General features: G+C 72.8%; 104 protein-coding genes and 1 pseudogene (1 of these 105 running past the window's edge). 56 read left to right on the forward strand and 49 right to left on the reverse strand.

Annotated features, from left to right (window positions below; translation table 11 throughout):
* The 3 genes and pseudogenes from ABZ898_RS05710 to ABZ898_RS05720 all read right to left on the reverse strand — a co-directional run.
* Positions 1–321 (reverse strand): annotated as a pseudogene (locus ABZ898_RS05710) (hypothetical protein); the annotation flags it as partial.
* Between the two features lie 30 nt (positions 322–351).
* On the reverse strand, positions 352–837 hold the full coding sequence (locus tag ABZ898_RS05715; RefSeq protein ID WP_361653154.1) for a sortase: 486 nt from the start codon (positions 835–837) through the stop codon (positions 352–354).
* 257 nt (positions 838–1,094) lie between these two features.
* A complete protein-coding gene (locus ABZ898_RS05720; RefSeq protein ID WP_361653156.1) occupies positions 1,095–2,072 on the reverse strand; it encodes a hypothetical protein in 978 nt (325 codons plus the stop codon).
* A gap of 20 nt (positions 2,073–2,092) precedes the next feature.
* On the opposite strand from ABZ898_RS05720, the gene ABZ898_RS05725 reads away from it, so the two are divergent.
* From ABZ898_RS05725 to ABZ898_RS05755, 7 genes are all read left to right on the forward strand, one after another.
* Positions 2,093–3,304 carry a CapA family protein gene (locus ABZ898_RS05725; protein ID WP_361653158.1) on the forward strand — a complete coding sequence of 404 codons (1,212 nt, stop codon included), beginning with the start codon at positions 2,093–2,095 and terminating at the stop codon, positions 3,302–3,304.
* A 232-nt stretch (positions 3,305–3,536) separates the two neighbouring features.
* A complete protein-coding gene (locus tag ABZ898_RS05730; protein ID WP_361653833.1) occupies positions 3,537–5,789 on the forward strand; it encodes a HAMP domain-containing protein in 2,253 nt (750 codons plus the stop codon).
* A gap of 6 nt (positions 5,790–5,795) precedes the next feature.
* The gene (gene pgsB / locus ABZ898_RS05735) at positions 5,796–7,316 is read left to right on the forward strand and encodes a poly-gamma-glutamate synthase PgsB (RefSeq protein ID WP_361653159.1); all 1,521 of its coding nucleotides are present in this window, start codon (positions 5,796–5,798) and stop codon (positions 7,314–7,316) included.
* Positions 7,313–7,795 (forward strand): poly-gamma-glutamate biosynthesis protein PgsC/CapC, encoded by a 483-nt coding sequence (locus ABZ898_RS05740; protein WP_161187662.1) that lies wholly within the window; start codon positions 7,313–7,315, stop codon positions 7,793–7,795. The genes pgsB and ABZ898_RS05740 overlap by 4 nt, the downstream gene beginning before the upstream one ends.
* 34 nt (positions 7,796–7,829) lie before the next feature.
* On the forward strand, positions 7,830–8,882 hold the full coding sequence (locus ABZ898_RS05745; RefSeq protein ID WP_361653162.1) for an NlpC/P60 family protein: 1,053 nt from the start codon (positions 7,830–7,832) through the stop codon (positions 8,880–8,882).
* Positions 8,883–9,197: 315 nt separating this feature from the next.
* The gene (locus ABZ898_RS05750) at positions 9,198–9,638 is read left to right on the forward strand and encodes a DUF485 domain-containing protein (RefSeq protein ID WP_361653164.1); all 441 of its coding nucleotides are present in this window, start codon (positions 9,198–9,200) and stop codon (positions 9,636–9,638) included.
* Complete coding sequence (locus ABZ898_RS05755; protein WP_361653166.1) at positions 9,635–11,251, forward strand: cation acetate symporter; 1,617 nt, start codon at positions 9,635–9,637, stop codon at positions 11,249–11,251. Before ABZ898_RS05750 ends, ABZ898_RS05755 begins: the two co-directional genes overlap by 4 nt.
* Before the next feature lie 41 nt (positions 11,252–11,292).
* On the opposite strand, the gene uvrB is transcribed toward ABZ898_RS05755, so the two are convergent.
* The 3 genes from uvrB to ABZ898_RS05770 form a co-directional block, all read right to left on the reverse strand.
* Positions 11,293–13,215, reverse strand: coding sequence for an excinuclease ABC subunit UvrB (uvrB, locus tag ABZ898_RS05760; protein WP_361653168.1), 1,923 nt, complete (start codon positions 13,213–13,215; stop codon positions 11,293–11,295).
* 193 nt (positions 13,216–13,408) lie between these two features.
* Entirely contained in the window at positions 13,409–14,332 is a 924-nt protein-coding gene (locus ABZ898_RS05765) for a CDP-diacylglycerol diphosphatase (protein WP_361653170.1), read from the reverse strand.
* 155 nt (positions 14,333–14,487) lie between these two features.
* On the reverse strand, positions 14,488–15,876 hold the full coding sequence (locus tag ABZ898_RS05770) for an MFS transporter (protein WP_361653172.1): 1,389 nt from the start codon (positions 15,874–15,876) through the stop codon (positions 14,488–14,490).
* A gap of 225 nt (positions 15,877–16,101) precedes the next feature.
* On the opposite strand from ABZ898_RS05770, the gene ABZ898_RS05775 reads away from it, so the two are divergent.
* Positions 16,102–17,916 carry a GAF domain-containing protein gene (locus tag ABZ898_RS05775; protein WP_361653174.1) on the forward strand — a complete coding sequence of 605 codons (1,815 nt, stop codon included), beginning with the start codon at positions 16,102–16,104 and terminating at the stop codon, positions 17,914–17,916.
* 10 nt (positions 17,917–17,926) lie between these two features.
* On the opposite strand, the gene ABZ898_RS05780 is transcribed toward ABZ898_RS05775, so the two are convergent.
* Entirely contained in the window at positions 17,927–18,763 is an 837-nt protein-coding gene (locus ABZ898_RS05780) for a hypothetical protein (protein ID WP_361653176.1), read from the reverse strand.
* A gap of 199 nt (positions 18,764–18,962) precedes the next feature.
* Between ABZ898_RS05780 and ABZ898_RS05785 the strand changes: the two genes are divergently transcribed.
* Positions 18,963–20,201: an MFS transporter gene (locus ABZ898_RS05785; protein WP_361653178.1), complete on the forward strand. Its 1,239-nt coding sequence runs from the start codon at positions 18,963–18,965 to the stop codon at positions 20,199–20,201.
* A gap of 66 nt (positions 20,202–20,267) precedes the next feature.
* Here ABZ898_RS05785 and ABZ898_RS05790 read toward each other — a convergent pair whose 3' ends face one another.
* The 9 genes from ABZ898_RS05790 to ltnD form a co-directional block, all read right to left on the reverse strand.
* Positions 20,268–20,747, reverse strand: coding sequence for a hypothetical protein (locus ABZ898_RS05790; protein WP_361653180.1), 480 nt, complete (start codon positions 20,745–20,747; stop codon positions 20,268–20,270).
* Positions 20,748–20,877: 130 nt separating this feature from the next.
* Positions 20,878–22,200 carry an aldehyde dehydrogenase family protein gene (locus ABZ898_RS05795; protein ID WP_361653182.1) on the reverse strand — a complete coding sequence of 441 codons (1,323 nt, stop codon included), beginning with the start codon at positions 22,198–22,200 and terminating at the stop codon, positions 20,878–20,880.
* 125 nt (positions 22,201–22,325) lie between these two features.
* Positions 22,326–23,084, reverse strand: a complete 759-nt coding sequence (locus tag ABZ898_RS05800; protein WP_361653184.1) for a FadR/GntR family transcriptional regulator — start codon at positions 23,082–23,084, stop codon at positions 22,326–22,328.
* Positions 23,085–23,094: 10 nt separating this feature from the next.
* Positions 23,095–24,141: a D-erythronate dehydrogenase gene (gene denD / locus ABZ898_RS05805; RefSeq protein WP_361653186.1), complete on the reverse strand. Its 1,047-nt coding sequence runs from the start codon at positions 24,139–24,141 to the stop codon at positions 23,095–23,097.
* On the reverse strand, positions 24,138–24,920 hold the full coding sequence (gene otnI / locus ABZ898_RS05810) for a 2-oxo-tetronate isomerase (RefSeq protein WP_361653188.1): 783 nt from the start codon (positions 24,918–24,920) through the stop codon (positions 24,138–24,140). Before otnI ends, denD begins: the two co-directional genes overlap by 4 nt.
* Positions 24,921–24,952: 32 nt before the next feature.
* Complete coding sequence (locus ABZ898_RS05815) at positions 24,953–26,257, reverse strand: MFS transporter (protein ID WP_361653190.1); 1,305 nt, start codon at positions 26,255–26,257, stop codon at positions 24,953–24,955.
* 45 nt (positions 26,258–26,302) lie between these two features.
* Positions 26,303–26,980: an aldolase gene (locus ABZ898_RS05820; protein WP_361653192.1), complete on the reverse strand. Its 678-nt coding sequence runs from the start codon at positions 26,978–26,980 to the stop codon at positions 26,303–26,305.
* Positions 26,977–28,254: a 3-oxo-tetronate kinase gene (gene otnK, locus ABZ898_RS05825; RefSeq protein ID WP_361653194.1), complete on the reverse strand. Its 1,278-nt coding sequence runs from the start codon at positions 28,252–28,254 to the stop codon at positions 26,977–26,979. Before otnK ends, ABZ898_RS05820 begins: the two co-directional genes overlap by 4 nt.
* A gap of 1 nt (position 28,255) precedes the next feature.
* A complete protein-coding gene (gene ltnD, locus ABZ898_RS05830; RefSeq protein ID WP_361653196.1) occupies positions 28,256–29,182 on the reverse strand; it encodes an L-threonate dehydrogenase in 927 nt (308 codons plus the stop codon).
* Positions 29,183–29,410: 228 nt separating this feature from the next.
* Here ltnD and ABZ898_RS05835 point away from each other — a divergent pair, with 228 nt between their 5' ends.
* Genes ABZ898_RS05835 through ABZ898_RS05845 form a run of 3 tightly spaced genes read left to right on the forward strand, consistent with a single transcriptional unit; the run spans position 29,411 to position 33,283 of the window.
* Positions 29,411–30,619 carry a phospholipase D-like domain-containing protein gene (locus tag ABZ898_RS05835; RefSeq protein WP_361653198.1) on the forward strand — a complete coding sequence of 403 codons (1,209 nt, stop codon included), beginning with the start codon at positions 29,411–29,413 and terminating at the stop codon, positions 30,617–30,619.
* A gap of 43 nt (positions 30,620–30,662) precedes the next feature.
* Positions 30,663–31,058, forward strand: a complete 396-nt coding sequence (locus ABZ898_RS05840; RefSeq protein ID WP_361653200.1) for an STAS domain-containing protein — start codon at positions 30,663–30,665, stop codon at positions 31,056–31,058.
* A complete protein-coding gene (locus ABZ898_RS05845; RefSeq protein WP_361653202.1) occupies positions 31,055–33,283 on the forward strand; it encodes a SpoIIE family protein phosphatase in 2,229 nt (742 codons plus the stop codon). Before ABZ898_RS05840 ends, ABZ898_RS05845 begins: the two co-directional genes overlap by 4 nt.
* 10 nt (positions 33,284–33,293) lie before the next feature.
* Here ABZ898_RS05845 and ABZ898_RS05850 read toward each other — a convergent pair whose 3' ends face one another.
* From ABZ898_RS05850 to ABZ898_RS05870, 5 genes are all read right to left on the reverse strand, one after another.
* Positions 33,294–34,700 carry an MFS transporter gene (locus ABZ898_RS05850; RefSeq protein WP_361653204.1) on the reverse strand — a complete coding sequence of 469 codons (1,407 nt, stop codon included), beginning with the start codon at positions 34,698–34,700 and terminating at the stop codon, positions 33,294–33,296.
* 2 nt (positions 34,701–34,702) lie between these two features.
* Complete coding sequence (locus tag ABZ898_RS05855) at positions 34,703–35,158, reverse strand: MarR family transcriptional regulator (RefSeq protein ID WP_361653206.1); 456 nt, start codon at positions 35,156–35,158, stop codon at positions 34,703–34,705.
* Positions 35,159–35,265: 107 nt separating this feature from the next.
* Positions 35,266–36,804 (reverse strand): AMP-binding protein, encoded by a 1,539-nt coding sequence (locus tag ABZ898_RS05860; protein WP_361653208.1) that lies wholly within the window; start codon positions 36,802–36,804, stop codon positions 35,266–35,268.
* 237 nt (positions 36,805–37,041) lie between these two features.
* Positions 37,042–38,592, reverse strand: coding sequence for a GMC family oxidoreductase N-terminal domain-containing protein (locus ABZ898_RS05865; RefSeq protein ID WP_361653210.1), 1,551 nt, complete (start codon positions 38,590–38,592; stop codon positions 37,042–37,044).
* 133 nt (positions 38,593–38,725) lie between these two features.
* Complete coding sequence (locus tag ABZ898_RS05870; RefSeq protein ID WP_361653212.1) at positions 38,726–39,241, reverse strand: DinB family protein; 516 nt, start codon at positions 39,239–39,241, stop codon at positions 38,726–38,728.
* An 83-nt stretch (positions 39,242–39,324) separates the two neighbouring features.
* Between ABZ898_RS05870 and ABZ898_RS05875 the strand changes: the two genes are divergently transcribed.
* On the forward strand, positions 39,325–40,005 hold the full coding sequence (locus tag ABZ898_RS05875; RefSeq protein WP_361653214.1) for a Clp protease N-terminal domain-containing protein: 681 nt from the start codon (positions 39,325–39,327) through the stop codon (positions 40,003–40,005).
* A gap of 7 nt (positions 40,006–40,012) precedes the next feature.
* Here ABZ898_RS05875 and ABZ898_RS05880 read toward each other — a convergent pair whose 3' ends face one another.
* Entirely contained in the window at positions 40,013–40,858 is an 846-nt protein-coding gene (locus tag ABZ898_RS05880; RefSeq protein ID WP_361653216.1) for an alpha/beta hydrolase, read from the reverse strand.
* A gap of 111 nt (positions 40,859–40,969) precedes the next feature.
* Between ABZ898_RS05880 and ABZ898_RS05885 the strand changes: the two genes are divergently transcribed.
* The gene (locus ABZ898_RS05885; RefSeq protein WP_361653218.1) at positions 40,970–41,092 is read left to right on the forward strand and encodes a hypothetical protein; all 123 of its coding nucleotides are present in this window, start codon (positions 40,970–40,972) and stop codon (positions 41,090–41,092) included.
* A 117-nt stretch (positions 41,093–41,209) separates the two neighbouring features.
* A complete protein-coding gene (locus ABZ898_RS05890; RefSeq protein ID WP_361653220.1) occupies positions 41,210–42,076 on the forward strand; it encodes a glutathione S-transferase family protein in 867 nt (288 codons plus the stop codon).
* Positions 42,077–42,101: 25 nt separating this feature from the next.
* Here ABZ898_RS05890 and ABZ898_RS05895 read toward each other — a convergent pair whose 3' ends face one another.
* From ABZ898_RS05895 to ABZ898_RS05905, 3 genes are all read right to left on the reverse strand, one after another.
* The gene (locus tag ABZ898_RS05895; RefSeq protein ID WP_361653222.1) at positions 42,102–42,890 is read right to left on the reverse strand and encodes an N-formylglutamate amidohydrolase; all 789 of its coding nucleotides are present in this window, start codon (positions 42,888–42,890) and stop codon (positions 42,102–42,104) included.
* 237 nt (positions 42,891–43,127) lie between these two features.
* Positions 43,128–45,347, reverse strand: a complete 2,220-nt coding sequence (locus tag ABZ898_RS05900) for an NADP-dependent isocitrate dehydrogenase (protein WP_361653224.1) — start codon at positions 45,345–45,347, stop codon at positions 43,128–43,130.
* Between the two features lie 89 nt (positions 45,348–45,436).
* Entirely contained in the window at positions 45,437–45,844 is a 408-nt protein-coding gene (locus ABZ898_RS05905; RefSeq protein WP_361653226.1) for a DUF4186 domain-containing protein, read from the reverse strand.
* A gap of 58 nt (positions 45,845–45,902) precedes the next feature.
* Here ABZ898_RS05905 and ABZ898_RS05910 point away from each other — a divergent pair, with 58 nt between their 5' ends.
* Positions 45,903–46,559, forward strand: a complete 657-nt coding sequence (locus tag ABZ898_RS05910; protein ID WP_361653228.1) for an HD domain-containing protein — start codon at positions 45,903–45,905, stop codon at positions 46,557–46,559.
* Positions 46,560–46,604: 45 nt separating this feature from the next.
* Here the strand turns inward: ABZ898_RS05910 and ABZ898_RS05915 are convergent, their stop codons facing one another.
* A complete protein-coding gene (locus tag ABZ898_RS05915) occupies positions 46,605–47,699 on the reverse strand; it encodes a mechanosensitive ion channel family protein (RefSeq protein ID WP_361653230.1) in 1,095 nt (364 codons plus the stop codon).
* A 387-nt stretch (positions 47,700–48,086) separates the two neighbouring features.
* Between ABZ898_RS05915 and ABZ898_RS05920 the strand changes: the two genes are divergently transcribed.
* Positions 48,087–48,407 carry a hypothetical protein gene (locus tag ABZ898_RS05920; RefSeq protein ID WP_361653232.1) on the forward strand — a complete coding sequence of 107 codons (321 nt, stop codon included), beginning with the start codon at positions 48,087–48,089 and terminating at the stop codon, positions 48,405–48,407.
* Positions 48,408–48,479: 72 nt separating this feature from the next.
* Complete coding sequence (locus ABZ898_RS05925; RefSeq protein WP_361653234.1) at positions 48,480–48,821, forward strand: hypothetical protein; 342 nt, start codon at positions 48,480–48,482, stop codon at positions 48,819–48,821.
* Between the two features lie 97 nt (positions 48,822–48,918).
* Here ABZ898_RS05925 and ABZ898_RS05930 read toward each other — a convergent pair whose 3' ends face one another.
* Positions 48,919–49,683, reverse strand: coding sequence for a crotonase/enoyl-CoA hydratase family protein (locus tag ABZ898_RS05930; RefSeq protein WP_361653236.1), 765 nt, complete (start codon positions 49,681–49,683; stop codon positions 48,919–48,921).
* 105 nt (positions 49,684–49,788) lie between these two features.
* Between ABZ898_RS05930 and ABZ898_RS05935 the strand changes: the two genes are divergently transcribed.
* From ABZ898_RS05935 to ABZ898_RS05955, 5 genes are all read left to right on the forward strand, one after another.
* Positions 49,789–51,669 (forward strand): ABC transporter ATP-binding protein, encoded by a 1,881-nt coding sequence (locus ABZ898_RS05935; protein ID WP_361653835.1) that lies wholly within the window; start codon positions 49,789–49,791, stop codon positions 51,667–51,669.
* 171 nt (positions 51,670–51,840) lie between these two features.
* Positions 51,841–52,614: a LytTR family DNA-binding domain-containing protein gene (locus ABZ898_RS05940; RefSeq protein WP_361653837.1), complete on the forward strand. Its 774-nt coding sequence runs from the start codon at positions 51,841–51,843 to the stop codon at positions 52,612–52,614.
* A 126-nt stretch (positions 52,615–52,740) separates the two neighbouring features.
* Positions 52,741–53,076 carry a hypothetical protein gene (locus ABZ898_RS05945; protein ID WP_361653238.1) on the forward strand — a complete coding sequence of 112 codons (336 nt, stop codon included), beginning with the start codon at positions 52,741–52,743 and terminating at the stop codon, positions 53,074–53,076.
* Between the two features lie 14 nt (positions 53,077–53,090).
* Positions 53,091–54,776 carry a cation acetate symporter gene (locus ABZ898_RS05950; RefSeq protein ID WP_361653240.1) on the forward strand — a complete coding sequence of 562 codons (1,686 nt, stop codon included), beginning with the start codon at positions 53,091–53,093 and terminating at the stop codon, positions 54,774–54,776.
* Positions 54,777–54,876: 100 nt separating this feature from the next.
* Positions 54,877–56,022, forward strand: coding sequence for a histidine kinase (locus ABZ898_RS05955; RefSeq protein WP_361653839.1), 1,146 nt, complete (start codon positions 54,877–54,879; stop codon positions 56,020–56,022).
* Between the two features lie 4 nt (positions 56,023–56,026).
* On the opposite strand, the gene ABZ898_RS05960 is transcribed toward ABZ898_RS05955, so the two are convergent.
* Positions 56,027–56,200 carry a hypothetical protein gene (locus ABZ898_RS05960; protein ID WP_361653242.1) on the reverse strand — a complete coding sequence of 58 codons (174 nt, stop codon included), beginning with the start codon at positions 56,198–56,200 and terminating at the stop codon, positions 56,027–56,029.
* 170 nt (positions 56,201–56,370) lie between these two features.
* On the opposite strand from ABZ898_RS05960, the gene ABZ898_RS05965 reads away from it, so the two are divergent.
* Positions 56,371–57,555 carry a hypothetical protein gene (locus ABZ898_RS05965; protein ID WP_361653244.1) on the forward strand — a complete coding sequence of 395 codons (1,185 nt, stop codon included), beginning with the start codon at positions 56,371–56,373 and terminating at the stop codon, positions 57,553–57,555.
* 5 nt (positions 57,556–57,560) lie between these two features.
* On the opposite strand, the gene ABZ898_RS05970 is transcribed toward ABZ898_RS05965, so the two are convergent.
* The gene (locus tag ABZ898_RS05970; RefSeq protein ID WP_361653246.1) at positions 57,561–58,475 is read right to left on the reverse strand and encodes a LysR substrate-binding domain-containing protein; all 915 of its coding nucleotides are present in this window, start codon (positions 58,473–58,475) and stop codon (positions 57,561–57,563) included.
* Between the two features lie 145 nt (positions 58,476–58,620).
* Here ABZ898_RS05970 and ABZ898_RS05975 point away from each other — a divergent pair, with 145 nt between their 5' ends.
* The 11 genes from ABZ898_RS05975 (at position 58,621) to fxsT (ABZ898_RS06025) (ending at position 75,978) form a co-directional block, all read left to right on the forward strand.
* Positions 58,621–59,631 carry an aldo/keto reductase gene (locus ABZ898_RS05975; RefSeq protein WP_361653248.1) on the forward strand — a complete coding sequence of 337 codons (1,011 nt, stop codon included), beginning with the start codon at positions 58,621–58,623 and terminating at the stop codon, positions 59,629–59,631.
* A 30-nt stretch (positions 59,632–59,661) separates the two neighbouring features.
* Positions 59,662–60,084, forward strand: coding sequence for an SRPBCC family protein (locus ABZ898_RS05980; RefSeq protein ID WP_361653250.1), 423 nt, complete (start codon positions 59,662–59,664; stop codon positions 60,082–60,084).
* Between the two features lie 218 nt (positions 60,085–60,302).
* Complete coding sequence (locus ABZ898_RS05985) at positions 60,303–60,500, forward strand: hypothetical protein (protein WP_361653252.1); 198 nt, start codon at positions 60,303–60,305, stop codon at positions 60,498–60,500.
* A 1-nt stretch (position 60,501) separates the two neighbouring features.
* Positions 60,502–61,767 carry an FxsB family cyclophane-forming radical SAM/SPASM peptide maturase gene (locus ABZ898_RS05990; RefSeq protein WP_361653254.1) on the forward strand — a complete coding sequence of 422 codons (1,266 nt, stop codon included), beginning with the start codon at positions 60,502–60,504 and terminating at the stop codon, positions 61,765–61,767.
* A 52-nt stretch (positions 61,768–61,819) separates the two neighbouring features.
* Positions 61,820–62,704 carry a DUF4231 domain-containing protein gene (locus ABZ898_RS05995; RefSeq protein WP_361653841.1) on the forward strand — a complete coding sequence of 295 codons (885 nt, stop codon included), beginning with the start codon at positions 61,820–61,822 and terminating at the stop codon, positions 62,702–62,704.
* Between the two features lie 22 nt (positions 62,705–62,726).
* Positions 62,727–63,971, forward strand: a complete 1,245-nt coding sequence (locus ABZ898_RS06000; protein WP_361653256.1) for a toll/interleukin-1 receptor domain-containing protein — start codon at positions 62,727–62,729, stop codon at positions 63,969–63,971.
* Positions 63,971–64,996, forward strand: coding sequence for a MoxR family ATPase (locus ABZ898_RS06005; RefSeq protein WP_361653258.1), 1,026 nt, complete (start codon positions 63,971–63,973; stop codon positions 64,994–64,996). The genes ABZ898_RS06000 and ABZ898_RS06005 overlap by 1 nt, the downstream gene beginning before the upstream one ends.
* On the forward strand, positions 64,993–65,967 hold the full coding sequence (locus ABZ898_RS06010; RefSeq protein WP_361653260.1) for a hypothetical protein: 975 nt from the start codon (positions 64,993–64,995) through the stop codon (positions 65,965–65,967). The genes ABZ898_RS06005 and ABZ898_RS06010 overlap by 4 nt, the downstream gene beginning before the upstream one ends.
* Positions 65,964–69,818, forward strand: coding sequence for an FxSxx-COOH system tetratricopeptide repeat protein (gene fxsT / locus ABZ898_RS06015; protein WP_361653262.1), 3,855 nt, complete (start codon positions 65,964–65,966; stop codon positions 69,816–69,818). Before ABZ898_RS06010 ends, fxsT (ABZ898_RS06015) begins: the two co-directional genes overlap by 4 nt.
* Before the next feature lie 55 nt (positions 69,819–69,873).
* Positions 69,874–72,861 carry an FxSxx-COOH system tetratricopeptide repeat protein gene (gene fxsT, locus ABZ898_RS06020; RefSeq protein ID WP_361653264.1) on the forward strand — a complete coding sequence of 996 codons (2,988 nt, stop codon included), beginning with the start codon at positions 69,874–69,876 and terminating at the stop codon, positions 72,859–72,861.
* A 153-nt stretch (positions 72,862–73,014) separates the two neighbouring features.
* The gene (gene fxsT, locus ABZ898_RS06025) at positions 73,015–75,978 is read left to right on the forward strand and encodes an FxSxx-COOH system tetratricopeptide repeat protein (RefSeq protein ID WP_361653266.1); all 2,964 of its coding nucleotides are present in this window, start codon (positions 73,015–73,017) and stop codon (positions 75,976–75,978) included.
* Between the two features lie 30 nt (positions 75,979–76,008).
* On the opposite strand, the gene ABZ898_RS06030 is transcribed toward fxsT (ABZ898_RS06025), so the two are convergent.
* Positions 76,009–77,013 carry an SDR family NAD(P)-dependent oxidoreductase gene (locus ABZ898_RS06030; RefSeq protein ID WP_361653268.1) on the reverse strand — a complete coding sequence of 335 codons (1,005 nt, stop codon included), beginning with the start codon at positions 77,011–77,013 and terminating at the stop codon, positions 76,009–76,011.
* A gap of 129 nt (positions 77,014–77,142) precedes the next feature.
* Between ABZ898_RS06030 and ABZ898_RS06035 the strand changes: the two genes are divergently transcribed.
* Together ABZ898_RS06035 and ABZ898_RS06040 are read left to right on the forward strand one after the other, a co-directional pair.
* Positions 77,143–77,661: an SRPBCC family protein gene (locus ABZ898_RS06035; RefSeq protein ID WP_361653270.1), complete on the forward strand. Its 519-nt coding sequence runs from the start codon at positions 77,143–77,145 to the stop codon at positions 77,659–77,661.
* Between the two features lie 33 nt (positions 77,662–77,694).
* On the forward strand, positions 77,695–80,019 hold the full coding sequence (locus ABZ898_RS06040) for an FdhF/YdeP family oxidoreductase (RefSeq protein WP_361653272.1): 2,325 nt from the start codon (positions 77,695–77,697) through the stop codon (positions 80,017–80,019).
* 21 nt (positions 80,020–80,040) lie between these two features.
* Here the strand turns inward: ABZ898_RS06040 and ABZ898_RS06045 are convergent, their stop codons facing one another.
* The 8 genes from ABZ898_RS06045 to ABZ898_RS06080 are packed head-to-tail and all read right to left on the reverse strand — an operon-like array spanning position 80,041 to position 83,773.
* Positions 80,041–80,451 (reverse strand): gas vesicle protein K, encoded by a 411-nt coding sequence (locus ABZ898_RS06045; protein ID WP_361653274.1) that lies wholly within the window; start codon positions 80,449–80,451, stop codon positions 80,041–80,043.
* On the reverse strand, positions 80,438–80,686 hold the full coding sequence (locus ABZ898_RS06050; RefSeq protein ID WP_361653276.1) for a gas vesicle protein: 249 nt from the start codon (positions 80,684–80,686) through the stop codon (positions 80,438–80,440). The genes ABZ898_RS06045 and ABZ898_RS06050 overlap by 14 nt, the downstream gene beginning before the upstream one ends.
* Positions 80,683–81,471: a GvpL/GvpF family gas vesicle protein gene (locus ABZ898_RS06055; RefSeq protein WP_361653278.1), complete on the reverse strand. Its 789-nt coding sequence runs from the start codon at positions 81,469–81,471 to the stop codon at positions 80,683–80,685. Before ABZ898_RS06055 ends, ABZ898_RS06050 begins: the two co-directional genes overlap by 4 nt.
* Complete coding sequence (locus tag ABZ898_RS06060; RefSeq protein WP_361653280.1) at positions 81,464–81,916, reverse strand: gas vesicle protein; 453 nt, start codon at positions 81,914–81,916, stop codon at positions 81,464–81,466. The genes ABZ898_RS06055 and ABZ898_RS06060 overlap by 8 nt, the downstream gene beginning before the upstream one ends.
* A 30-nt stretch (positions 81,917–81,946) precedes the next feature.
* Positions 81,947–82,198, reverse strand: coding sequence for a gas vesicle protein GvpG (locus ABZ898_RS06065; protein ID WP_361653282.1), 252 nt, complete (start codon positions 82,196–82,198; stop codon positions 81,947–81,949).
* A 15-nt stretch (positions 82,199–82,213) separates the two neighbouring features.
* On the reverse strand, positions 82,214–82,927 hold the full coding sequence (locus tag ABZ898_RS06070) for a GvpL/GvpF family gas vesicle protein (RefSeq protein WP_361653284.1): 714 nt from the start codon (positions 82,925–82,927) through the stop codon (positions 82,214–82,216).
* Between the two features lie 3 nt (positions 82,928–82,930).
* The gene (locus ABZ898_RS06075; protein WP_361653286.1) at positions 82,931–83,398 is read right to left on the reverse strand and encodes a gas vesicle structural protein GvpA; all 468 of its coding nucleotides are present in this window, start codon (positions 83,396–83,398) and stop codon (positions 82,931–82,933) included.
* A 24-nt stretch (positions 83,399–83,422) separates the two neighbouring features.
* Entirely contained in the window at positions 83,423–83,773 is a 351-nt protein-coding gene (locus tag ABZ898_RS06080) for a gas vesicle protein (protein WP_361653288.1), read from the reverse strand.
* Positions 83,774–84,022: 249 nt separating this feature from the next.
* Here ABZ898_RS06080 and ABZ898_RS06085 point away from each other — a divergent pair, with 249 nt between their 5' ends.
* A complete protein-coding gene (locus tag ABZ898_RS06085; RefSeq protein WP_361653290.1) occupies positions 84,023–84,892 on the forward strand; it encodes a histone H1-like repetitive region-containing protein in 870 nt (289 codons plus the stop codon).
* Positions 84,893–84,895: 3 nt separating this feature from the next.
* A complete protein-coding gene (locus ABZ898_RS06090; protein ID WP_361653292.1) occupies positions 84,896–85,972 on the forward strand; it encodes an SRPBCC family protein in 1,077 nt (358 codons plus the stop codon).
* Between the two features lie 3 nt (positions 85,973–85,975).
* Here ABZ898_RS06090 and ABZ898_RS06095 read toward each other — a convergent pair whose 3' ends face one another.
* Positions 85,976–87,163: an epoxide hydrolase family protein gene (locus ABZ898_RS06095; protein ID WP_361653294.1), complete on the reverse strand. Its 1,188-nt coding sequence runs from the start codon at positions 87,161–87,163 to the stop codon at positions 85,976–85,978.
* Between the two features lie 125 nt (positions 87,164–87,288).
* Between ABZ898_RS06095 and ABZ898_RS06100 the strand changes: the two genes are divergently transcribed.
* Together ABZ898_RS06100 and ABZ898_RS06105 are read left to right on the forward strand one after the other, a co-directional pair.
* Entirely contained in the window at positions 87,289–88,605 is a 1,317-nt protein-coding gene (locus ABZ898_RS06100) for a GAF domain-containing SpoIIE family protein phosphatase (protein ID WP_361653296.1), read from the forward strand.
* A gap of 67 nt (positions 88,606–88,672) precedes the next feature.
* Entirely contained in the window at positions 88,673–89,800 is a 1,128-nt protein-coding gene (locus ABZ898_RS06105) for an amidinotransferase (protein WP_361653298.1), read from the forward strand.
* 17 nt (positions 89,801–89,817) lie between these two features.
* On the opposite strand, the gene ABZ898_RS06110 is transcribed toward ABZ898_RS06105, so the two are convergent.
* A complete protein-coding gene (locus tag ABZ898_RS06110; protein ID WP_361653300.1) occupies positions 89,818–91,335 on the reverse strand; it encodes an MFS transporter in 1,518 nt (505 codons plus the stop codon).
* 187 nt (positions 91,336–91,522) lie between these two features.
* Between ABZ898_RS06110 and proP the strand changes: the two genes are divergently transcribed.
* Entirely contained in the window at positions 91,523–93,019 is a 1,497-nt protein-coding gene (gene proP / locus ABZ898_RS06115; RefSeq protein ID WP_361653302.1) for a glycine betaine/L-proline transporter ProP, read from the forward strand.
* Between the two features lie 75 nt (positions 93,020–93,094).
* Here proP and ABZ898_RS06120 read toward each other — a convergent pair whose 3' ends face one another.
* Genes ABZ898_RS06120 through ABZ898_RS06130 form a run of 3 tightly spaced genes read right to left on the reverse strand, consistent with a single transcriptional unit; the run spans position 93,095 to position 95,069 of the window.
* A complete protein-coding gene (locus ABZ898_RS06120; RefSeq protein ID WP_361653304.1) occupies positions 93,095–93,901 on the reverse strand; it encodes an SAM-dependent methyltransferase in 807 nt (268 codons plus the stop codon).
* 35 nt (positions 93,902–93,936) lie between these two features.
* Entirely contained in the window at positions 93,937–94,194 is a 258-nt protein-coding gene (locus ABZ898_RS06125; protein ID WP_361653306.1) for a DUF397 domain-containing protein, read from the reverse strand.
* Positions 94,191–95,069 (reverse strand): helix-turn-helix transcriptional regulator, encoded by an 879-nt coding sequence (locus ABZ898_RS06130; protein ID WP_361653308.1) that lies wholly within the window; start codon positions 95,067–95,069, stop codon positions 94,191–94,193. The genes ABZ898_RS06125 and ABZ898_RS06130 overlap by 4 nt, the downstream gene beginning before the upstream one ends.
* 162 nt (positions 95,070–95,231) lie before the next feature.
* Here ABZ898_RS06130 and ABZ898_RS06135 point away from each other — a divergent pair, with 162 nt between their 5' ends.
* Complete coding sequence (locus tag ABZ898_RS06135) at positions 95,232–95,672, forward strand: ATP-binding protein (protein ID WP_361653310.1); 441 nt, start codon at positions 95,232–95,234, stop codon at positions 95,670–95,672.
* A 6-nt stretch (positions 95,673–95,678) separates the two neighbouring features.
* Here the strand turns inward: ABZ898_RS06135 and ABZ898_RS06140 are convergent, their stop codons facing one another.
* Positions 95,679–97,229, reverse strand: coding sequence for a PP2C family protein-serine/threonine phosphatase (locus ABZ898_RS06140; RefSeq protein ID WP_361653312.1), 1,551 nt, complete (start codon positions 97,227–97,229; stop codon positions 95,679–95,681).
* On the opposite strand from ABZ898_RS06140, the gene ABZ898_RS06145 reads away from it, so the two are divergent.
* The 6 genes from ABZ898_RS06145 to ABZ898_RS06170 all read left to right on the forward strand — a co-directional run bounded on the left by ABZ898_RS06145 (position 97,156) and on the right by ABZ898_RS06170 (position 102,367).
* On the forward strand, positions 97,156–97,971 hold the full coding sequence (locus ABZ898_RS06145; RefSeq protein WP_361653314.1) for an SAM-dependent methyltransferase: 816 nt from the start codon (positions 97,156–97,158) through the stop codon (positions 97,969–97,971). The genes ABZ898_RS06140 and ABZ898_RS06145 overlap by 74 nt on opposite strands.
* 98 nt (positions 97,972–98,069) lie before the next feature.
* Positions 98,070–98,657, forward strand: a complete 588-nt coding sequence (locus tag ABZ898_RS06150) for a lytic transglycosylase domain-containing protein (protein WP_361653316.1) — start codon at positions 98,070–98,072, stop codon at positions 98,655–98,657.
* A gap of 167 nt (positions 98,658–98,824) precedes the next feature.
* The gene (locus ABZ898_RS06155; protein WP_361653317.1) at positions 98,825–99,187 is read left to right on the forward strand and encodes a BatC protein; all 363 of its coding nucleotides are present in this window, start codon (positions 98,825–98,827) and stop codon (positions 99,185–99,187) included.
* Positions 99,184–100,389 (forward strand): cupin domain-containing protein, encoded by a 1,206-nt coding sequence (locus tag ABZ898_RS06160; RefSeq protein WP_361653319.1) that lies wholly within the window; start codon positions 99,184–99,186, stop codon positions 100,387–100,389. The genes ABZ898_RS06155 and ABZ898_RS06160 overlap by 4 nt, the downstream gene beginning before the upstream one ends.
* 10 nt (positions 100,390–100,399) lie before the next feature.
* Positions 100,400–101,296, forward strand: coding sequence for a sucrase ferredoxin (locus ABZ898_RS06165; RefSeq protein ID WP_361653321.1), 897 nt, complete (start codon positions 100,400–100,402; stop codon positions 101,294–101,296).
* Between the two features lie 132 nt (positions 101,297–101,428).
* A complete protein-coding gene (locus ABZ898_RS06170; RefSeq protein ID WP_361653323.1) occupies positions 101,429–102,367 on the forward strand; it encodes an SDR family oxidoreductase in 939 nt (312 codons plus the stop codon).
* Here the strand turns inward: ABZ898_RS06170 and ABZ898_RS06175 are convergent.
* Positions 102,358–103,359, reverse strand: a complete 1,002-nt coding sequence (locus ABZ898_RS06175) for a WYL domain-containing protein (RefSeq protein ID WP_361653325.1) — start codon at positions 103,357–103,359, stop codon at positions 102,358–102,360. The two genes, ABZ898_RS06170 and ABZ898_RS06175, sit on opposite strands and share 10 nt — an antisense overlap.
* 76 nt (positions 103,360–103,435) lie before the next feature.
* Positions 103,436–104,929 carry a sugar porter family MFS transporter gene (locus tag ABZ898_RS06180; protein WP_361653327.1) on the reverse strand — a complete coding sequence of 498 codons (1,494 nt, stop codon included), beginning with the start codon at positions 104,927–104,929 and terminating at the stop codon, positions 103,436–103,438.
* 191 nt (positions 104,930–105,120) lie between these two features.
* Between ABZ898_RS06180 and ABZ898_RS06185 the strand changes: the two genes are divergently transcribed.
* Positions 105,121–105,555: an STAS domain-containing protein gene (locus ABZ898_RS06185; RefSeq protein ID WP_361653329.1), complete on the forward strand. Its 435-nt coding sequence runs from the start codon at positions 105,121–105,123 to the stop codon at positions 105,553–105,555.
* A 24-nt stretch (positions 105,556–105,579) separates the two neighbouring features.
* On the opposite strand, the gene ABZ898_RS06190 is transcribed toward ABZ898_RS06185, so the two are convergent.
* A complete protein-coding gene (locus ABZ898_RS06190; protein WP_361653331.1) occupies positions 105,580–106,941 on the reverse strand; it encodes an MFS transporter in 1,362 nt (453 codons plus the stop codon).
* Positions 106,942–107,066: 125 nt separating this feature from the next.
* Between ABZ898_RS06190 and ABZ898_RS06195 the strand changes: the two genes are divergently transcribed.
* The 6 genes from ABZ898_RS06195 (at position 107,067) to ABZ898_RS06220 (ending at position 112,128) form a co-directional block, all read left to right on the forward strand.
* Complete coding sequence (locus ABZ898_RS06195) at positions 107,067–107,975, forward strand: sugar kinase (RefSeq protein ID WP_361653333.1); 909 nt, start codon at positions 107,067–107,069, stop codon at positions 107,973–107,975.
* A 4-nt stretch (positions 107,976–107,979) separates the two neighbouring features.
* Positions 107,980–108,726, forward strand: a complete 747-nt coding sequence (locus ABZ898_RS06200) for an IclR family transcriptional regulator (protein WP_361653335.1) — start codon at positions 107,980–107,982, stop codon at positions 108,724–108,726.
* Entirely contained in the window at positions 108,714–109,319 is a 606-nt protein-coding gene (locus tag ABZ898_RS06205; RefSeq protein ID WP_361653337.1) for a bifunctional 4-hydroxy-2-oxoglutarate aldolase/2-dehydro-3-deoxy-phosphogluconate aldolase, read from the forward strand. Before ABZ898_RS06200 ends, ABZ898_RS06205 begins: the two co-directional genes overlap by 13 nt.
* A gap of 30 nt (positions 109,320–109,349) precedes the next feature.
* On the forward strand, positions 109,350–110,501 hold the full coding sequence (gene dgoD, locus ABZ898_RS06210) for a galactonate dehydratase (RefSeq protein ID WP_361653339.1): 1,152 nt from the start codon (positions 109,350–109,352) through the stop codon (positions 110,499–110,501).
* Between the two features lie 80 nt (positions 110,502–110,581).
* Positions 110,582–111,301, forward strand: a complete 720-nt coding sequence (locus ABZ898_RS06215) for a GntR family transcriptional regulator (RefSeq protein ID WP_361653341.1) — start codon at positions 110,582–110,584, stop codon at positions 111,299–111,301.
* The gene (locus ABZ898_RS06220; RefSeq protein ID WP_361653343.1) at positions 111,298–112,128 is read left to right on the forward strand and encodes a sterol desaturase family protein; all 831 of its coding nucleotides are present in this window, start codon (positions 111,298–111,300) and stop codon (positions 112,126–112,128) included. The genes ABZ898_RS06215 and ABZ898_RS06220 overlap by 4 nt, the downstream gene beginning before the upstream one ends.
* 3 nt (positions 112,129–112,131) lie before the next feature.
* Here the strand turns inward: ABZ898_RS06220 and ABZ898_RS06225 are convergent, their stop codons facing one another.
* Entirely contained in the window at positions 112,132–113,313 is a 1,182-nt protein-coding gene (locus ABZ898_RS06225) for an FAD-dependent monooxygenase (RefSeq protein ID WP_361653345.1), read from the reverse strand.
* A 245-nt stretch (positions 113,314–113,558) separates the two neighbouring features.
* Positions 113,559–113,903: the 3' portion of an FKBP-type peptidyl-prolyl cis-trans isomerase gene (locus ABZ898_RS06230; RefSeq protein ID WP_361653346.1), read on the reverse strand. Its footprint extends 60 nt past the window's final position; only the last 345 of its 405 coding nucleotides appear in the window; its start codon lies off the right edge, out of view; its stop codon occupies positions 113,559–113,561.

Raw genomic sequence — 113,903 nt, forward strand, 5'->3', positions numbered from 1 at the left:
GGCCCGCAGAGCCCCGGCCGCGTCGAGGCCCACGCGTGCCATCGGCGCGTCCACGCCGATGGCACCGATCCGCAGCCGGACCGGCTCCGCGCGAGGCAGCGCCGGGACCGCGCGGCGGGCGGGGTCCGCGAAGGCCCGTGAGAGACGGCCGGACTCCACAGCGGTCGAGCCCGCCCGCGGCGCCCGGCGCTCGGACGGGCCCTCGTCGTACACGCCGGAGATCAGCAGCACCGTACCCGCCGCCAGGGCGCAGGCCAGCCCGAGCCGTGCGCTGAGGTACGGATCACGGGAGGCGCCGATACGGCGTCCGAGTCTCGACACGAGTCCGGGTGTCATCGCCAGGCCCGGCGGTCAGGCCCGGATGTCGTCCGGGCGGCGCCGCATCAGCACCAGCCCGCCGGCGGCGGCCGTGGCCAGCAGTCCGCCGCCCAGGGCGAGCCCCGTGCCGCCGTCCTCGGCCGGCCCGAATCCGGCGTTGACCGAGCCGCTCGGAGAGTGACCGGTGACCTGGTACGTCTCCGTGACCTTGGTCAGCGGCGGACATTTCAGGGTGACGGTGTCGCTGCCCGCCTCGGCTCCTTCCGGGATCTGGAACTCGCCGGTGAGCTCCCCCTCCTCACCTTCGAAGAGGTGGAAGTCCCCGCCCACCTCCGACTGCCCCTTGCCGTAGTCCGCGTCAGGGTCGCAGGCGCTCGTACTGACCGTGACCGTGGAGCCCGGGGTGGCGTTCCACGGGTTGATACGGACATCCGAGTCCTCGGCGGCAGCGACCGGGATCTGCAGTCCGAGGGCACCGAGAGTCAGACCGATACCCGCACCTATGTTTCTGTAACGCACGCGAATCCTCCAAGAGAACGGTGTCCGGCCTACCCGGCGCAGCGCATCTTTCGCGCTCTGTCCACGAGGCAACCGACAGCCCGGGGGTTCCGCAACCTGGCGCATCACCACATATGTCGCCCGGTCAGGTGCCGGGACGGCCCTCCCCGGTACCCCTGCGCAGGTCATCGACGCGGAGATCGTCTTCAGCGATCACCCGCCGCCGCGTCGCCATCATGGTGAATGGCCGTCATGACGCATGCTCCTGAGTCGCGCGTTCACCGTGCCGGCGGGGCGTTCTCCCAGCGGCGGGTGACCGTGCCGATGTCGCGCGCCGCCTGTTCGGCGGCCGCGTCGGCACCGCGTACCGCCGGTGCGAACTCCACGTGCAGGAACGGCACGTCCCGGGCGTCGAAGACGCGGCCCTGCATGTTCTCCGTGCCTTCCAGCGGGCAGGTCCGGGCCCAGGCCCGGCACACCCGGAAGCCGTGGGCGCTCAGCGCGTCGGCCAGCGCGCGGCCGTCCTGACGGCCCTCCCGGCCGGCGCCGGTGGAGGCGATGACGTCGTAGTCCGGTGCCGAGGACGCCGCGAAGCCGTGCAGCTGGACGCCCGGCATCCCCCGGCGGGCCAGTTCGGCGCACACGGCGTGGAAGACGGTGTCCCGGCGGTGCGCCACGTCGGCCGAGTTGCCCTCGCCCGCTTTGCGATGTGCGCCGGCGATGACGAGAACGCCACCCGGCGCATCGCGCAGGACGCGTACGGCGAGCTGCTCCGTGCCCTGGTCGGCGACCGGGTGCGGCACCTGTACCGACCAGCGTGGCCGGTGGTCGAGATCGAGGTAGAACCGGCCCCAGCCGCGCGGTGCGACGGAGTCGTCGGTGCGGTCGGCGACCTCGGTGTAGCGGCGCCCGGACACCTGGTCGGTGATGGTGCGCACGGTGAAGTCCCGTTGAGAGAGCTGTTGCTCAGCCTCGTCGCGGCGACCGTCGAGGAGCAGGCCGACGGCCGTGGCGACGGCCGTACGGTCGGCCTTGGCGGGCTGCCGGTAGCCGTGCCCGGGACCGAATCCGCGAGTGAAGTCCGCCACCGAGCGTGCCAGGTCGGTGCGCGGCGCCCGCCCGTCCTCACGGTGGTCCGCGGCGGCCCGGTCCGTCGTGCGCGCGGTGCGGAGCAGCACGGCGCCGGCCCCGGCGAGACCGGCGACGACGAGGAGAATTGTTGCGATCGTTATGGTGCGTGAGCATTTGGCTCTCATGGTTGTATCAAGATATCCCGGTGAACAGACGCCGCAGCCGCACGCTGCTGACCTTGCTGAGCCCGCTCGTCCTCCTCGCCGGAGCCGCCAGCTGCGGCCTCCTTCCAGGCGGCTCGGACGACCAGGGCGGTGGGCGTTCCTTCACGGTCGCGGCGGCCGGGGACATCCTGATGCACCCCCAGCTCATCGAACAGGCGCGCAAGGACGCCAAGACCACCGGCGCCGGGGTGGCCGGACTGGACTTCGGGCCGCTGATGGCCGGGATCGAGCCGGTGATCGGCAAGGCGGACCTCGCGATCTGTCACTACGAGCCGGTGATGGGCACTCCCGGCGGCCCGTTCGAGGGGTTCCCGGACTTCCGTACGCCCCCGCAGACCGCGACGACCATCAAGAAGCTCGGCTACGACACCTGCTCGACCGCCTCCAACCACACGCTCGACCACGGGTACCAGGGCGTGAAGCGCACCCTGGACGCACTGGACGCGGCCGGGGTGAAGCACACGGGCTCCTTCCGCACGAAGAAGGAGTCGCTCACCCCGTTGGTCATGGACGTCAAGGGCGTCAAGGTCGCGCAGATATCGTTCGCGTACGGCTTCAACGAGCCGCACCGGCTGCCCGCCGGCAAGCCGTGGCTGGCGAACCGGGCGAGCCTGAAGCGCATCGAGGCGGCCGAGAAGCGGGCCCGCGCGGCCGGCGCCGAGGTCGTGATCCTCTCCGTGCACTGGGGGCGTGAGCACCAGCCGGACCCGTCGGCCCAGCAGGTCACCTTCGCCCGGGAGATCGCGGAGAACACCGGCGTCGACCTCGTGATCGGCCATCACGCGCACGTCGTGCAGCCGATGGAGAAGGTGGACGGCACCTGGATCGCCTACGGGCTCGGCAACCAGATCGCGCGGCACGAGTCGCCGACCGGGCTCACGGAGGAGGGGGTGATCGCCTGGTTCGCGTTCACCGAGCACGGCAAGGGGCACTGGGACGTCCAGCCGCGCTTCGAGCCGACGCTGCTGCAGATCCCGCCGGACGCGGAGAACGCCTCCGGCGGCACCGCGTCCGCCACCGACGACGTGCGGGACTACCGCCTGCTGGACGTGCCGGCCGTGCTGCGGGACGGCCAGGGACTCACCGGCCGCCAGAAGGCCCGGCTGCGGCTGGCCTTCGAGCGCACGGAGGGCACCCTGCTCAACCGGGGCGCGGGCGGTGACGGCCTGAAGGCTCTGACACCGCTGCCCTGATGACCGGATGAGCGACTCAACCGGTCGGCAATGACCAGAACGTGACAGATGTTGCGTAGATCACGTGAAGATCGATGCAACCTTGCGGCTCCTTTTCGGGTCTCGCTTCCGGACACACCCCTGGTGTCACACCTGTGCCGGAACACGGCACATGCACCACTCAGCCCGAGAGGACCGTCCCTTGGCCTCACCGCCCACGGCGGGGCAGCACCGAGCCCGCCGCCGCGCCGACATGTCGTTGATCGGTGGCATCCGCCCACCGATCGCGGTTCTCTGCGTGCTCCTGCTCTCACTCGCGGGAGTGACCGTCCTCGCGCTGGGACGTGTGGACGGCGCGGGGGTGTCCAAGGCCGTGCTGACCTCCCAGCAGCACTTCGCCGAGGACGGCGCCATCGCGCTGCGTGCCTCCATCGACGAGTCCGTCACCGACCTCACCCGGTCCGCCGAACTGTTCAGCGCCGGGTCGCCGGTCACCGGTGACGCGGCGCTCGACAAGCTCGGCAGCACCTACCAGAAGTGGGCGGGGACGGCCGTCGTCGAGATCCGCAGCGGCAAACTCGTCGCCGCCCGCGGCGAGACCGTCCCCCTCACCTCCGTGGACACCTCCACGCTCGGGCAGAAGGACGGACTCGCGCCGCGCATGGTCCGGCTGCGCAACGGGGAGACCCGTCTGCTGTCGTTCGCCCTGCTGTCCTGGCCGGGCAGGCCGCAGCTCCTGCTGGTCGCCTCCAGCAATCTGCAGTTCCCCGGCATCAGCCTCGGCCAGTTCCGTTCCATCGCCGTGGTCGACGGCGACGGAACGATCCTCAGCAGCGACGGCATCGCCGAGCCCGAGCAGGCCCGCACCAGCGCCGACCGCAAGGCGATCAAGGCCCAGCGCGAGCAGCTCGACGCCTTCGCGCGCAACGCGGCCCGCCGGGCGCAGCAGGACCCGCGCAGCACCAAGGAGCCCGGCAGCGGTGGCTATCAGGGCGTCAGCGGCAGCCTGCTCGGCGGGCGTCCGCTGAGCGACCGGTCCGTCGCCGGATACGCCACCCTCGCCTCGCCCGAACCCGGCGAGGTCACCACCGCCTCCGGCCTCGGTCTGTCCGTGGTCGCCATGATCAAGGTGGACGAGGACTCCGGCCGCGCGGGCTCCACCGTCTTCGGCGTGCTGGCCGGCGGCGCGCTGCTCGTCCTGGGCGCCGCCGCCGTGGCGCTGCTCCTGGGAACCGTGCAGCGTCCGCTGATCCGGCTGTTCCTGGAGTCCCGCCGCCTCACCCGAGGCGATCTGACCAGGCCCGTCACGGTGCCCCGGTCCGGGGAGGCGCACCGCATCGGCCAGGCACTGGAACGGCTGCGCCGTCAGATGCTCGGGGAGTCCCCCGACGACAGCGGCCGCGCGCCGCGTCCGCGCGGTGTGCGCGGGGTGGGCGTCCGGGCCCTGCTCGTGGTCTGCGCCGTACTGCTGCTCGCCTGGTCCGCGCCGTTGATGCTGCTGCTCAACCGGGCCGACGGCACGACCACCGTCCCGCAGCAACTCGTCAGCGACCAGCGCGAACGCACCCAGACGCTCAGCGACCGGGTACGGCGCGCGCTCAACGAGGGCGAGGCCGACCTGCAGTCCGTCGGCTCCCTCATCGGTGACCGGACCGAGCCCGCCGACATGGACGAGGTCCTGAAGCGGACGCTCGACGAGAACACCCGCTACCGCTCGCTCTACGTCGTCGACGCCTCCGGCCGCGTCGTGGCCCGCGAGGGCGACGAACCGCGTCTGTCCGGCTCCCGGCGCACGTCGGCCACGCCCCTCAGGCTGCTCGGCCGCGGCGACAAGGAGCCCCTGGTCGTGGGCACCGCCGCGATTCCCGGCGCCAAGGGCAGCCACCTGGTCGGGGAGTTCCGCATCGAGTTCCTGAACGCGCTGCTGGGCCGGCCCGGCATGGGCGTCGTGCGCCTCGTGGACGACCGGGGCGCGGTGATCGCCGGCAACACCGGCTTCCTCGCCTTCCAGTCGCTGCCCGACAGCCACCTGAAGGACCTCGTCACGGCCAGTGGCGAGAAGCTCGGCAAGAAGGCCAGGCCGAACGGCGTGCTCTACCGCGACCACGGCGTACGGATCGCCGCCGCCGCCCCGTTCGCCGGCAGCGGCCCGGCCCAGTCGCTCGGCTGGAGCGTGGTCTCCTGGCAGCCGGTGGGCAGGCTCGCCATCCCCGGGTACGACATGCAGAACCGCACCGTGCTCGCCGGTCTGCTCGGTGCCGCCGCCGCTGTCGCCTGTCTGGGCTGGCTGCACATCGTCGTCGCCCGCCCGCTGCGCACCCTGGCCGACCGGAGCGAGGCACTGGCCGACGGTGACCGCAAGACCGTGCTCTTCCCTCAGCACCACGACGAGGTCGGAGCCGTCACCCGCTCCCTCGAACTCATCCGTCAGCAGTTGCAGGCGCAGCGCCGCAGGCAGCCGGCACCCACCGGGCGCCCGGCGGACCAGCAGTACATAAGGAACTGATCACACGTGCTCTTCCTCTACGCCGTGCTGCTGGTGTGCTGCGCGATCCTGCTCGTCGCGGGCATCGTCGAGCAGCGGCGGCACTTCACCAACCTCGACCAGATACCCACGCGTGTCCTGGTCAACGGAATCCGGGGCAAGTCCTCCATCACCCGGCTGTGTGCGGGCGCGCTGCGCGGCGGGGACCTGACCACCGTCGCCAAGACCACCGGCACCGCGGCCCGGTTCATCCACCCGGACGCCACCGAGGAGCCGGTCTACCGCAAGTTCGGCATCGCCAACGTGGTCGAGCAGATCGGCATCGTGCGGCGGGCCGCCGCCTACCGGCCGGACGCCCTCGTCATCGAGTGCATGGCCGTCATGCCCGCGCTGCAGGAGATCAACCAGTCCAAACTGATCCGCTCCACGATCGGCGTGCTGTGCAACGTCCGTGAGGACCACCTCGCCGAGATGGGCCCCACCCTGGACGACGTGGCGCGCTCGCTGTGCCGGTCGATGCCGGAGGACGGCATCTGTGTCACCGCCGAGAAGGAACGTTTCCACATCCTCCAGGAGGAGGCCGACGCCCGGAACTGCCGGCTCATCTACGCCGACCCCGAGACGGTCAGCGACGAGGAACTGCGCGGATTCAGCTGGTTCACCTTCAAGGAGAACGTCGCGATCGCGCTCACCGTCGCCGAACTCCTCGGTGTGGACCGGGCGACGGCCCTGCGAGGGATGTACGAGGCCCCGCCGGACCCCGGTGTCCTCTCCGTCGAGCGCTATCTGACGCCCCAGGGCAAGCGGCTCCGCTTCGCCAACGTCTTCGCGGCCAACGACCCCGAGTCGACGCTGATGAACATCAACCAGCTCCTCGACCTCGGGGCCATCCACCGACCGCTCAACGTGGTCATCAACTGCCGCCCCGACCGGGTCGAACGCAACGGGCAGATGGGCGAGATCATCCCCGACCTCGACCCCGAGCACGTCTTCGTCATCGGCCACCCGGCCAAGTCCGCCATCGACGCCATCCCCACCGCCTTCCGGTCCCGCGCGGTGGACCTCGGCGGCGACAAGCGCGATCCCCAGGAGTTCATGGCCTCGCTGCTGGAGATGGCCGGCGAGTCCTCGCTGGTCGCGATCGGCAACATCCACGGTCAGGGCGAGATCCTGCTCGAGCACCTCGCCGAACTCCCGGCCGACGAAAGCCCCGACGAGCCCGCGAACAGGCCGGACGAGCCCACGGACAGGGCACCGGCCCACCCGCCGGAGCGGCCCGAACCCGTACACGTCGAGACCATGCCGCTCTACGTCCCCCGGATCGACCCCTACCAGCGGTATCCGCAGGCGTACGAGGAGCGTTACGGCGGGCAGCCCCAGCCCTACGGGCAGCAGACGGAACAGCAGCCCTACCCCGACCGGTACGACGCCCCGGACGCGCACCACCAGGCCCCGGCAGCGGAGCGTGGCCTCTTCGAACCCCGAGTACCGCCCATGAACCCCGCCGGCGACGACCGGCAGTGGCACAGCCCAGGAGAACAGCGTTGATCCCCTCCGTCCTCACCCCCGAGATCGCCGCCATCGGCATCGGCCTGGGGCTCATGTTCTCCCTGATGTGCTACCTGACGACCAATCTGTCGCCGGGCGGCATGATCACGCCGGGCTGGCTGGCGCTCACCCTGATCGAGGACCTCCAGCGCGCCGCGCTCGTGGTCGGTGTCACCGTCCTCACCTACGTGACCACGCTCCTGCTCCAGCGCTACGTGATCCTCTACGGCAAGCGGCTCTTCGCGGCCGTCGTGCTGAGCGGCGTCCTCATCCAGGCCACCGTGATCATCGTGCTGCAGACGGAGTTCCCGCTCCTCTACGCCAACCAGACGCTCGGATTCATCGTGCCGGGCCTCATCGGCTACCAGCTCGTCCGCCAGCCCAAGGGCGCCACGCTGCTGTCCGTCGGCGGCGTCACCCTGGCCACCTATGTGGTCCTGACCGCCGGCATCCTGCTCGGCGCCATGCCGTCCGCCTGAATCCGCCTGCCCCCCACTCTGGAGCACCCACATCATGCCGAAGCGCAAAGGCAGCCCCGTCGTCCACGCGGCGACCGTGCTGGCGCTGCTCGCGGGCAGCGCCTACTGCACCTACGAACTGCGCAAGGACCAGCAGGACAAGGTGACCGTGCACACGGTCACCGACAACGCGCCGGCGGCCTCGGGCAAGCACGTCGGACAGCAGACCTGGGAGCGGCTGAACGCCCCCGCCCGTTCGGTGCTGCGCGACGGCAAGGGCGCGGTCGTGGCCAGCTTCACGGACGGGGCCCGCACCGCCGTCATGAAGGGGCCCTCGCGCACCTTCGTCGAACCCGCCGGAACCAGCACCAAGGTGGTCACCGACGACTGGGTCCGTCTCATGCCCGAGCCGTGGACCAAGGGTGCCCAGAACCAGCAGTGGTTCAAGGACTGGTTCAAGGACAACTACGGCGGCCAGCAGGACGACATCTTCGCCATCGCCTTCCAGTACGTGCAGGGCGCCCCGGTGAAGAAGGACGCGCAGGGCGTCCCGTACGCGGGCGACGCGGTCTTCGGCCCGTACAAGCCGGACGGCGTGGACCGGTTCGAGCAGAACGACTTCTACGACTACCTCGGCATCCCGTACACCTTCCGCAGCGGAGTCACGATGCAGCCGCACCAGGACCGCTACCGGGCCCTGGACTGCTCGGGCTTCATGCGGATGGTGTGGGGCTACCGGTCCCGGTTCCCGCTGATGGCCACCGACACCTCGGGCGACGGCCTGCCCCGCTCGGCCAACGGTATGGCCCGCTCCCGGACGGGCGTGGACATCATCGCGCTGCAGGGCGCCGCGCCCTGGTACGAGCGACCGAAGAACACCGACCACCTGCAACCCGGTGACCTGCTGTTCTTCAAGATGGACCACCGCACCGGCGACCACATCGACCACGTCGGCCTCTACCTGGGACTGGACGCCGCGGGCCACAAGGTCTTCATCTCCAGCCGCAAGGAGCAGAACGGCCCCACGATGGGGGACAAGGGCGGCGTCTCCCGCATCGACGGCAGCGGCTTCTACGCCGGGCTGTTCCGCAGCGCGAAGCGGCTCTGAGGCAGCCCCGCCCCGACGAGCACAGGGCCGGTCACGGAGGAATCCGCGACCGGCCCTGAGCCGTTTCGGGGGCCGGGGTCCGCCTGGTGCCCTCTGGCGCAGAACGGTCACCGGCCGGAAACATGTCGACATAGGGACAGGGGTAACAGTTCCTGTCAGCCGACATATTCACCCGGCCAATGAACCCGCCCCGCACCAGGGGCGACCGGCCCACGACCTCGATCCGCGACGAACAGCGCGCACGCATCCCGAGCCGTCATCGCCCGCGCCCGCGGTCCGCCCCTTCCGGGCCCGCCCCCGCCAGGAGATTCCGAAATGTCGCACGACAGCTCCGAGTTTCCCCCCGACCGGCCGCCCTTCGGCCATCCGGGCCCCGTGAACGCCTCCCCGCGCGCGCCCGCCTGGTCCACCGGGGACGGGCCGTCCCGGCCGGACCAGCGGGGCCGGCGCTCCGGACCGCACCGCACCCTGCGCCTGCTGCGCCGCGCCTACCGCTGGCAGCGGCGCGTCGCCGCCCTGACCGCCCTCGGCTACTTCGCCGCGTTCCTCGTCCTGACCGTCAGGGCTCCCTGGCTGATGACCCGCACGGGGCCCGGCGGCCTGCCCACCGGTCTCGTCCTGGCCCTCGCCCAGATCCCCGTCACCTGGCTGGCCGTCCTGCTCTACGAGGTCACCGCGTACCGCTTCGTCGACCCGCTGGCCCGCCGCGCCCGCCAGTCCTACCCGGCGCCCGCGCACCGGGAAGGAGCCCGGTGACCGTATTCGGCGGTTCCGCGCAGTCCTGGTCCCTGGCGGCCTTCTGCTCCGTCGTCGCGCTGACCCTGCTGCTCTGCGTGCTCACCGGCCCGGACACCGACGACCTGGCCGAGTTCTACACCGGCTACAAGTCGCTGTCCCCCCTGCGCAACGGACTGGCCATCGCCGGGGACTACATCTCCGCCGCCACCGTGCTCACCATCGGCGGCATCATCGCCCTGTGCGGCTACGACGGGGTGGTGCTCGCCCTCAGCGCCGTGCTGTCCCTGCTCCTGCTGATGTTCCTGCTCGCCGAGCCGCTGCACAACACCGGCCGCTTCACCATGGGAGACGTCCTCGGCCACCGCCACCCCGCGCGCAGCGTCCGTATCGCCGCCTGCGCCGTCACCCTGGTCGCACTGGTCCCGATGATGGTCGTGCAGCTCGCCGGAGTCGGTGAACTCCTCTCCTACGTCCTCGGGTTCACCGAACCCGCCATGAAGAACGGCTGCGTGGCCGGGGCCGGGATACTCATGATCAGCTACGCGGCGCTCGGCGGGATGCGCGGCACCGCGCTCGTCCAGATCTTCAAGACCGTGATGCTCCTCGCCTCCGGTCTCGTCGTCAGCGGGCTCGTCCTGCACACCTTCGGCTGGAGCACCGGGGACCTCTTCCGAGCCGCGGCGCACCGCAGCGGGGCCGGCCCCGCCTACCTGCGCTGGGGGCTGCAGTACTCCGCCAGCCCGCACCCCGCGCTGGACATGGCCAGCACCCAGTGCGCCATCGTGCTGGGCGCCGCCTGCCTGCCGCACGTCACCATGCGCATGTTCACCGCCGGGACCCCGCGCCAGGTCCGCCGGGCCATGTCCTGGGCGGTCTCCGCGGTCACCCTGTTCATCCTGATGCTCGTACTGATCTGCACCGGGGCCACCGCCCTCCTCGGGCACCCGCGCATCACCGGGGCCGACCCGCACGGCAGCACCGCCTACCTGCTCGGCGCCCGTGCCGCGTTCGGCACCGACCTCTCCCGCCCCGAGAGCCTGCTCTTCGCCACCGTCACCACCGCCGTCTTCCTCACCCTCCTCGCCTCCGTGGCGAGCATGACGCTCGCCTGCGCCAACGCCCTCGCCCACGACCTGACCGCCTCACGCGCCACCCCGCTCCCGCCGGCGCGGGAACTCACCCTCGCCCGCGTCTGTGCCCTGCTGGTGGGCATCCCGGTGATCCTGGTGGCGGCCCTCGCCCAGCACCGCAGTCTGCAGCCGCTGGCGACGCTCTCCTTCACGCTGGGCGCCTCGGCGATCGCGCCCGCGCTCCTCTACACCCTCTTCTGGCGCCGCTACACCCGCAGGGGCCTGCTCGCCACGCTCATCGTCGGCTCCCTCACCGTGCTGGCCCTGACCCCGGGCACCACCCTCGTCTCCGGGTCCCCGCTGTCCGCCTTCCCCGAGGCCGACTTCGACTGGTTCCCGTACAACACCCCCGCCCTCGCCTCCATCCCCGCGGGCTTCCTCGCCGGCTGGCTGACCAGCCTGTTCGCCGGGGGGAAGTCCGCCGAGCGGGAGCGGACCCGTTACGAGTCCGCCGAGCACCGCCTGCTGACGGGCCCGCCGTCACGCGACCGGACCCCGTGAACCGGGGCGCGGGCCGGGCGCGGTGCGCGTCCGGCCCCCGGTCAGGCCGCCATCCGGCGGTTGTACGAGGTGCCGGTGGCCGGCTGCTGGGACTCGGGGTACCGGGCCGCCACCGTGTGCCGGATCTTCTTGCGCAGGGCGGTCGGGCGGATGCCGTGCTCCTCGTTGTGCGCCTCCTGCAGGGCCCGGCGCCGGTTCGTCTCGTCGATGGCGCGCAGCATCGAGGGCGTCATGCGGTCGGCGTACATGTGCACCTCACCGCTGACGTTGCGGGCCGCGCGGCCGATCATCTGGATCAGTGCCGTGTCGGAGCGGAAGATCCCGTCCTGGTCGGCGTCGAGGATCGCCATCAGGGAGACCTCCGGCAGGTCGAGTCCCTCGCGCAGGAGGTTGATGCCCACCAGCACGTCGTACTCACCGCGGCGCAGATCGGCCAGCAGCTCGACGCGGCGCATGGTGGTCACGCCGGAGTGCAGATAGCGCACCCGGACGCCCTGCTCGTCGAGGTACTCGGTCAGCTCCTCCGACATCCGCTTGGTCAGCGTCGTCACCAGGGTCCGCTCACCGCGGGCGGACCGCTCACGGATCTGCGCGAGCAGGTCCTCCATGCGGCCGGCGGTCGGCTTGACCGTCACCAGCGGATCGAGCAGCCCGGTCGGCCGGATGATCTGCTCGACCACCGCGCCCCGCGCCGCGGTCAGCTCGAACCGGCCCGGCGTCGCGGACAGGTACACCCGCTGCGGGCAGCGCGCGGCGAACTCCGGCCACGTCAGCGGACGGTTGTCCATCGCGGAGGGCAGCCGGAAGCCGTGCTCGACCAGCGTGCTCTTGCGCGCGGCGTCGCCGTGGCTCATCCCGGACAGCTGGGGCACCGTCACATGCGACTCGTCGATCACGACGAGCAGGTCCTCGGGGAAGTAGTCCAGCAGCGTGGACGGCGGTGCGCCGGGGGCGCGCCCGTCCAGGTGCCGGGAGTAGTTCTCCATCCCGGAGGCCACCTTGGTGTGCCGGATCATCTCGATGTCGTACTCCGTGCGCGTCTGCAGCCGGTCGGCCTCCAGGAGCCTGCCGCCGCGCCGCAGCTCCGCGAGCCGCCCGGTCAGCTCGGCCTGGATGGAGTCGGCCGCCGCGCGCATCCGCTCGGGGCCGGCGTGGTAGTGGGTGGCGGGGAAGACCCGGGTCCGCCCGACGGTCTCGCGGACCTCGCCGCTCTCCGGGTCGACGACGGTCAGCCGCTCGACGGTGTCGCCGAACATCTCCACCCGCAGCATGGTGTCCTCGTAGGCGGGGTGGATGTCGACGGTGTCGCCCCGGACGCGGAACCGGCCGGCGGCCGGCGCGGAGTCGGTGCGCGTGTACTGGATGTCGACCAGCGCCGCGAGCAGCTCCTCGCGGTCGAGGGTGTCGCCCACCGCCAGCCGGAAGGACCGGTCGAGGTACGACTGGGGCGTGCCGAGTCCGTAGACGCACGACACGGACGCCACGACGATCACGTCACGGCGGCTGAGCAGTGACCAGGTCGCGGAGTGCCGCAGCCGGTCGACCTCCTTGTCGGAGACCGACTCCTTCGCGAAGTAGGTGTCGGTGCTCGGGGCGTACGACTCGGGCCGGTAGTGGTCGTAGAAGGAGACGAAGTACTCCACCGCGTTGTGCGGGAACAGCTCGCGCAGCTCGTTGGCGAGCTGGCCGGCGAGGGTCTTGTTCGGCGCGAGCACGAGGGTGGGGCGCTGGAGCTTCTCGATGAGCCAGGCGGTCGTCGCGGACTTGCCGGTGCCCGTGGCGCCCAGCAGGACCACGTCGGACTCGCCGGCGCGGACGTGTGCCTCCAGCCCGGCTATCGCCTGCGGCTGGTCACCGGCCGGGGTGTGGCGGGACACCACCTGAAAGGGCCGACCGGTGCGGATGACCTGGTCGGCCGTGTGCTCGGCGAGTGTGATGCGCCGGTTCTCGGACGGGAATGCCATGAGTTCGCTCCTGTAACTCGATGTAACCGCACAGAAGCGGACAAATCTGATGAGATTCTGTCCATTTTGGGTATTAGATCCTATCTTGTCAATGTCCAATCCTCGACGGTGTCCGTGCCGCGCGTCACCCGGCGCATCACCCCGCACGTCACGCCTCCGACGCGGCCAGATCGTCGACCTGGCCGCTCCCGCGTCAGCTGTAGACGAGCAGGTAGTCGCAGGTCCGCGTGCCGTCGTGGATCGAGATGTCGCTGTTGAGGACGTAGAAGGCGCCCGCGAACCCGCCGGCGGCGTTCGTCTTGGGCACGACGATCATGGTCTGGTCGGCCATGCTCAGGGAGTTCGGCCGCACCACGTTCGTGTAGAGCAGGCTGAAGAGGTTGTCGCGGAGGTTGGGGAGCCGCAGGGTGCGGTACACCCGGTCACCCGCCGACCCCGTGACGGCCGCCTGGTTGGCCGGCGCCGCCCACTGCGACGGCGACGTGGCCATACGGCCCTGCGACTCCAGCTCCTGCAGCCGCCGCTGCGTGCTCGCCCGGACCCCGGCCATGTGGATGTGGAGCTGGTCGAAGCGCCGCGCGCTCTGCGAGTTGATCCCCAGCCCGATGTTGGCGTACTGCACGGGGACGCTGCCGCCGCTGCGCGCGTTCTCCCACGCCTCATGCCAGTAGTTCGCCACCCCGCCGGTCTCCAGGAACGGGCACTCGATACCCGTGATGCGGCACGTGGGCAGCAGGAGGTAGTTGTGCGTCGTCTCCGGCTTCCCGTGCAGCACCACGTAGTTCGGGGTCATCTTCAGGCAGTCCGGCTTGGGCTGCGGCGGGGGCGGGACCGTGCCGTTGGCGCAGTACTGCACGTCGTGCCAGAGCGGGTCGTTGTCGGTGGGCCTGCCGCACAGGCCCTGGAGCTGCGAGGGCGGACACGCGGCGGCGCCGCCCGGCGGCGGGGGAGTGGTCGGGCAGGTGTCGGGCACCGGGCCCGCGCCCGTACCGTCCGCCGCCGCGGCCGTGCCGCCCACCGCGGCCGCGCCGGTCAGGAGCGTCGCGGCACCGAGGGCGCCGGAAAGCGCCACGAATCGACGCCGGGGTACGTCGTGCGCGTTCTGCTGGTCACTCATGGGGGATCTCCGATGGGATTACCGCTGCCTTGGGGGGTTTTTGCAGGTTAGGCGGCGGAATGTGAATCGAGGTGATCGACCCGTCGGCTGAATGAGTGAGTGCGGGGAGGCGCGGCGAGGCTTCGGGCGGTGCCGGGAAGACACCGCTCGAACGGTCAGGAATGGAGGTGCGCCCCGGGCAGCGCGCCCGCGTCCCGGCGCACCCCGGCCGGGTTCGTCTCGGGCAGGAACCAGGCCCCGGCGAAGGTGACCAGGCCCATGAGGGCGATGTACGCGGCGACCAGGGTGGTCGTCCCGGTCCGCGCGACGACCGCCGTCATCAGGATCGGCGTACCCCCGCTGACGACGATGGCGGAGAGCTGATAGGCCAGGGAGGCGCTGGAATAGCGGACGTTGGGCGCGAACAGCTCACCGAGGAAGGCGGCCATCGGCCCGTACGTCAGCCCCTGGAAGAGGAAACCGACGGTGACCGCGACGAAGACCAGGGGCACCGAGGCCGTGTCCACCAGCGCGAAGTAGGGGAACGCCCAGGCCGCCACGCCGAGTCCGCCGGTGAGGATCAGCCGGCGCCGGCCGAAGCGGTCCGAGAGATGGCCCGCCCAGGGGAGGATGCCCGCCATCAGCGCCGAGCTGAGCAGGGTGACCGTGAGCAGGGAGTCGCGCTCCATGTGCAGCGTGGCCGTGCCGTAGCTCAGCAGGCCGGTGATGCTCACGTAGAAGAGGCTGTTCGTCGCGGACAGGGTGGCGCAACCGAGCAGGATGGTGCGCCAGTTGCGGCGTACGGCCTCGGTGAGCGGGGCGCGGACCACGCTCGCCTCCGGCCTCCTCGCCGCCGCCGCCTCCTGCAGCTCGCGGAAGTCCGGGGTGTCCTCCACCTTCCGCTGGATGTGCAGGACGACGGGGAACATGACCGCGCTGAGCAGGAACGGGACGCGCCAGCCCCAGTCCAGGAACGTGTCGTCCGACACGAGGGAGCCGGTCGTGGTGAAGACCAGGTTCACGATGATGACCGCGACCGGCACGCTCGTCTGGCCGAACGTACCGGCGAAACCACGGCGTTTGGGATGCGCCGACTCCGTCAGCAGCAGCGCGATCCCGCCCCACTGGCCACCCGCCGCCAGCCCCTGGGCGAAGCGCAGCAGCACCAGCAGGACCGGCGCGAGGACGCCGACGCTCGCGGCGCTCGGCAGACAGCCGATGAGGAAGGTGGCGGCGGCCATCCCGATCAGGCACGCCACGACCGTGGGTTTACGGCCGTACCTGTCACCGAAGTGCCCTGCCAGGAGCCCGCCGAGCGGCCGGGCCAGGAAGCCGGCCCAGAAGGTGCTGAAGGAGAGCAGCGTGCCCATGAAGGCGGACGAGTGCGGGAAGAAGACGTGCGGGAAGACCAGCGCCGCCGCCGTGCCGTAGAGGAAGAAGTCGTACCACTCGATCGAGCTGCCGAGCAGTCCGGCCGCCAGCAGCTTCCAGCCGGTGCGGCGCTCCGGCACGGTGACGGGGCCGGGGCCGTCGCCCTGGACATGGGCCTGCGCGGATGAGGCCATGGGAGGCATCCCTCCGGTTCTGGTCAGGGATATGTGCGGGGACTCCCGCCGGCCGGTCGGGACCTGTGTCACAGCTCTGTGTGGGGTGAGAGTAGGGCTGAGCAAGCGCTTTGGGAGATGGGGATTGGCTACACTCCTGGCACCTCGGGGGTGGGTGGAATCACCACCCCCGTCCTTCTCTCTTCCAGCTCTCTTCCAGCCGTCGTATCCCGTCGAAGGCGAGCCATGGCACGAACCGATGCGGAGCCCTCCGGCGACGGCGGCGAGGGCGGACTCGCCGCCTACCGGCTGCGCCGCGAACGCGAGCTGAGCAGCCTGTACGCGACGGCCCGCTCGCTGACCGCGCTGGGAGAGGTCGACGAGGTGCTCCCGTCGATCGTCCGGAAGGCGCGCGAGCTGATCGGCAGCGACTTCGTCTACCTCTCGCTGCTCGGCACCGACGGCGCGCTCACCCTCGGCGCGGCGGCGGGCACCATCTCGCCGGAGTTCTCCTCCGCGCGCATGCCCGCGGGGGCCGGTCTGGGCGGCTGGGTGATCGAGACCAGGGCGCCGGTCTGGGTCAGCGACTACCGCGCCGCCGACAGCTTCCCGCGCCACCCCGGATTCGACCGCCTCGTCTCCAGCGAAGGGCTGGTCGCCCTGCTCGGCGTGCCCCTCCTGGCGGGTGACCGCGTCATCGGCGTCCTCTTCGCCGCCGACCGCACCGAGCGCCCCTTCGAGAAGGACGAGGTCGCCCTGCTCAGCGCCTTCGCCGACCACGCGGCGATCGCGCTCGACAACGCCCGCCTGTACGACGAGAGCCGGGCGGCGCTCCAGCGGCTCCAGGCCGCCTACCGCGTCATCGAGGACCAGATCGCCACGATGGAACGGGCCGCCGCGGCGCACGAGGCGCTGACGCGGGTGGTGCTGACGGGCGGCGGACCGGGCGACATCGCGCAGGTGCTGGTCGACCATCTCGACGGCGTCGTCACCATCCGGGACCGGGAGGACGAGGTCGTCGCCACGCGCCGCCGGGGCGCGGGGAGTTCCGGCGCGGACACCCCGCCGGAGCGGGAACTGCTGGCCGAGGCGCGCAGGACCGGCCGGTGCGTTCACGGCCGGGGCGAGGACGGCACGGTCCTCAGCGTGGCGGCGATCCAGGCCGGCGGCAGCCATCTCGGCTCCCTGTCCCTCGGGCGCCACGCCGCCACGGACTCGGCGGACGTCCGGATGCTGGAGCGCTCGGCCCAGATCACCGGCCTGCTGGTGCTCATGCGCGACGCCCGGGTCGAGGCCGAGGAACGGGTACGGGGCGAACTCCTCATGGAACTGCTGTCCCACCCCCCGCTCCAGCCCGTCCATCCCGCCCTGCGCGACCGGGCGCTCGCGCGGGGCGTCGACGTCGACCGCCTCGACGTCCTGGTCGCGGCCGACTGCCCCGGCCGGCCCGCCGCCGACGTCGTCCGCGAACTGCACGACGCCTCACCGGAGATGTCCGGGCTGGCGGGGGAGTACCTGGGCCGGGCGACGATGCTGCTGCGCACGGACGACCCCGAGGCGGCGGCACGGACCCTGCACCACCGGCTGCGCCGCAGACTCGGCACACCGGTCCTCGTGGTCGCCGACCGCGTCACCGGGCACGACCGCGCCCACTCCTTCACGCTCGCCGGGCGCTGCCTGGACGTCATGCGCTGCCTCGGCGAGACCGACCGGGGGTCCACCACCGGCCGCTACGCGATGTACGGGCTCGTCTTCGACCCCCGGCGCTCGCGGGAACTGAAGGGCTTCATCGACGACTCCCTAGGCCCGCTCCTCGACTACGACCGGCGCCGGTCCACCGACCTGGTGACCACGGCGGGCGCCTACTTCGCCCACTCGGGCAACCTGGGCCGCACCGCCCACACCCTCCACGTGCACACCAACACCCTGCTGAAGCGCCTGGACCGCATCACAGCCCTCCTCGGCGACGACTGGCGCACGGCGGACTCCGCGCTGCGACTCCATCTGGCGGTGCGGCTGCACCAGTTGAGAGCGGAACTGGACGGGGCGGCCGCCGGGTAGGGCCGGGGATTCAGGCGGCCGGTGTCCGGTCGCGCAGCGCCAGCAGGGCCCAGCCCCGGCCGGACGGGTCCAGGGGCCGGGTCGCGGCGGAGAAGAGCTCCGCGGCCCGGCGGTAGGAGAGGCGGCCGCGTCCGGTCACCGGGCAGCGGTCGCTCGCGGGTGTGGACGCGGGGGCCCGGCGGGCGGTGACGAACACCGGGCCCGCCGTGCGGCCGGCCAGAAGGAGCGGCAGCAGACGGGCCGTCCCCGGACCCCAGCTCGCGCGGTGCGGCGCGCCCGCCCTGGCACGCCGAGCCGTGAGGTCCAAGTGGCCGATGTCCAGGGCGAGTACGTGCTCCACCGGAGCGCGGGACTCGTGCAGGAAGTACCACAGGGTCAGCTCCCTCAGGGGCGCCCGCAGGGCCAGGGCCGCGCGGGCGCGGACCGGGAGCGGGGCCGGGTCGGGGAGCGGGTCCGGTGCGGAGGGCGGGTCCGGTGCGGGTGGCACGAGGCCGGTGGCCGGGTCCGCCGCGATCCAGCCCCGCGCCCGCCACCAGGCCGTCGCGGCCCTCAGGCACGCCAACTCGCGTGTCACAGTCGCGGGTCGCGCGACGGCGAAGCGCTCGGTCAGGCCCCGTCGCAGGCGCTCCGGGGTCCCCGGGTCGTCGAGCAGGGCGAGGGGGACGGCGGGAGGCACGGCGCCTCTGCGGTCGGGGCCGGCCGGGGCGCACCGGCCGACCAGGGGCCACGCCCAGCCGAGCAGCGAGACACGGTAGACGCGGCGGGAAGCGGGGCCGAGGCCGGCCGCCGCCACGTAGCGGTCGACCGCCGCACCGAATTCGACCGGCGCCGCCAGTTCTTCGTTCACGCAGCCCACCCGCAGTAAATGAGTTATTCGAAACACCTTCATGCACGCACTCAACTGACCCTACCATCAGGCGTATTGCAGTAAACGCAATCCATTTACTGCGCCTGATCGCGCCGACAGAAGGTTTTCCGTAAAGAGGCGGAATCAATTCCAGGAAACCCTTGCGGTGAATTGTTCGCCGAGGGCAGGGTGCCGGTTCATGACACTCGGTACCCATCGGCTGCGCGTGCTGCGGCACGCTCGGTTCCGCCGCTTCCTGCTCGGCCAGAGCGCTTCGCTGCTCGGTTCCGGGATGAACACGATCGCCACGACCTTCGCCGTGCTGCGGCTCCCCGGCGGCGGGGTCGACGCCGTCGGCGGGGTGATGGCGGCCCGGATTCTCGCGGTGCTGGTCGTGCTGCTGCTCGGAGGTGTGCTCACCGACCGGATCGGGGCCCGTGCGGTCATGATGGCCGCGGACCTGCTCCGGTTCGGCTCCCAGGGGCTGCTGGCCGTGCTGCTGCTGACCCACACCGCGCGGGTCTGGGAAGTGGTCGTGCTGGCGGTGGTCCTCGGGATCGGTGAGGGCGGGTTCATGCCCGGCCTGCCGGCGCTGGTGCCCGGACTGGTCCCGGCCGGTGAACTCGCGGACGCCAACGCCCTGTTGCAGATGGCCCGGCCGATGGCCTCGATCGCGGGACCGGGCGTTGCCGGTCTGCTGGTCGCCGCCTTCGATCCCGGAACGGTGGTCGCCGTCGACGCGGTCAGTTACGGCGTGAGCGTCGTCGCGCTGGTCGGACTGCCGCTGACGCGGCCGGCCGGGCCCCGGCGCGGGATGCTCGGCGAACTGGGCCGTGGCTGGGCGGAGTTCACCTCACGTACCTGGCTGTGGGTCACCACCGTCCACATCGGCCTCTTCAACTTCGTGCTCTGGGCGCCGTTCCTGGTGCTCGGGCCGGCGCTCGCCCAGCAGCGGCTCGGCGGGGCGAAGGCGTGGGGGCTGGTGCTGGCCCTGGAGGGCCTCGGCGCGATCGTCGGCGGTCTGGCCCTGCTCGGCAGAAGCCCCGGGCGGGCGCTCACCTGGTCCGTGGCCGCCTCCGCCGGCTGGGCCGTCCCGGCCGCCGCCCTGGCCCTCCGGCTGCCCCTCGCCTGGGTGGCGGGCGCGGCGTTCCTCGCGGGTGTCGGCGCGGCGCTGTGCACCACGCTCGCCGCGACCGTCATCCAGCGCGACCTCCCGGCGGAGGTGCGCGGCCGCGTCAGCGCCTTCGACAGCCTGGGCGCCTTCGCCCTCGGCCCGCTCGGGCTGGCGCTTGCCGGGCCCGTCTCGGGGGTCGTGGGCGCGGACCGGCTGCTGGGGTTCGGGGTGCTGTGGCAGCTCACGGCGGTCGCGGTGGTGCTCGCCGTGCCCTCGGTGCGCCACCACGGGACGGCGGCGCCCGCGGCCCGGCCGGTCTGCTGAACGCCCCCCGACGGACGGCTGGTCAGCCGTCCGCCGGGGATTGTTCCTACCTGCCGGACCGTGCCGTCACGGGCACGAGCTGGAGCTCTGGCCCACCACGTGCGCGTCCGCGTTGTCGGCGGCCTTCACGTAGGCGGCCGACGTGCCGCGGCGGTCGTACGTCCTGGTGAAGTCGGAGCCGAGGTCGACGATGAACTTCACCTTGTAGCAGTACCCGGCGTCGACGCGCAGCGTGTCCCAGTCCTCGCTGTAGGGGGTGTGGCCCCCGCCCGAGGAGAGGTAGTACGTGGTCTGCGAGACGCCGTCGCTCTTGCAGGTCGGCTGGGTGGCCGTCCACGAGCCCGTGCTGTCCCCGGAGCGGCACCAGTTCTTGAGCGCCGTGGCACCCAGAGCGGTGTCGTTCACCGAGGAGGAGCAGCCCGCGATGCTGCAACTCGCCCCGGCGCTCGCCGCGGTGGCCGAACCCAGTACCGCGACGAAGGCCATCGCCGTCACCGCGGCGGCCGCTCTGCCCAGTCTCTTGGGCAGCACTTTCCTGGAGAACACGATGAACCCCTCCCCTTGTGGCCCATGCTCCCGGCATGAACTCAGCCAGGAAGCTAGTGCCTTTCACGGGCGGTGTCAGCGTGTGGGCGCCGGTGTGAAAATGCCGCCAGGGTAGGCCGGTTCGGGCCGGCTATGCCAGCGGCTTGCTCAGGACCGCCTTGCGGTGGCTGAAGGTGTCCAGGGAGTAGCGCCCGTGGTAGCTGCCCATGCCGCTCTCGCCGACACCGCCGAAGGGGAGGTCGGAGACGGTGAGATGGGCGAGGGGGAGACCGTGGCCGAGCCCGCCCGAGGAGGTCTCGGCGGCGATGCGGTCGCGGGTCGCGTCGGAGTCCGTGAAGACGTACAGGGCGAGGGGCTTGTCGCGGTCGTTGATGAAGTCCACGGCCGCGTCCAGGTCCGGCACGGTGACGATCGGGAGGATGGGGCCGAAGATCTCCTCGCGCATCACGGGCGCGTCGGGGGCGACGTCGGCCAGGACGGTCGGCGCGATGTACTTGTCCGTACGGTCGCTCGCGCCGCCCACCGCCACCCGGCCGGAGTCCAGCAGGCCGGACAGGCGGTCGAAGTGGCGTTCGTTGACGATGCGGCCGTACTCGGGCGAGGCCGCCGGGTCGGTGCCGTAGACGCCCTCGACGGCGCGGACGAGCGCCGCCTCCAGGGCAGGCGCGGTCGACGGGTCGGTGAGGACGTAGTCGGGGGCGACACAGGTCTGCCCGGCGTTGAGGAACTTGCCCCGCACCAGCCGGTCGGCGACCACACCGAGGTCGGTGCCCCGGTCGACGAACGCCGGTGACTTGCCGCCGAGTTCGAGCGTGACCGGGGTGAGGTGCTCGGCGGCGGCACGCATGACGACGCGGCCGACGGTGCCGTTGCCGGTGTAGAAGATGTGGTCGAAGCGCTCGGCCAGCAGGGCCGTGGTCTCCGGGATGCCGCCCTCGACCACGGCGACCGCGTCGGTGTCGAGGTAGGCCGGGATCAGCTCGGCCAGCGCGGCGGAGGTCGCCGGGGCCAGCTCGCTCGGCTTCGCCACGACCGCGTTGCCCGAGGCGAGGGCGCCCACCACGGGGGCGAGCAGGAGCTGCGCCGGGTAGTTCCAGGGGGCGATGACGAGGACGACGCCGAGCGGGTCGTACTGCGTCCAGGCGGTGGCGTCGTCGCCGAGGTGCGCGGGGACCGGGGCCGGCTCGGGGCGCAGCCACTCGGCCAGGTGCTCCAGGGTGTGATCGATCTCGCGGACCGTGAAGTCGATCTCCGTGCGGTGGGCCTCGGTGGCGCTCTTGCCCAGGTCCGCGTGGAGGGCGGCGGCGAGGTCGGCGCCGTGCTCGGTGAGCATCGCGCGCAGGCGGCGCAACTGCTCCTCGCGCCACTCGACGGACTTGGTCCGGCCGGTGCGGAAGGTGTCGCGCAGCCGGGCCACGGTGTCGGCGGGCTGCTCGGTGGGGGAGTGGGTCACGGGTGCCTCGCGTTCTCGACTGTCAGATGTAAACACCAACCTTTCAGGTGGCCGATCGCATTCCGTGGATTGCCGGGAATGACGCAGATCACGGCGCCCTCCGGGAGGGCGCCGTGACCGGGGCGTCAGCTGTCCGGCCCCGGGACCGGCGGTACGTCCAGCCCGTCGTTCTCCGTCCAGAACCGGTCGTCCGCGTCCTGGAGGCGGGACGCGGCGTGGCGGAGGTGGAGGCGGGCGGCGGCCTCGGCCGCCTCGGGGTCGCGGGCCTCGACGGCGGCCAGTATGGCGTGGTGCTCCTGGCGCACCGCCTCGATGAAGTCGCTGCGGCGGGCCTCGTTGGCGCGGGTGACGCGGATGCCGCCGCGGGCGACCTCGCCCAGGTAGCGCACCGTCTGGACGAGGACCGGGTTGCCGGTGGACTCCGCGATGGTGCGGTGGAAGGCGAGGTCCTCGTCCACGCCGTCGCCGTCGGCGGCGACCGCCGTGTCCAGCGCGGCCAGCGCCAGACGCATCCGGGCGATGTCGTCCGGTGTCGCCCGGGTCGCCGCGAGGGCGGCCGCCTCCCCTTCCAGCGCGGCGCGCACCTCCACGATCTGGAGCACCTTGGACTTGGTGCCCGGCGACTCCGCCTCCAGGTCGAGCGGCCGCGTCCGCCGGGGCAGCACGAAGACGCCGAGCCCCTGGCGCGGTTCGACCAGGCCCGCGTTGCGCAGCCGGGACACCGCCTCGCGGACGACCGTACGGCTCACGCCGAGCTGCTTGACCAGCGCGACCTCGGTCGGCAGTCTGTCGCCCTCGGCGAGCCGCCCGGACTCGATCTCCTCCGCGAGGATCGCGGCGACCCGGTCCGCGAGCCGTATCGGACCGCTCACCTTGGAAAACATGCTTTTCAGTCTATCGATCCGCGCCCTGCCGCCCGGCCCCGAGCCCGGTGACGGCGGTCACCGCGTCGGCGTGGTCGGCGAGGTACTCCCGGACCACCGACTCGAAGTCCGGGTCGGCCGCGAGACCCAGCGTGGCGGCGCGCGCGTTGTCGAAGTCGGCCGGCCAGGAGCCCACGATGGCCTCGACGGCCGGGTCGGGTGCGACCGTCACCAGATCGGCGACCGCGTCCCCGGCCACCCGGCGCAGGGTGTGGAGCATGTCGGCGACCGAGACCGTCAGCGCGGGCAGGTTGACCGGGACCCGGCCGTCGAGCAGGCCGGGTCCCTCGCCGCGCTCCAGCTCCGCGATGCGCAGGATGCCCGCCACCGTGCGCCGGGGCGAGGCCAGGGCCACCCGCAGCGAGGGGTCGACCGGGCAGACGGCCGGCAGCCCGGCCAGGGGCTCCCGGACGACGCCGGACAGGAACCCGGACGCGGCGGCGTTCGGCCTGCCCGGCCGCACCGACACGGTCATCAGCCGGGCCACCCGCCCGTCCAGGAAGCCGCGGCGCGTGTACTCGGCCACCAGCTGCTCGCAGACGGCCTTCTGCGCGCCGTAGCTGGAGCGCGGGGTGGGCAGGGTGGCCTCGCTGACCGTCTTTGGCAGCGGCAGCGCCGGGTCCGAGCCGTACACCGCGACACTGCTGGAGAACAGCAGCCGTACCACCGGGCCCCCGGCGGCCCACTGGGCGCGGGCGGCGTCGAGCAGGGCGCGGGTGGTGTCCACGTTGGCGGCCATGCCCAGGTCGAAGTCCGCCTCGCACTCGGCGGACACGGCGGACGCGAGGTGGATCACCGCGTCCACCGGCTCGGCGAACAACTCGCCCAGCCGGTCGGTCAGATCACCCTGGACCACCTCCACCAGCGGGTCGGCGGCGAGGGGCGAGTCGTCCGGTACGAACCGGTCGGCCAGCACCAGCCGGTCCACGGGGACGCCCCGGAACGTCCGCTTCTCCAGTAGACGTCCGGCGACCTGGCGGCCCAGGAAGCCGAAGCCACCGGTGATGACGATCCTCATGCGTGTGCTCCTCGGTAGTCGTGCAGCCAGCCGAGCCCCTCGCTCGTCCCGGCGCGGGGGCGGTACTCGCAGCCGATCCACCCCTCGAAGGCCGACTCGTCGATCACGTCGAAGAGATGGCCGATGTTCAGTTCGCCCGCGTCCGGCTCGTGCCGGTCGGGCACGCCCGCGATCTGGAGATGCCCGACCCGGCCGGACGGCAGATCCCGGCGCAGGACCGTCGTGAGGTCGCCCTCGGTGATCTGGCAGTGGTACAGGTCCAGTTGGACCTTGATGTTGTCGGCTCCCAACTCCCGCACCACAGCGTGCGCCTCGGCCTGGCGGTCGAGGAAGTACCCCGGCATGTCACGGCGGTTGATCGGCTCGATCAGGATGTCCACCCCGGCGGCCGCGGCGCGCTCCGCCGCGCGGGCGAGGTTGGCGAGATAGGTGTCGCGGGCCGCACCGGCCGGCAGCAGCCCGGCCATCACGTGCACACGCGGGCAGTTGAGCGCGGCCGCGTACTGAAGCGCCCGGTCGATCCCGGCCAGCGTCTCCGCCTCGCGCCCGGGCAGCGCCGCCGTTCCGCGCTCCCCTGAGTCCCAGTCACCGGGAGGGGCGTTGAACAGCACCTGGCGCAGCCCGTGGTCGTCCAGCAGGCGGCGCAGCCGGGTCGCGTCGTACGCGTACGGGAAGAGGTACTCGACGGCTTCGAAACCGTCCGCCGCGGCCGCCGCGAAGCGGTCGGGGAACGGATGCTCGGTGTACATCATGGACAGGTTCGCCGCGAACCTCGGCATGGTGACTCCCCTGGTTCCTGTCGGGCCGCCGGTCAGCGGTTGACGACGTCCTTCTTGGTGGTCAGTACGGCCGCGGCGCCCACGACGAGGCTGAGCGCCAGGACGTACATCGGTATCGCCGCCGAACCGGTGCTGTCCTTCAGCGCGCCGATCATGTACGGGCTGACGAAACCGGCGAGGTTGCCGACCGAGTTGATCAGGGCGAGGCCGGCCGCCGCCGCCGTACCGCCGAGGAAGGCGGTGGGCAGCGACCAGAACAGCGGGGCGCAGGTCAGCACACCGGCCGCCGCGAAGGACAGCGCGATCAGGGACAGCACGGTCGACCCCGACCAGGAGGCGGCCAGCGAGAAGCCGACGGCGCCCATGAGGCTCGGGACCACCAGGTGCCAGCGGCGTTCCCGGCGCCGGTCGGCGGAGCGCCCGAAGAGGTTCATGGCGACCAGCGCGGCCAGGAACGGCACCGAACTCAGCACGCCGATCGCGAGGTTGCCCTTGATGCCGGTGGACTCCACGAAGGTCGGCATCCAGAACGTCAGCGCGTACTGGCCCATCACGAAGCAGAAGTAGATGAGGCTCATCAGCCACACCTTGGGATCGCGGAAGCCGTCCCACACCTTGCCGTGCACGGTCCGGTGCGCGGCGTCCTCGGCGAGCGCCCGCTCCACGACGTCCTTCTCCTCGTCGCTGAGCCACTTCGCGTCCCGCACCCCGTTGTCCAGGTAGAACAGGGTGGCCACGCCGACCGCGAGGGCCGGCAGCGCCTCCAGCGCGAACATCCACTGCCAGCCCTGCCAGCCGCCCGTGCCGTGGAAGGCGTCCAGGATCCAGCCGGAGAGCGGGTTGCCGAAGATGCCCGCCACCGGGATCGCCGACATGAACATCGCTATGACCCTGGCCCTGCGGTGCGAGGGGAACCAGTAGGTGCAGTACAGGATGACGCCGGGGTAGAAGCCGGCCTCCGCCGCGCCGAGCAGGAAGCGGAGCACGTAGAACGTCGTCTCGTTGGTGACGAACACGAACGCCGCCGAGACCACGCCCCAGCTGATCATGATCCGGGCGATCCAGGTGCGGGCGCCGACCCGCTGGAGCAGCAGGTTCGAGGGGACCTCGAAGAGGAAGTACCCGATGAAGAACAGCCCGGCGCCGAGGCCGTACGACGCCTCGCTGAACCCCAGGTCGTCGGACATCTGGAGCTTGGCGAAGCCGACGTTGACGCGGTCGAGGTAGGAGACGATGTAGCACAGGACGAGGAAGGGGACGATCCGCCGGACGACCTTGCGGAAGACGGCGTTCTCGCGGGTGAGGTCGGCATCGGTGGCGACCGTGGGGAGGGACATGACGAATCCTTTGAGCGGCTCAGGGGGATTCTCGGGACAGGTGTTTCACCAGCGGGCGCCGAACACGGAGCGCAGCTCGGCGAGTTCGGGTTCGGCGAGGGGTGCGGGCCGGCGGTCGGTGAGCAGCCACAGGCGCGCCGTCTCCTCGAGTTCTTCGAGGACGGCGAGCGCGGAGGCCGCGTCGGGGCCCCAGACGACCGGGCCCAGCCGGTCGAGGAGCACGGCCCTGATCGGCGTACCGCTCGCGGCGCGTTCGGCGATGCGGGCGGTCACCAGGCCGGCCACGCGCGGGTCGCCGGGCCGGTGGTAGGGGACGAGCGGGACGTGCCCGACCTTCATCACGTAGTACGGCGTGATCGGCGGGAGCACGTCGTCGCCGCTCCACACACCGGCCAGGGTCAGGCCGACCAGGTGCGTGGAGTGGGTGTGGACGACGAAGCGGGCGGTGGGGTCGGCGGCGTAGATCCGGCGGTGCAGGGTGAGCGTCTTGCTGGCGCGGTCGCCCGCGATCTGCTCGCCCTGAGCGTCGACGAGGGCCAGCCGGCCGGGTTCGAGGAAGCCGAGGGCGGCGTCGGTCGGGGTGATCAGGTGACGGTCGCCGACCCGCGCGCTGATGTTGCCCGCGCTGGCATGGACGTAGCCGCGCGCGAACAGGCTCGTGCCCACCCGGACGATCTCGCGCCGGGCCTCCTCGACGGGGTCGGTCGCGACGGGGCCGGTCATGACGTCCCCAGCAGGTCGAACGCGGCGGAGAAGAAGTCGGGACCGCCGAAGTTCCCCGATTTCAGGGTGATGTGGAGCGTCTCCCCGTCGGGCAGGGCCGCCGCGCACCAGGGCACGCCGGGGTCGATCTGCGGGCCGATGCGCAGGCCGGTGACGCCGAGCGCCTGGACGACGGCGCCCGAGGTCTCGCCCCCGGCGACGACGAGTTGCCGCACTCCGCGCGCCACGAGCCCCCGCGCCACCTCGGCCAGGGTGCGCTCCACCAGCTCACCGGCCTCGGCGGCACCGAGCCTGCTCTGCACCCCGCGCACCGCGTCGGGCGCCTCGGTGGAGTAGATCAGTACGGGGCCGCCGGCCAGGTGGGCCTCGGCGAAGGCCAGCGCCTCGCCGGCCACGTCCGCACCGGCCGCGACGCGCAGCGGGTCCACGCTGAACGCGGGCCGCCCGCTGTCCAGGAAGGCCCGGACCTGACCGTTGGTGGCCACGGACACCGAGCCGGAGACGACGGCCCGGTGACCGGAGGCGGGCGGCAGTTCCGCCGCCGCCGTGGTCGGCCGGAGCCCCCAGTTCGCGGGCAGTCCGATGGCCAGCCCGGAACCGGCGGTCACCAGCGGCAGATCGCTCACGGCCTCGCCCAGACGCACCAGGTCGTCGTTGGAGACCGCGTCGACGACGGCCAACGCGACTCCCTGGGAACGGAGTTCGGCGATACGTTCCCGGACCGCCTCCGCGCCTCGCGCGAGCACCGTGTGGTCGACGAGACCGACAGGGCGGGTCGTCTGCGCGCCCAGCACCCTGACCAGGTCGGAGTCGGTCATCGGGGTCAGCGGGTGGTCCCGCATCCCGCTCTCGCTCAACAGCACGTCGCCGACGAAGAGATGCCCCTTGAAGACGGTGCGCCCGTTGTCCGGGAAGGCCGGAGTGGCCACGGTGAAGTCGGTGCCCAGCGCGTCCATCAGTGCCTCGGCCACCGGACCGATGTTCCCGGCGGGGGTGGAGTCGAAGGTGGAGCAGTACTTGAAGTAGATCTGCCCGGCGCCCGCGTCCCGCAGCCACGCCAGCGCGCGCAGCGAGGCGTCCACGGCCTCCGCGGCGGGCACGGTACGGGACTTGAGCGCGATGACGACCGCGTCCGCGTCCCCCGCGAGCGCGTACCCGCCGTCCTCGGGCACGTCGATCAGCTGGACCACGCGCATGCCCGCGCGCACCAGGTTGTTCGCCAGGTCCGTGGCGCCGGTGAAGTCGTCGGCGATCGCGCCGAGGCGGATTCCCATGTCAGCCATCCTCCGGCTTCGGCAGGTCGATCCCGGGAAAGATCTTGATCACCGCGCTGTCGTCCTCGCGGCCGAGACCCGACGCGGCCGCCTGGAGGAACATCTGATGGGCGGTGGCGGCCAGCGGCAGCGGGAACCGCTCCGGGCGGGCGGAGTCCAGCACGATCCCCAGGTCCTTGACGAAGATGTCGACGGCGGACAGGGGCGTGTAGTCGCCGGCCAGCACATGCGCCATGCGGTTCTCGAACATCCAGGAGTTGCCCGCGCTGTGCGTGATGACCTCGTACAGCGCCTTGGCCGGGACGCCCGCCCTGATGCCCAGCGCCATGGCCTCGGCGGCCGCGGCGATGTGCACCCCGGCCAGCAGCTGGTTGACGACCTTGACCTTCGAGCCGAGCCCGGCGCTCGCGCCCAGGCGGTGGACGGTCGTGCTCATCGCGTCCAGCACCGGACCGGCGAGCGCGTACGCCTCCGGCGCGCCGGACGTCATCATCGTCAGCTCACCGGCCGCGGCGCGCGCGGCGCCGCCGGAGACCGGGGCGTCCAGGTACAGGACGCCGGACCCGGCCAGGCGGCCCTCCAGTCCGGCCGACCAGGCGGGGTCGACGGTGGAGCACATCACGAACACGCTGCCCGGCCGCATCCGCCCGGCGGCACCGCCCTCGCCGAACAGCACCTGCTCGGTCTGCGCCGCGTCGACGACCACACCGACCAGGACATCGACGGTCGCCGCGAGTTCACCGGGGGTGGAGAAGGCGGTGCCGCCCTCGCGGGCGAAGCCGTCGGCCACCTCGGGCCGCAGGTCGTGCACCCCGACGTCGTACCCCGCGTTCCGCAGGCTCCGTGCCATTCCGAGCCCCATGGCCCCGAGTCCCACCACGCCCACACGGGGCGGGGCGGACCTTTCCTGGTCGTTCACGCGCAACATCCTTGTCTCGCAGTGGCCGCCCGGACGCCCTTCACTGCCAGGCACCTTCGCCGACGGTCGGGTCATATGATGACCTGACGACGCTGGTTGGCGCACTGTGATGCCGGTCACATGTGGGGTGGTTCACGGTCGCGGGATGACCGGACGATAGCCGGGCATCAGGTTTCCCGGGGGGCCGCCGGCCGCCCCTTCCCGATCCGCGTACCACGGCACAACTGGAGAACCGCTGTGAGTCTCGACGGCATACCCGTAGCCCTCGCCCCCGGCGGCGCTTTGGACGCCGAAGCCCGCAAGCAGCGCCTGCGCCGCCGCCTGGAGCGGCTGATCGGGGTGGCCGCGACCGAGGGGAACGAACTGGTCCCGCTGCGCAACGGCAGCGCCATCTTCCCCGCCATGCTGAAGGCCATCGGCTCGGCCCGGCACACGATCGACATGATGACCTTCGTCTACTGGCGGGGCCAGATCGCCCAGGACTTCGCCGAGGCCCTCGCCGACCGGGCGCGCGACGGAGTGCGGGTGCGGCTGCTGCTCGACGGGTTCGGCGCCCAGCAGATCGAACGGGGACTGCTGGACCTCATGGACGAGGCCGGGGTCCAGGTGGCCTGGTTCCGCAAGCCCGTGTGGCTCTCGCCCTTCAAGCAGAACCACCGCTGCCACCGCAAGGCCCTGATCGTGGACGAGGACACCGCGTTCACCGGCGGTGTCGGCATCGCGCAGGAGTGGTGCGGGGACGCCCGCAACCCCGGCGAGTGGCGCGACACCCACGTCCAGGTGCGCGGCCCGGCGGTGGACGGGATCGCCGCCGCCTTCGCCCAGAACTGGGCCGAGTGCCACCACGAACTCTTCGACGAGCGCGACCGCTTCACCGAGCACAAGCAGATCGGCAGTTCCGTCGTGCAGGTCGTGCGCGGCTCGGCCAGCATCGGCTGGCAGGACATGCAGACCCTCATCCGGGTCATGCTCACCTCCGCCGAGGAGCGCTTCCGCCTCGCCACCGCCTACTTCGCGCCCGACGACTACTTCATCGACCTGCTGTGCGCCACCGCCCGCAGAGGCGTCCGCGTCGAGATCCTGCTGCCCGGCCCGCACACCGACCAGCGGGCCTGCCAGCTAGCCGGACAGCACCACTACACGCGGCTGCTGCGCGCGGGCGTCGAGATCCGCCAGTACCAGCCGACGATGATGCACGCCAAGATCATCACCGTGGACTCGGTGGCGTCCCTGATCGGCTCCACGAACTTCAACCGCCGCTCCATGGACCACGACGAAGAGGTCATGCTCGCCGTGCTCGACGAGGAGTTCACCGCCGTGCTCGACCGGGACTACGACACCGACATCGAGCACAGCGAGGCCATCGACCTGAGGCGGTGGCGGCACAGGGCGGCCCTCCAGAGGCTCAAGGAGGCCGCCGTCAGACCCGTGAGACGCTTCCTCTGACAGGACGGGCGGGCGGCGGCGGCCGAGAAGGAGGCAGCTCGGGGTGTTCTCGGTGGATGTCAGACAGCACGCGCCGGGTGTGCTGTTCGTGTTGTGCGGGGAGCTGGACTTCGACAGCGTGGTACAGCTGCACGAGGCCGCGGACGACGAACTGGGCCGACCGGAGGCGACGTTGCCGGTCGTCGTCGACTGCGCCGCCCTGACCTTCTGCGACTCCTCCGGGATAAGCGGCCTGCTGCGCCTCTACCAGCGGCTCTCCGCCCGCGGGCGGACGCTGCGGCTGGCGGCCGTACCCGCCTCGGTGTCCCGTCTGTTCACCCTGACAGGTTTGGACCAGCTCTTCTCCGTGCACCTGGATGCTGCCGAGGCGCTCGCCGCAGGCCCCGGCACGCCTGGCGCCGCCGCGGCGGTTCGACATCATGAGGAGCGGAGCGCATGACGCTCGTACCAGGGCCGGCCGAGCCCGTGTCCGGCCGCCCGGAGGGTTCCGGGCTGGACGACGATCTGCGCGCCCTGTTCGGGCACTCGACGGCCGTCTTCGCCTCCCTCGCCGGTCCGGCGCACATGCTGGAGGCGGCGAACCCGGCGTTCTTCGCCGCGACCGGCGACGACGGGCGGGCCCGCACCGGGCTGCCGCTCGGGGAGCTGATGCCCGAACTCGTCGAGCAGGGCCTGATCACCGTGCTGGACCGCGTCTTCCGTACCGGCCGGCCCGTCACCGGACGCGACCGGCGGGTGGTGCTGGGCACCGGCGCGGCCGCGCGCGAGGCCTACTTCGACTTCACCTACGAGCCCCGCCTCGACGCGGGCGGCAACGTGACCGGCGTACGCCTGATCGGCGTCGAGACCACCCGGGCCAGGCACGCCCAGCGGCTGGCGGCCGAGCACGGGGCGCTCCTCGAACAGATCGCCCGCCAGGCCCCGTTGACCGACGTGCTGCACGGCATGGCCCGCGTCATCGAGGAACTGTCGCCCGACGAGGTGCTGGTCTCGGTGCTGCTCGCCGACACCGACGGGCGGCATCTGCGCCACGGCGCCGCCCCCAGCCTGCCCGACTTCTACAACGAGGCCATCGACGGCATCGCCGCCGGCGACGGCGTGGGCTCCTGCGGCACGGCCGCCCACCGCGGGCAGAGCGTGATCGTCTCCGACATCGCCACCCACCCGTACTGGGACGACTTCCGGGACCTCGCGGACAAGGCCCGGCTGGCCGCCTGCTGGTCCACCCCCATCCAGGCCCGCGACGGATCGCTCCTGGGCACCTTCGCGATGTACCACCGCACGCCCCGGACGCCGCAGGAGTACGACCTCGCGCTCGCCCGGATCTTCGCCGACACCGCCGCCCTGGCCATCGAACGCCACCAGGCCGAGCGGGCGCGGCAGGCGGCCGAGGCCCGGGAGCGGGCCGCCCGCGCCGACCTCGCCTTCCTGCTCGACGCCAGCACCTCCCTCGCCCACGACCTGGACGCCACCCAGACCCTCAGCCGGCTGGCCGCCGCCTGCAGCCCCGCGCTCGCCCCGCTGTGCGCGGTCGACGTGGTGGAGTCGGGCCGCGTACGCCGGATCGCCACGGCGGCACCCGACGACGCGCTGCGCACCCTGCTCGCCTCCCACATCCCGGTCTACGACGCCGACGACGACGCGGTGGCCCGGGTCCTGGCCTCCGGGGTCAGCGAGGTCGCCCGCCGTACGCCCACCGGGCCCGGCCCCTGGCACGACCTGGGCGTCACGGGATACCTGTGCGTCCCCCTCCTGGACCGGGGCACCCCCTTCGCCACCATGACCCTGCTGAGCGTCGGCGACCACACCTTCGACGGCCACGCCGTCGCCCTCGCCGAGGAACTCGCCCGCCGCGCGGCCGCCGCCGCCCGCAACGCCCGCCAGTACACCCACCGGGTCACCCTCGCCCGCGACCTCCAGGCCGGCCTGCTGCTGCCCGGCGTCCCCGACGTGCCCGGCGCCGACGTCGCCACCTACTACCACCCGGCCGGCGAGGGCCTCGACATCGGCGGCGACTTCTACGACGTCTTCCCGCTGCGGGACGGCCGGTGGGCGTTCATGCTCGGCGACGTCTGCGGACGCGGCGCGAGTGCCGCCACCACCACCGCGCTGGTCCGGCACACCGCCCGCGCCGTCGCCCCGCTGCTGCCCGGACCGCAGGCCGTCGTGGAGGCCGTCAACCGCGCGCTGTGCGACCGCCCCGGCAGCCACGGCACCGGCTTCGTCACGCTCGTCTACGGGCAGTTCACCCCGGCCCCGGACGGTCTCGACATCGAGCTGATCCGGGCCGGGCACACCGCGCCCCTCGTCCTCGACGCCCAGGGCGCCGTGCGCACCGTCGACGCCTGCGGACTCCTCCTCGGCGTGGCCCCCGACCCCCAGGTCAGCCCCCGACGGCTCCGACTGCGCCCGCACGAGAGCCTGTTGCTCTTCACCGACGGCCTGACCGAGGCACGCGCCCCGGACGGCGAACAGTTCGGCGAGGAACGCCTCGCCCGTTCCCTCACCGGCGCCCCGGCCCCGCCCGCCGCACACCACCTCATCGACACCCTGACCGCGGCCGTCCACGCCTTCACCGGAGACCACGAGATCGACGACGACCAGGCCGTCCTGGTCCTCACGGCCACGGACCACGGCGTGGACGGGCCGCACCGGACCGGGTGAGGGCCTCCGGTCAGGCCCCGCGGGCCTCCCGTCGCGTCAGGGCGCCCAGCGAGCGGTCCGTCACGGTGGTGACGAGGAAGACGGCGCTGACGGCGAGCAGCAGCCAGGAGAGGTGGTGGAGGCCGCCGGTGTCGGCGCGCTGTCCGAACAGGGAGCCGCTCGCGGCGGAGGCCACGATGGCGCCGAGGTAGCCGAAGGTGCGCAGCAGCCCGGCGGAGGAGCCCATGCGCTCGGGGTCGGCCTGGTGGAACACGGAGTTCTGCAGGGCGAGGCTGTTCAGGCCCTGCGGCACGCCGAGCACGAGCACGACGGCCAGCAGCGTCCACACCGGGCTGCGGTCGGTCAGCGTCAGCAGCAGCGCGCACGCGGCGAGCTGGCCGGCGGAGCCCACCAGGAGCTTGGCGCGGATCGCCTCCCGGCGTCCGGTGAGCGTGGAGACCACCAGGGCCGTGGCGAACAGCGGGAGCTGGACCAGCCCGGCCTGCGAGGCCGACAGCCCCCGGCCCTCCTCCAGCCACTGGGTGTACCCGTACAGGAAGGCGTAGCTGACGATGTACGAGAGCAGGGAGCGGGCGTAGGTGGCCAGCAGGGGGACGTTGCCGCCGAGGACGCGCAGGTCGATGAAGGGGCTCGGGGTCCGCAGTTCCCGCAGGGTGAAGGCGGCGGCCGCGACGAGGGTCAGCGCGGGCAGGTACCAGTGCGCGGCGCCGGGCTCCATGAGGAACAGCAGCAGGCAGACCAGGGCCGTGGCGAACAGGCCCATGCCGGGCAGGTCCAGCGCGGCGAGGGGGTGCCGGTCCCCGGGGTGACGCGGGGGCGGGGCCGAGGGGAGGCGGCGGGCGCCGAGGTACAGGCCGACGAGGGCGAGCGGGATGTTGACGGCGAGGGTGGCGCGCCAGCCGCCGACGCCGATCAGCAGCCCGCCGAGGCTCGGGCCGACGACGGCGACGGTCTGGGTGGTGACCGCGAGCGCGGTCAGCACGCCCGTCGGGCTCTCCTGCCCGGTGCGCCGGGCCTCGCTGCGGATCAGGTACATGGCGGCCGGATAGCCGGCACAGGTGCCGAAGCCGAGGAGCACGCGCGCGGCGATGAGCACGCCGAGGCCCGGGGCGAGCATGCCCACCACCCCCGCGACGCCCGTGAGCACCGTCCCCGCCAGGAACAGGCGGCGCGGCCCGAAGAGGTCGATCAGCCGTCCGGTGACGGGCTGGCCGATCGAGGTCGCCAGATAGAGGGCCGAGACGAGCCACGCGGTCTGCGCGGGCGGCGCGCCGAACGCGGCGCCGATCGGGACCAGGGAGACCGACAGGACGGAGGAGTTGACCGGGTTGAGCACGGAGCCCAGCATCATCGGGGCGAGCAGGCGCCGGTCGAAGCCGTCGCCCTTCCTCGCCCGGTGCGGGAGCAGCTGGCGCATGGTCACGACCGGACGACCCGGTCCAGTATCGCCGCCGCCTCCAGCAGGGTCCGGCGTTCGGCCTCCGTGCACCCGTCCTCCAGCGCGCGGGTGAGCCAGCCTTCCCCGGCCCGCCTGCGGTCCTCCAGGAAGGCGTGCCCGGCGTCGGTGACGAACACCGACTGGCGCCGCCCGTCGGAGGGGTCCGGGCGCCGGGACACGAGCCCGCGCTCCTCCAGCACGGCCACGGTCGCGGCGACCGACTGGTGCCGTACGCGCTCGGCGGCGGCCAGCTCGCTGACCGACGCCTCCCCGTCCTTGTCCAGCCGGCTCAGCACGGACGTCTGCGACGGCGTGAGGTCGCCGGGGTCGTAGGTCTCCCGCATCCGCCGCCGGAGCCGGCTGAAGACGACCCGGATCTCGTGCGCCGCGCGCACGGCGGATTCGGACACACCGGTGGTGTCGGCGATCTCGGTCATGTCTACAGGCTAGGTTGCGCAGTCCAGGCTGTGCAAATGTCCCGCCCCGGGCTGATCACCGGCGGGCCGTCCCGGATGCCGCTCCGGGACGGCCCGCCGGGGGAGGGTCAGAGCGTCGCGCGGCGGCGCAGCTCCTTCTTGTCGGGCTTGCCGACGTCGGTGAGGGGGAGGGCGGACGGGAAGGTGATCCGGGCGGGCTCGTACATCGCGCCGCGCTCGGCCCGCACCAGGGCGCGGAGGTCGTCCGCGGTGGTGGTGGCGCCGGGGGTGAGGAGCACCGCGGCGTGGACGCGCTCCATGCGGTCCTCGTCGCGGACGCCGAAGACCGCGCTCTGCAGGACGTCGGGGTGGCTGTTGAGGAGGTCCTCCAGCTCGGTGGTGTACACATGGCCGCCGACCACGACGATCATGTCCTTGAGGCGGTCCACGACGGTCAGGTAGCCCGCGTCGTCGCGGAAGCCCACGTCACCGGTGTGCAGCCAGCCGTCCCGGAGCACCTCCGCGGTCAGCCCGGGCTGCTTCCAGTAGCCCTGCATCACCATGGCGGAGCGGACGCAGATCTCACCGTGCCCGCCGTTCGGCAGGACGCCGCCGTCCGCGTCCCGGATCTCCACCTCGACGCCGGGCAGGATCTTCCCGGCGGTGCGCAGCAGGGCGGGGTTGTCGGGGTCGTGGTCCTGCGGGGACAGGACGCTGAAGATGCCGCCCTCGTTCTGGCCGTACCCCTGCATCAGGACCGGCCCGAGGCGCCGTACGGCGTCGGCGATGCGCGCGGGGGAGGACTGGCAGCCGCCGTAGACGACCTGGCGCAGGCCGGAGGTGTCCGTGCGGGCCATGTCCGGGTGGTCGAGCAGCTGGTACAGCAGCGGAGGCAGCAGCCACATGTGGGTGATGCGCTCCCGTTCGACGGTACGGAGCACCTCCCCCGGCTCGAAGTCGTCCAGCAGGACCACCGTGCCGCCGGTCTCCAGCACCGCGTCGGCGAGCATCCCGGCCGCGTGGGCGATGGTCGTGGCGACCAACTGCCGGTGCTCACCGGTCTCTTCGTCGGTGACCGGGCGCGCCGCGCGCGTCTCCGCCACCTGACGGAACGTCGTGCAGATGCCCTTGGGGTGGCCGGTGGTGCCGCCGGTGTGCCGGATGCCGCAGATGTCGTCCGGCTCGGCGAGGCCCGGGAACGGCTCGGCGGACTGCACGGCGGCCAGCGCCAGCAGGTCCTCGGCGCCGTCGCAAGGCCCCAGCGTCAGCACCGACTTGACCGGCACGGACTCGGTGAGCTCCGCGGCCCGGCCCGCCAGCCGGGGGTCGACCACGAGGGCCCGCGTCTCCACGTCGGCGACGATCGCGGCCTGCACGTCGGCGGCGAGCTTGCTGTACAGGTGGTTGACCTGAGCGCCGATCAGGTTGGCGGCGTAGCGCACGGCTATCGCCTCGGGCAGGTTACCGCTGAGCAGGGTGACGGTCTGGCCGCGCTCGATCCCCTGGGCCTGAAGGGCCCACGCCATCCGGTACACCAGCTCACGGAACTCCCCTGCTCTGACACGGTGTTCGCCGTGCACCAGGGCTTCGCGGCCGGGGTTGTCCCGCAGGGCGTCGAGGATGTCCTCCACGGGGTTGCGGAAGCGTGGGGCTGCGACGTCGGGCATGGGGGGTCCTCCTGGGCCGGCGCGCGCCGCGGCCGGCCGGGTTGTTGCCGTAGTTCAGTGGGGGGACGGGAAAGTTCCCGAGCAAAGGTTGCCTAGACCAACCAAGTCGACTCTAGGACGCTCGTACGGGCAGCGACAACTTCACGGCCGCGAACGTCGACAATCGGCCGATTCGGCTAGGTCAATCGGCCAATGTCGACCCCGTACACCCCTACTGACCAGCGGCGACGACCTCGCTCAGCCCTTGATGAGGTCCGCCGCCTTCTCCGCCGCCATGATGGTCGGGGCGTTGGTGTTCCCACGTGGCACCGTCGGGAACACGGACGCGTCCACGACCCGCAGGCCCGTCACCCCGAGGACGCGCAGCCCGGGGTCCACCACGGCGCCGATCGCGCACGTCGACGTCGGGTGGTACAGCGTCTGCCCGCTCCGCCGCGCCCAGGCGGCGAGTTCAGCGCCGGAGTCCGAGGCGGGCATGTCCCCGTACGGTCCCGTCGCGAGGTCCGCCACCGCCCGCTGGGCCGCGATCTCCAGGGCGATCCTGGTCCCGGCGACGACGCAGTCCCGGTCCTCGTCCGTCATCAGGTAGTTGTGCGTGATCCGCGGTGCCGCGTCCGGCCGCGCGGAGCGCAGGGCGACCGTGCCCCGGCTGGTCGGCGCGAGCACGCACGGCCCGAACGCGAAGCCGTGCTCGGGCACCGTGCCGAGCCCCTCCTGGTGGAACAGCGCGGCGACCGCGTGGAACTGCACATCGGGGGCGTCCAGGCCGTCCCGGCTCCGGAAGAAGCCGCCCGCCTCACCGACGTTGGAACTCAGCGGACCACGGCCCTCGTTCTGGAGCAGCGCGGCGTTCTCCTCGGTCGCCGCACCGAGCAACGACTCGGTGTCCGTGCGGAAGTTGAGCAGCGTCGCGTAGTGGTCCTGGAGGCCCTGGCCGACCGGCAGGTCCGCCACCACGTCGATGCCGAACGCGGACAGGGCGGCGCCGGGGCCGATCCCGGACAGCATCAGCAGCTTCGGCGACTCGTACGCCCCCGCCGACACCAGCACCTCCCGTTCGGCCCGCACCACCTCCACCGTGCCGCCCCGCTCGACCGCCACCCCGGCCGCCCGGCCGCCCTCGATCAGCACCCGGTGGGCACGGGCCGAGGGGAGCACGGTGAGGTTCGGCCGCTCCAGCGCGGGATGCAGGTAGGCCACGGCCGCGCTGCACCGCATCCCGTGACGCTGGGTCAGCTGGTAGCGGCCGACGCCGAACTGCGTCTCGCCGTTGAAGTCGTCGTTCGCCTTGTGTCCCGCCTGCCCGGCGGCCGTCACGAAGGCGGAGGCGAGCGGATGCCCCGACCGGCCGTCGCTGACCGTCAGGGGCCCGCCGACACCGTGGAACCGGTCCGCGCCGCGCTCGTTGTCCTCGGCGCGGCGGAAGTACGGCAGCACCTCCTCGTACGACCAGCCCTCGGCCCCGGCCGCCGCCCAGCCGTCGTAGTCGGCGCGGGCGCCCCGGATGTAGATCATCGCGTTCATCGAGCTGGAGCCGCCGAACATCCTGCCGCGCGGCAGGAAGATCCGGCGCCCGCCGAGGCCGGGCTCCGCGTCGGAGTCGAGGTCCCAGTCGAGCCCGGTCTTGAACAACTGCGGGAAGGCGGCCGGGACATGGATCTCCGGCGCGGTGTCCGGGCCGCCCGCCTCGATCACCGCCACCTTGACCTCCGGGTCCTCGGAGAGGCGCGCCGCCAGCACGCACCCCGCCGATCCGGCACCCACGATGACGTAGTCGTACGAGCTCATTCCATGCCCTCCGGTCGGTGAGTCGTTCCCGCGCCCTTCAGGATCGGCCACGGCGGGCGTCCGGCTAAGGAAGTATTCGGCCCGGGTGGGGCGTGGCGGCGGGCGTTCTGGAAGCGCTTGCCCGCCGGGCGCCCTACACGCCGGTCCGTCCGTCGACCAGTTCGCGCACGACGTCCAGGTGGCCGTTGTGCCGGGACGTCTCCTCGATGAGATGGAGGAGCACCCAGCGAAGGTCGACGTGCCGGCCGTCACTGATGGGGCGCCTGGCCGGGGTGTCCAGGTCGTGGCCGGCGACCAGCCGGCGGTACCGGGCGCTCTGGGACGCGTACTCGGCGAGGAGCCGGGGGAGCGGGACGTCGACCGCCGTGCGCATCTCGGGGTCGGGGTCCTCGTCGGTGGCCCCGGTGAGGGGGCCCGAGGGGTCCTCGCCGAGGAACATCACCTCGAACCAGTGGTGCTCCACCCATCGCAGATGGCTGATCAGGCCGCACAGGGTCATCAGGGGGGAGCCGGGGAGCGGGGCCCGGCGGGCGTCCTCGGCGGAGACGCCCTCGCACTTGGCTCGCGCGGTGTCGCGGGCGTAGTCGAGGAACGTGGCCAGTTGCGCGCGCTCGTTCCAGGCGGGAGGCGTGTCGGTCTGTCGGGTCATTCCGGGACCGTAAGCCGGACACCCGTTCCCGTGCGCGTCAATTTCTTCTTGACGCCCATTGTGCGTCAACTTAGTCTTGACGCATGAGCCCACTCGACATCAATCTCGCCGACCTGATCGCCCGCCTCGACCAGGAGTTCCCCGAGGCCGGCGATCTCGCCCACATCAGCGAAGCGCGACTGCGGGCCCAGACGCTGTCCGACCTGGGTGACCAGCTCATCGACCACTACGTCAGCAAGGCCAAGCGGTCCGGGGCGTCCTGGACCGAGATCGGGGACGCCATCGGGGTGTCCAAGCAGGCCGCCCAGCAGCGGCACGCGCCCACGCCGTTCGAGCGGTTCACCCACCTCAACCGGCACGGCATCGTGCTGGCGCAGGAGGCCGCGCGGACGCGACGGCACGACTCGATCGGCACCGAACACCTGCTGCTGGGCCTGCTCGGGGAACCGCAGGGCCGGGCCCACGAGGCGCTGGTGGCCAAGGCCGGTTCGGAGCAGCGGGTCCGCGACGCGGTCGCGCGGGTGCTGCCGCCGGCCGGGACGAAGGCGCTGCGGGGGCACATCGCGTTCCGCGAGGAGAGCAAGGCCGCCATCGGGCGGGCGCGGGACGCGGCGGCCGAGCTGGGTCACGACTGGGTGGGCACCGAGCACATGCTGCTGGGCCTGATCCGGGTCGAGGACAGCCCGGCCGCCCGCGTTCTGCGCGAGCTCGGCTTCACCCCGGACGAGCTGCGCGAGACGGTCGCCGCGCGGGGCGAGCGCTGACGGCGGCTCAGGTCAGCGCATCCCAGAACCCGGTCAACGCCTCGATGACCGCCTCCGGTTCGTGCACGTTCGGCGAGTGCCCGCCGCCCATGATCTCCGTGTAGCGTGCGCCCAGCCCACGTGCCATCGAGGCCGCCCCGCGTTCCGGCCACGTCTCCTCCGGGGTGCCGAAGACGACCGACAGGGGGACGCCGGTGCCGCGCAGCGCCGCGCTCCGGTCCGGCTCGGTGATCATCCGCTCGGCGGCCAGACGGAGGGCCTCCGGCGCGTTGCGGGCCCAGCGGTCCGAGAGGAAGGCGACCACCTCCTCGGGGACCCCGCCGTCCTCCGGCCGCAGGAACGGCCACAGGTCCGGGACCGGGGTGGTGCGCAGGGCGTCCAGCAGGAGTTCCAGACGTTCTCGCGTCGGCTCCGACACCGCCGCCGGGCCGAAGTTCAGCAGTGTCAGCGACGCCCAAGTGTGCTCAGCAGAGGGGGTGTTCAGCACGGCCAGGCGCGACACCAGCCCGCCGTAGGAGTGGCCCACCAGATGTACCGGGCCCAGTTCCGCCGCCAGGGCGATCAGGTCCGACGCCAGATCCCCGGGCGCGTACGACGGGTCCCGCGACGCCGGGCCCGTCTCGTACTGGCCCCGCTGGTCGATGGCGACCACCCGGTGACCCGCCTCGGCCAGCCCAGGCAGCAGCGGGAGGAAGTCCTCCTTGCTGCCGTTGAAGCCCGGGACCAGCAGAGCCGTACCGCGAGGGACACCGTCCGGGGGAGCGGCCGTGAAGGCGGCGAACGTACCCCGGGCGGTGTCCAGTCGCACGCTGCGGACGCTGTCCGGACGGGCGATCGAGAGGATCTGGCTCATGCGGGTGATGGTACGTAAGGGCCCGTCCCAGGGGTGGACCCCCTCTTGACGCGGTGTCCGGCACGGGCCGACACTCGGGGCCGGGGAAGTCCAGCGAACAGGTGGGGACGCATGACGCGCCTGGAGACGGTGACCGGCCGCAGCGGCCGCACGCCGTCGCGCGCCCTCCTCCTCACCTCCCGCCTGCACATCGACCTCCTGCGCGTGTGCAGCGCCATCGGACCGCGCGTCTGACCCGGGCCGCCGCCCGCCCGCGCGCCCACGCGCCCTCCTCGTAACTCCTCGCCCGCATCAGCCGCCGCTGTTCCCGCAGGCGCGCCCGCGCGCCCTCGCCCCTGGGGAGACGTACGCATGCCCATCACCGCGCCGACCGCCCTTCCGACCGTCCGGCACAGTTCCGCCTTCCGGGGGCGGCTCGGCCAGGACGCCCGCAGCGGCCACCAGGCCGTGCCGCACCGCTACCGGCTCCACCTCTCCACCGCCGACCCCGACGGACTGAGCCTCGCCATCGGCCACAGCCTGCTCGGCCTCGACGCGAGCTGTCCGGTCACCCTGCTCCCCGCCGTCCCCGACGCCCCGGACGGCAGCCACACCGCGCTCCGCCCGCTCTACGAGGCCAGCGCGCACCGCTACTTGGGCCCGGCGCCCGCCCCCGTGCTCAGCGACGCGTGGTCCGGACGCATCGTCAGCACCCACGCGCCGGACATCCTGCGCGACCTCGACCTCTTCCCGCGCCCCGGCGGCGGTCCGCTGCGGCCCGCGGGCCGTCAGTCCACCATCGACGCCGTGGAACGGCTCTGCGCCGAGGGCATCGAACAGGCCGCCCAGCGGGCGGGCAGCGCCGACGAGGACCCGGCCGGCCGGGCCGCCGCCCTCGAGGTGCTCCTCGACACCCTGGCGCGGCTGGAACTCTGGCTGACCGGGGAGGAGTACCTGGCCGGCGGACGGCTCACCGCCGCCGACATCGACCTCTGGGTCCGCCTGGTGCAGCTCGACACCGTGCACCGCTGCCACCTCGACGCCTCCGCCGTCCACCGGATCGCCGGCTTCTCCGCCCTGTGGTCCTACGCCCGGCGCCTGGCCGCCCACCCCGCCTTCGGTCCCCACCTCGACCTCGACGGCATCGCCCGCCGGCACCACGGCCGCTGCCGGGGCCTCGAAGCCGCCGGAGCCGCCGTGCAGATCCTCGACTGGGAGACCCACGCCCGCAGGCCCTGAGGAGGCGCCACTTTGCGGACACGGCCTAACCCGCCGCGTCCACCAGCACGGCCAGCGCCCCGGCCAACTGGTCCAGGCCCGGTCCGGGCGGGCCGCCGGGCTCGGTCATGTACGTGTCCCTGCGGACCTCCACCATCAGGGCGCTCACCCGCCGCTCCCGGCCGTAGTGCGCGAGGGGGACGTACGTCCCGCTGAACGGGCTGTCCAGCCCCGTCTTCCCGTACGGCGAGAAGGCCGAGCGGGCCGCCGCCGTCAGCCCCGGCGGGGTGTGGAAGGGGTCCGTGCCCAGGCACACCGCCGGGCGCGGGCCCTCGCCGTGCAGCTCGTACGGCAGCGGGCGGGACGGGTAGGAGTGGACGTCGATGACCACCGCCCGCCCGGTCGCGGCGAGCCGGTCCTCCACCGCCTCGGTGAGCGCGCGGGCGTACGGCTCGAAGTACCGCTCGATCAGCGGGGCTCGGCCGGTGTCGTCGGCCCGCAGCGGCTCCCGGTGCGTGGTGCGGGTGTACACCGCGCCCATGCCGACGACCCGCATCTCCTCCCGCTCGTCCGGGAACCGCTCCGGGTCCACCACCAGCCGGGACAGCCGGTTCACGAACCGCCACGGTCGTATGCCGGCGAACTCGGCCGCCCTCTGGGCCAGTTCGGCGGTGTGCGCGTCCGTGATGTGGTCCAGCTCCCGCTCCAGCGCGCCGTCGTCGAGCAGCAGCCCCGCCCTCACCTCCGCCGGGATCGCCCGCGCGGAGTGCGGTACGTGCAGCAGGACCGGGGACGCGGGGTCACCCGGCAGCAGCTCGAACGAGGGCTCGGACACGGTCGGCTCCCTTGGGTCAGCGCAGCAGTTCGGCGACCAGTCTGCCAACCTGCCCCGTCTCGACCAGGAACCCGTCATGTCCGCAGGACGACCACCACCCCCACCCGGGCCGGCGCCTGGGGCCCCGGCCCCCGTCATCGCACCCAAGGGCGACATGGCCCGCGGCGGAGCGTACACGCGACCGTGCCCCGGCCGGAGGAGTCCGGCCGGGGCACGCGCGTACGGCTATCGCACGGGTCAGCTCAGGGAGCCGAGCGCCGTGTTCCAGGTGGCCGACGGGCGCATGACCGCGTCCGCCTTGGCCTTGTCCGGCTGGTAGTAGCCGCCGATGTCGGCCGGGGAGCCCTGCACCGCGAGCAGCTCGTCCACGATCTTCTGCTCGTCGGCCGCGAGGGACTCGGCGAACGGGGCGAACGCCTTCGCCAGGTCGGCGTCGTCGGTCTGCTGGGCCAGCTCCTGCGCCCAGTACAGGGAGAGGAAGAAGTGGCTGCCGCGGTTGTCGATGCCGCCGACGCGACGGGTCGGGGACTTGTCCTCGTTGAGGAAGGTCGCCGTGGCGCGGTCGAGGGCGTCGGCGAGGACCTTGGCCCGGGTGTTGCCGGTGGCCGCCGCGTACTGCTCCAGGGACGGGACCAGCGCGAAGAACTCACCGAGGGAGTCCCAGCGCAGGTAGTTCTCCTTGACGAGCTGCTGGACGTGCTTCGGGGCCGAGCCGCCGGCGCCGGTCTCGAACAGGCCGCCGCCCGCCATCAGCGGGACGACCGACAGCATCTTGGCGCTGGTGCCCAGCTCCAGGATCGGGAAGAGGTCGGTCAGGTAGTCACGCAGCACGTTGCCGGTGACCGAGATGGTGTTCTCGCCGCGGCGGATGCGCTCCACCGACAGCTTCGCGGCCTCGACCGGCGGCAGGACACGGATGTCCAGGCCCTCGGTGTCGTGCTCGGTCAGGTACTCGTTGACCTTGGCGATCAGGTTGGCGTCGTGCGCGCGGGTCTCGTCCAGCCAGAAGACCGCCGGGTCGCCGGTGGCGCGGGCGCGGGTGACGGCCAACTTGACCCAGTCGCGGATCGGGTCGTCCTTGGTCTGGCAGGCACGGAAGATGTCGCCCTCGGCGACCGGCTGCTCGATGAGCACGTTGCCGTCGGCGTCGACCACGCGGACGGTGCCCGCCGTGGCGACCTCGAAGGTCTTGTCGTGCGAGCCGTACTCCTCGGCCTTCTGCGCCATCAGGCCGACGTTCGGGACCGTGCCCATGGTGGACGGGTCGTAGGCGCCGTTCGCGCGGCAGTCCTCGATCACGGCCTGGTAGACACCGGCGTAGGAGGAGTCCGGGATCACCGCGAGGGTGTCGTGCTCCTCGCCGTCCGGGCCCCACATGTGGCCGGAGGTGCGGATCATCGCGGGCATGGAGGCGTCCACGATGACGTCCGAGGGGACGTGCAGGTTGGAGATGCCCTTGTCCGAGTCGACCATGGCGAGGGCCGGGCCCTCGGCCAGCTCGGCGTCGAAGGACGCCTTGATCTCGGCACCCTCGGGCAGGGTCTCCAGACCCTTGTAGATGCCGCCGAGGCCGTCGTTGGGGGACAGGCCGGCCGACTTCAGGGTCTGGCCGTACTTCGCGAACGTCTTCGGGAAGAAGGCGCGCACCACGTGGCCGAAGACGATCGGGTCGGAGACCTTCATCATCGTGGCCTTGAGGTGCACGGAGAACAGGACGCCCTCCTCCTTCGCGCGGGCGACCTGCGCGGCGAGGAACTGCTCCAGCTCGGCGACGTGCATGACCGAGGCGTCGACGACCTCGTCCTTGCGGACCGGTACCGACTCCCGCAGCACGGTGGTGGTGCCGTCCTCGGCGACCAGCTCGATACGGAGCGTGCCGTCCTCGGTGATCACCGTGGATTTCTCGGTGGAGCGGAAGTCGTTCTCGCCCATCGTGGCCACGTTGGTCCTGGACTCGGGGGTCCAGGCGCCCATGCGGTGCGGGTGGGTCTTGGCGTAGTTCTTCACCGAGGCCGGGGCGCGGCGGTCGGAGTTGCCCTCACGCAGGACCGGGTTCACGGCGGAACCCTTGATCTTGTCGTAGCGGGCGCGGGTCTCGCGCTCCTCGTCGGTCTTCGGGTCCTCGGGGTAGTCCGGGAGGGCGTAGCCCTTGGCCTGCAGCTCGGCGACGGCCGCCTTGAGCTGCGGGATCGAGGCCGAGATGTTCGGCAGCTTGACGATGTTCGCGGCCGGCGTCTTGGCCAGGCCGCCCAGCTCGGCGAGCGCGTCCGGGATGCGCTGGTCCTCGGTCAGGTACTCCGGGAAGACGGCGATGATGCGCCCGGCCAGCGAGATGTCGCGGGTCTCCACGGGGACCCCGGCCTGCGCGGCGTACGCCTGGATCACCGGCAGGAACGAATGGGTCGCCAGGGCCGGCGCTTCGTCCGTGTAGGTGTAGATGATGGTCGAGTCAGTCACCGGGTGCTCCGCTCCACGTCTGCAACATTGCTCGACATCAAGATATCTCGTGACCGGGTCCGGATCGACAGGGGTCCGGGACCGGCCGGTCAGCGGGTGCCGCCGGTCATCTCCCGCTCGATCCAGCGGCAGATCACGTCCACGACGTACACGTGCTCGGCGCGGGTGAGGTCCCGGCCCTTGGGGATGCCGTGGCAGCGCAGCAGACAGGTCCGGCAGCAGGTGCCGGTGGCGTGCTGGGCGACGAAGACCGGATGACCGCGGTACGGGGTCTGCTTGCCGTCCTTGTACGGCTCGGCCGGGGCCAGCCGCCCGGCGATCAGGTCGTACGCGTGCCATCTGATCGTCGCGGGACCCTTCAACCCGGCCGTGGCCCGGTCCCGCCCGCTCAGGTGGAACTTTTGCCGGAACGGCTGCCGGGTGATCGAGTCGAGCCGCGCGTCCAGCGCGGCACGGGAGGGCGGGGTGAACGGTCCGGGTTCGGGCGAGGAATTCATACTATTTCGAGCTTAGCCCGGTGGACCAGGTGGCGGCCGCGCGTGCCACGATGGGCCGGTGAGTGAAGAACGCCGGAAGCCGCTCGTGGACAAGACGCCCTTGCCCGACGGTCTGGAGGAGCGGCTGCGGGCCCAGCTCACCTTCCTGGTGGAGGTGGACCGGCTCAAGACCGTGCTGCGCCAGTCGCCCCTGGCCGCCGCGGACCGCCGCGAGAACGACGCCGAGCACTCCTGGCACCTGGCCATGATGGTCGCGGTGCTCGCCGAGCACTCCGACGAGCCCATCGACGTGGGGCACACCGTCGAACTGGTGCTGCTGCACGACCTCGTGGAGATCTACGCCGGGGACACCCCGCTGTACGACAGCGCGGGCGGCGCCGGCCAGCGGGAACGGGAGGAGGCGGCGGCCGCCGAGCTCTTCCGGCTGCTCCCGGACGACCAGGGGCGGCGGATGCGGGCCCTGTGGGACGAGTTCGAGGAGCGGGTCACGCCCGAGGCCCGGTTCGCCAAGGCCATGGACCGGCTGCAGCCGCTGCTGCTCAACTGGATGGCGAAGGGCGGGACCTGGCGCACCCCCGGCGTGACCGCCGACGACGTCCGGGCCCGCAAGGCGGTGATCGGGGACGCCTCCGCCTCCCTGTGGGCGGCCGGCCGGCACCTCATCGACGAGGGCGAGCGACGCGGCTGGTCGCGCGGGGCCGCGTCAGGGGACTGAACGGCCCGGCGGCGGCGCCCGGCCGGAAGGGCGCCGCCGCCACGCTCACTGGTCGGCGAGCGTCGGCCCCAGCGGTACGTCCTCACCGGTGCGCTGCTGCGGTATCAGCACCGAGCCCTGCTGCAGGGCGACCGTGCGGGTGGGCGCCGGGATGCGGATGCCCTCCTCGCGGTAGCGGCGGTGCAGGCGCTTGATGAACTCGTGCTTGATGCGGAACTGGTCGCTGAACTCGCCGACGCCCAGGATGACCGTGAACCCGATCCGCGAGTCCCCGAAGGTGTGGAAGCGGATCGCCGCCTCGTGCTCCGGGACGGCGCCGGTGATCTCGGTCATGACCTCGTCCACCACCTCGGACGTGACCCGCTCGACGTGCTCCAGGTCCGCGTCGTAGCTCACCCCGGCCTGCACCAGCACCGTCAACTCCTGCTCGGGGCGGGTGAAGTTGGTCATGTTGGTCTTGGCGAGCTGGCCGTTGGGGATGACCACGAGGTTGTTGGAGAGCTGACGGACCGTGGTCTGACGCCAGTTGATGTCGACGACATAGCCCTCCTCGCCGCTGCTCAGCCGGATGTAGTCGCCGGGCTGCACGGTCTTGGAGGCCAGGATGTGGATGCCCGCGAACAGGTTGGCCAGCGTGTCCTGGAGCGCCAGCGCGACCGCGAGACCGCCGACGCCCAGGGCGGTGAGCAGCGGGGCGATCGAGATGCCGAGGGTCTGCAGGACCACCAGGAAGCCGATGGCCAGGACCAGTACGCGGGTGATGTTGACGAAGATGGTCGCCGAACCCGCCACGCCCGAGCGGGACTGGGTGACGCTCTGCACCAGCCCTGAGATCACCCGGGCCGCGGACAGGGTGACCACGAAGATCAGCCAGACCTGGAGGGTCTGGCTGACGTGGTGCTGCACGGTACGGGTCAGCGGCAGCACGGCCGCGCCGGCCGCGGCACCGCCCGCTATCGCCGCCCACGGCACCACGGAGCGCAGCGCGTCCACGATGACGTCGTCACCGCTCCAGCGGGTGCGCTTGGCGTGCTTGGCCAGCCAGCGCAGCATGGTGCGGGACAGGAAGGCCAGTACCAGTCCGGCGGCCAGCGCGATGCCGGCGAGGACCAGGTCGTCCAAGGTCACGTCACGGTTCATCGGTCACCTCCACCGGGGCGTGCTGCCCGGGGACGCCGCCGTCGGCCGGATGTGAAGTTGCGTCACGTTGCCACCTGTTCGCTGTCCGGAAGTGCGACCGTGCCCGCCTTGAGAAGGTTCGATGAAGGGCACGTGTGCTCATCCTGCCGCATGCCGTGCGGCGGTCCGCACCGCCCCGGGATGGTCGGCGGCCGGGACGTACACGGCGACGGCTCACGGACGGTGACTGTTTGTCAGGCGTCGGCCGATGTCCGCGCAGAGCCGCGAAACCGGTGGTCACCGGCCTGAAAAAGGCGCGCGGACACTCGACGCGGCGATGCGCATTCCCGCAGTTCTCGTCATTTACACTTTCGCCCGTCACTCAGCGTGAGGATGCATATGAGAAACGTGACTCAAGCGTTGCGCCCGCGGCGTCCCTTCGTGCTCGGCGCCGCGCTGACCATCGCGCTCGTCGTCCAGTCGGCCGTCATCGTCGAACAGCACCTGCAGATCCAGGGTCTGCAGACGCAGTCCGTGGACTTCCAGGAGAGCTTGGAGCCCGGACCCGCCGGTCCCTCCGGTCCGCCCGGACCCTCCGGCCCGGCCGGTCCCATCGGCCCGGCCGGCAAGGACGGCACGGACGGTGCGGACGGGGCTCCGGGCGCGCCCGGAAAGGACGGAAAGGACGGGACGAACGGCAAGGACGCCGTCGCCCCGCCGGCGAGCTAGCCCCCCCCGGGCGGGGGCCGCTCGTGAACCGTCGTCCTTCGTAAACCGCCGTCATACAGCGTGAGGATCAATGTGAGAAGCCTGAAAGGGGTGCTGCGCGGTTCGCCGCGCCGCATGGCGGCCGGCGCGGCGCTGACCGTCGTGCTGGTCGCGCAGGCGGTCCTGCTCGTCGCCCACCAGCAGCAGCTCGACGAAATGCAGATGCAGCACGTCAGTCTCGAGGACGGCGGCGCCGGCACCCACCAGGGTCCGCCCGGCCCGCCCGGTCCCTCCGGCCCGTCCGGCGACCCCGGCCCCACCGGTCCCACGGGGCGGCCCGGGGACGACGGCGACGACGGGGACGACGGCAGGCGCGGCCCCTGGGGCAGGCGGGGACGCGATGGCAGGGACGGTCAGGTCATCACCTTCAAGTGACGGCCCCCGCACGACCGGCCGGCCGCACGGGACGGACACGATCCCCCGTGCGGCCGACGGCCGGTTCCCGCGCGGCGGTTCCCGCTCGCCCCCGCGGTCACGCCTCGCCGAACGCCCCGTGCCGCCCGGCGCCGCCCGCGAACCGGGCGGCCCCTTCCGCGGCCTTCCCCAGTACCTCCGTTCCCCCGCGCAGCTCACCCCGCATCGCCTCCCGCTCGGGCAGGCCCTCCTGGTCGAGCACGGAGGCCCGGTCGGACCGCAGGCAGTCCTGCGGGAAGCGGGCGATCTCCGCCGCCAGCTCCTCCGCCGCGGCGCGGGCACGGCCCGTGGGGACGATCCGGTCGGCGAGCCCGATGGCGTGGGCCTCGGCGGCTGGGACCGGCCGCCCGGTCAGGATCATGTCCATCGCCCGGCCGGTGCCGATCAGCCGGGGCAGCCGTACCGTGCCGCCGTCGATCAGCGGGACGCCCCAGCGGCGGCAGAACACCCCGAACACCGCGTCCTCCTCCGCCACCCGGAGATCGCACCACAGCGCCAGTTCCAGGCCGCCCGCCACCGCGTGCCCCGCCACGGCCGCGATCACCGGCTTGGACAGCCGCATCCGGGTCGGCCCCATCGGCCCGTCGCCGTCCGGCGCGACCCGGTTGCCGCGCCCGGTACCGATCGCCTTCAGATCGGCGCCCGCGCAGAACGTGCCGCCCTCGCCCCACAGCACCGCCACGCGCGCCCGCTCGTCCGCCTCGAACGTGCGGAAAGCGTCGGCCAGTTCGGCCGCCATCGGACCGTCGACCGCGTTGCGCGCCCCGGGGCGCGCCAGCACGACCGTCGTCACACCGTCCTTCGTCTCCACCCGGACCGGCACCCTGACTCCTCCTCGCCGAGCTGCTGGAAGGGCCACTGTGCCGCATCCGCTCCGCCGAGCGGTTGACCTCAATCAAACTTGAGGTCTTACGTTGGTTTCATGAGCATGGAAACCACCGCCTGGACGCAGCTGCACAGCGTGATGACCGCACAGCAGCAGCGCAGGCCCCTCGCCCGCGCCACGCTGCGCCGCATCGCCGCCTTCGCCCGACCGCACCGCGCGGGCATCACCCGGTTCGTCCTGCTCGGCATCCTCACCGCCCTGCTCGCGGTCGCCACCCCGGTCCTCGCCGGGCGGGTGGTCGACGCCATCGTGGCGGGCCACGACTCCGGCCGGGTGGTCAGGCTCTCGCTGCTCATCGCGCTGGTCGCGCTGGCGGAGGCCGGGCTCGGCGTCCTCGTACGGCGGCTGTCGTCGACCCTCGGGGAGGGGCTCATCCTCGACCTGCGGACCGCCGTCTTCGACCACGTCCAGCGGATGCCCGTCGCCTTCTTCACCCGGACCCGCACCGGCGCCCTGGTCAGCCGGCTCAACAACGACGTGATCGGCGCCCAGCGGGCCTTCGCCTCCACCCTGTCCGGCGTGGTCACCAACGTGGTCACCCTGCTGCTCACCCTCGCCGTCATGCTCACCCTGTCCTGGCAGATCACCCTGCTCGCCCTGGTTCTTCTGCCGGTGTTCGTGATCCCGGCCCGCCGGATGGGCCGCCGGATGGCCCGGATGCAGCGGGAGGCGGCCGAGCTGAACGCGGCCATGGGCACCCGGATGACCGAACGCTTCTCCGCGCCCGGCGCCACCCTCGTCAAGCTGTTCGGCCGCCCCGAGGAGGAGTCGGCCCAGTTCGCCGCCCGCGCCCGCGAGGTCCGCGACATCGGCGTCCGCACCGCCACCGCCCAGTCGGTGTTCATCACCGCCCTCACCCTGGTCTCCGCCCTGGCGCTCGCCCTCGTCTACGGCCTCGGCGGCTGGTTCGCGCTGCGCGGCACCCTGGAGGCGGGCGCCGTCGTCTCCCTCGCCCTGCTGCTCACCCGGCTCTACGCCCCGCTGACCGCGCTCGCCGGGGCGCGGGTGGAGGTGATGAGCGCGCTGGTCAGCTTCGAGCGGGTCTTCGAGGTGCTGGACCTGGAGCCGCTCATCGCCGAGAAGGCGGACGCCGCCCCGGTGCCCGAGGGCCCGGTCGCCATCGAGTTCGACGACGTGAGCTTCGGCTACCCGTCCGCCGACAAGGTCTCCCTCGCCTCCCTGGAGGAGGTCGCCACCCTCGACGTACGCGGCGGGGCCGAGGTCCTGCACGGCGTCTCCTTCCGCGCCGCCCCCGGCGAGACCGTGGCCCTGGTCGGCTCCTCCGGCGCGGGCAAGTCCACCATCGCCCAGCTGCTGCCCCGGCTGTACGACACCGACAGCGGCGCCGTGCGGGTGGGCGGCGTCGACGTACGGGACCTGAAGCCCGCCTCGCTGCGGGCCACGGTCGGCATGGTCACCCAGGACGGCCACCTCTTCCACGACACCGTCCGCGCCAACCTGCTCCTCGCCCGGCCCGACGCCGGCGACGACGAACTGTGGGCCGCGCTCGGCCGGGCCCGGCTGGCCGAGGTCGTGCGCCGGCTGCCGGACGGGCTCGACACGGTCGTCGGCGAGCGCGGTTACCGGCTCTCCGGCGGCGAGCGCCAGCGCATGACCATCGCCCGGCTGCTGCTGGCCCGCCAGCGCGTCGTCATCCTCGACGAGGCCACCGCGCACCTGGACAACACCTCCGAGGCGGCCGTCCAGGAAGCGCTGGCCGAGGCACTCCAGGACCGTACCGCCGTGGTGATCGCCCATCGCCTGTCCACCGTCCGCGCCGCCGACCAGATCCTCGTCGTGGAGGCCGGCCGGATCGTCGAGCGCGGCACCCACGACCGGCTCCTGGCGGCCGGGGGTCGGTACGCCGAGCTGTACCGGACCCAGTTCGCCAAGCGCGACGGCGACACGGTGACCGTCGCCTGACGGGCCTTCGCCGAACGCCCCCGCCGCCGTGCTGGACGCGACCGGCGCCAGGGACCACCATTCCCCCCACGGGCACGGCACGGGCACGGGCGAGAGGGGTCTTCGGGAATGAGCGGGACCGGGCGGACACGGCCGACGGAGACCGCGGCGCACGCCGAGCGCGGCGAGGGCCTGTTGCGGGTCCTCGCCGTGGACGACGAGGAACCCGCGCTGGAGGAACTGCTGTACCTGCTGGACCGGGACCCCCGGGTCGGCAGCGTGCTGCCCGCGCTGGAGGCCACCGAGGCGCTGCGCACCCTCGGCCGGGCGGTGGAGGGCGGCACGGAGGCGATCGACGTCGTCTTCCTCGACATCAACATGCCGGGGCTCAGCGGACTCGAACTCGCCCGCCTGCTGGGCGGGTTCGCCGCTCCGCCGCTCATCGTCTTCGTCACCGCCCACGAGGACTTCGCCGTCCGCGCCTTCGATCTCAAGGCCGTCGACTACCTCCTCAAGCCCCTGCGCGCCGAGCGCTTCGCCGAAGCCGTGCGCCGGGTGGCCGAACTGACCCACGCCGGGCAGGGCCCTCGCGCCCACCCCGCCGGACCGCCGGGCGGCGGACAGGTCCCGGTGGAACTGGGCGGCGTGACCCGGTTCGTGCCCGTCGCCGACATCGCCTGCGCCGAGGCCCACGGCGACTACGCCCGGCTGCACACCCGGCGCGGCAGCCACCTGGTGCGGGTGCCGCTGGCCACCCTGGAGGAGCAGTGGCGCGCCCACGGGTTCGTCCGCATCCACCGCAGCCATCTGGTCGCCCTCGACCGGATAGAGGAACTCCGCCTGGACGGCGGCAACATGACCGTCAGGGTCGGCGACCGCGTCCTGCCCGTCAGCCGCCGCAACGCCCGTGAACTGCGGGACCTGCTGGCCCGTCGCGCCACCGGAACCGCCGCCCGCGCCCGCTGAACCGCCGGGCCCGAAGGCGCGCTGTGGCGACCGTGTGCCGAACCCCGCCGGGACCCTGTCTCACCGCTGAGGCGCTGCGTACACTCGCCGCAACAAGGTGATCACCGGCGGCACGGGGGGTGCGTCATGGGTGCGGAACCCGCGCCGCGCCGGGAGGTGGTCACCGGGGCTCCCGGCGTCCCCCGCCCCGCCCGCGCCGCCCTCCCGGAGCGCCCCGGCCACGACGACGCCACCGTACGAACACTGATGCGCCGTCAGATGAGGGCCGGCCTCGCCGCGTCCGCGTTCCTCGCCCTGCCGCTCGGGCTGCTCCCCGTGCTGTTCCGGATGCTGCCCGGCGACACCGCCCAGGGCGCCGCCTGGCTGCTGCTGGGCGTCGCCCCGTATCCCGTCCTGCTCGCCACCGGCGCCTGGTACGTCCGCCGCGCCGAACGCAACGAGGGTGACGTGACCGGGCGTTGAACCAGACCTACGGAATGGCCGGAGTGTCCGCGGCGGTGCTCGCCACGGCACTCGTCGGCGCGCTCGGCCTGCGCGTGTCCCGGACCACCTCCGACTTCTACGTGGCCTCGCGCACCGTCGCCCCCCGCCTCAACGCCTTCGCGGTGAGCGGCGAGTACCTGTCCGCGGCCTCCTTCCTCGGCATAGCCGGGCTGCTGCTCGCCCAGGGCGTCGACATGCTCTGGTTCCCCATCGGCTACACCGCCGGATTCCTCGTCCTGCTGGCCTTCGTGGCCGCCCCGCTGCGCCGCTCCGGCGCCTACACCCTGCCCGACTTCGCCGAAGCCCGGCTTCAGTCGCGGGCCGTGCGCCGGATCGCCGGAGTGCTCGTGGTCGGCGTCGGCTGGCTCTACCTGCTGCCCCAGCTGCGCGGCGCCGGCCTCACCCTCAGGCTCCTCACCGGCGCGCCCGGCTGGCTCGGCGGGCTGGTCGTCGCCGTCGTGGTGACCGCCTCCGTCGCCGCCGGGGGCATGCGCAGCATCACCTTCGTCCAGGCCTTCCAGTACTGGCTCAAGCTCACCGCCCTGCTGGTGCCCGCGGTGTTCCTGCTCGCCGCCTGGCACTCCGACCGGGCCCCGCTGCCCGCCTGGGACGAGCGGCCCGTGTTCCACCGCGCCACCGAGGTCCGCCTCGACCGGCCGGTGACCGTCACCGTGAGCGAACCCGTACGCGTCACCGTCTCCGGCAGCGTCGACGGGCACCCGCTGCGCGAGGCCCGCCTCACCCTCACCGAGGGCAGCCACCGCATCGGCGCGCACACCCGGCTCCGCTTCCCCTCCGGCGCCCCGGTGCCGCTGCCCGACCGGGCGCCGGGCTCCGCGTCGAACCGGGCGGAGCCGCTGGCCCCGAGCCGCGGGGAGCACGGCCTGTACGCGACGTACGGGCTCATCCTCGCCACCTTCCTCGGCACCATGGGACTGCCGCACGTCGTCGTCCGCTTCTACACCAACCCCGACGGCCGCGCCGCCCGCCGCACCACCGTGATCGTGCTCGGCCTGCTCGGCGCCTTCTACCTGCTGATGCCCCTGTACGGCTCGCTGGCCCGGCTGTACGCGCCCGACCTGCTGCTCACCGGCGACACCGACGCCGCGGTCCTCGTCCTGCCGCAGCGGCTGCTCGGCGGGGTGGGCGGCGACCTGCTCGGCGCGCTGGTCGCGGGCGGCGCGTGCGCGGCCTTCCTGTCCACCGCCTCCGGGCTCACCATGTCCGTCGCCGGGGTCCTCGCCCAGGACGTGCTCCCGGCGCTGGGCCTGCGGCACTTCCGGCTCGCCGTGCTGCCCGCCGTCGTGGTGCCCACCGCCGCCGGGACGGTGGTCGGCGGGCTGCCGGTGGCCGACGCGGTGGGGCTCGCGTTCGCGGTGTCCGCGTCCTCCTTCTGCCCGCTGCTCGTGCTCGGCATCTGGTGGCGCGGACTTACCCCGCCCGGCGCGATCGCCGGGCTGCTCCTCGGCGGCGGCTCGGCCCTCACCGCCGTCACCGCGACCATGGCGGGCGGCGCCCGCTCCGGCTGGACGCACACCCTGCTGGCCTGGCCCGCCGTCTGGTCGGTGCCGGCCGGCTTCGCCGCGATGGTGCTGGTCTCGCTCGCCACCCGGCGCCGCGTCCCGCCGGGGACCGCGGCCACCATGGCGCGCCTGCACCTGCCGGAGCGGCGGCCGTGAGCCGTCCCGGGCGGCCCGCGGGAAGCCGTCGCCGGGCGAGGAGCGAGAGGTGAGCGTGCTCGGGGTGCTGCTGCTGGCCGTCGCCGGACTCGCGCTGTTCGTGCTCGGGGCCGCGCTCGGCCATGTCGCCGTGCGGCGTCAGCAGGCCAACCCGGCGGGCCCCGGCACCCCCGTCGAACAGGCCACGTTCCACACCCTGCACACCGCCTCGCTCGCCGCGCCGCCGCTGCGCGCGGGCCTCACCCCGGACACCGCCCGCAAGGCCGCGCGACGGCTGCGGCCGCTGCTCGGCACCGGCGCGCTCGCCCTCACCGACGAGGAGGCGGTCCTCGCCTGGGACGGCGCGGGCGACCACCACCGCGCCCAGATCGCCGAACGGCTGCCGGCCGTGGTGCGCGGCGGGCGGCCCCAGACCGTGCACCTGTCCTGCGCGCACGCGGACTGCCCCGTACGCCAGGGAGTGCTCGCGCCCCTGACCGTGGACGGCCGGGTCACCGGGGTGCTCGCCGCCTTCGGCGACGGAGAGTCCGGGGTGCTGCTGCGGGCCGCCGAGGAGGTCGCCCGCTGGGTCTCCGTCCAGCTCGAACTGGTCGACCTCGACCGGGCCCGCTCCAGCGTGATCGAGGCCGAGATCCGCGCCCTGCGCGCGCAGATCTCCCCCCACTTCATCTACAACTCCCTGGCGAGCATCGCCTCGTTCGTCCGCACCGACCCCGAGCGGGCCCGTGAACTCCTCCTGGAGTTCGCCGACTTCACCCGCTACTCGTTCCGCAGGGGCGGCGACTTCACCACGCTGGCCGAGGAGTTGCGCTCCATCGAGCAGTACCTCGAACTCGCCCGCGCCCGCTTCGGCCGCCGCCTCGCGGTCACCCTGCGGATCGCGCCCGAGGTGCTGCCGGTGACGCTGCCGTTCCTGTGCCTGCAACCGCTGGTGGAGAACGCGCTCAAGCACGGCCTGGAGGAGTCGGCGGAGCGCGGCCGCATCACGATCATCGCCGAGGACGAGGGCACCGAGGCCCGCGTCGTCATCGAGGACAACGGCGTCGGCATGGAACCGGACCGCCTGCGCTCCCTGCTGCGCGGCACCGCCGGACCGGACACCGGCATCGGCCTGAGCAACGTCGACCGCAGACTGCGCCAGGTGTACGGAGACCCGTACGGTCTGGTCATCGAGACCGGCGTGGGCGCCGGCACGAAGATCACCGTACGGGTCCCGAAGTTCCGCCCCGGCTCCCGCCAGGGGTGAACGGTCAGGTCCAGCGGCCGTTGGACTGCTTCCGCTCCTGCTGCTGGCGCTGGTAGTGCTGCTGGTCCTTGGTCTGGCGGGCGGCGGCCTCGGGGATCTGCGTGTGGTAGTAGAGCTGCTTGCCCTGACCCCGCGCGCCCAGGCCGTGATGCCCCTTCACCGGAGAGTTCCTACGCATGACTCGACTCCTCGCTCGCATCAGGTCCGCGTCCGGGAAGATTCGGTCACCGGCCTACGGCGGCGCCCGTTTCATCACGATTCATGGTATGCCCGCTCCGCCGTCCGGGCGACACGGGCCGGATGTCCGTTCGAGGTGCGGCGGCCGGGGCGCGGTGCGACGCTGACTTGGTGCATACCTCTGAGCTGACTCCTGAGATCCGTGCCGCTCTGAGCGAGCAGAGGCCGTACCCCGCCATCACGCTGGTGATGCCGACCGATCCGGACTTCCCCTTCAGCGAGAAGGACCGCATCCTGCTGCGCGACCTCGTCACCGAGGCCAAGCGCCGCCTCGCGGACGACCCGGACGTCACGCGGGAGACCCGGCTGGAACTGCGGAACCACATGCTGGACACCTCGGTGATCGAGCAGGTGGCCGACCCCTTCCATCCCGACGACGCCATGGTGGTCTACGTGGCCGCCGACGAGCCCGTCCAGGTCTGGCAGATGACCTCCCTCGCGCCGGTGCGCCCGCGCGTGGAGTTCGCCGACCAGTTCCTGACGCGGTATCTGGAGGCCGCCGAGCAGCGGTCCCGGCCGTTCCTCGTGCTCGTCCTCGACCAGGAGATGTGCCGCCTCTACCACGGCTCGGTCAAGCGCCTGGACGAGGTGGAGCACCACGGCTTCCCGTGCGCGCCGGAGATCCCGTCGCCGGAGGACGCGCTGCCCGGCGCCATCCCGCACTCCGCGCCGTACGAGGGGCACAAGGCGCGCGTCGAGCAGTACCTGCGCATGGTCGACAAGCGGCTCGGCGACGCGGTCGGGGAACACGACGGCGACCTGCCGCTGTTCGTCATCGGCGGCGACAAGATCCTCGCGGCGTTCAGGGCGGTCACCACCCACGGCGACATGGTCGCGGGCACGCTGCCGCTGGCCGGGATGGACAAGGACCGGGCGAAGGACCTGATGAAGCGGCTGGAGCCGCTCCTCGCCGAGTTCCGCGAGAAGCAGGTCGCCGAGGCGGTCGACGAACTGGGCGAGGCGCGCGGCCTCGGCAAGTACGCGGGCGGACCGCTGGAGGTCTGGACGGCCGTCGCGGACAAGCGGGTGGCCCGGCTGATCGTGGAGGAGGGGCTCGACCTCGCGGGCCGGATCACCGAGGACGGCCGGGTGCTCGAACTCGTCGAGGTGCCCGAACCGGTCACGCTGCCCGACCCCCGGCCGGACGTCGAGCCGCCGCCGCACACCCTCGGCGTGGCCACCGACATCATCGAGCAGCTCGTCGACCGCGCCATCGACGCCGACTCCCAGATCCTCTTCGTCCCCGACGGCACGCTCGCCGAGGCCGGGGGAGTGGCCGCGCTGCTGCGGTACTGACCCGGTCAGTCCGCCTTCGCGGCGGCCCGGTCGCGGGTCCCGAGGACGGTCTCGCGGAACGACGCCACCACGGGCCGCAGATCGACCTCGTGCCAGGCCGCCCACAGCCGGACGGACATGTCCAGCCAGGGCAGTTCGCGCACCGTCACCCCGGCCTCCGGGCCACGCAGCATGCTCCGCTGGATCAGCGCCACCCCCAGACCGGAGGCGACGAGCCCCAGCGCGGTCAGCGGCTCGGACGCCTCCAGCCGGATGTCCGGGGTGAACCCGGCGGCGGCGCACGCCGCGATGAACTCGTCGCGCCAGGCCGGGCGCCGGCTGTTCTCCACCGCGATCCACGGCTGCCCCTCCAGGTCGGCCGGGACCACCTCGGGCGACTCGGCGAGCGGATGCCCGGCGGGCACGGCCAGCAGCAGGGGATCGTCCATCAGCAGCGCGGCCCGCAGGTCGGGGTCGTCCTCGGCGGGCGGCTCCGGGACGAGGGCGATGTCGAGACTCCGCTGCCGCAGGCCCTCCAACTGCTCGGCGCCGGCGAAGTTGTAGAGGGCCACGTGGATGCCCGGCCGTTCGTCGTGCAGCTCCCGCAGCGCCCGCGGCAGCACCCCGGTGTGCATGGCGTCGACGGTGTACCCGATGCACAGCCCGCCCTCCTCGCCCCGCCCGAGCCTGCGGCCCAGGTTCTCCAGCCGGCTGGCGTGCCGCAGCAGCGCCCGGGCCTCGGAGAGGAAGACGCGCCCGTCCGAGGTGAGCCGGATACGCTGCTGAGTGCGCTCGAAAAGGGTCAGCCCGAGGTTCTTCTCCAGCTGGGCGATCTGCCGGCTGAGCGGGGACTGCGAGATGAGCAGGCGTTCGGCGGCGCGCCCCACGTGTTCCTCCTCCGCGACGACCACGAAATAGCGGAGCTGGCGCAGATCCAGCATGTAAGACCTCCAGGGACTCAAGTGTGTCCAAGCAAGTCTTGGACAGTCTCAAGCTTCGATCCTAATCTCGACAGAGCAAGAACGGCGGACCCGCCCGAAAACGGCGAAGGCCCGTGAAAGCCGCAAAGTGAAGGATCACACGCACATGGGTATCAAGTCCCTCCTCCCCGGTCCCCTCGGCTTCGGCACCGCGCCGCTGGGCAACATGTTCCGCGCCATCCCCGAGGACGAGGCGGCCGCGACCGTCGCCGCCGCCTGGGACCAGGGCATCCGCTACTTCGACACCGCGCCCTTCTACGGCGCCGGCCTCTCGGAGATCCGCCTCGGCGAGGCGCTCGCCGGACGCCCGCGTGACGAATACGTCCTGAGCACCAAGGTCGGCCGCGTCATCCACGACGACATCGAGGACCCCGCCGCCCGCGAGCTGGGCGAGAAGGGCGGCCTCTTCGAGCACGGCCGTCCCAACCGGATGACCGACGACTACACCGCAGACGCCACCCTGCGCTCCGTCGAGGACAGCCTGAAGCGCCTGGGCACCGACCGGCTGGACATCGTCTGGGTCCACGACATCGCCCAGGACTTCCACGGCGACCAGTGGCTCGCCCGCTACGAGACCGCCCGCACCGGCGCCTTCCGCGTCCTGCAGAAGCTGCGCGACGAAGGCGTCATCAAGGCCTGGGGCCTCGGCGTCAACAAGGTGGAGCCGATCGAGCTGACCCTCGACCTCGACGAGCCGCGCCCCGACGCGTTCCTCCTCGCCGGCCGCTACACCCTCCTCGACCACGACCGTGCCCTCCAGCGGCTGCTCCCCGCCGCCGCCGAGCAGGGCGTCGACATGGTCGTCGGCGGCCCCTACAGCTCCGGCGTGCTGGCCGGCGGCCGGCACTTCGAGTACCAGGAGGCCCCGCAGGCGATCCTGGACAAGGTCGACCGGATCAAGGCGCTCGCCGAGCGGCACGGCGTCTCCGTCAAGGCGGCCGCCCTCCAGTTCGCCCTGGCCCACCCCGCCGCCGCGGCGGTCGTCCCCGGCGCGACGCGCCCCAGCCGCATCGCCGAGGACGTGGCCGCCCTGCACGAGACCGTCCCGGCCGCCTTCTGGGCGGACCTGCGCGCGGAGGACCTGATCTCCGCCGACGCTCCCGTCCCCACCGCCTGACCCCTCAGAGGAAGCACCGAGGAAAGCACCATGGCAAGCACGAGCACGTACATCGACGTCCCCCACACCCCCGAGCACGTCTGGCGGCTCATCGGCGGCTTCGGCTCGCTGCCCGACTGGCTCCCGTACATCCCCGGCAGCACCCTCGGCGAGGGCGGCCGCGTGCGCACCCTCACCAACGCCGAGGGCGAGACCATCGTCGAGCGCCTGATCGCCTTCGACGAGGAGGCCCGCAGCTACACGTACGCCATCCTCCAGGCCCCCTTCCCGGTCACCGGCTACCTCTCCACCCTGACCGTGCTCGACCTCCCCGACGCCGGCACCGCCCGCGTCGAGTGGTCCGGCTCCTTCACCCCCGAGGGAGCGAGCGAGGAGGAGGCGGTCACCCTGTTCCACGGCATCTACGCCGAGGGCCTGGCCGCGCTGGAGCGGACGCTGCGCGAAGCCGCGTAGCCCCGCCCGCGCCGGCGCGTGAACCCGACGGGTCACCCGCCGGCGCGGCGCCGGACGTCCGCGCTCCGTTCGCTCACCTGCCCGACCCGCCTGGTGCGGAAGGGCCGTTGGCGACTCGCGGGCACCCCGCTGCCTCTACGATTGGCCCCGTCGCCGGTCGCGCGCCGCGCGACCGGGCACAGCCACGCCCCGAGTGGCTGAACGCGAAAGGGAGCACCGTGTCCCATCTCCGGCTGGACGACCACCTCGTGGCCGGCGGCCCCGGCCCGGCCGTCCGGCCCGGCCGCGCGCCGGGCCCGGACCGGCCGCCGCGCGCTCTGGGCCATCCGGTGCTGACCGAGGTGCTGCGCGAACTGGTGGAGCGGGAGAAGCGCACCGCGGGGCGCCCGGTCGCCTACTACGAGGACAGTCCCTGAGGTGAACGACGGTCCGGACGGGGGAGCGGCGGACACCGGGGACGTGCACGCGACGGCCCCATGGCCGCACCGGCTGCTGGACGTGCCCGCCCTGCGCGCGGCCGGAACCGGACCGGTCCCGTTCCGGCAGTTCGTGCTGAAGCTGAACAGCCGCTGCAACCTCCTGTGCCACTACTGCTACGTCTACAACGCCGCCGACGACACCTGGCGCGGCAGACCGGCCAGGGTCGCGGCGCCGGTGCTGGAGCGCAGCGCGGCCCGGATCGGCGAGCACGTGCGCGCCCACGGGCTGCGCGAGATCCGCGTCGAGCTGCACGGCGGCGAGCCCCTTCTCGGCGGCCCCCGCACCGCGCTCGCCCAGGTCGACGCGGTGCGCGCCGCCGTGACGGCCGCCGCGGGGCAGGAGTGCGCGGTGCGGGTCAGCGTCCAGACCAACGGCACCCTGCTGACCCCCGACACGGTGCGGCAGCTCGCCGCCGCCGGAGTGCGGATCGGCGTCAGCCTCGACGGCGGCCGCCCCGAGCACAACAAGCGCCGCGTCGACCACGCCGGCCGCCCCGCCTGGGACGCCGCCACCCGCGGCCTCGCCCACCTCGCCCGCAGTCCCGAGGCGTACGCGGGCATCCTGTGCACCATCGACCTCGACCTCGACCCCGAGGACGTCTACGACTCCCTGATGGAGTTCGCTCCCCCCGCCCTCGACCTGCTCCTGCCGCACGCCAACTGGGCCGCGCCGCCGCCCGGCAAGGGCCCGGCCACCGTCGGGAGCGCGCCCTACGGCGCCTGGCTGGCCCGTGTCTTCGACCGCTGGTTCGACGAGGAACACCGGCGCAGCCGTATTCGGATCTTCACCGAAATCATCGGCCTGCTCCTCGGATTCCCCGGCCGCGCCGAAGCCGTGGGCCTCTCGCCCGTGGCCGCCGTCCTGGTGGAGACGGACGGCGCCATCGAACAGGTGGATTCCCTGAAAGCGGCATATGCCAAAGCGCCGTCGACCGGTATGGACGTCTTCCGCAACAGCTTCGACGACGTCCTGGAACACCCCGGTATCGCGGCCCGGCAGCTGGGCGCCCTCGCCCTTTCCCGCGACTGTCTGACCTGCCCCGTCGTCCGCGTGTGCGGGGGCGGTCACTACGCCCACCGCTACGAGAAGGGCACCGGATTCCGCAACAGGTCGATTTATTGCACAGATCTCGCCCTGCTCATCAGACATATCGCACGAAGAATCGAACCGGTTCTCCGATCCGGACCACTCCTGGCCGATTGAACGCATTCTCATTGCACGGCAGTTGAAGCCGCGTCAGAATCCTTGCGTGAGCATGTACGGGGGAGTGGGTACGGCCGAGGACGTCTGGCGGGCCCAGAGCATATGGTCCCAGGCGGCCGGCCGGCACAAGACGGCGATCGCCCGCGCACGCGCGGCGACCCTGGGCGCCGTCGTCGCCGCGGCCGCCCTCGGCGCCGCCGCCTCGCAGCTGATGCCCGCCGTCCGGGTGGCCGGCCAGGTGTGCGCCTTCCTCGCACTGCTGGCCGCCGGCGCGGCACCGCTCACCGCGATGCGGGCCGCGCCCGACCGGGTCCGGGAATGGACCCGGATGCGCTCGGTGTCCGAGGAGCTCAAGAGCCAGGTGTACGTCCGTCTCGCCCGGGTCGCCCAGTACCGGGACCCGGACGGCCGCGACCGCGTGCTGCGCGAGCGGGCGGACGCCGTGCTCGCCGAGGCCGCCGACCTGGAACCGGCCGTCGCCGGCCTGCTGCCCGCCGAACGCCCGCTGCCGCCCGTCCAGGACATCACCGGCTACGTCGAGGCGCGGCTGCGGCCCCAACTGGACGGTTACTACCGGCCCGGGGCCGTCCGGATGGGCGAGCGGGCCCGGCTCGTCGAGCGCTGCGGACAGGCGCTCGCGGCCGTCTCGGTGATCCTCGGCGCGGTCGCCGGGGCCTTCGCGGTGGAGGAGACGGCCGCCTGGATTCCCGCCGTCGCCGCCGTCTCGGCGGCCGTGGTCTCCTACGGGGCGTCGTCGCGCTATGTCTTCCAGCAGGTCGAGTTCAGCCGGACCGCCGGTGAGCTGGAGCGGCTGCTGCGCTGGTGGCAGGGGTGCGACCCGGCCACCGACGCGGACGCCGACCGGCTGGCCGAGCGGGCCGAACACGTCGTCTCGGTGCAGAACGAGGGCTGGATGGCCAAGTGGATCGCGGACTGAAGGCGGGGCGAGTGTGGTCAGGGTGTTCATCAGTCACAGCACCAGCGCGGATGAACGGACCGGCCGCCTGCTGGACGCCCTCGCCGCGGGCCTGGACGGCAGGGAGCACGACGTCCTGCTCGACAAACGGATCAAGGAGCCGGGCCGGCCCTGGGAACTGAAGCTCGCCCGGTTCCTCGGCGAGTGCGACGCCGCCCTCGTCCTCGTCAACAAGGCGGCCCTGGGCTCATCCTGGGTGCGGCGCGAGACCAACATCCTGCACTGGCGCAAGACCCTCTACCCCGGCATGGTGCTGGTCACCGTGCTGGTCGACGGCGTCGGCGCGGGAGAGCTCAGGAAGTCCGGCCTGCGCTACCTCGCCACCGACGACGTCGAGCGGATGGGACCGGACACCGACGAGGAGGTCGCCCGGCTCGTCGGACGCTTTCCCCGGCTGCGGCAGGCGGGCGACGACCTGGTCGGCGTCTGGCTGGAGAACATCGGCATCCTGCTCCGCGAGATCAAGGACCAGTCCGTGTTCGCCCGCATGGCCCGCGAACTGGAGATCCCCGCCGAGGAACACGCCGACCTGATACCGGGGTTCGCCCCGCTGCTGCTCGCCTCGCAGATGCTCGACACCCACAAGGTGGTCCACCTGCTCAACGCGATCCTCGTCGCCCGCATGGGCGGCCTGGAACGCGAACGGGTGGACGACCTGGCCCGGATGATCCTGCCCGTCTGGGTCGACCGCGACGACGCCCGGCGCATCGTCCGCGACACCGACGGCTCCGTACGCCGCGTCGTCATCCTGAACGTGGACACCCCGATGATCGGCGAACAGTACCTGGCCAGGGCGTTCTGCGTGGACACCCGCAGCTACTACATCGCCGAGGCGGCCGGCCGCCCGCCCGGGGACGACGACCCCGAGGACTATCTGCTCGACCAGTGCGAGAAGGCCGTCAAGTACGCCATCGGCCTGGACCCCGACGAGGACCTCGGCAGCCCCGAGGAACCCCGCGGCTTCGGCCGGCTCTTCCTGCTGCTGGACGCCAAGCGCTGCGACCTGGCCGTGGTCCACCGGGTGCTCGTCCGGCTGCACGGGGCGATCCCCTGGCTCAACGTCCTCATCATCCCCGGCCGGGGCGTCGACGTACGGGAGAGCTGGCCGGGAAACCCCGATGAAGTGCTGGTTCTGGACCCGCCGTTCGAGGTCGGACATGAGACTCTGGTCAAGGCCGTCGAGCGGCGGGTGCAGGAGTGCGTACGTCCCAGCGACAGGAGGGCGTAGTGACCCAGGAACAGACCGGCACACGCGAGCGGCCCGACGACACGGGCGGCGCCGAATGGCTCGACACTCCCGACCGGGGCGACGGACGCGTCTATGTCATGGCCCCGGAACTGGACTTCGCGGTCCGGGTCGCCCTCGCCACCGGCCGCCCCCTGCTGCTGCGCGGCATGCCCGGCTCCGGGAAATCGTCCCTCGCGCCCTTCATCGCCCGCGAGTTGGGCTGGCGGTACTACGAACACGTGGTCACCTACCGCACCCAGCCGCGCGAACTGCTCTGGAGCTTCGACAGCGTCCGCAGGCTCGGTGACGCCCAGGTCGCCGCCCGCCGGGGCGAGCGGCCCGACGACGCCGCCTACGTCCAGCCGGGCGTCCTGTGGTGGGCGCTCGCCCCCGAGTCCGCCCGCAGGCGCGGCAGGCCCGGCGACGCGGAGGTCACCGACCCGTGCCCGGACCCCTTCGGCAAGGTGAACTCCGACCGCAGCCGCGACCACGCGGTCGTCCTCATCGACGAGATCGACAAGGCCGACCCGGACGTACCCAACAGCCTCCTGGTACCCCTCGGTTCACACCGCTTCCAGGTCGCCGAGATCGGCCGGGAGATCGAGACCGAGCAGCCCCGGCACCCCTCCCCGCCCCAGGGCGCCGCCCGCGCCCGGCACCTGGTGGTGCTCACCACCAACGAGGAACGCGAGCTGCCCCAGGCCCTGTTGCGCCGCTGCGTGGTCCACATGCTGCCCGAGCACGACCGGGCCATGCTGGTGCGGATCGCCAGGGAGCACCTGGCCGAAGGCCCCGGCGAGGTGACCGACGAGGACGTGGAACTCGCCGAGGCCGTCGCCGAGAAGCTGATGGAGGTCCGCGACCAGGCAGGCAGGCAGGACGTCCGCCGGCCGAGCACCGCCGAGTACCTGGACGCCCTGCGCGCCTGCCGCTCGCTGGGCATCCGCCCCGGCGACGACGAATGGCGGCTGCTGACCCGCAACGTACTCATCAAACCGCAGCAGATGACGGGCGACCCGGCGTGAGCGGCGAGGCCTGGCTCGGTGACGTGGCACGGGCGGCGCGGAGTCTCGGCACCCGCTCCCCGGAGGACTACGCCCGCATCGCCGCCCTCCTCGGCATGGGCGGCACACCGCACACCCCCGACCTGCCCGGTGAGGTGGGTCCGCCGGCCGACGAACCCGGATGGCAGGCCCCGGCCCGCCCCGAGGACCCCGAGCGGCCACCGGCGCCGGACCCCGACCCCTCCGTCTTCGGCCGCCGCGACGAGACCGCCGCGCAGACGACCGTCACCGTCCTCGTCCCCGGCGACGAGATCCACCGCCCGCACCACAGCTGGGGCACCCCCTCGCTGCCACGCCCGCGCGGCCGGGGCGAGGCCGCACCGAAACCCCCGCACCTGCCACTGCTCGCCCCCCGCTCCACCGCGGCGCTGCTCACCCTGGTGCTGTCCCGGATCACCCCCGAGGGCGAACTCGACGTCGACCGCGCCACCGAGGAACTCGCCCACGCCCGCCCCCTCACCGCCATCCCCCGGCTCCCGCTGGCCACGCTCCGCTACGGCGTGCAGATCCTCGCCGACACCTCCCGCGCCATGGAGCCGTTCGCCCGTGACGTGGACGACGTGATCGGCCACGTCCGCGCGCTCGCGGGCGTCGCCGGGACCCAGGTGCTGCGCTTCGCCGACGTCCCCACACGCGGCGCCGGGGAGCGCGCCCGGGCCACCTGGCGGCGCCCCTACCGGCCGCCCCGGCCCGGCGCGCGCGTGCTGATCCTCTCCGACCTCGGCGCGGGCGGCCCCGCGCTCAACCCGTGGCGGGCCACCGAACAGGAGTGGCGGGCCACCGTCGGCGCGATCCGCCAGCGCGGCTGCGACCCGGTCGCCCTGGTGCCCCTGCCCGAGCGGTACTGGCCCCGCTGGGCCCGCACCCTGCTGCCGCTGGTCGCCTGGGACCGGGGCACCACCGTCGGCAAGGCGCTGGGGGCCCGGCATTGAGCGCGCGGCAGCGGCCGGGCCGGGTCCTCGCGGTCCTGCTCAGCATCGCCGCCCGCATCGAGCCGGAGCTGATGCGTGCCGTACGGCTGCGGGTGGCGCCCGGACTGGACGTCGCCGCCGAGGTGGACCTGTGGTTCGGTGACCTCGTCACCCACCGGGGCTTCGGGTACGTCGAGCTGAACCCGGCCCTGCTGGAGGAACTGCGCGCCGAACTCGCCGACCGGCTCGCCCGCGCGGGGGATACGGACCCCGTCCACCGGCTCTGGCCCACCTTCCAGACGTTACGGGCGGGCGCCTCACCGGCGATGATCGCCCAGGAGACGGCCACCTGGCAGGCGGTCAGCGGCCTGCCCGACGCCGACGTGCGGATCGAGGAGGCGCTGCGGCCCGCGCTGCGCGCGCTGGTGGAGGAGGAGCGCGAGGCCATCGCGCGCTGGTTCACCGAGGTGTGGGAGACCCTGCCCGAGCGCGTCCAGCGCTCCACCACGGCGTGGCAGCTGCTCACCCTGTCCGCCGTACGGCTCGCCCTCGACCCGCCGCAGCCGCCGCCACCGCTGCGGCTGGCGCTCGCCGATGTGGCGGTCATCGCCGAGGGGCTGCCGACGACCCGGCTGCACCTGGGATGGGACGGCCCCCGGCTGATGCTGAGCGACTCCCCCCTCGGCCCCGGCCAGTTCGCGGTCACCGTCCCCGACACCGATCCGCGCGTCGTGGAACTCGTCACCGCCAGCTCCACCCGGACCATCATCATCGGCAGGGACACGGCCGTCGAGGAATGGGTGGGCCCCGCCGGAGGACTGCTGCACACCCCGGACGGCGCCACGTACACCCTGCCCACCCCGCTCGTCCGGCAGCCCGGCCAGGACGAGGAGCCCGCCCCTGAGGAACAGGTCCCGCAGCGCGCCGGCACCGGGCACATCAGCATCTGCTACGCGGGCGAGAGCCGCCCCTGGGCGCTGTGGACCGCCCACCAGCTCGACCGGGCGGGCTGCACCACCACCCTGCTGCACTGGGACACCGCCGCCCGCACCCCCGCCGAGTCCCTGGGCGCGCTGCTCGCCGCACCCGGCCGTGTCCTGCTGCTCGTCAACGAACGCGCCCTCCGGCTCGACCTGCGCGACGAGTCCGAATGGACCGAGGCGTTCCGGCTGGTCGTCCAGCCGCACCGCGAGCGCTTCGCCGCCATCGCCCTGTCCTACGAGCCGCTGCCCGAGGCCATGGACAGCCTGCGCCCGGTCGACGTCGCCGGGCTGGACGAGGCCGAGGCCCGGCGCAAGATCCTGCGGCGGCTGGGAGTCGAGCCCGGCGAGGACCCCCCGCACCCGGACGGCCCGCGCTTCCCCAACGACCCGCAGGCCGCCCGCGAGGCGCCCCGGCGCAACGGCTACTTCACCGGCCGCAAGGACGACCTGGAAGAACTGTCCGAACTGCTCGGCCAGAGCGGCGCCCGGGTCGTCCTGCACGGCATCTCGGGCGTCGGCAAGACCCACCTGGCCACCGAGTACGCCCACCGCTACGGCGACGGCTACGACGTCGTGTGGTGGGTCACCGCAGGCCAGCGCGGCACCGCCCGCGAGGAACTCGCCGCGCTCGCCGCCCACTTGGACCTGCCCGTCGCCCGTGACGTGGGCGAGCGCATCCGCGCCGTGCACACGGAGCTGCGCACCCGCGGCGGTCCCCGCCGCCGCTGGCTGCTGATCTTCGACGGCGCCGACGACATGGGCGAGATACGCGACCTGCTGCCCGAGGGGCCCGGCGACGTGCTGATCACCAGCCTCAGCCGGGAGTGGGCGGCCATGCTCGGTTTCCAGGAATACAAGATCCGCCCCTTCACCCGCAACGAGAGCACCGCCTTCATCCGCCGCCGGGTCCCGAGATCCACCGACGGCCAGGCGGCCCGCCTGGCCGAGACCGCCCAGGACCTGCCGCTGGTCCTGGCCCAGACCACGGCCTGGCTGATCGCCAACCCCGACGAGTCCGTCGACGCCTACCTGCGCGAACTCGACCGCCAGTCACCGCAGGAACTGGCGGTGCGCACCGAGGACGACTACCCCGTGGGCTTCGTCCGCTCCTGGGGACTGCTGCTGAACTCGCTGCGCGAGCACGATCCCGAGGCCGCCGAACTCATCGAGCTGATGGTGCTGTTCTCCCCGGACGCCATCCCGCTGCGCCTCATCGAGACCGCCCCCGCCTCCGTGTTCCCCGGCCGCCTCGCCCGCGTCCTGGCCGACTCCGCCCGCTGGCGCAACGCCCTCGCCAGCCTCGCCGACCTCACCGCCATCCACCTGACGTACAGCCAGGACCCGTCCGTGGAGTACGGCGTGGAGTCGGCGCAGATGCACCGCATGTACCACCGCTACGTACGCGGCGGCCTCTCCCGCGACCGGTGGGCGGAGCTGTCCAGGGTCGCCGGAGCCGTCCTGGTCGCCGCCAACCCCGGCCGCCCGGGGGACCGGCGCGGCTGGCCCACGTACACCGCGCTCATCCCGCACCTCGAACTCGCCGGCACCCTCAACAGCGACGAGCCGGGCGTGCGCAAACTGGTACTGGACTGCGTCGACACGCTCCGGCTGCGCGGCGAGTACGACACCGGGCTGCGGCTGTGCCAGCAGGTGGTGGCCCGCTGGCGCCCCCGGTACCCGGACGCCGACGCCGACATGCTGATCCTCGTCCACCAGCACGCCAACCTGCTGCGCAGGGTGGGCCGTTACCGCGACGCCGAGGCGGTGGGCCTGGCCGTGCTGGCCGAGCTGTCCGGCAGCCGCGCCCCCGACGACCCCGAACTGCTGCGCACCAAGGACGGGCTGGGCGGCACCCTGATGGCCCTCGGCCGGTTCCAGCGCTCCCGCGAACTGTTCCAGGAGGTCTGGCAGGGCCACGCCCGCCGCTCGGGCCCGCGGGAGCCGCGCGCGCTGCGGGCCCGCAGCAACATGGCCCTCACCCTCGGACTGCTCGGCCGGTACGCCGAGTCCCTCGACATCCACCGCGAGCTGTTCGAGCTGCGGAACCGCGACCTGGGCGCCGACCACTACGAGACCCTCTACTCCGGACTGTGCCTGGCCTGGATGACCCGGCTGCTCGGCCGCTACCGCCGCGCCCTCACCGCGCAGGAGGACAACGCCCGGCTGCACAGCCGCGTCCTCGGCCCGCACCACCCGCAGACCCTGCGCGCCGAGCACAACCTCGCCCAGTGCCTGCGCCGCGACGGCCGTCTTGACGAGGCCACCGCCCTGTTCACCAGCGTGCTCGGCCGCTCCCGGCAGGTGCAGGGCGAACTCCACCCCGACACCCTGATGATGGCCTCCGACCAGGCCACCCTGCTCCGCGTGAGCAGCCCGCGCGCCGCCCACGACCTGGCCGGCACCCTGTACGAGCGCTATCTGCGCCTGCTCGGCCCCGACCACCCCTACACGGCCGGTTCGCTCGCCAACCTCTCCCTCGCCCAGTGGGCCGACGGCGACGAGCGCGGCGAGTCCGAGGTGTCCGCGCACAACGCCTGGCAGCTGATGTCCCGCGCCGTCGGCGACGACCACCCCTGGACGATGGGCTGCCGGCTCAACCTCGCCGCGCGGCTCGCCCAGAACGAACAGGCCCCGCTCAGCCTGGAACACGACACCGGCCTGCACACGGCGGCCGCCCGCGCCCTGGGCGAAGGCCACCCCCTCACCCTCGCCGCCGCCACCGCCCGCGCCTGCGACCTGCGCGACCTCGGCCGGTCCGAGGAGGCCGGGGAACTGCGGCACGACACGGTGACCCGGCTGCGCGAGACCCTCGGCCCCCAACACCCCCACACCCGCTCGGCGGAGGTGCTCAAACGACCCCACTGGGACTTCGAACCCCAGCCCATCTGACCCGTCAGCAAGGCGCCGCACCCCGTGCAGCGCGGCCGCGGAGGTGACGACGCCCATGGACAGCCCGAGCAGCGCCGAGGACCGGCACATCACGATCAGCTACGCCGGATTCAACCGGCCCTGGGCCGCCTGGATCGCCCACCAGCTCCGGGCACGCGGCCACCAGGTCGCCCTGGAACGCTGGGACCCGCGCGTCGACGTGCCCTTCGAGGACGAACTCGGCGCCCTCGCCCGGGCCCCCGGCCGGGTCCTCCTCGTCCTCGACAACTGGTACTTCGGCCTGGGCCCCATCCCCGAGGAGGACTGGAACCGGGTCCTGCGCGCCACCCTCGGCCCGCGGGCCGACCGGTTCGCCGCCGTGACCGTGGCCACCCAGCCCGTCCCCGAGGCGGTGCGCCTGCTGGACCCCGCCGACCTGCACGACCTGGACGAGCAGGAGGCGGCCCGCAGGCTCCTGCGCCGGCTCTCCATCGACCCCGCCCGTCCGGCCCGGCCCGCCCCCGGCCCCGCACCCCGCTTCCCCAACGAACCGCCCGAGGTCTTCGACACCCCGCGCCGCAACCGCCGCTTCACCGGCCGCGACGCCGAACTGGAACGCATCCGCGCCGCGCTCACCGCGCACACCCCCGAGGACGGCGCCGCCCGGATCGTGCTGCACGGCGCCAGCGGCACCGGCAAGACCCAGATAGCCGTCGAGTACACCCACCGCTTCGGCAGCGACCACGACGTGGTCTGGTGGATCGACGCCAGCCACCGCGCCAAGGCCCGCGAACGCCTCGCCGCCCTCGCGCCCCGTCTCGGGCTGCCGGTGGGGGAGCGGATCGGCGAGCGGATCAGGGCCGTGCACGAGGCCGCACGCGCCGCCCTGCCCGGCCGCTGGCTGCTGGTCTTCGACGGCGCGGAGGACCCCGCCCAGCTCACCGACCTCCTCCCCGACGGCCCCGCCCACGTCCTGCTCACCGCCACCACCCGCGACTGGTCCGACGTCCCCGGCACCCGGGTGAGCGGCGTCCACCCCTTCACCCGCGCCGAGAGCGTCGCCTACGTACGCCGCCGCGCCCCCCGGATCGACCCCGCCGAGGCGGACGAACTGGCCGCCACCGTGCTCGACCTGCCGCTGCTCCTCGCCCAGAGCGCCGCCTGGCTCGCCGCCGGCGACATGCCCGCCACCGCGTACCTGCGACTGCTCAAGGACGAGCCCGGCACGGCGGACGACGACGGCGACAGCGCCGCCCAGGACTACCCGGACGCCTTCCGCACCGCCTGGTCCACCACCCTGGCGACCCTGCGCGAACGCAACCCCGAGGCCGCCGAACTCCTCAAGCTGCTCGCCTTCTTCGCCCCGGACGAGATCCCGGTACGCCTTCTCACCGAGGTGCGCCACGGCGACCTGCCGCCCGCCCTGGACCGGCTCGTCCGCGACCCCCGCTCCTGGCACCTGGCCCTGCGCGGACTGTCCGAGTTCACGGCCGTACGCCTGGACTACGAGCAGGACCTCGCCGAGAACCCGGCCGTGGAACAGGTCCGGATGCACCGCCTCTACCAGCGCTTCCTGCGCGAGAACCTGACCCCCGAGGAACGCCGCACGTACGCCGACACCGCCTGCGAGGTGCTCGTCGGCGCCGACCCCCGGCGCCCCGCGGACACCCGCGACTGGGAGCGCTACGCCCTGCTCGTGCCGCATCTCGGCTTCGCGGGCGCCTTCGACTCCCCCCGGGCCGCCGTGCAGGACCTGGTGCTGAACTGCGTCGAGTACCTCCGGGTGCGCGGCGAGTACCGCACCGCGCTGGGGCTCTGCGAGGAGGTGCACGCCCACTGGTGCCGCGACCTGGACCCCGCCCACGGCGCCCTGCTCTCCCTCCAGCACAAACTGGCCGGCATCCTGCGGATGGCGGGCCACTACCCGCGCGCCGAACGGCTGGGCCTCGCCGTGGTCGCCCGGCTGGAGGCGGACCGGCCCGAGGACCATCCCGAACTGCTGCGCGCCAACGACGCGCTGGGCAGCACCCTGCTGGCGCTCGGCCGGTACGCCCGAGCCCGCGAGCTGTTCGGCGAGGCCGCCGCCGGCTTCGCCGAACAGTTCGGCACCGAGGCCCCGCAGACCCTTGCCGCCCGCCACAACCAGGGCCTCGCCCTGCTGCTCCTCGGCCGCTACCCCGAGGCCCGCGCCGTGCTGCGGGACGTGCTGCAGATCCGGCAGCGGCGGCTGCGCTCGCGCCACCACCTCACCCTGCACTCCGGCGCCGTCTACGCCCGCCTGATCCGGATGCTGGGGGACTACCCGGAGTCCGTGTCGCGGCTGGAGCAGATCGTGCGCATGCTGCGGCAGCTCTCCGACGAACGCCACCCGCAGTCCATCCTGGCCGACCACCAGCTGGGCGTCTCGCGCCGCCGCGCCGGGGACTACGCCGAGGCGGAGGGCCGGCTGTCCCGCGCCGCCCGGCGCGCCGCCCGGGTCCTCGGCCCGCGCCACCCCGACACCCTGGTGATCCAGTCCGACCACGCCGCCTTCCTGCGCGAACACGGCGACCTGGCGAAGGCCCTGGACGTCACGGAGACCGTCGCCGGGCTCTACGGCGAACTCCTCGGCCCCCAGCACCCGTACACCATCGGCGCGCTCGGCAACCTCGGCCTGGCCGTCGGCCACACCGGCGACCACCAGCGGGCGCTGACCCTGGCCGAGGCGGCGTACCGGGGGATGTCCGGCACGGTCGGCCGCGACCACCCCTGGACGCTGGGCTGCGCGCTGAACCTGAGCGGCGCCCGCAGTCTCGCCTACGACATGCCGGGCGCCCACGAGATGAGCCGGGAGACCGCCCTCGGCGCGGCCCGCCTGCTCGGCGCCACCCATCCGCTGGCCCTCTCCGCCCGCACCGCCCTCGCCGACGACCTGCGGGGCCTCGGCGAGACGGCCGAGGCGGCCGGACACGAGCGGTACGCGGTGCGCACGCTCGCCGACACGCTGGGGACGGAACATCCGCACACCCGCGACGCCCAGCGCAGGCTGCGCCCGTACTGGGACTTCGAACCGCAGCCGCTGTGAGGGTGACCGGCCCCCGTACGGGGAACCATCCGGTCGTGCCCGGACGTTGTCGGAAGTGTCCGGACCCGTGACCATGGGAGGTGACGAGGTGTCAGCAGCCCGACCGGAACGAACCGTCCTCCCTCACCCTCACTCCCGTGCAGGAGTCAGCCCATGACCACAGGGCGCTCGGCCCACCCGCTGCCCGTGTCGCTCGTCTACGCCGGGGTGAGCAACGGCTGGGCGCAGTGGATCGCCTGGGTGCTCGGCCAGGAGGGGTGCGCGGTCCGGGCCATCCGGTGGTCCCCCCTGAGCCGGCAGCCCGGCATGGGGGAGCTGGAGGAGTTCTTCGGCCGGCCCGGCCGCGTCCTGCTCGTGCTCGACGACTGGTACCTGCGCTTCGACACCGGACGCAACCAGGAGTGGGCGCGGGTGCTGCGCGACGTCATGCCCCGCCTGCACAACCGGGTGGGCGCGGTCACCGTGACCACCCGCGCCCTGCCCGACGAGGCGGTCAGCCTGGGCGCCGTCACCCTGCGCGGCGTCGGCCCGGAGGAGGCCCGGCGCCGGGTGCTGGCCGAGGTGGGGCTGCTGCCCGGCGCCCCCTACGCGGGCCGGGACGAGGGCCCCCGCTACCCCGAGGACCCGCCGGAGGTGTCCAACGCCCCCCGCAAGAGCCCCCGGTTCACCGGGCGCGAGGACCTGCTCAACGAGGTGCACGACGTGCTCGACTCCGGCGGCGAGCACGGCAGCCGGGTGCTGCTGCACGGGCCGCCCGGCGTCGGCAAGAGCCAGGCCGCCGTCGAGTACGTGAGCCGGTTCGGCAGCGAGTACGACCTCATCTGGTGGGTGCCCGCCGCCACCAAGGCCGCCGCCCGCGAAGGGTTCGCCGCGCTCGCCAGAGAGGTCGGGCTCAGCGAGGGCGACCAGCTCACCGGGCAGATCGAGGCGGTGCAGGGGGCGCTGAGACGCGACGAGAAGGGACGCTGGCTGATCATCTTCGACGGCGCCGAGGACATCGACGGCATCGCCCCGCTGCTGCCCGAGGGGCGCGGGCAGGTCCTGCTCACCTCGCAGAGCGCCGACTGGTCCCGGTACGGAGCGAGGCCGTACGCCCTGCCGCCCTTCGAACGCGCGGAGAGCGTCGCCTTCGCCTGCCGCCGCGCGCCCCGCATGACCGAGACCCAGGCCGCCGAACTCGCCGAAGCCCTGGGCGACCTGCCGCTCGTCATCGACCAGAGCGCGGCCTGGATAGACGCCCACCCCGCCGCCGACATCCCCGGCTACCTGGACGCCCTGCGGCGCGACGGCGCGACGGCACCCGGGATCGCCGCCGCCCACCGGCACGTGTGGGCCAGGACCCTGGACTCCCTCGCCGCGCGCTCCCCCGCCGTGCACGAACTGCTGCTCCTGCTCACGTTCTTCTCGCCCGACATGCTCCCCGTCCGGCTGCTGCGCGCGGCCCGCCCCAGCGACCTGCCCGCCCATCTCACCGGACCCGTCACCGAGCCCGGGAGCTGGGACTCCGCACTGCTGACGATCTCCGAAATAGCCTCCATGCGCGTCGAGTTCGCCTCCGAGGCGGGACAGGAGACCGCCGCCAGCGTGGTGTCGCTGCGCATGCACCGCAGCTTCCACCGGTTCCTGAGGGACTCCCTCACCCCCGAGGCCGAACGCGGCTACGCCGCCACCGCCGCCCGCGTCCTGGTCGCCTCCGACCCCGGCGAGCCCGGATCGCCGCACAACTGGAAACGCTACGCCGAGATCCTCCCGCACCTCGAACCCTCCGGCGCGCTCGACTCCGACGACGGCGACGTGCGCCAACTGCTGCTGAACTGCCTGGACTACCTGCGGGTGCGCGGCGAGTACCAGGACGGGCACGTACTGACGCGCCGGGTGCTGGACCGCTGGCGGCACACCTTCGAGCCGACCGAGCGCGGGGTGCTGGCCGCCTCCCACCAGCAGGCCCGGATGCTGCGCGGCCTCGGCCGCTACGCGGAGGCGGAACGGGTCGACCGCAGCATCCTCGGCCTGCTCGCCGGGGCGGGCGTGGACAGCGGCCTGCAACTGCTGCGCGCCAAGGACGGTCTCGGCGCCACCCTGATGGCCCGCGGCCGCTACGACGAGGCACGCGCCCTGTACGAGGAGGCGGCCCAGAACGCCACCGACTGGCTCGGCGACCGCTACGTCCCGCAGACCCTGCAGTTCCGCACCAACCTCGCCCTCGCGCTCGGCCTCCAGGGCCACTACGAGGAGTCCGGCAAGCTCCACCGCGAGGTGTACGAACGCAGGGTCGGCCTCCTCGGCGCGCGGGCCCGTCGCACCCTCCAGTCCGGCTACTACACCGCCCGTATGCTGCGCCTGCTCGGCCGGCTCCGCGAAGCGCGCAGCCTCCAGTCGTACAACGTGCACCTGATGCGCCTCACCCTCGACGAGGCCCACCGGCAGACCCTCCTCGCCGAGCACAACCTCGCCCTGTGCCTGCGCCGGGACGCCGAGTTCGTCAAGGCGCGGGAGATGATGCGCGACGCGCGCAGACGCCTCAAGGAGGTCAGCGGCGCCGACCACCCCGACGTGCTCATGGTCTCCCTCGACTACGCCATGCTGCTGCGCGTCCTGGGCGACCGCCCCAAGGCGCGCGGCCTGGCCGAGAGCGCCGCCGAGTCGTACACCCAGCGCCTCGGTGAACTGCACCCGTACGCGATCGGCGCCCGCAACAACTGCGCGCTGACCCTGCTGGACGACGGCGAGGCGGAGGAGGGGCTCAGGCTCGCCGAGGAGTCCACCCGGCAGATGGAGGCCGCGATCGGCCGCGACCACGTCTGGTCACTGGGCTGCGCGATGAACTGCACGGCCGCCCTCGCCGCCGTCGGCGACCTCCAGGAGGCCGAACGCCTGGGCCGCGACGCCCTGCGCCGCGCGATCCCCGCCATGGGCTCCCGCCACGTCCTGTCCGCCAACCTCCGCGCCGCCCTCGCCCTCGACCTGCGCGCCCTGGGCCGTCTGGACGAGTCCGCGACCCTGGAACGCCTCGCCCTCAACACCCTCTCCGCCAGCCACGGCGCCGACCACGACCAGACCCGCTACATGCGCTCCCACGCCCGCCCGTACTGGGACTTCGAACCCCAGCCGATCTGACCCGGGGCCCCGGCGCGGCCGTGCGGGGTCTCACGCGCTCGTCGGCGGGCCCGGTGACCGCTGGTTGTACCGCTGTGCCGCCCGTTCGTTCAGGGCGCGGCCCGCCTTGTTCAGGGCGCGGCGCCAGGCGGGGGAGTGGGGGACGCGCAGGGAGTGGCCCTGGCGCAGGGGGTGGGTGCGGTCGTCGGTGGGGGACGGGGGGAGGGTGCGGGCGGCGAGGCCCGTGGCGCGGGTCGTCGCGGTGGGGGCCACGCCGTGGGCCACCGAGGCCAGGCGGGCGGCCGGGGTGAGGACCACGCGGGTGCGGCGGCGCTCCACCGCCTGGACCACCTTCTCCGCCGCGCGCTCCGCGTCCATGGACAGCACCGGGGTGCCCGCGAGGGTGGAGAACCAGGCGTACTCCTCCTCCGCCCGGCCGCCGAACTCCGCCTGGAGGTGCGAGCCGGTGCGCATCAGGCCCGGATGGACCGTCGTCACGCTCACCGCGCTGCCGGCCGTCTCGGCCTGGAGCCCCTCGCCCAGCGCGCGCACCGCCGCCTTCGCACAGGAGTAGGGGACCAGGTGCGGCGGCGAGACCAGCGCGCCGACGGAGCCGATCAGGCCGAGGCGGCCGCCGTACGGGCTGCGGCGCAGATGGGGCAGCGCGGCCAGGCAGGTGTACAGGGTGCCGTCGAAGATCGTCGCCATGGCGTCCCGGAACGCCTCGCTGCCCGCCGCCTCGGCGGGGGCGACCTGGATGACGCCCGCGTTGGCGATCACCACGTCCAGCGAGCCGGTCACGGCCGCGGTCTCCTCGACCACCGCCGACACGGCCTGCTCGTCCCGGACATCGCACACCACCGCGCGGACGGTACGGCCCGTCCGGCGCCGTATCCATCCCATCGCCCGGCCCAATTCCTCGGAATCCCTCGCCAGCACGGTCACCTCGCATCCGCGACCCGCGAGCTTCGCCGCCGTCAGCAGGCCCAGCCCCCGGGAACCGCCCGTGACCAGCGCGGACATCCCCTCGGACAGGGCGTCGTCGGTACGTGTCATTTCATCGACCTCTCGTGGAAAGGCTCGCAAGGCTCGCACATGCGGTCCGGGGCGCCCGGGGCTCATCTGTGGCGACGGGAGCGGGGTCCGGCAAGACTGGATTCATCCGTGCCTGGAAGCAGGTGGACCATGAGCAGTGTCGAAGAGTCGGTCGAGGTCCGAGTACCCGTCCGCACCGCGTACGACCAGTGGACCCAGTTCAAGAGCTTTCCCCGGATCATGAACGCCGTGCAGCGCGTGGACCAGGTCGGTCCCGCCATGACCCGGTGGAAGGTGCGGACGGGACTCTTCAGCAAGGAGTTCATGGCCGAGATCGTGGAGCAGCAGCCGGACAAGCTGATCGCCTGGCGCAGCGTGGGGCGCGACCCCTGGCTGCGGGGCGAAGTGTCCTTCCGCGCCGCCGCCCCGGACAGCACCGTGATCACGGTGCGTCTGCACATCGAGCCGCGCGGCCTCAGCGGCAGGCTGCCGGACTCGGGGAACCGGGCGCGAAGGCTCGTCCGTGAGTCGCTGGAGAACTTCAAGGAGTTCATCGAGGGCCTCGGTGACGCCAGCGGCGCATGGCGGGGCTCCATCCACAACGGCCGGGTCTCGCCCTCCGAGCCGGACCCGCCCAGGAGCCGCGTCCCCAAGTGGCCGGTCGGCTGATCCGCAGCCAGGACAGAGCGAGAGGCATTCCCCATGAAGAAGGCGCCGAAGCACGAGCCCGACGAGCCGCTGACCGTCAGCCCGCCCAAGAAGTGGGCCGCGGGCGTCCCCGCCGTCACGCACGCCCTGGAGTACTCCCTCGACGAGGCGACGCTGCGCACCACGGCGACGACCCTGCTGACCATGAACCAGGTCGGCGGCATCGACTGTCCTGGCTGCGCCTGGGCCGACCCGGCACCGGGGCACCGGCACATGAACGAGTACTGCGAGAACGGTGCCAAGCACATCAACGACGAGGCCACCGGGCGCCGCGTCACCCGCGAGTTCTTCCGCGCCCACCCCGTCTCCTGGCTCAACGAGCAGTCCGACCTGTGGCTCAACCAGCAGGGCCGCCTCACCGAGCCCATGATCAAGCGCCCGGACTCGGACTACTACGAGCCGATCAGCTGGGCCGCCGCGCTGGACCTGCTCGCCGACGAGCTGAAGTCCCTGGACTCGCCGGACGAGGCCTGCTTCTACACCTCGGGCCGGGCCAGCAACGAGTCGGCGTTCGTGCTCCAGCTCTTCGCCCGCGCCCTCGGCACCAACAACCTGCCGGACTGCAGCAACCTGTGCCACGAGACCAGCGGCTTCGGCCTGCACGAGACGCTCGGCACCGGCAAGGGAACCGTCTCGCTGGACGACATCCACCAGTCCGACCTGGTCTTCCTCGTCGGCCAGAACCCGGCGACCAACCACCCCCGCCAGCTCTCCGCGCTGGAGGAGTGCAAGGACAACGGCGGCAAGATCATCGCGGTGAACACGCTGCCCGAGGCCGGCCTGATGCGGTTCAAGAACCCCCAGCAGATCCGGGGCATCGTCGGCGACGGCGTCAAGATCTCCGACCTCTTCCTGCACATCCGCAGCGGCGGCGACCTCGCCCTGTTCCAGGGCCTCAACAAGCTGCTGCTGGAGGCCGAGGACGCCGCGCCCGGCACCGTGCTCGACCACGACTTCATCGCCGACCACACCTCCGGCTTCGAGGAGTTCGCCGCGCACGCCCGCAGCGTCTCCTGGGACGACATCCTCACCGCCACCCAGCTCACCAGGGAGCAGATCGAGGAGGCCCACGACTACGTGATGCACGCGAAGAGCGTCATCGTGTGCTGGGCCATGGGCGTCACCCAGCAGCGGCACGGCGTGCCGACCGTCCGCGAGATCATCAACTTCCTGATGCTGCGCGGCAACCTGGGCCGGGCCGGCTGCGGCGCCAGCCCCGTGCGCGGACACAGCAACGTGCAGGGCGACCGCACCATGGGCGTGTGGGAGCAGATGCCCGACGAGTTCCTCGACGCGCTCAAGTCCGAGTTCCGCTTCGAGCCGCCCCGCCACCACGGCTACGACGCGGTGAAGGCCGTCAAGGCGATGGCCGAGGGCAAGGTCAAGGTGTTCCTGTCGCTGGCCGGCAACTTCGTCCGCGCCGCCCCCGACACCCATGTCACCGACGCCGCCATGCGCCGCTGCAAGGTCACCGCGCAGATCTCCACCAAGCTCAGCAAGGCGCACACCGTCACCGGCGAGACCGCGCTGATCCTGCCCTGCCTCGGCCGCACCGAGATCGACATCCAGGCGGGCGGCGTCCAGTTCGTCACCGTGGAGAACACCTCCAGCGAGGTGCACACCTCCTTCGGCAAACTCCGGCCTGCCTCCCGGCTGCTGCTCAGCGAGGTCGCCATCCTGTGCCGGCTGGCCGAGCGCACCCTCGGCGACCGGGTCGACATCCCCTGGCTGGAGTTCGAGGCCGACTACGGCAACATCCGCGACCGGGTGGCCCAGATCATCCCGGGCTTCTACGACTTCAACCGGCGCGTCTCCCGGCCCGGCGGCATCAAGCTCCCGAACCCGGTCAACGAGGGCGTCTACGCCACCGCCACCGGCAAGGCCATGTTCACCGTCAACCCGTGGGACATGTCCGCCGCGCCCCCCGGACACCTGGTCCTGCAGAGCACCCGCTCCCACGACCAGTGGAACACCATCCCGTACACCAACAACGACCGGTACCGGGGCATCCACGGACGCCGCAACATCATCATGATCAACCCCGAGGACATGATCGATCTCGGGCTGGTCCGCGGGCAGTTCGTCGACATCATCGGTGTCTGGCACGACGACGTCGACCGCCGGGTGGAGGGCTTCGAGGTCATCCCCTACCCCACCACCCGGGGATGCGCGGCCGCGTACTACCCCGAGGTGCAGCCGCTGATCCCGCTCGACAGCGTCGCCGAGATCAGCAACCAGCCCACCTCGAAGGGGTTCGTGGTCCGGCTCGAACCGGGCAACCCGCCTCCCGGCACCAAGCCCACCCACTGGCACGAGTGACCCGCGCCGCCGCTGCCGCCCTCACTCCGGGGGCGGCAGCAGCGTGCCCAGCGGCCCCAGGTCGAGGTTGAGATCCTCCATCGTCAGGCCGTACCGCGCGCAGAGCCCGGTCATCCGGTCGTGCAGGAGCATCAGCGTCGCGCCCAGGCGCTCTTCCTCCTCCTCGGTCAGATCGCCCTCGTCGACCCGGTTGAGCGCCTGCCGCTCCATGAGCTGGCGCAGCAGCTCGACGAGCGTGAGGACCAGCTTCATCAGATCCCGCTCCACGGTGTCGGGATCGGCACTGATCCGGCGCGCCGGTACGGACGCCCGCTCACCGGAGGGCGGCAGGTCGCCGGGCGCGGCGGGCAGCAGCCGGAACGCCCGCTCGGCCGCAGCCGCCACCTCGGCCCCGCGCCGCCCGGGCCCGCCCCGCTCCTCACCGGCCGTCATGCTCACCCCGCCGCGACACCGCCCGCGTCTCTTCGAACGGGGAGGGCACCTCCGAGCTGATGGACACGATCAGCGCCCGCAGCGAGACCCGTACCAGGTCGATCCCGGCGATGGACAGCACCACGTCGCCGGTGAGGACGACGCCGCCGCTCAGCAGGCGGTCCAGCAGATCGATGAGGGCGACCTGCCGCTGCGCCAGCGGCTCGTCGGCGGCGCGCCGTTCCGGAGCCGTCACGGCTCGCTCTCCCCGGACACCATGGCGAAGGAGTACGGCGCCCACGGCCCGGTGATCTCCACCCGCACCCCCGCCAGTCCGTCGGCGGCCCGCGCCACCTCGGCCCGGAACGCCTCGCCGCTCTCCAGCGGCACCAGATAGGCGTCGTTGACGACGTTCTCCCCCGCCGACCCGGCCAGGGTGCCCTGCTGCACCCGGTGCCTGGCCCGCTCGGCGGCGTGGGCCCGGCCCGCCGCCTCGACGCCCTCGGCCGCGCGCCGGGCCGCCTCGTGGGCGGTGTCCCGCATCCGCTGCTGCTGCCTGCGGCCGCGCAGGTAGGAGCGGCCGGGGCTCAGCTCCGCCCCGGCGGGAGCGGCGGGCACCTCGGCGGGGGCCGAGGAGTCCACGTAGATCTTCACCCCCCACTCGACGTGCCCCGCGAGCCGCGCCAGCCGCTCCGCGAACAACTCCCGCCCCGCGTCCAGCACCTGCCGTGCCCGCGCGTCGTCGAGATACACCGTGGCCAGGCGCAGCGGGAGCACCGTGGCGCGAGCGGCGACCGCCTCGACGACCCCGTGATGGGCGCGCGCCACCGCGCTGAGCCAGTCCAGGTCCTCCAGCCGCCGCCGCAGCGCCTCCTCCCGGAAGTCCTCCGCCGGGACCCGGCTCGCCACCAGCACCAGACCGTCCCCGCCGGGGACCAGGTGCACCGGTGCGCCGACCACGCCCTCCAGCGCCGCCACGAGGTCCGCGGGCGTCTCGTCGGCGCGGGCCACACCGTAGACGTACGTCATCAGGTCACTCATCGCGGGTCCGCTTCCGGCGGCGGGCGGGGCGCGGCTCCGGCTCGGCCTCCACCTCTTCCACCTCTTCCACCTCGCCCTGGACCACCTCCGGTTCGGCCTCCAGCAACTCCTCCGGCTCCCTGAGGGCGGCGAGTTCGGCCCGCAGCCGGCGGTTCTCCTCGGCGAGCGAGTGCTCGCTCCTGGCGCGCGAGGACAGCGAGGGGTCGTGCTCCCACCAGTCGATGCCCATCTCCTTCGCCTTGTCCACCGAGGCGACCAGCAGCCGGAGTTTGATCGTCAGCAGTTCGATGTCGAGCAGGTTGATCTGGATGTCGCCCGCGATCACGATTCCCTTGTCCAGGACGCGTTCGAGGATGTCGGCGAGATTGGCGGACGAGCCCTGCGCGTACGGCGGCGCCGCGCGCGACGGGCCGGCGCCGAGGCGGCTGCCCAGTGGTTCACTCACGATGGTGGCCTCGTGTTCCCTCGCAACGGATCAGGGCTGTCGGTTCTGCCGGAAGTTCCGTATCTCCTCCAGCCGGTCGAGCAGTTCGTCCTCGCGCCGGTCGAACGTCTCCTCGTCGATCTCGCCGGCGAGCAACCGCTGCTCCAGCGCGGCGAGTTCGCTCTGGACCGGCGCCGGGTCGTAGTACTCGTCCTCCGCCGCCTCCAGGACGCGTTCGACCACCCAGCCGACACCGCGCACCGGTGCCAGAGGGAGGGTCACGATCTGGGTGAACAGGCCCATGGCGGTCCTCGGATCTCAGACGAAGCTGTAGGGCGGGAGCGGGCCGTTCAGCCGGAAGTCGAGCCCCTCGCCCAGCTGATGGGCGACGCTCAGCTCCGTGGTGAGGAAGGCCTCCTCCTGGTCGTCGGCCACCAGGAAGGACACGCTGAGGAAGTCCGGCCCGGTCGGCTGCGAGGAGTCCACCTCGCGCGCGAGCGGGCGCAGCGCCTCCACCACCCCGGCGGCCAGGGCCTCCTGACGGGCCTGCACCTCCTGCGCGATCAGCTCACCGAGCCGCATGGGCGCCGACGGATCGTCGGACCCGGCCCGGATCTCGTCGTTGAGCTGCCGGGCCGGGGGCGACTCGTCGAGGATCTGGCGCAGCAGGGAGTCCTCGTCCTGGGACACCTTCAGGTGGTACTCGGCACAGCCCTCCAGATCCAGGAGCCGGTCGGAGTACTCCCCGGCCCGCTCCTCCAGCGCCGCCCGCACCTCGTCGTCGCTCGCCGCCACCAGGCCGAACCGCAGGGGCAGCACGGTGCCGTCGGCCATCAGCCGCTCCTGCACCTCCTGGTGCGCCCCCACGTCCCGGCGCTTGGGGCGCAGATCCTCGGGTGCGTCGCTGACCACCGCGCACAGCGACCCGGCGGTGACGGCCCGCAGGGGGCCGGGGGACTCGCCGACGCCGCGCAGGCCGTCGAGGCGCAGCGGATGCTGCTTGTCGGTGACGGAGTAGACGTAGACGCCCATGGTTCATTCCCTCTCGCGGGTCGAAGTCCGCCTGGAGGCGCGCTTGGCCGGCCGCCGCTTCCGCGCGGGCTCCCGCTCCTCTTCCTCTTCCTCCTCCTCGTCGCTGTCACCGCCGGTGACAGCCTTGAGCGAGTCGGTGACGGCTTCCGCCGCCCCGCTCAGCGCGCCCTTGGACTTGCCCTTCGCGCCGCTCTCCACGGTGTCGCCGACGATGTCGGTCAACTGGGCCGGTGCCTTGCGCCCGGACTCCAGGTCCAGCCGGTTGCACGCCTCCGCGAAGCGCAGATAGGTGTCGACGCTGGCCACGACGACACGGGCGTCGATCTTGAGTATCTCGATGCCCACGAGGGACACGCGGACGAAGATGTCGATCACCAGTCCGCGGTCGAGGATGAGTTCCAGGACGTCGTAGAGGCTGCCACCGCCACCACCGCGGGTGGCGCCGCCTCCGCCTTGCGGCACCACGGTCATGGTGCCTCCCTTCACCGGCCGGGCTCAGCCGCGCCGGTCGATCTGCCCCCGGGTGTACCGCCGCGTGCGCTCGTACGACACGAGGTCGCCCTCCTTGTCGAGGGTCACGCGGTAGGTCGCCATCACGCTGGTCGTGTCGGGTACCCGTTCCAGTTCGAGCACCTCTACGTCGGCCTCCCAACCGTCGTCCGTCGGTTTCAGCGCCGACACCGATTCCGGGGCCCGGCCGATCAGTTCCGTGAGCTGCTCGGCGGCGGTGCGCATCGCCCAGGCAGGGCCCTTGGCGGGACGGCGGCGCGTCTCGCCGGCCGGACGCCGGGTGGTGCCGCGACCGGTGCCGGTCCGTCGCCTGGCGGGCTCTTCGCTTGCGGCCATGGTCTCTCCGGTGGTCGGAGCGGGCGCCAGATTCCGCGCATGAACATACAATTTCAGCATATAGGGTTATACGTCGCATCAGCGTCGGTCGGCTCCAGGTGGGCCTGCCGCGACCGCGCGTGCGGCTCTTTCCGGAGCCCCGGCGCGCACCGGGTGCGCGCGATCCCCTCTCCCACGATCGCGGGATCGGGTCGGGGTCTTCCGAGTACGGAACCCGGCTCCCCGACCCTTTCCGAAGGGAACCGGTTCATGAATGACTCGACCAAAGTCGCTCTCGCCGCCGCCGTGGCCGGTGGTTACGTGCTCGGACGCACGAAGAAGGGCCGCCTCGCCTTCGCGCTGGCGACCTATCTCGCCGGTCGCCGCACCGGACTCAACCCCCAGGCGCTGCTCACCGAGGGCCTCGGCAAGATCGGTGAGGTGCCGGGTGTCGCGGAGCTGAACGAGCAGGTGCGCGGCGAACTGCTGAACGCGGGCCGCAAGGCGCTCACCGCCACCGCCGACCGCCGCCTCGGCGACCTCGCGGAGGCCCTCCGCGAGCGCACCCAGCGCATCGGCCAGAAGGCCGCGGAGGACTCCGAAGAGGCCGCCGAGGACGCCGAGGACGAACTCGAGGACGAATGGGAGGAGAACGGGGAGGAGTACGAGGACGAGGCCGGGGAGCCCGAGGAGGAAGAGGACTTCGAGGCCGAGGAGGAGGAGTTCGAGGAGGAGCCCGAGGAGGAAGAGGAGCCCGAGGGGCCCGAGGAGGAGGAAGAGGAGGACTTCGAGGAGGAGGCGGAGGAGGAAGAGGAACCCGAGGAAGAGCCGGAGAAGCCGGCCCGCCGCCGCCCCGCCGCGAAGAAGGCGCCCGCGAAGAAGCAGGCCGCGAAGAAGTCCGCCCCGGCCAAGAAGTCCGCGGCGCAGAAGGCCCCCGCGAAGAAGGCGCCCGCCAAGAAGGCTCCGGCGAAGAAGTCCGCTCCGGCCAGGAAGGCGGCGGCGAAAAAGGCTCCCGCCAAGAAGTCCGCGCCCGCGAAGAAGACGGCGGCGAAGAAGGCCACGGCGAAGAAGTCCGCGCCGGCCAAGAAGGCGGCGGCGAAGAAGTCGGCCGCCAAGAAGACCACCGGGCGTCGGAGGTAGGCCATGGCAGACACGGACAAGGCCGACACGGCCCAGGCCGACACCAAGGACGGCAACGGTTCCGGCCTGGACATGCTCCGCGACGAACTGGTCGAGTACCTGGGCGCCCAGGCCGAGCACCTCGTCGACAAGACGGGGGAGAAGCTGACCGATCTGACCCAGCAGCTCCTGCAGTCGGCCGAGGGTGAGGGCGGCGGCTTCCTCACCGGCGTCGGCAGCCGCATCCTCCAGGGGGAGTCACCGCTGAAGGCGCTCGTCGCGCAGAAGGCCGGAGACGTCAAGGACAAGGTGGTGGAAGGGGCCAAGAGCCTGTTCGGCGGAAGCAAGGGCAAGTCCGGCCGGGCCAAGGTGATGAACATCATCGAGGTGCTCGACATCGGCGTCCCCCTGCGCACCGCCTACGACCACTGGACCCAGTACGACGAGTTCAGCGGGTTCACCAAGGGAGTGCAGAGCGTCTCCCAGAGCGACGAGGTCACCAGCGACTGGAAGCTGAAGGTCGGCCCCTCCAAGCGCAGTTGGAAGGCGACCGTGCAGGAGCAGATCCCGGACCAGCGGATCGTGTGGACCTCGTCGGGAGCCAAGGGCACCACCCGGGGCTGCGTGACCTTCCACGAACTCGCCCCCGAACTGACCCGGGTCGTCCTCGTCGTCGAGTACTCGCCCTCCGGGTTCTTCGAGAAGACCGGCAACATCTGGCGCGCCCAGGGCCGCCGTCTGCGGCTGGACTTCAAGAACTTCCAGCGTTATGTCAGCTTCGCCGACCCGGACGAGGTGGAGGGCTGGCGCGGCGAGATCCGCGACGGCGAGGTGGTCCGCACCCACGAGGAGGCCATGGAGGAGGAGAACGAGGCCGAGGAAGAAGAGGGCGACGGCGAGGAAGAGGGGTACGAGGACGAGTACGACGAGGACGAGTACGAGGACGAAGAGGCCCCGGAGGACGAGGACGAGTTCGAGGACGAAGAGGCCCCGGAGGACGAGGACGAGTTCGAGGACGAAGAGGCCCCGGAGGACGAGGACGAGTTCGAGGACGAAGAGGAAGAAGAGGAGGAGGGCGAGGAGGACGAGGAGGAGAGCTGAGGCTCAGCCCAACTGCCGGAAGAACGCCCGGATGTCGCCCACCAGCGCTTCCGGCTGCTCCATCGCCGCGAAGTGACCGCCCCGCTCGAACTCCGTCCAGCGCACGATGTTGTCCGTCCGCTCCGCGAGGTGCCGCAGCACGAGGAAGTTCTCGCACGGGAACGAGGCGAACGCGGTCGGAGTCCGGGAGGGCTCGGGCGGCAGGCCGTGAGGGGCGGTGTGCGCGCGCTCGTAGTAGATGCGCGCGGAGGAACCCGCCGTGCCGGTCAGCCAGTACAGCATCACGTCGGTCAGCAGATGGTCGCGGTCGACGGCGTCCTCCGGCCGGTCGGTCGAGTCCGTCCACTCCTTGAACTTCTCCACGATCCAGGCCAGTTGCCCGACAGGTGAATCGGTGAGCGCGTAGGCGAGGGTCTGCGGGCGGGTGGACTGGATGTCGGCGTACCCCTGCTTCTCGCGCGTCCACTCCTTCATCCGCTCCCAGGACGCGAAGGTGCGCGCACGCTCGGCCGGGCTCAGCGCGGCGAGTTCCTCCCCGGTCGGCTCGGCCGTCGCACCGGCGCCGGGGATCAGGTTCAGGTGGACGCCGACGACCCGCTCGGGGTGGAGGCGGCCCAGCTCGCGGGCGACCGCCGCGCCCCAGTCCCCGCCCTGGGTGCCGTACCGCCCGTAGCCCAGGCGGTCCATGAGTTCCGCGAACGCCGCCGCTGTCCGGCGGTGCTCCCAGCCGGGCTCACTCGTCGGGCCGGAGAAGCCGAAGCCGGGAATGCTCGGCAGCACCAGATGGAAGGCGTCGGCCGGGTCGCCGCCGTGCGCGCGGGGGTCGGTGAGCGGGCCGGCGATCCGCTCGAACTCCGCGAACGAGCCGGGCCAGCCGTGCGTGACGATCAGCGGGGTGGCGCCGGGCTCGGGGGAGCGGACGTGTGCGAAGTGGATGTTCGCGCCGTCGATCGTGGTCGTGAACTGCGGCCACTCGTTCAGCCGGGCCTCCGCCGCCCGCCAGTCGTACTCGTGCCGCCAGTAGTGCGCCAGTTCGCGCAGGTAGTCGCGCGGCACGCCGCGCTCCCAGCCGGTACCGGGCAGCTCGTCCGGCCAGCGGGTGAGATCGAGGCGCAGGCGCAGGTCCGCCAGCTCGCTCTCCGGGACGGCGATACGGAACGGTCGGACACCCGCGTCCGGTGAAGTGGTCATAGCGGCGCAGCCTAGGCGTCGGGGCCGGTGCGGCCCGCATCATTTCCGCCGGGCCCGGCCCCCGCCCCCTGGGCCGAACGGCTCACGCCCGGTGCGGTTCATCCGGTGCCGGGTACGTGCCCTGCATGGACAGCTCCGATGTGGAACCGGCGTTGCAGGAGGCGCTGGACCGGCTCACGCTGCTGGACCAGACCGCCGCCGTCCTCGCGAGCACGCTCGACGCGGACGAGGGGATGCGCCGCGTGTGCCGGGTGCTGGTGCCGGCGCTGGCCGACTGGTGCGTGGGCGACCTCATGGACGAGGACGGCCGCGTGGAGCGCGTCTGCGTCACGCACCGGGACCCGGGCACGGCACTGGTCGGCATGACCGGCCTGCTGCCCGGAGTGGGGGAGGACGCCGACGACCCGTGGTCGCGGGTGCTGCGCGGTACCGGCGCGCTGCTGCTGTCGGCCGGTCAGTTCGCGTCGGAGCGGGAGACCACCGACCCCTTCCACGCCCTGAACAGCGAGCTGTTCCGGCGCCTGGGCGGCGCCTCGGGCATCGTCGCGCCGCTCAGGGCCCGGCGGCGGGCGCTCGGCGCGCTGACCCTCGTCCGCGACGCCGACCGGCCCCCGTTCGAGGAGCGGGACCTCGCGCTGGTGGAGGGGCTGGCCCGCCGGGTGGGACTCGCGGTCGACAACGCCCGGCTGCACGCCGAGGTGCAGACCATCGCCGAGCGGATGCAGCGCTCCCTGCTGCCCCGCCTGCCGGTCATCGACGGCCTGCGCATCGCCGCCCGCTACACTCCCGCCACCTCGTCCGCCCAGGTGGGCGGGGACTGGTACGACAGCTTCGTGCTGCCCCAGGGGGACACCGCGCTGATCATCGGCGACGTCACCGGGCACGATCTCCAGGCCGCCGTGGCCATGAGCCAGATCCGCAACATGCTGCGCGGTATCGCCTGCGACCGCCAGGAGCCGCCCGGCCGCATCCTGCGCCGTCTGGACCTCGCGATGTCCGTGCTCTCCCCCCACCAGACCGCCACCTGCGTCTACGCCCTGCTCAAGGGCCCGGAGGACGGCCGCTACCAGCTGGACTGGGCCTCCGCCGGGCATCTGCCGCCGCTGCTGGTCACCCCGGCCGGGGACACCACGTATCTGGACGCCGGCCGCGGCATGGTCCTCGGCGTCGACCCCGGCGCCGAACGGGTCGGGGCCGGGGCGGTCCTGCCGCCCGCCGGGACCCTGATCCTCTACACCGACGGCCTGGTCGAACGCCGGGGCGAGTCGCTCGACCACGGCCTCACCCGGCTGCGCCAGCACGCGGCCGCCCTCGTCGACCAGGACCTCGACGTCATGTGCGAGGAACTGCTGGCCGGTCTCGCGCCGGACGCCGAGGACGACGTGGCCCTGATCGCCCTGCGCCTGCCGACTTCCGCTCCGGAGGCGTCGCGGGACGCCTGAGGTGGTAGGAGAAGTACGAAAGGGGATTTTGCCAACGAATTACCTTCGTGATCGAAGGGACCGCGTGATGCCGACCTCCGCGACCATGACCACGACCACGACCACAGCCGGACCCCTGGCCTCCCCGGTCAACTCGCACACCGAATGGGACCCGCTGGAGGAGATCATCGTCGGGCGGCTCGAAGGCGCCACGATCCCCTCCCGGCACCCGGTCGTCTCCTGCAACGTGCCGCGCTGGGGCGCCGCGCTCCAGGGGCTGGCGGCCGGACGCAGATACCCCCGCACGCTGGTCAGGCGGGCGCAGCGCGAACTCGACCGGTTCGTCGACCTGCTGCGCTCCCTCGGCGTCACCGTCACCCGCCCGGACGCCGTCGACCACCGGCGCCCCTTCGCCACCCCGGACTGGCCGGCCAGGGGCTTCTGCAACACCTGCCCCCGGGACAGCATGCTCGTCGTCGGGGACGAGATCATCGAGACGCCGATGGCCTGGCCCTGCCGGTACTTCGAGACCCACTCCTACCGGGGCCTCCTCAAGGACTACTTCCGGCGCGGCGCCCGCTGGACGGCCGCCCCCAGGCCCCAGCTCACCGACGAGCTGTACGAGGACGACTTCCGCGTACCGGGACCCGGCGAGCCCGTGCGGCGCATCCTCACCGAGTTCGAGCCGGTCTTCGACGCGGCGGACTTCGCGCGCGCCGGGTACGACCTCTTCGTGACCCGCAGCAACGTCACCAACGGCATGGGCATCGAGTGGGTGCGCCGCCACCTCGGGCCCCGCTACCGCGTCCACGAGATCGAGAGCCGCTGCCGTACCCCCATGCACATCGACACCACCTTCGTACTGCTCGCGCCGGGCAAGGTGATGGTCAACCCGGAGTACGTCGACGTCGCCCGGCTGCCCGCCGTCCTGAGGTCCTGGGACGTGCTCGTCGCGCCGGAGCCCGACCCGATCCACGACCCCCTGCTGAAGGTCGCCTCGATGTGCGGCAGGTGGCTCAGCATGAACGTGCTGATGCTCGACGAGAAGCGCGTGATCGTGGAGCGCCACCACACCGGCATGCTGCGGGCCCTGGAGCGGTGGGGGTTCGAGCCCGTCCCGTGCGACCTGCTGCACTACGCGCCGTTCGGCGGCTCGTTCCACTGCGCGACGCTCGACGTCCGGCGCCGGGGCGTGGCACGGTCCGTCCTCTCCTGACGGCCCCCGGGGCCCGGTCAGGTGTGCCGGGCGTGCACCGGGCTGTTGGCGACCTCCTCCGGGCACTTGCGGCGCGAGCGCCGCCCCGGCCGGTCGCGCCGCCAGTCGGACGCGGCGAGCGCCAGGGACGCGGCCATGCCCACGAGCGCGGCGGCCAGCGCGGCGACGAGAGCGGTGCGGTAGTCGCCGCCGGTGTCGCCGAGCACCACGTAGAACAGGCCCGGCAGCGCGGCGGTGCCCACCGCGGCCCCGAGCCGCTGCCCCGTCTGGAGCGCGCCCCCGGCCGCGCCGGCCATGCGCACGGGCACGTCACGCAGGGTCATGGTGATGTTGGGGGAGACCACGAAACCGCTGCCGATCCCGCCGAGGAACAGCAGCGGAGCGGCCACCCAGGGCGCGATCCCGAGCGGCGCGAAACGCAGCAGCAGCGCGGTGCCGCCCAGGCCGGCGATCACTCCCGACAGGCCGCACACGGTGAGCACCCGGCCGAATCGTTCCACCAAGCGCCCGGCGAGCACCGCCGCGCTCGCCGAGCCGAGGGCGAAGGCGGTCACGGCCAGGCCCGACCTGAGCGGTGAGTAGCCGAGGCCGTGCTGGTAGAAGAGGGCGAACACCAGCCAGACGCCGCTGAACCCGACGAAGTACAGCGTGCCCACCCCGGCGCCGACCGCGTAGCCGCGCACGGTGGTGAACAGCCGCGGATCGAGCAGCGGCTGCGCCTCACGGGCGACCAGGCGCCGCTGCCACAGCGCGAAGGCCGTGAGCAGCACGACCGCGGCCGGGAACAGCCACCACAGCCGCCCGATCCCGCCGGAGTCCGCCTGGACCAGCGGGTACATCAGCGCCAGCACCCCGGTCCCGAGCAGCAGCACGCCCGCCACGTCCACGCGTCCCCGCCCCGACCGCTCGACGCGGGGCAGCAGGCGGCGGCCCAGCAGCACCGCGAGGAGGCCGATGGGGACGTTGACGTAGAAGATCCACCGCCAGCCCTGCTCGCCGGAGGCCAGGGCGAGGATCGTGCCGCCGGTGATGGGGCCGACGGCGGAGGAGATGCCCACGGTGGCACCGAAGAAGCCGAAGGCACGGCCGCGTTCCGCGCCCCGGAACATCTGCTGGATCAACGCCGAGTTCTGCGGCGCCATGAACCCGGCCGCCAGTCCCTGGCAGAGCCGGGCGAGCACGAGGGCGGTGATGTCCGGGGCCGCGCCGCAGGCCGCGCTGAAGATCACGAACCCGCTGAGCGCCAGCAGGAAGATGCGGCGCCGGTCCAGCGCGTCGCCCAGGCGCCCGGCGGTGACCAGGGCGAGCGCGAAGGTCAGCGCGTACCCGGACACCACCCACTGCACCTCGGCCGGGGTGGCGTGCAGATCCCGCTGGACGGTCGGCAGCGCCACCGCGACGATCGTCACGTCCAGCAGACTCATGAACCCGGCGACCAGGGTCACCCACAGGGCCCGCCAGCGGCGGGGGTCCGGCTCGTACCCGTCCTCGGAGGCGGCCGGGCCACCGCCCGACGCCGACGCCGACGCAGTCACCAGTACTCCTCTCGCCGGGGACACGGCACCGCGCGGTCGAGTTCCCCGGCAGGCCGCCCGGCACTCGTACGGCCCCATTTCGATCACCCTCGGTAGCAGGGCGGCCGCACAGTGAAGAGGATCGTTTGAGCGGGCGAAGACGGTGCAGGTGTTCTGCTTGGACATGTGTACGGCGAAAGGAACACCCATGGCGGCCCTCGACAACGAAGATCAGGTGGACCCCGTCGCGGTCAGACGCCACCGGGTGCTGTTCCGTGCGATCGAGCGGCGGCGCAACCCCAGGCTGCGCCGCAGCGACATCACGGTGACGGACCAGGCCGCCGTGCGGCGCGCGACCAAGGCCGCCGCGCTCGGCAACGCCATGGAGTGGTACGACTTCGGCATCTACAGCTACCTCGCCGCCACCCTCGGCCGGGTCTTCTTCCCCTCGGGGAACGCCACCGTCCAGCTGCTCAGCTCCTTCGCCACCTTCGCCGTCGCCTTCCTGGTGCGTCCGCTCGGCGGCATGGTCTTCGGGCCGCTCGGCGACAAGATCGGCCGCAAGCGCGTCCTGTCCATGACCATGATCATGATGGCGGTGGGCACCTTCGCCATCGGGCTGATCCCCTCGCACGCCGCGATCGGCCTGTGGGCCCCGGCCCTGCTGATCTTCTTCCGGCTGGTCCAGGGCTTCTCGACCGGCGGTGAGTACGGCGGCGCCTCCACCTTCATCGCGGAGTACGCCCCGGACAAGCGGCGCGGGTTCTTCGGCAGCTTCCTGGAGTTCGGCACGCTCGCCGGTTACGTCGGGGCCTCCGGCCTGGTCGTGATCCTGAGCACCGTTTTCAGCGACGAGCAGATGCTGCACTGGGGCTGGCGCATCCCCTTCCTGGTCGCCGCCCCGCTCGGCCTCATCGGCCTCTACCTGCGGCTCAAGCTCGACGAGACGCCCGCCTTCCAGAAGCTGGAGGGCGGCCACGTCCACGCGAGCGAGGCCGCCGACGCGGTGGAGACCTCCGCCACCGCCGACCTGGGCAAGATCTTCACCCGGCACTGGCGGCCGCTGGTGCTGTGCCTCGCGCTCGTCGCGGCGTACAACATCACCGACTACATGCTGCTGTCGTACATGCCGACCTACCTGTCGGACGAGCTGGGCTACCCCACCAACCACGGGCTGCTGATCCTGCTGCTGGTGATGGTGCTCCAGATGTGCGTCATCAGCCAGGTCGGCCGGCTCTCGGACCGCTTCGGGCGCAAGCCGCTGCTGATGGCCGGGATGCTGGGCTTCCTCTTCCTGTCCGTGCCGGCCTTCCTGCTCATCCGGCAGGGCAGTGTCGTCCTCATCGCGGTCGGCCTGCTCATGCTGGGGCTCTCCCTGGTGGCGATGCTCGGCACGATGTCGGCGGCGCTCCCGGCGATCTTCCCGACGCAGGTGCGCTACGGCTCCCTCTCGGTGGCCTACAACCTCGCCACCTCGATCTTCGGCGGCACGACCCCGCTGGTGATCACCTACCTGATCAGCGTCTTCCACACCAACCTGATGCCCGCCTACTACGCCACCGCGGCCGCGGTCGTCGGTGTCGTCGCGGTGCTGTGCATGAAGGAGACGGCGAACAAGCCGCTCGCGGGCTCGCCGCCCGCCGTGGAGACGGAGAAGGAGGCCGCGGAGATCGTCCAGGCGCAGGTCCCCTCGCCGAAGTTCTGACCCGCGCTGCCGTCCGTACGGCACGACGCCCCCGGCCTTCTGGGCACGGGGGCGTCGTCGTCCGGGGCCGGGACGCTACGGCTTGATGCCCACCGCGGTCCACAGGCTGACCTCGGCGTCGGTGGCGGCCGGTTCGCCGTCCGGGCGCCAGCGGTGACCCACCGAGACGCCGGGCTCCAGCAGCTCCAGCCCGTCGAAGAAGCGCGCCACGTCGGCCCGGGAGCGGAACTGCACCGGGGTCCCGGCGTTGTTGTAGATGTCCGTGACCTTCTGCCAGGTGGGCCCGTCGAAGTCGGGCGTGCAGTGGCTCAGGGCGAGCGCGCTGCCCGAGGGGAGCACGTCCAGCAGCCGGGAGACGATGCCGTACGGGTCCCGGTCGTCCGGCACGAAGTGCATCAGCGCGTTCAGGGACAGCGCCACCGGCCGCTTCATGTCCAGGACGTCGGTCAGCTCGGGGGCGTCCAGCAGCGACTGCGGGTCGTTGACGTCCGCCTCTATGTAGGCGGTACGGCCCTCTGCGGTGCTGCGCATCAGGCGCTCGGCGTACTTGAGGACGAGCGGGTCGTTGTCCGCGTACACCACCCGCGCGTCGGTGACCACGGACTGGGCCACCTGGTGCAGGTTCGGCTCGGTGGGGATGCCGGTGCCGATGTCCAGCCACTGCCGGATGCCGTGCTCCCGCGCGAGCACCCGGGTGGCGCGGTGCATGAACGCGCGGTTCTCACGGGCGCACACGAAGATGCCGGGATAGGCCGACGCCACGGCCTCGGCGGCGTGCTTGTCCGCCTCGAAGTGGTCCTTGCCGCCCAGGTAGTAGTCGTACATGCGGGCGGAGTGGGGCCTGCTGGTGTCGATGTCCCGCGCCGTGTGTGAGTTGGTCATCCTGTCCCTCTTCGGTGTGTGCGTGGGGGGAGAAGTCAGCCGGTGGTCAGATGGTCGGCGAGGCCCCGCTTGACCCCCGCGACGAACGCGGTGATCTCCTCCGGGGTGTAGATCAGCGCGGGTCCGGCGGGGTCGGTCGACTGGCGCAGCGCCACCCGCCCGTCGGCGAGCCGCTTGGTCTGCACGCACTGGCCGCCGTTGGGCCCGCTCCACGGCGACTCCCATCCCTGCTCACCGAGGTCGGAGGCGGGCATCCCGTTGTAGGCGCGGCCGCGGTCGTCGATGGCTGTCATGAGTACTCCTTGCGCATGCGGTTCAACAGCGCCCTGCTCTGCGCGTCGGAGGACAGCAGGGACATGCGGTTGTGCGCCTCCAGATGGGCGACGACGTCGGAGCGCTGGTCCAGGTACATCGCGCCGGAGAGGATCTCGCTGTAGACGATGTCCGGCAGCTCGGGCTCCGCGAACCGGAAGTACGTGAACGGCGCGCACGCGCCCACGTGGGCCCCGGCGGTGAACGGGACGACGTCGACGCTCACATGCCCCAGCTCCGAGACCTCCAGCAGCCGTTCGATCTGCTCGCGCATCACCTCGGGGCCGCCCACCGCCCGGTGCAGGACGGCCTCCTCCATCACGACCCACAGCGTGGGCGAGTCGGCGCGCTCCAGCAGGGCCTGGCGGCGCAGCCGCAGGTCCACGCGGCGCTCCAACTCCTCGTCGCCCTCGTTCGGGAAACCGCCGCTCAGCACGGCACGCGCGTACGCGCGGGTCTGGAGCAGTCCCGTCACGTAGTGCGGCTCGTAGGTGCGCAGGGTCCTCGCCCCGGTCTCCAGGCTCACGTACGCGCTGAACCAGCCCGGCACCACGTCACGGTAGGCGTGCCACCAGCCGGGCTCGTTGGCGCGCTCGGCGAAGGCGACGAACTCGTCCCGCTCCTGCCGGCCGGCGCCGTACGTGTCGAGCAGCTTCTCGACGTAGAGGGGCTTGAGAGCCACCTCGGCCTTCTCCAGCCGGCGGATGGTCAGGGCGGTGACCCTGAGCGCCCGCGCCGCGTCCTCCAGCGACACACCCGCTTCCAGGCGCCGCTCCTGCAGCCTGCGGCCCAGGACCATGCGCAGCACGGTCGGGGCGCTGCCGGTGCTGCCCGCGCTCGAACGGCCTTCACTCACGCCCTACCTCCTGATGGGCTGTCACTCCTGCAAGTGTGACAGGGAGTTGGTGAATCAACCAGACGGATAGCGGCTCTCTGTAATTATCAGGGAGTTGGTTGCAGCCTGAACTCGGTTGCGAGCATAGTTACTTGAGTGACCGCCTCACGGAAGGCAAGCATCGTGCCCCCCACCACGACCTCGTCACCCGACCTGTTGGACGTCGCCGACCCCGACCTCACGCACTGGATCACGCTGCGCTCGCACCATTCCAGCGTCAGGATCGCCCGCCGCTCCATGAGGGACCGGCTCAGCGGGTGGCGGCTGCCCTCCGGACTGCGCGCGGACGCCGTGCTGCTCGTGTCCGAACTCGCCACCAACGCCGTCCTGCACACCTGCAGCGTGCGCATCCTGTGCGGCATCGGCCTCGTCGGCTCCGGCCGGCTGCGCATCGAGGTGCACGACCACGACTACTCCGGCCGCGGCCTGTCCCGGCGGGACGCCGGCCCCGACGACGAAGGGGGGCGCGGGTTACTGCTCGTCGAGCAGTTCGCCGACTCCTGGGGTGTCGACCGGTCCCGGCTCACCAGCGGCAACGCGGTGTGGGCGACCCTGAGCCCATGACGCCGGTCAGCCCTCGGCGGGCGTCAGTTCGGCCAGCAGCAGGGTGCGGTCGTCGGCCGCGCCGGCGCCGGACGGCGTGTCCAGCAGACGCGCGCACAGCGCGTCCAGGCCGGTGCCGGGGCCGGTGGCGGCCGCGGCGTCCAGCGAGGCCGCCAGCCGGGATATCTGGTGGTCGATGTCGGCGTCGCGGGACTCGACCAGGCCGTCGCTGTAGAGCACCAGCAGCGCCGGCTCCTCGATGGTGAACACCGTCGCGTCGTAGTGGCCCGTACCGAGTCCCAGCGGAAGCCCGGGCCCGGTCAGGGCGAGCGGGGCGGTCCGCCCGTCCGGGCCGCGCAGCAGCGGCGGAGGATGACCGGCGCTCACCACGGTGCAGGTGTGCTCCCCGGGCGACCACTCGGCGTACACGCAGGTGGCGAAGGAGGCACCCGGCGTGTCGCTGGCGAGCGCGTCCAGCCGCCGCACCAGGTCGACCGCCGGTATGTCGAACCCGGCGAAGGCCCTGATGGCGGTGCGTAGTTGGAGCATGGCGACGGCCGACTCCGGGCCGTGACCCATGGCGTCGCCCACCACCAGGCCCACCCGGCCGCCGGGCCGCCGCAGCACGTCGTACCAGTCGCCGCCGATCAGCGTGTCCCGCCCGGCGGGCAGTGAGCCGTGGGCGACCCGGCAGCCCTCCACGCCCTGGAGCGTGCCCGACGGCAGGCTGCCCCGGATGGCCAGGGTGGTGCGCCGCTCGTGCTCGTAGCGGCGGGCGTTGTCCAGCGCCACCGAGGCCCGCGCGGCCAGCGCCTCCACCGCGGCCACCTCGGCGGGGCCGAACGGCGCCCGGTCCGGGCCGCGGGTGCACGCCACGAAGCCGAGCGTGGTGCCGCCCAGCCGCAGCGGCACGACGAGGAAGGAGGCCGCCCGCAGCAGCTCGCCCACACGCGCGTCCCCGCTGCCGGAGGCGATGAGCCGCGCGGAGGTGTGCGGGTCCACCGAGTCGAGCAACTGCGCCTGCCCGGAGGCCATCGCGCGGGCGTAGGGCGTCTCGCGGGGGAAGACGATCACCTCGCCGACCGGCAGCAGCTTCTCCCAGTCCTCGCGCGCGTCCGCGCCCACCCGCAGCGCCAGCCGGTGCGCCTCGATGCGCGGCGGGTTGGCCGTCGCGCGGGCGAACTCGCCCCGGCGCCAGCGCTCCAGCAGGTACACCGACGCCGCGTCGGCGAAGGCGGGCGTCAGCGCGTGGGTGAACTGGCTGCCGGTCAGGGGCAGATCGAGCGCGGAGCCGAGGGCGTCGGCGGCGGGGGAGAGGAGCGGCCGGCGCGGCGAGGGCCGGGCGGGGGGTGGATCGTCGATACGGCCGCGCGGGTCGTTCCGCAGAGTCGTGCCTTTCCGGGCTGGAGGCGTGAGCCGTGCGGCGGGAGTGAAGGGTGCCGCCCATCGGTCCGTGAAATTATATGATGATCCATCAAGTGAGGTGCATGAGACGGGAGTTGTGATGTCCGACAGTGCGATCGCGGGTCTCGGAGCGGAGCCCGACAAGGCGAGCGTGGCCAGGATGTACGACGCCATGCTGGGCGGGCAGCACAACTTCGCCATAGACCGCGAGGCGGTGGCCGCCTTCACCGCCATCGACCCCCAGGTGCGCACCCTGGCCCGCGCCAACCGGGACTTCCTCGGCCGCGCCGTGCGCTTCCTGATGGACTCGGGGGTCCGGCAGTTCATCGACCTCGGCTCGGGCATCCCCACCCAGGGCAACGTCCACGAGGTGGCGCAGGCGGCCGACCCGGACGCCCGGGTGGTGTACGTCGACAACGACCCCGTGGCCGTGGCGCACAGCGCGTCCCTGCTCGCGGACAACCCGCACGCCGACATCATCGACGGCGACATCCGCAGGCCCGCCGACATCCTCAACTCGCCGAGACTGCGCAAGCTGATCGACTTCGACCGGCCCGTCGCCGTACTGATGATCACGATCCTGCACTTCATCACCCCCGAGGAGGACCCCGGCGGCATCGTGCGCGCCTTCCGCGACGCGCTGCCCGCCGGAAGCTGGCTGGCCATGTCCCACGCGACCAACCAGGACCGCCCCGACACGGCCGCCGCCGTCGGACAGCTCTACCGGTCACGCGCCACCTCCCCGGTGACCGCCCGCTCCCACGACGAGATCCTCGGCCTCTTCGACGGCTTCGAGCTCACCGGGCCCGGCCTGGTCCACGTCCCGCTGTGGCGCCCGGACCCGGCGAACCCGGTGCCGGACAACCCGACGGAGTACTGGGTGTACGCGGGCGTCGGCCGCACCCCGGCCGAGTAGCCGGCCGCGGGGATTGACCCCGCGGCGCCCGGGCACCCGGAGGCCAGGGACGGCGGACGTGCCGCCGTCCGGCCGGTGGCAGGGAGCGAGCCGTACAGATGAGCGCGAGAACGACGTCGGCGCGGGACGGGCGCGGCGGGGCCCCGACCCCGCCCCTGCGGCCCGGCGGCTACGACCCGGCCGACTACGCGGAGACCGTGGCGCGCGCCGCCGAGGCGGCCGGGATCTCGCCGGTGCTGCTGATGACCGTGCTGCACAACGAGGCGTACAAACCGCACCACCCGCTGCTCGAACGGCTCTGGCAGTGGTGGAAGCCCGGCGCGTCCTTCGGCGTGGCCAACATGCACCGGGCGGCCTTCGAGTCGGTCCGGCGCGAGCACGGCCTTTCCGGGCGGTGGCAGGACCTGCGGGACGACCCCGCGTTCGCCCTCCGCGTGGCGGCCCTGCACCTCGGCGACCTCGACCGGGTCCTGCCCCGGCGCCACGTGCGCCGCTACACCCGCGACGAACTCCTCGCCCTCGGCTACAACGCGGGGGAGCGGAACATGCGGGCCTTCGCGCGCGGTGTGCCCCCGGGGCCCATGGCACGGTCCTACCTGCGGCGCTTCCGCGCCCGCCGGAGCCGGGCCGCGCGCGCCCTGGCGCGGGGCGGCCGGCCGGACGGCACGGACGCGGCGGCCGGCTGAGCCTCGGCGCCCGCACACCGGTCCCGGGCCACCGGATGCAGCCGGCCGGTTTCTGGGTGACGGTAGTCGCAGTGCCCCGGCCGGAACGCCCTTACGGCGCCGGCCGCACCGGCCGCTCCCTTCGGCCGGGCGGCGGGGCACCTCACGTCGGACGACGAGGAGGAACCGTGGCTACTTCCGATCACCAGCACGAGGGTCCCGCGGACGGCGGCGCGGCCGGCGAGCCCGGCGTCCACGACGGCGGCGCCGACGGCAGCGCGGAAGGACCCGCGGACGGCGGCGCGGCCGGGACACCGGGCGTCCACGACGGAGGTGCCGACGGTGGCGCGGACAGCGGAGCCGACAGCGGGGCCGAGGGTCCCGCGGACGGTGGCGCGGCCGGGACACCGGGCGTCCACGACGGCGGTGCCGACGGCGGCGCGGACCACGGGGCGGACCACGGCGCCGAGGGTCCGGCCGACGGCGGCGCGGCCGGTGAGCCCGGCGTCCACGACGGCGGCGCGGACGGCGGCGCCGGTAACGGCTCTTGACCGGCGATGGCACCGGCACCCGGAATCCCGGGCCCGCCACGGGTACCGGGATTCTGGAGGGCCGCCTGACCGGTCTGAGCCCCGGCGACTTCGCCCGGGACGTCTGGTCGCGCACCGCCCTCCTCACCCGCGGCGCGGGCGACTTCTCCGACGTCCTCGACGCCGGCGCCGTCGACGAACTCCTCTCCCGCCGGGGGCTGCGCACCCCGTTCCTGCGCGTCGCCCGGGACGGCAACGTGCTCCCGGAGACCTCCTACACCTCGTCCGGCGGCGTCGGCGCGACCGTGTCCGACCAGCTCGACGACACCGCCCTCATGCGGCTGTTCGCGGACGGCGCCACGCTCGTCCTCCAGGCCCTCCAGCGCACCTGGGCTCCCGTCGGGGACCTGTGCGCCCAGCTGAGCGCGGAACTGGGGCACCCGGTGCAGGCCAATGCCTATGTCACCCCGCCGCAGAGCCAGGGCTTCGACGACCACTACGACGTCCACGACGTCTTCGTCGTCCAGATCCAGGGCGCCAAACGCTGGCTCGTACGCGAACCGGTCCACCCGGACCCGCTCAGGGACCAGCCCTGGACCGGGCACCGCGAGGCCGTCGCCGAGGCCGCGCGGGGACCCGCGTACATCGACACCGTGCTGGAGCCCGGGGACGTCCTCTACCTGCCGCGCGGCTGGCTGCACGCCGCCCGCGCCAAGGGCGAGGTCTCCGTCCACCTGACCCTCGGCATCCACGTCTGGACCCGCTACGCGCTGGCCGAACAGCTCGCCGAGGCCGCCCTGGCCGGGCTGCGCGAGGACCCGTGGGCCCGCGCCTCGCTGCCGTTGGGTGCCGACGCCGCGGCCCACGCTGTGGACGCCGTCCGGGAACGCCTCGCCGCGGCCGTCGCGGAATGCGACGCGGCGCCCGGCCTCCACCGCACCCGGCGCGGCCAGGGCCGCCCGGCCCCGCTCGGGCCGCTGGCCCAGCTCGCCGCCCTCGACGCGCTCGGCCCCGGCTCGCCCGTGCGGCTGCGCGACGCGCTGGAAGCCCGCCTGGAGGGAGCGCGCCTGACGACCCGCGTCGGCCGGCTCGACCTCCCCGCCGCCGACCTGCCGGCGGTGACCCGCCTGCTGGACGGCGACGTCCGTACCGCCGCCGACCTGGGCCTCGACCTCGCCCGGAGACTGCTCCGCGCGGGCGTGCTGGTGCCCGCCCGAACGTAGCGGCCGCCCGGTGACGACCCCGGACCGCTTCTTCTGCGCCGACGCCGCCCGGATGCGCGGCGACCCGCTCGCGGGCACGGCGCCGCGCGGCGCCGTCTGGGTGCTGATCGAGTACCGGGGCGCCTGGCCGTCCAACGGCTACGACGGCATCGCCCTCGACCCGGAGACCAAGGCCCGCGTCTGGTCCGCCGCCCACGAGGTACGGGCCCGGATCTTCCTGATCAGGCGCCTCGTCCGGCCCAGACCCGAGGGGCCCGGCCGGTGGGCCGTACTGCACTACGAGCCCGCGGGCGCCTACCGCCAGCGCTGGGGCACCTGGAGCCGCGACCAGGACCTCCTGGAGATCGCCGAGGCGCTCCGGACACCCGGTCACCTCGACCTCCCGCCCGTCGTCCTGGTCTGCGCCCACGGCCAGCACGACATCTGCTGCGCCGTGCGCGGCCGGCCCGTGGCGCGGGTGCTCGGCGAACGCTGGCCGAACCTCGTGTGGGAGTGCACCCACGTGGGCGGGGACCGGTTCGCCGCCAACGTCGTCGTCGTGCCCGACGGCGTCTACTACGGGCGTCTCGACCCCGCGTCGGCCGTGGAGGCGGTCGAGGAGCACCTGGCCGGCCGCATCCCCCCGGACCACCTGCGCGGGTACACCGACCTCGCCCCGCCCCAGCAGGTCGCCGTCGCCGCCCTGCTGGCACGCTTCGGCCCGGCCGGACGCCACGCCTACACGGTCACCGCCACCGCCCGCGACGGCGACGACTGGCGGCTCCGCGTCGAACTCCACGCGCCCCGGCCCACCGCCTTCGACATCGAGGTGCACGCGCACCGCACCGGCCCGTACCGGCTGACCTGCCAGGGCCCCGTGCCCGGTCCCGCCGTCGCCTACGAGGTGCGGTCCATCAGCTCCGCTTGACTTCGAGGTCGCCCGTCCGGCCGAACACGACGCACACCGCGACACCGCGTTCTCGGTGGTCGGCGACGGGATCACCACCTCCGAGAAAGAAAGGTGACGCGGACTGTCACCTTTGGCGTGCACCGTGGAGACATGACCACAGACCCCACCAGGCCACTGTCCGGACGCGTCGCCCTCGTCGCCGGAGCGACCCGCGGCGCCGGCCGGGCGCTGGCCGTCGAGCTCGGCCGGGCCGGCGCCACCGTGTACGTCACCGGACGCACCACCCGCGAGCGGGCCAGCGAAGTCGGCCGGAGCACCGAGACCATCGAGGAGACGGCCGAGCTGGTCACGGCGGCCGGGGGCACCGGGACCGCCGTGCCCACCGACCACCTGGACCCCGACCAGGTACGGGCGCTCACCGCGCGGATCGACCGCGAGCACGGGCGGCTCGACATCCTCGTCAACGACCTCTGGGGCGGCGAACACCTGCTGGTCGGTTCCGTCTTCGGCAAGAAGAGCTGGGAGACCCCCCTCGACGACGGGCTGCGCATCCTGGAACTCGGGGTGCGCTCGCACGTCATCACCGCCGCCCTCGCCCTCCCGCTGCTCATCCGCTCCGACGCCCCGCTGCACGTGGAGGTGACCGACGGCACGGCGGTGTTCAACCGCCGGTACCGCGAGAACCTGTACTACGACCTCGCCAAGAACGCCCCCATCCGCATCGCCTTCGGCCTGGGCGAGGAACTCGCGGAGTACGGCGGCACCGCCGTCGCCGTCACACCTGGCTTCCTGCGCTCGGAGCAGATGCTCGCCCACTTCGGCGTCACCGAGGAGAACTGGCGCGACGCCGCCCTCCAGGAGCCCGACTTCGCCACCGCCGAGTCGCCCGCCTACCTCGCCCGGGGCGTCGCCGCGCTCGCCGCCGACCCCGGCCGCGCCGCCCGCTGGAACGGCAGGTCCACCTCCAGCGCGGAACTCGCCCGGACCTACGGCCTGACGGACGTGGACGGCAGCCGGCCGGACGCCTGGGCCTACTTCGAGGAGGTCAAGTCCGGCGGCAAGGAGGGCACGCCCGACGACTACCGCTGACCGCTCGCGCCGTACAGCGCGGCCAGGACCGCCGCGTGCTCGCGGAAGCGGGCGCGCAGGCTCTCGGGGGCCAGCACCTCCACGTCGGCGCCCAGCTCGCCGAGCCGGGCGAACGCGACCTCCTCCGACTCCACGGCCAGTTCGAGCGTGACCCGGCCCGCGCGGTCCGGGGCGCTCGCGGACGCCAGCGCCCCGGCGAGCCCGGCCGGGTCGGCCACGGCCGGCAGGCGGACCATCCCGCGCTCGGTCAGGCGCAGGGTGGCCGTCGACCGCAGCAGTGTCCGGGCGAACTCGGCGGCGTTGGCCCGCCAGTACCCGGCCAGGTCGAAGGCGGGATCGCGGACGAAGGCCCCGTCCCCGGCGGGGGAGAGGGCCGTCACCCGGTCGACGCGGTACGTGCGCCAGTCCCCGTCCCGCCCGGCCGGCACCCGGCCCACGACGTACCAGACACCCGCCTTGAGGACCAGCCCGTACGGCTCCAGCAGCCGGGTCACCGTGTCGTCCCGGCCCGGCCGGGCGTAGGTGAGCGCGACCGGACGGTCGGCCCACACGGCACGGGCCAGCTCCGGCAGCAGCTCCGGTGCCGACGGCTCCCGGAACCAGGCCGGGGCGTCCAGGTGGAAACGGCGTACCGAGGACTCGGCCGCCGCGCGCAGCGAGGGGAGCAGGGTGGCGGACAGCTTCAGCCGGGCGGTGTCCGCCGCGTCCGACAGCCCGAGATCGCGCAGGGCGGAGGGCAGACCGGAGAGGTACAGCGTCTCGGCCTCGGTGGGGTGCAGCGTGGTGAGCCGGGTCCGGTGCCCCGGCGCCAGGTGATAGCCGCCCGCCCGGCCGCGCTCGGCCCGGATCGGCACGCCCGCCTCCTGGAGCGCCTGCGCGTCGCGGATCACCGTACGCCGGGAGACCTCCAGCTCACGGGCGAGGGCGTCGGCGGTCAGGCCGGGGCTGGACTGGACGAGAAGCGCCATGCGGATCAGACGGGCGGCACGCATGGCTCAAGCATCGTGCACCGGCCGGGCGGGCGCCCCGGCGGGGACGCCCGCCCACGCTCGCCCACGCCCGCCCACGCTAGGACCGCGCGAAGTCCCGCGGCCGGAACTTCCGCTCCTTCAGGTGCTGTTCGATGTCCTCCAGGCTGCGCCCGGTCAGCTCGGGCATCTTCCGCCACACGAACAGCCAGGCGGCGACGTTGAAGAGGGCGTAGATCCAGAAGACCTGGCCGACCCCGAACGCGCTGATCATGGTCAGCAGGGTCAGGGTGATCAGGAGGTTGGTGCTCCACAGGGTGGCCGACTGCACGCTGGTCGCCGCCGAGCGGACCGAGAGCGGATGGATCTCGGAGCCGGTGAGCCAGCCCATCAGCTGCAGTCCGCCGGCGTTGAAGAACATGAAGGCCAGCAGGCAGGCCACGATGGCCGGGACGTAGGCGCGCGTGGCGTGGCCGGTGACGAAGAGGGCGCCGAGGGCGAAGAGGCTGACGGCCGCGCCGGGCACCATGACGAGGGTGAGCCTGCGGCGGCCGACCTTGTCCACGATCCACAGCCCGACGATCATCATCACCAGGTAGACCCCGCCGAGCGCCACGCTGATCCGCAGCGCGTCGGTCTGGGGGAAGCCGTTGTCGGTGAGGATGGTCGGCGCGTAGTAGATGATCATCTCGATGCCGGAGAGCTGGGTGAAGGCCGCGATGCCGCAGCCGACGACCAGCGCCGGACGCACCCATGACCGGCGCAGCCCGCGCCAGCCCCGCTCGCCGCGGTCGGTGTCCTCCTGCCGCCGGGCCAGGCCGGTGATCTCGTCCAGCTCGCCCTGGATGTCGTAGCCCTCGGGCCGCACCTCTTCGAGGACCTTGCGGGCCTCGTCCGTCCGGCCCTCGCGCAGGATGAGCCAGCGGGGGCTCTCGGGCAGCCGCAGCTGGCCCAGGAGCATCAGCACGGCCGGGACGGCGGCCGCGCCGATCGACACCCGCCAGGACACGGCCTCGCTCGCGCCGACGACCGTGGCGACGACGATGCCGACGCCGATGGCGAGCTGGAAACAGAGCACGAGCCGCCCGCGGATCGCCATGGGGGCCAGTTCGGCGACGTACATGGGCACCGCCTGGGTGGCGCCGCCGACCGCGAAGCCCAGCAGGACGCGCGCGAGCGCCAGACCGACCGCGCTGGGTGCGAACGCGCAGGCGAGGCTGCCGACGACGAAGACCCCGCAGATCAGCAGGATGGTGCGGTGCCGTCCGAAGCGCTCGCACAGGCGGCTGCACACCAGGGAGCCGATGACGGCGCCGAGCAGGATGCCCGCCGCGATCGTCTCCTTCATGGCGCCGCCGATGCGGAACTCGTCGGAGATCTGGAGGAGTGCGCCGGAGATGATGCCGGTGTCGTAGCCGTACAGCAGGCCGCTGATCGCGGACACCACGGCCGCCATCAGCATGTGCCCGCTCAGGCCCTTCGGCCGGCTCCCCGCCCCGCCCTCGCCCGTCCCGGCCGGCGGGGCGTTCTCCCCGGCCGTCCCTCTTCCGTGCTCCCCGCTCCGCTCGCGGCTCTGGACGCTCTGCACTGACACCGTGATCCGTTCCTTCGAGTCCGGGTCTCTCGCCGCCCGGACTCGAGAACGTCTGCCCTGATGAGAGCGGGTGATGCCATCGATTCGGGGCCCTGGGCCGAAGAAGGGCGGACTCTATCATCCGATGACGTTGAGTGTTTGTTCGGACACGGAATGTTGTCAGATGTCAAATGGTGAGGGATGCTCGGGGTATGTCCTCCCAGCATCAGCACGACGGGGACGGTCCTGGAGTGTCCGCTTCCGTCCAGCGGGGCTCGGTGTGGGTGATGGAGTTGCGCGGGGAACTCGACGTAGCGTTCATCGGCCGTGTCGAGCGCGCTACGGCCGAGGTCCTGCGACGTTTCCCCGGCCCGCTCGTGTACGACCTCCGGCACCTCGGCTTCGCCGACTCCCTCCTCCTCAACCACCTCCTGGCCACCAGACGGCAGCGCCCGGTGGGGCTGGTCGGCGTCAACCCGTTCGTGGCCCGCATGCTGTCGGTGACCGGCACGGCCGAGGCGCTGCCCACCTTCCCCAGCCCCGAGGCGGCCGAGGCCGCGCTCGTCCCGCGCCAGAGCAGGCGCGGCACGTCCGCGCCCTATGCGCAGGGCTGCCGTTGCCTGGACGGCCGGCACCGGCAGAACTGACAGGCGACGTCCGGGGGTTGGGGTTCAGCCCCCGGAGCCGCCAGAGGCCCCGGAGGCCCCCGAGCGGCAGGGTGCCGTCTCCGGCAGGCGCCAGGTGCACAGGGCGCTGGCCAGGCCGGCCGCCGCCATGTACGCGGCCAGGTACCAGGGCCGGTCGCCGCCCGCGTCGACCAGGAGCGTGGCGACGAAGGGCGAGGTCCCGGCGAAGATCACGCCGTTGATCTCGCGCACGAACACCAGCCCGCTGTACCGGACCTCGGTGGGCAGCGACTCGGCGTAGAAGGTGCCCGCGACCGCGAAGACCGAGTTCAGGAACAGGGCGAAGGCGACGGTGATCGCGGTGTAGATCAGCCAGGGCTCGCGCGTGTCCACCATCAGGAAGAACGGGTACGCGAACAGCGTGATCGCCACCGCCCCGCCGATCATCACCGGCTTGCGCCCGACCCGGTCGGACAGCGCCCCCGCCAGCGGGATGGTGAGGATCGAGAAGGCCGAGGCGATGGTGATGCCGAGCACGGCGGTGCCCGACGACAGGCCGAGCTGATGGGTGAGGTAGCTCGGCAGATAGCCCTGGATCGCGTACGAGGCGATGGCCGTGGCGCAGCCGGAGCCGATGAGCAGCGCGATCGCCCTGGGCCGGGCCTTGATCGCGGCCAGTACGGGCAGCCGCTCGCGCCGGCCGCTGTCGCGGGCCGCCTCGAACTGCTCGGTCTCCGGGGCCGCGTTGCGGATCAGCAGCGCGATGACCACCACCAGGGCGCTGGCGAGGAACGGGACGCGCCAGCCCCAGCTCAGGAAGTCCTCCTCGGGCAGCGTGGAGGCCGCGGCGACCGCTCCGGAGGCGATGACGACACCGATGAACTCGCCCGCGCCGGGCAGTGATCCGTAGAAGCCGCGCCGGTGTTCCTGGGCGGCCTCCGTCGACATGACGTACGCGCCGCCGAGTTCGGCGCCGACGCCGAAGCCCTGCATCATCCGGCACAGCACCAGCAGGACCGGGGCCCATATGCCGATCTGGTGGTACGTCGGCAGCAGACCGATGGCCAGGGTGCCGGTGCCCATCAGGACCACGGTGAGGATCAGCACCGGGCGGCGGCCGATCCGGTCGCCGAGATGGGCGAGGAGCAGGCCGCCGACGGGCCGTACGGCGAAGCCGAGTCCGAAGGTGGCGAAGGACGCCAGGGTGGCCGCGAGGGGCGAGAACGACGGGAAGAAGATCTTGTTGAAGACGATCGCGGCACAGGCGCCGAAGAGGAAGAAGTCGTACCACTCCAGGATCGATCCGACGACGCTCGCGGCGGCCGTCCGGCGCTGACGCGCGCGGGCGCTCAACGGCGGACGCGGGGCGGATTCCTGGCGGGCGGATGCGCTCGTCGTCGGGCTCATCGCACTCCCTTTCACCATCGGTCGGGACGTGTGCGCCCTGCATGTTGCAACATGTGCACGCCTGTTGCGCGAGGGCTGCTAATGTTCCGCACGGCCACAGCCGCATGTCAATGGAGGGGATGGCGATGACCGGTACGACGGTCTGCCTCGGCGAGACGATGGCGCAGGTCACCCCGGCCGACGGCCAAGGGCTCCAGACCAGCGGGGAGTTGCGCCTCGCCGTCGCGGGCGCCGAGTCGACGGTGGCGCAGTACCTCGCCGACCTGGGGCACCGGGCCGCGTGGGTCGGCCGGGTCGGCGACGACCCGTTCGGGCGGCGCGTCGTCGCCTCGATCGCGGCACGGGGGGTGGACGTCTCCGGTGTCCGCACGGACCCCGGCGCCCCGACCGGCGTCTACTTCAAGGACCCCGGCCCGGACGGCACCCGCGTGCACTACTACCGGCGCGGCTCCGCCGCCTCGCGGATGGGGCCCGCCGACGCCGGCCGCGTCGGCCTGGCCGGGGCCCGGCTGCTGCATCTGACCGGGATCACCCCGGCGTTGTCGGACACCTGCGCCGGCCTCGTGGACCTGCTGATGGAACGCGCCGCCGCGGCAGGGGTACCGGTGTCCTTCGACGTGAACCACCGCCCCGCGCTGTGGAGTTCACCCGAGCGGGCGGGATCGGCGCTGCGCGAACTGGCCCGCCGGGCCGACATCGTGTTCGTCGGCCGCGACGAGGGCGAGCGGCTGTGGGGCACTTCCACCGCCGCGGACATCCACGCCCACCTCGCCCCCCGTGGCCTGCTCGTCGTCAAGGACGCGGCGGTCGGAGCCACCGAATTCGACGGCGACAGGGCGGAGTTCGTCCCCGCGCCCGCCGTCGGCGTCGTCGAGGCCGTCGGGGCCGGGGACGCCTTCGCCGCCGGCCACCTGAGCGGACTCCTGCGCGGATCGCCCCCGCGCGAGCGGCTCGCGCTCGGACACCGCCTCGCCGGGCGCGCCCTGCGCAGCATCGAGGACTATGTGCCCGCCGACACTCTGAAGGAGGACTGACGCCATGTCACAGACGGTGAGACGGGCCATCGACATCCTGGAGTTCATCGCCCGCGGCCCCCGCACCCAGACCGAGGTGGGCGACCACCTCGGCGTCCACCGGTCGACCGCCCTGCGCATCCTGGAGTCGCTCACCGACGGCGGACTCGCGCGGCGGCTGCCCGACGGACGGTACGCCGTCGGACACCGGCTCGCCGGACTCGCCCAGCTCGCCCTGGAGCAGTTCGGGCTCAAGGAGATCGCGGCCGGACACCTGCGCGCCCTCGGCGAGACTTCCGGGCACACCGTGCACCTCGCCGCGCTGGAGGGCGGCCAGATCCTCTACGTCGACAAGGTCGACCCGGTGGACGGGGTGCGGCTGTACTCCCAGATCGGCCGGCCCGTGACCCTGCACACCGCCGGAGTCGCCAAGGCGATCCTCGCCCACCAGCCGCGTGCGACGGCTGGGGCCCTGCTCGCCGCCTGCGACTTCGCCCCGCACACCGGCACCACGATCACCGACCCGGCCGCTTACCACAAGGCGCTGGAGGAGACCCGCGCGCGGGGCTTCGCCGTGGACGACGGCGAGTACGAGGACTACGTGAACTGTGTCGCCGTACCCGTGCGGGACAGCGGCGGCGAGGTGATCGCGGCCGTCTCCGTGACCGCGCTCAAGGCCAGGGCCGACCTCGCCGCGCTGGAGCGGGACGTGCTGCCCGAACTGACCGCCACCGCGCGAACGATCTCCAGGGAGCTGGGATGGCGACCGTGAACCCCGTGTCCTTCGACCGCGTCTTCGCCGGGGTGCCGGTGATGGCGATCCTGCGCGGCATGCCGCTGACGAGAACCGTCGAACTCGCCGAACGGGCCTGGGACCTGGGCATCGAGTGCGTCGAGGTGCCGGTGCAGGACGAGGAGGCCGCGGCGGTCCTCGCCGCCGTCGTGGCCGCCGGGCGGGGCAGGCCGGTGGGCGCGGGCACCGTCACCACGCCGGAACGGCTGGGCTGGGCGGTGGCGGCCGGAGCCGCCTTCACCGTGGCCCCGGGGCTCGACGCCGGAGTGGCGCGGGCCAGCGTCGACGCCGGGCTGCCCCACCTGCCCGGAGTGGCCACGGCCACCGATGTCCAGGCCGCACGCGCCCTGGGCCTGGACTGGCTGAAGGCCTTCCCGGCGAGCGTGCTCGGCCCCGACTGGTTCCGGGCCATGCGCGGCCCGTTCCCCGAGGTGCCGTTCGTCGCCACCGGAGGCATCGACGCCTCCAACGCGGCCGCCTACCTGGCGGCGGGGGCCAAGGTGGTCGCCGTCGGCTCGGCACTCGAAGCCCCCGACCAACTCCGTTCATTGGCCGATCTCTTGAAGCACTGACTCACCCCCATGCAGACAGGAGCCGCACCCATGAAGATCACCGCACTCACGACCTACCTCGTCGCTCCCCGCTGGCTCTTCCTGAAGATCGAGACGGACGAGGGCATAACCGGCTGGGGCGAGCCCGTGGTCGAGGGCCGCGCCCACACCGTCGCCGCCGCCGTCGACGAACTCGCCGACCACCTCACCGGCCAGGACCCGCTGCGCATCGAGGACCACTGGCAGGTCATGACCAAGGGCGGCTTCTACCGGGGCGGACCCGTCCTGTCCTCCGCCGTCTCCGGCATCGACCAGGCACTGTGGGACATCAAGGGCAAGTACCACGGCGTCCCGGTGTACGACCTGCTCGGCGGCCCCGTCCGGGAACGGATGCGGATGTACTCCTGGATCGGCGGCGACGACCCGCGCGAGGCCGCCGAGCACGCCGCCCAGCGCCTCGAACAGGGCTACCGCGCCGTGAAGATGAACGTCGGCGGCCGGCTCCGGCACCTTGAGACCTCCCGCGAGATCGACGCCGTCCTCGCCCGGGTCGCCTCCGTGCGCGAGGTGATGGGCGAGGACGGGGACGTCGCCGTCGACTTCCACGGCCGCACCTCACCCGCCCTCGCCAGGCAGCTCGCCCGCGCCCTCGAACCACTGCGGCCCATGTTCATCGAGGAGCCCCTGCTCCCCGAACTCACCGCGCGGTACGCCGATTTCACCGCCTCCACCAGCATCCCCGTGGCCACCGGCGAACGCCTCTACTCCCGCTGGGACTTCGACCCCGTACTGCGCTCCGGCATCGCGCTCGCCCAGCCCGACCTGTCCCACGCGGGCGGCATCTCCGAGGTGCGCCGGATCGCGGCCCAGGCCGAGACGCACGGCGTCGGGCTCGCCCCGCACTGCCCGCTGGGCCCCATCGCGCTCGCCGCCTGTCTCCAGGTGGACTTCGCCAGCCCGAACGCGTTCATCCAGGAGACCAGCCTCGGCATCCACTACAACGTCGGCTCCGACCTCGGCGACTACCTGGTCGACACCGCCGTCTTCGGCTTCGACGCCGACGACGGCCACATGGCCCGGCCGAACGCCCCCGGCCTCGGCGTCGAGATCGACGAGGACGCCGTCGCCAGGGCGGCCGAGAGCGGCCACCGCTGGCACAACCCGGTGTGGCGGCACGCGGACGGCTCCTTCGCGGAGTGGTGAGGCCCGCGTCCCGAGGGGAGTGACGGCCGATCTGGTCCAACCAGTTGACCAGTGCCCGGCCGTCACCCACTCTGTTCGCCATGTCTTCCTTACCCGTCCGGCGTGAGGCGGTCTCCGACCAGCTCTACGCCGTCCTGCGCGACAGGATTCTCGGCGGGACGCCGCCACCCGGCTCCCCGCTCACCGCCGAACGCGACCTCGCCGCCGAGTTCGGCGTGAACCGCCACGCGGTCCGCGAGGCCGTCAAACGCCTCCAGCAGGCCCGGCTGGTCGAGGTCAGCCACGGCGGCCGCACCCTCGTCCTGGACTGGCGGCGCACCGCCGGCCTCGACCTCGCGCTCGGCATCGCCGAGGCCGACAAGGGCCCCACGATCGCCGAACTCACCCGCGACGCACTGGAGATGCGGGTCTGCGTCGGCGCCGACGCCGCCCGGCTGTGCGCGCTGCGCTGCTCCGACCAGGCCGCCTCCGCAATCATGGAGAGCGCGAGCCGGTACGCGGTGCAGGGGCCCGATCTCACCGAGCTGGGCGAGGCGGACGTGGCCTGGTGGCGGCTGATCGTGGAGGGCTCCGGGAACCTCGCCTACCTGCTGGCCTTCAACAGCCTCGTCTCCGGGGCGCTCCCGGTCGTCCAGGCGCCCGACGCCCTGCGCGCCGGCGAACTCCTCGACGTCGAGGCCCACGTACGGCTCGGCACGCTCATCGCCGCGCGCGAGCCCCGCGCCGCCGAACGGCTGGCCCGCGAACTGCTCTCCCGCAGCGTCCCCACCGAAATCCCCGAAAGCGGTGAACCGACATGATCCCGGCCGTCGTCTACGCCATACCCGCGTTCGTGCTCCTCGTCGTGGTCGAGGCGCTGTCCTACCGCTTCCTCCCCGACGACGACGAACGCGGCTACGAACTGCGCGACACCGTCACCAGCATGTCCATGGGGGCCGGGAGCCAGGTCATCGGGCTGCCGTGGAAGGCGGTGACGGTCGTGGCGTACGCCGCCGCCTTCACCGTGGCCCCCTGGCACCTCTCCGCGTCCTCCCCGTGGACCTGGCTGCTGCTGTTCTTCGCCGACGACCTCGCCTACTACGTCTTCCACCGCGCCCACCACCGGGTCCGGGTGCTGTGGGCCGGCCATGTGGTGCACCACTCCAGCATGCGCTTCAACCTGTCCACCGCGCTGCGGCAGAGCTGGACGCCGATGACGACGCTGCCCTTCTGGCTGCCGCTCGCCCTGCTGGGCGTACCGCCCTGGATGATCCTCCTCCAGCAGTCGTTCAGCCTGGTCTACCAGTTCCTCCTGCACACCGAGCGGGTGGACAGGCTGTGGCGGCCCGTGGAGTGGTTCTTCAACACCCCCTCCCACCACCGCGCGCACCACGGCTCCAACAACGTCTACCTGGACCGCAATTACGGCGGCATCCTGATCGTCTGGGACCGGCTGCTCGGCACGTTCCAGGCCGAGGGCGAGCGGGTGGTGTACGGCCTGACGAAGAACATCGACACCCACAACCCGCTGCGCGTCGCCTTCCACGAGTACGCCGCCACCTGGCGCGACGTCCGCTCGGCGGCGACCTGGCGCGACCGCGCCGGGTACGTGCTGGGGCCGCCCGGCTGGACCCCGGCCTCCCGCTGACCTTCAGCCGATCGGCGGCAGCGGCCGGTCCGTGGCGGCGACCTGCGTGAACCGCGCGGCCAGCGGCGCCAGGGGCGGCGAGGTCAGGGCCCTGACAGCCAGGGTGCGCAGGGCCAGCCCGAACCGGGTCCGGGGGTAGGCGGCCCGTACGACACCGGGCGGGAGCCTCTGCACCGAGTCGACCAGCGGCCGCATCCACCGCTCGTACGCCGCGAGCGCGGCCTCGGTCCCGGTACCGGCGGAGGACAGGCACGCGGCGAGGACGTAGCCGCCGGTCAGGGCCAGCGAGGCGCCGCCCCCGCCCAGCGGGGTGACACACCAGGCGGCGTCGCCCACCAGGCAGACCCGCCCGCGGTGCCAGACGGGCACCCGGATCTGGGTCAGATGGTCGACGTACACGTCCTCGGAGGCGTCGAACCCGTCCAGGACCCGTGCCGCCTCCCACCCCGCGCCCGCGTACCGGGCACGGACCCGGGCCAGCGCCCGGCCGCGGTCGAGCGCGGCGAGGTCCTCGTCGCGGAGGTAGGACAGGACGGCGCGCGTGGTGCCGTGGTTGTCGGGCCGCAGATGGACCTGCCGTCCGCCGACCGTGCCGTACCAGCGCCAGCGGTCGTCGTCGGAGGCCGTGCGCGGGATCGTGCCGAACACCATGTTGACGCCGAGCGGGCGGCGGTCCACCAGCTCACCGAAGACCCGGTCCCGCGTCGCCGAACGCACGCCCTCGGCGACGACGAGCAGACCGGCGCGCAGGACCCGGCCGCCCGCCGTGGTCACGGTGACCGAGTCGCCGTCGTCCTCCGTGCCGGTGATCGTGTCGCCGTAGACGATCTCGACACCGTCGGGCAGGTTCCGGAGGATCGCGCGGGCGAAATCCCCGCGCAGGATCTCCAGTTCGGCCGTGGCGCCGTCCGGGCCGCCCGAGGGCAGCCCGGCGGTCACCCGGCCCCGGCCGTCCACCAGCACCGCGCCGGTCTCGGTGGTGTTGAGCGCCTTCACCGCGCCGAAGAGGCCCATCCGGTCCAGCACCTCCCGCGCGACGCCCCGGACGTCCACGTTCTGCCCGCCGTCCCGGAAGGCGGGCGCCCGCTCGACCACCGTCACCCGCCAGCCGGTGCGCCGCAGCCAGTGCGCGGCGGAGAGACCGGCGATGCTCGCGCCGGAGACGACGGCATGGGGCGGGGACACGGCGTCAGTGTTCACGCAGCCCCCTTCGCCGCGGGGGACCCGCCCGGATGCGGGCGCGCCGGGCGCGGCGCCGGGACCGAACACTCCTCGCCCCCACTCGCGTCCCCGGCCCCGCTGGACCTCCTCCTCGCCGTGACCGCCGCCGTCCTCACCCACGTCCACCAGCGGCTGACCCGCGCCCCGCCGAAGCCGGACACCCCGGCGCCGGGGGCCCCGCCGAAGCCGGACACCCCGGCGCCGGGCCGTCAGCCCCTGCTCCATCCCGTCACCGGGGAGTACGAGTCGATCAGGTCCACCACGAAGACCAGGGTGGAGCCCGGCGGGATCAGTGCCGAGGGCGACTCCTTCCCGTAGCCGAGACGCGGGGGAACGACGAGCTCGCGCCGGCCGCCGACCCTCATCCCCCGCACACCCCGGTCCCACCCCTTGATGACCTTGCCGCCGCCCACGGCGAACTTGTACGGCTCTCCCCGGTCCCAGGAGGCGTCGAACTCCTTCCCGGACGCGAAGGTCACGCCGACGTAGTGCACCTTGACCACCATGCCCGCCTTCACCTCGGGCCCGTCCCCGACGACCAGGTCCCGCACGGT

This window comes from Streptomyces sp. NPDC046860, assembly GCF_040645115.1.
Taxonomy (GTDB): Bacteria; Actinomycetota; Actinomycetes; order Streptomycetales; family Streptomycetaceae; genus Streptomyces.

Bases quoted from the DNA above. Each gene is read 5' to 3' on its own strand.
- ABZ898_RS05720 (WP_361653156.1), bottom strand. From the start codon at position 2,072: ATGAGAGCCAAATGCTCACGCACCATAACGATCGCAACAATTCTCCTC.
- ABZ898_RS05730 (WP_361653833.1), top strand. From the start codon at position 3,537: ATGTCGTTGATCGGTGGCATCCGCCCACCGATCGCGGTTCTCTGCGTG.
- ABZ898_RS05745 (WP_361653162.1), top strand. From the start codon at position 7,830: ATGCCGAAGCGCAAAGGCAGCCCCGTCGTCCACGCGGCGACCGTGCTG.
- ABZ898_RS05750 (WP_361653164.1), top strand. From the start codon at position 9,198: ATGTCGCACGACAGCTCCGAGTTTCCCCCCGACCGGCCGCCCTTCGGC.
- uvrB (WP_361653168.1), bottom strand. From the start codon at position 13,215: ATGGCATTCCCGTCCGAGAACCGGCGCATCACACTCGCCGAGCACACG.
- ABZ898_RS05765 (WP_361653170.1), bottom strand. From the start codon at position 14,332: ATGAGTGACCAGCAGAACGCGCACGACGTACCCCGGCGTCGATTCGTG.
- ABZ898_RS05770 (WP_361653172.1), bottom strand. From the start codon at position 15,876: ATGGCCTCATCCGCGCAGGCCCATGTCCAGGGCGACGGCCCCGGCCCC.
- ABZ898_RS05775 (WP_361653174.1), top strand. From the start codon at position 16,102: ATGGCACGAACCGATGCGGAGCCCTCCGGCGACGGCGGCGAGGGCGGA.
- ABZ898_RS05785 (WP_361653178.1), top strand. From the start codon at position 18,963: ATGACACTCGGTACCCATCGGCTGCGCGTGCTGCGGCACGCTCGGTTC.
- ABZ898_RS05800 (WP_361653184.1), bottom strand. From the start codon at position 23,084: ATGTTTTCCAAGGTGAGCGGTCCGATACGGCTCGCGGACCGGGTCGCC.
- denD (WP_361653186.1), bottom strand. From the start codon at position 24,141: ATGAGGATCGTCATCACCGGTGGCTTCGGCTTCCTGGGCCGCCAGGTC.
- otnI (WP_361653188.1), bottom strand. From the start codon at position 24,920: ATGCCGAGGTTCGCGGCGAACCTGTCCATGATGTACACCGAGCATCCG.
- ABZ898_RS05815 (WP_361653190.1), bottom strand. From the start codon at position 26,257: ATGTCCCTCCCCACGGTCGCCACCGATGCCGACCTCACCCGCGAGAAC.
- ABZ898_RS05820 (WP_361653192.1), bottom strand. From the start codon at position 26,980: ATGACCGGCCCCGTCGCGACCGACCCCGTCGAGGAGGCCCGGCGCGAG.
- otnK (WP_361653194.1), bottom strand. From the start codon at position 28,254: ATGGGAATCCGCCTCGGCGCGATCGCCGACGACTTCACCGGCGCCACG.
- ltnD (WP_361653196.1), bottom strand. From the start codon at position 29,182: ATGTTGCGCGTGAACGACCAGGAAAGGTCCGCCCCGCCCCGTGTGGGC.
- ABZ898_RS05845 (WP_361653202.1), top strand. From the start codon at position 31,055: ATGACGCTCGTACCAGGGCCGGCCGAGCCCGTGTCCGGCCGCCCGGAG.
- ABZ898_RS05850 (WP_361653204.1), bottom strand. From the start codon at position 34,700: ATGCGCCAGCTGCTCCCGCACCGGGCGAGGAAGGGCGACGGCTTCGAC.
- ABZ898_RS05855 (WP_361653206.1), bottom strand. From the start codon at position 35,158: ATGACCGAGATCGCCGACACCACCGGTGTGTCCGAATCCGCCGTGCGC.
- ABZ898_RS05860 (WP_361653208.1), bottom strand. From the start codon at position 36,804: ATGCCCGACGTCGCAGCCCCACGCTTCCGCAACCCCGTGGAGGACATC.
- ABZ898_RS05865 (WP_361653210.1), bottom strand. From the start codon at position 38,592: ATGAGCTCGTACGACTACGTCATCGTGGGTGCCGGATCGGCGGGGTGC.
- ABZ898_RS05870 (WP_361653212.1), bottom strand. From the start codon at position 39,241: ATGACCCGACAGACCGACACGCCTCCCGCCTGGAACGAGCGCGCGCAA.
- ABZ898_RS05875 (WP_361653214.1), top strand. From the start codon at position 39,325: ATGAGCCCACTCGACATCAATCTCGCCGACCTGATCGCCCGCCTCGAC.
- ABZ898_RS05880 (WP_361653216.1), bottom strand. From the start codon at position 40,858: ATGAGCCAGATCCTCTCGATCGCCCGTCCGGACAGCGTCCGCAGCGTG.
- ABZ898_RS05885 (WP_361653218.1), top strand. From the start codon at position 40,970: ATGACGCGCCTGGAGACGGTGACCGGCCGCAGCGGCCGCACGCCGTCG.
- ABZ898_RS05890 (WP_361653220.1), top strand. From the start codon at position 41,210: ATGCCCATCACCGCGCCGACCGCCCTTCCGACCGTCCGGCACAGTTCC.
- ABZ898_RS05905 (WP_361653226.1), bottom strand. From the start codon at position 45,844: ATGAATTCCTCGCCCGAACCCGGACCGTTCACCCCGCCCTCCCGTGCC.
- ABZ898_RS05915 (WP_361653230.1), bottom strand. From the start codon at position 47,699: ATGAACCGTGACGTGACCTTGGACGACCTGGTCCTCGCCGGCATCGCG.
- ABZ898_RS05935 (WP_361653835.1), top strand. From the start codon at position 49,789: ATGGAAACCACCGCCTGGACGCAGCTGCACAGCGTGATGACCGCACAG.
- ABZ898_RS05945 (WP_361653238.1), top strand. From the start codon at position 52,741: ATGGGTGCGGAACCCGCGCCGCGCCGGGAGGTGGTCACCGGGGCTCCC.
- ABZ898_RS05950 (WP_361653240.1), top strand. From the start codon at position 53,091: ATGGCCGGAGTGTCCGCGGCGGTGCTCGCCACGGCACTCGTCGGCGCG.
- ABZ898_RS05960 (WP_361653242.1), bottom strand. From the start codon at position 56,200: ATGCGTAGGAACTCTCCGGTGAAGGGGCATCACGGCCTGGGCGCGCGG.
- ABZ898_RS05970 (WP_361653246.1), bottom strand. From the start codon at position 58,475: ATGCTGGATCTGCGCCAGCTCCGCTATTTCGTGGTCGTCGCGGAGGAG.
- ABZ898_RS05975 (WP_361653248.1), top strand. From the start codon at position 58,621: ATGGGTATCAAGTCCCTCCTCCCCGGTCCCCTCGGCTTCGGCACCGCG.
- ABZ898_RS05980 (WP_361653250.1), top strand. From the start codon at position 59,662: ATGGCAAGCACGAGCACGTACATCGACGTCCCCCACACCCCCGAGCAC.
- ABZ898_RS05995 (WP_361653841.1), top strand. From the start codon at position 61,820: ATGTACGGGGGAGTGGGTACGGCCGAGGACGTCTGGCGGGCCCAGAGC.
- fxsT (WP_361653264.1), top strand. From the start codon at position 69,874: ATGGACAGCCCGAGCAGCGCCGAGGACCGGCACATCACGATCAGCTAC.
- fxsT (WP_361653266.1), top strand. From the start codon at position 73,015: ATGACCACAGGGCGCTCGGCCCACCCGCTGCCCGTGTCGCTCGTCTAC.
- ABZ898_RS06030 (WP_361653268.1), bottom strand. From the start codon at position 77,013: ATGACACGTACCGACGACGCCCTGTCCGAGGGGATGTCCGCGCTGGTC.
- ABZ898_RS06035 (WP_361653270.1), top strand. From the start codon at position 77,143: ATGAGCAGTGTCGAAGAGTCGGTCGAGGTCCGAGTACCCGTCCGCACC.
- ABZ898_RS06040 (WP_361653272.1), top strand. From the start codon at position 77,695: ATGAAGAAGGCGCCGAAGCACGAGCCCGACGAGCCGCTGACCGTCAGC.
- ABZ898_RS06045 (WP_361653274.1), bottom strand. From the start codon at position 80,451: ATGACGGCCGGTGAGGAGCGGGGCGGGCCCGGGCGGCGCGGGGCCGAG.
- ABZ898_RS06055 (WP_361653278.1), bottom strand. From the start codon at position 81,471: ATGAGTGACCTGATGACGTACGTCTACGGTGTGGCCCGCGCCGACGAG.
- ABZ898_RS06065 (WP_361653282.1), bottom strand. From the start codon at position 82,198: ATGGGCCTGTTCACCCAGATCGTGACCCTCCCTCTGGCACCGGTGCGC.
- ABZ898_RS06070 (WP_361653284.1), bottom strand. From the start codon at position 82,927: ATGGGCGTCTACGTCTACTCCGTCACCGACAAGCAGCATCCGCTGCGC.
- ABZ898_RS06075 (WP_361653286.1), bottom strand. From the start codon at position 83,398: ATGACCGTGGTGCCGCAAGGCGGAGGCGGCGCCACCCGCGGTGGTGGC.
- ABZ898_RS06080 (WP_361653288.1), bottom strand. From the start codon at position 83,773: ATGGCCGCAAGCGAAGAGCCCGCCAGGCGACGGACCGGCACCGGTCGC.
- ABZ898_RS06085 (WP_361653290.1), top strand. From the start codon at position 84,023: ATGAATGACTCGACCAAAGTCGCTCTCGCCGCCGCCGTGGCCGGTGGT.
- ABZ898_RS06090 (WP_361653292.1), top strand. From the start codon at position 84,896: ATGGCAGACACGGACAAGGCCGACACGGCCCAGGCCGACACCAAGGAC.
- ABZ898_RS06095 (WP_361653294.1), bottom strand. From the start codon at position 87,163: ATGACCACTTCACCGGACGCGGGTGTCCGACCGTTCCGTATCGCCGTC.
- ABZ898_RS06100 (WP_361653296.1), top strand. From the start codon at position 87,289: ATGGACAGCTCCGATGTGGAACCGGCGTTGCAGGAGGCGCTGGACCGG.
- ABZ898_RS06105 (WP_361653298.1), top strand. From the start codon at position 88,673: ATGCCGACCTCCGCGACCATGACCACGACCACGACCACAGCCGGACCC.
- proP (WP_361653302.1), top strand. From the start codon at position 91,523: ATGGCGGCCCTCGACAACGAAGATCAGGTGGACCCCGTCGCGGTCAGA.
- ABZ898_RS06120 (WP_361653304.1), bottom strand. From the start codon at position 93,901: ATGACCAACTCACACACGGCGCGGGACATCGACACCAGCAGGCCCCAC.
- ABZ898_RS06125 (WP_361653306.1), bottom strand. From the start codon at position 94,194: ATGACAGCCATCGACGACCGCGGCCGCGCCTACAACGGGATGCCCGCC.
- ABZ898_RS06145 (WP_361653314.1), top strand. From the start codon at position 97,156: ATGTCCGACAGTGCGATCGCGGGTCTCGGAGCGGAGCCCGACAAGGCG.
- ABZ898_RS06140 (WP_361653312.1), bottom strand. From the start codon at position 97,229: ATGGCGTCGTACATCCTGGCCACGCTCGCCTTGTCGGGCTCCGCTCCG.
- ABZ898_RS06150 (WP_361653316.1), top strand. From the start codon at position 98,070: ATGAGCGCGAGAACGACGTCGGCGCGGGACGGGCGCGGCGGGGCCCCG.
- ABZ898_RS06170 (WP_361653323.1), top strand. From the start codon at position 101,429: ATGACCACAGACCCCACCAGGCCACTGTCCGGACGCGTCGCCCTCGTC.
- ABZ898_RS06175 (WP_361653325.1), bottom strand. From the start codon at position 103,359: ATGCGTGCCGCCCGTCTGATCCGCATGGCGCTTCTCGTCCAGTCCAGC.
- ABZ898_RS06185 (WP_361653329.1), top strand. From the start codon at position 105,121: ATGTCCTCCCAGCATCAGCACGACGGGGACGGTCCTGGAGTGTCCGCT.
- ABZ898_RS06190 (WP_361653331.1), bottom strand. From the start codon at position 106,941: ATGAGCCCGACGACGAGCGCATCCGCCCGCCAGGAATCCGCCCCGCGT.
- ABZ898_RS06195 (WP_361653333.1), top strand. From the start codon at position 107,067: ATGACCGGTACGACGGTCTGCCTCGGCGAGACGATGGCGCAGGTCACC.
- ABZ898_RS06200 (WP_361653335.1), top strand. From the start codon at position 107,980: ATGTCACAGACGGTGAGACGGGCCATCGACATCCTGGAGTTCATCGCC.
- ABZ898_RS06205 (WP_361653337.1), top strand. From the start codon at position 108,714: ATGGCGACCGTGAACCCCGTGTCCTTCGACCGCGTCTTCGCCGGGGTG.
- dgoD (WP_361653339.1), top strand. From the start codon at position 109,350: ATGAAGATCACCGCACTCACGACCTACCTCGTCGCTCCCCGCTGGCTC.
- ABZ898_RS06215 (WP_361653341.1), top strand. From the start codon at position 110,582: ATGTCTTCCTTACCCGTCCGGCGTGAGGCGGTCTCCGACCAGCTCTAC.
- ABZ898_RS06220 (WP_361653343.1), top strand. From the start codon at position 111,298: ATGATCCCGGCCGTCGTCTACGCCATACCCGCGTTCGTGCTCCTCGTC.